83 protein-coding genes, 1 tRNA gene and 1 pseudogene (2 of these 85 only partly in view) are annotated in these 115343 nt (G+C 71.4%); 34 read left to right on the forward strand and 51 right to left on the reverse strand.

Annotated features, from left to right (window positions below):
* From glmS to ACFQVC_RS14275, 3 genes are all read right to left on the reverse strand, one after another.
* On the reverse strand, window positions 1-758 hold the start of the coding sequence (glmS, locus tag ACFQVC_RS14265) for a glutamine--fructose-6-phosphate transaminase (isomerizing) (RefSeq protein ID WP_381830746.1). Its footprint begins 1060 nt before the window's first position; only the first 758 of its 1818 coding nucleotides appear in the window; it begins with the start codon at window positions 756-758; its stop codon lies beyond the left edge, outside the window.
* Window positions 759-785: 27 nt separating this feature from the next.
* Window positions 786-1043: a hypothetical protein gene (locus tag ACFQVC_RS14270; RefSeq protein WP_381830747.1), complete on the reverse strand. Its 258-nt coding sequence runs from the start codon at window positions 1041-1043 to the stop codon at window positions 786-788.
* A 96-nt stretch (window positions 1044-1139) separates the two neighbouring features.
* Window positions 1140-1988 carry a DUF4429 domain-containing protein gene (locus ACFQVC_RS14275; protein WP_381830748.1) on the reverse strand — a complete coding sequence of 283 codons (849 nt, stop codon included), beginning with the start codon at window positions 1986-1988 and terminating at the stop codon, window positions 1140-1142.
* Between the two features lie 132 nt (window positions 1989-2120).
* On the opposite strand from ACFQVC_RS14275, the gene ACFQVC_RS14280 reads away from it, so the two are divergent.
* The gene (locus tag ACFQVC_RS14280; RefSeq protein WP_381830749.1) at window positions 2121-3731 is read left to right on the forward strand and encodes a beta-N-acetylhexosaminidase; all 1611 of its coding nucleotides are present in this window, start codon (window positions 2121-2123) and stop codon (window positions 3729-3731) included.
* A gap of 72 nt (window positions 3732-3803) precedes the next feature.
* Here ACFQVC_RS14280 and ACFQVC_RS14285 read toward each other — a convergent pair whose 3' ends face one another.
* From ACFQVC_RS14285 to ACFQVC_RS14365, 17 genes and pseudogenes are all read right to left on the reverse strand, one after another.
* Complete coding sequence (locus ACFQVC_RS14285) at window positions 3804-5861, reverse strand: iron ABC transporter permease (RefSeq protein ID WP_381830750.1); 2058 nt, start codon at window positions 5859-5861, stop codon at window positions 3804-3806.
* Window positions 5858-6868, reverse strand: coding sequence for an ABC transporter substrate-binding protein (locus tag ACFQVC_RS14290; protein ID WP_381830751.1), 1011 nt, complete (start codon window positions 6866-6868; stop codon window positions 5858-5860). The genes ACFQVC_RS14285 and ACFQVC_RS14290 overlap by 4 nt, the downstream gene beginning before the upstream one ends.
* A 30-nt stretch (window positions 6869-6898) precedes the next feature.
* Complete coding sequence (locus tag ACFQVC_RS14295; RefSeq protein WP_381830752.1) at window positions 6899-7705, reverse strand: ABC transporter ATP-binding protein; 807 nt, start codon at window positions 7703-7705, stop codon at window positions 6899-6901.
* Window positions 7705-9525, reverse strand: a complete 1821-nt coding sequence (locus ACFQVC_RS14300; RefSeq protein ID WP_381830753.1) for an IucA/IucC family protein — start codon at window positions 9523-9525, stop codon at window positions 7705-7707. The genes ACFQVC_RS14295 and ACFQVC_RS14300 overlap by 1 nt, the downstream gene beginning before the upstream one ends.
* A gap of 1110 nt (window positions 9526-10635) precedes the next feature.
* Window positions 10636-11172, reverse strand: coding sequence for a GNAT family N-acetyltransferase (locus ACFQVC_RS14305; protein ID WP_381830754.1), 537 nt, complete (start codon window positions 11170-11172; stop codon window positions 10636-10638).
* Complete coding sequence (locus ACFQVC_RS14310) at window positions 11169-12932, reverse strand: IucA/IucC family protein (RefSeq protein ID WP_381830755.1); 1764 nt, start codon at window positions 12930-12932, stop codon at window positions 11169-11171. Before ACFQVC_RS14310 ends, ACFQVC_RS14305 begins: the two co-directional genes overlap by 4 nt.
* Before the next feature lie 80 nt (window positions 12933-13012).
* The gene (locus tag ACFQVC_RS14315; protein WP_381830756.1) at window positions 13013-14401 is read right to left on the reverse strand and encodes a lysine N(6)-hydroxylase/L-ornithine N(5)-oxygenase family protein; all 1389 of its coding nucleotides are present in this window, start codon (window positions 14399-14401) and stop codon (window positions 13013-13015) included.
* The gene (locus ACFQVC_RS14320; RefSeq protein WP_381831046.1) at window positions 14398-15996 is read right to left on the reverse strand and encodes a pyridoxal phosphate-dependent decarboxylase family protein; all 1599 of its coding nucleotides are present in this window, start codon (window positions 15994-15996) and stop codon (window positions 14398-14400) included. The genes ACFQVC_RS14315 and ACFQVC_RS14320 overlap by 4 nt, the downstream gene beginning before the upstream one ends.
* 5 nt (window positions 15997-16001) lie before the next feature.
* Window positions 16002-17573 (reverse strand): diaminobutyrate--2-oxoglutarate transaminase family protein, encoded by a 1572-nt coding sequence (locus ACFQVC_RS14325; protein ID WP_381830757.1) that lies wholly within the window; start codon window positions 17571-17573, stop codon window positions 16002-16004.
* Window positions 17570-18889 (reverse strand): lysine N(6)-hydroxylase/L-ornithine N(5)-oxygenase family protein, encoded by a 1320-nt coding sequence (locus tag ACFQVC_RS14330; RefSeq protein WP_381830758.1) that lies wholly within the window; start codon window positions 18887-18889, stop codon window positions 17570-17572. Before ACFQVC_RS14330 ends, ACFQVC_RS14325 begins: the two co-directional genes overlap by 4 nt.
* On the reverse strand, window positions 18873-20333 hold the full coding sequence (locus ACFQVC_RS14335; RefSeq protein WP_381830759.1) for a pyridoxal phosphate-dependent decarboxylase family protein: 1461 nt from the start codon (window positions 20331-20333) through the stop codon (window positions 18873-18875). The genes ACFQVC_RS14330 and ACFQVC_RS14335 overlap by 17 nt, the downstream gene beginning before the upstream one ends.
* A gap of 299 nt (window positions 20334-20632) precedes the next feature.
* Window positions 20633-21484: a siderophore-interacting protein gene (locus ACFQVC_RS14340; protein WP_381830760.1), complete on the reverse strand. Its 852-nt coding sequence runs from the start codon at window positions 21482-21484 to the stop codon at window positions 20633-20635.
* Window positions 21481-22509 carry an ABC transporter substrate-binding protein gene (locus ACFQVC_RS14345; protein WP_381830761.1) on the reverse strand — a complete coding sequence of 343 codons (1029 nt, stop codon included), beginning with the start codon at window positions 22507-22509 and terminating at the stop codon, window positions 21481-21483. The genes ACFQVC_RS14340 and ACFQVC_RS14345 overlap by 4 nt, the downstream gene beginning before the upstream one ends.
* A gap of 394 nt (window positions 22510-22903) precedes the next feature.
* Entirely contained in the window at window positions 22904-24067 is a 1164-nt protein-coding gene (locus ACFQVC_RS14350; protein WP_381830762.1) for an acyl-CoA dehydrogenase family protein, read from the reverse strand.
* A 113-nt stretch (window positions 24068-24180) separates the two neighbouring features.
* Window positions 24181-25215, reverse strand: a pseudogene (locus ACFQVC_RS14355) (hydroxymethylglutaryl-CoA lyase); the annotation flags it as partial.
* A gap of 116 nt (window positions 25216-25331) precedes the next feature.
* On the reverse strand, window positions 25332-27380 hold the full coding sequence (locus ACFQVC_RS14360) for an acetyl/propionyl/methylcrotonyl-CoA carboxylase subunit alpha (RefSeq protein WP_381830763.1): 2049 nt from the start codon (window positions 27378-27380) through the stop codon (window positions 25332-25334).
* Between the two features lie 116 nt (window positions 27381-27496).
* Entirely contained in the window at window positions 27497-29128 is a 1632-nt protein-coding gene (locus ACFQVC_RS14365) for a carboxyl transferase domain-containing protein (RefSeq protein WP_381830764.1), read from the reverse strand.
* Between the two features lie 96 nt (window positions 29129-29224).
* On the opposite strand from ACFQVC_RS14365, the gene ACFQVC_RS14370 reads away from it, so the two are divergent.
* From ACFQVC_RS14370 to ACFQVC_RS14395, 6 genes are all read left to right on the forward strand, one after another.
* Complete coding sequence (locus ACFQVC_RS14370; RefSeq protein WP_381830765.1) at window positions 29225-29836, forward strand: SACE_7040 family transcriptional regulator; 612 nt, start codon at window positions 29225-29227, stop codon at window positions 29834-29836.
* A gap of 234 nt (window positions 29837-30070) precedes the next feature.
* Window positions 30071-30463 (forward strand): helix-turn-helix domain-containing protein, encoded by a 393-nt coding sequence (locus tag ACFQVC_RS14375; protein ID WP_381830766.1) that lies wholly within the window; start codon window positions 30071-30073, stop codon window positions 30461-30463.
* A 294-nt stretch (window positions 30464-30757) separates the two neighbouring features.
* Window positions 30758-31990: a DUF418 domain-containing protein gene (locus ACFQVC_RS14380; RefSeq protein ID WP_381830767.1), complete on the forward strand. Its 1233-nt coding sequence runs from the start codon at window positions 30758-30760 to the stop codon at window positions 31988-31990.
* Window positions 31991-32056: 66 nt separating this feature from the next.
* Entirely contained in the window at window positions 32057-33214 is a 1158-nt protein-coding gene (locus ACFQVC_RS14385) for an acyl-CoA dehydrogenase family protein (protein ID WP_381830768.1), read from the forward strand.
* A gap of 4 nt (window positions 33215-33218) precedes the next feature.
* On the forward strand, window positions 33219-34088 hold the full coding sequence (locus ACFQVC_RS14390) for an acyl-CoA thioesterase (protein WP_381830769.1): 870 nt from the start codon (window positions 33219-33221) through the stop codon (window positions 34086-34088).
* Between the two features lie 43 nt (window positions 34089-34131).
* Window positions 34132-35154 carry a cation diffusion facilitator family transporter gene (locus ACFQVC_RS14395; protein WP_381830770.1) on the forward strand — a complete coding sequence of 341 codons (1023 nt, stop codon included), beginning with the start codon at window positions 34132-34134 and terminating at the stop codon, window positions 35152-35154.
* On the opposite strand, the gene ACFQVC_RS14400 is transcribed toward ACFQVC_RS14395, so the two are convergent.
* Window positions 35115-35903 carry a phosphatase gene (locus tag ACFQVC_RS14400; protein ID WP_381830771.1) on the reverse strand — a complete coding sequence of 263 codons (789 nt, stop codon included), beginning with the start codon at window positions 35901-35903 and terminating at the stop codon, window positions 35115-35117. The genes ACFQVC_RS14395 and ACFQVC_RS14400 overlap by 40 nt on opposite strands.
* 94 nt (window positions 35904-35997) lie before the next feature.
* Window positions 35998-37533: a PucR family transcriptional regulator gene (locus ACFQVC_RS14405; RefSeq protein ID WP_381830772.1), complete on the reverse strand. Its 1536-nt coding sequence runs from the start codon at window positions 37531-37533 to the stop codon at window positions 35998-36000.
* Window positions 37534-37620: 87 nt separating this feature from the next.
* Here ACFQVC_RS14405 and ACFQVC_RS14410 point away from each other — a divergent pair, with 87 nt between their 5' ends.
* The 3 genes from ACFQVC_RS14410 to ACFQVC_RS14420 all read left to right on the forward strand — a co-directional run bounded on the left by ACFQVC_RS14410 (window position 37621) and on the right by ACFQVC_RS14420 (window position 41850).
* A complete protein-coding gene (locus ACFQVC_RS14410) occupies window positions 37621-39117 on the forward strand; it encodes a sodium:solute symporter family protein (RefSeq protein WP_381830773.1) in 1497 nt (498 codons plus the stop codon).
* Window positions 39118-39202: 85 nt separating this feature from the next.
* Entirely contained in the window at window positions 39203-40183 is a 981-nt protein-coding gene (speB, locus tag ACFQVC_RS14415; protein WP_381830774.1) for an agmatinase, read from the forward strand.
* Window positions 40180-41850, forward strand: a complete 1671-nt coding sequence (locus ACFQVC_RS14420) for a thiamine pyrophosphate-binding protein (protein ID WP_381830775.1) — start codon at window positions 40180-40182, stop codon at window positions 41848-41850. The genes speB and ACFQVC_RS14420 overlap by 4 nt, the downstream gene beginning before the upstream one ends.
* 163 nt (window positions 41851-42013) lie before the next feature.
* Here ACFQVC_RS14420 and ACFQVC_RS14425 read toward each other — a convergent pair whose 3' ends face one another.
* Both ACFQVC_RS14425 and ACFQVC_RS14430 read right to left on the reverse strand, forming a co-directional pair.
* Window positions 42014-43453 carry an aminopeptidase gene (locus ACFQVC_RS14425; protein WP_381830776.1) on the reverse strand — a complete coding sequence of 480 codons (1440 nt, stop codon included), beginning with the start codon at window positions 43451-43453 and terminating at the stop codon, window positions 42014-42016.
* A 74-nt stretch (window positions 43454-43527) separates the two neighbouring features.
* Entirely contained in the window at window positions 43528-43980 is a 453-nt protein-coding gene (locus tag ACFQVC_RS14430) for a hypothetical protein (protein WP_381830777.1), read from the reverse strand.
* 136 nt (window positions 43981-44116) lie between these two features.
* On the opposite strand from ACFQVC_RS14430, the gene ACFQVC_RS14435 reads away from it, so the two are divergent.
* The gene (locus tag ACFQVC_RS14435) at window positions 44117-44737 is read left to right on the forward strand and encodes a hypothetical protein (RefSeq protein ID WP_381830778.1); all 621 of its coding nucleotides are present in this window, start codon (window positions 44117-44119) and stop codon (window positions 44735-44737) included.
* Here the strand turns inward: ACFQVC_RS14435 and ACFQVC_RS14440 are convergent.
* From ACFQVC_RS14440 to ACFQVC_RS14470, 7 genes are all read right to left on the reverse strand, one after another.
* The gene (locus ACFQVC_RS14440; protein ID WP_381830779.1) at window positions 44721-48545 is read right to left on the reverse strand and encodes an ABC transporter ATP-binding protein; all 3825 of its coding nucleotides are present in this window, start codon (window positions 48543-48545) and stop codon (window positions 44721-44723) included. The two genes, ACFQVC_RS14435 and ACFQVC_RS14440, sit on opposite strands and share 17 nt — an antisense overlap.
* A 173-nt stretch (window positions 48546-48718) precedes the next feature.
* Complete coding sequence (locus ACFQVC_RS14445; protein ID WP_381830780.1) at window positions 48719-51064, reverse strand: protein kinase domain-containing protein; 2346 nt, start codon at window positions 51062-51064, stop codon at window positions 48719-48721.
* A gap of 203 nt (window positions 51065-51267) precedes the next feature.
* The gene (locus ACFQVC_RS14450; RefSeq protein WP_381830781.1) at window positions 51268-51873 is read right to left on the reverse strand and encodes a hypothetical protein; all 606 of its coding nucleotides are present in this window, start codon (window positions 51871-51873) and stop codon (window positions 51268-51270) included.
* Window positions 51874-51983: 110 nt separating this feature from the next.
* Window positions 51984-53825, reverse strand: coding sequence for a glycoside hydrolase family 3 protein (locus ACFQVC_RS14455; protein WP_381830782.1), 1842 nt, complete (start codon window positions 53823-53825; stop codon window positions 51984-51986).
* Window positions 53826-54251: 426 nt separating this feature from the next.
* Entirely contained in the window at window positions 54252-55052 is an 801-nt protein-coding gene (locus tag ACFQVC_RS14460) for a sugar phosphate isomerase/epimerase family protein (RefSeq protein WP_381830783.1), read from the reverse strand.
* 71 nt (window positions 55053-55123) lie between these two features.
* Window positions 55124-56077, reverse strand: a complete 954-nt coding sequence (locus tag ACFQVC_RS14465; protein WP_381830784.1) for a bifunctional helix-turn-helix transcriptional regulator/GNAT family N-acetyltransferase — start codon at window positions 56075-56077, stop codon at window positions 55124-55126.
* Between the two features lie 522 nt (window positions 56078-56599).
* Window positions 56600-57640: a LacI family DNA-binding transcriptional regulator gene (locus tag ACFQVC_RS14470; RefSeq protein WP_381830785.1), complete on the reverse strand. Its 1041-nt coding sequence runs from the start codon at window positions 57638-57640 to the stop codon at window positions 56600-56602.
* Window positions 57641-57922: 282 nt separating this feature from the next.
* Here ACFQVC_RS14470 and ACFQVC_RS14475 point away from each other — a divergent pair, with 282 nt between their 5' ends.
* From ACFQVC_RS14475 to ACFQVC_RS14485, 3 genes are read left to right on the forward strand one after another with little or no spacing between them, the layout of a single operon-like run.
* Complete coding sequence (locus ACFQVC_RS14475) at window positions 57923-59083, forward strand: Gfo/Idh/MocA family protein (protein ID WP_381830786.1); 1161 nt, start codon at window positions 57923-57925, stop codon at window positions 59081-59083.
* Complete coding sequence (locus tag ACFQVC_RS14480; protein WP_381830787.1) at window positions 59080-60234, forward strand: dihydrodipicolinate synthase family protein; 1155 nt, start codon at window positions 59080-59082, stop codon at window positions 60232-60234. The genes ACFQVC_RS14475 and ACFQVC_RS14480 overlap by 4 nt, the downstream gene beginning before the upstream one ends.
* Before the next feature lie 44 nt (window positions 60235-60278).
* Window positions 60279-61073, forward strand: coding sequence for a sugar phosphate isomerase/epimerase family protein (locus tag ACFQVC_RS14485; protein WP_381831048.1), 795 nt, complete (start codon window positions 60279-60281; stop codon window positions 61071-61073).
* Window positions 61074-61118: 45 nt separating this feature from the next.
* Here the strand turns inward: ACFQVC_RS14485 and ACFQVC_RS14490 are convergent, their stop codons facing one another.
* Window positions 61119-61709: a DUF937 domain-containing protein gene (locus ACFQVC_RS14490; protein ID WP_381830788.1), complete on the reverse strand. Its 591-nt coding sequence runs from the start codon at window positions 61707-61709 to the stop codon at window positions 61119-61121.
* Window positions 61710-62086: 377 nt separating this feature from the next.
* Here ACFQVC_RS14490 and recD2 point away from each other — a divergent pair, with 377 nt between their 5' ends.
* Together recD2 and ACFQVC_RS14500 are read left to right on the forward strand one after the other, a co-directional pair.
* Window positions 62087-64333 (forward strand): SF1B family DNA helicase RecD2, encoded by a 2247-nt coding sequence (gene recD2 / locus ACFQVC_RS14495; RefSeq protein ID WP_381830789.1) that lies wholly within the window; start codon window positions 62087-62089, stop codon window positions 64331-64333.
* 209 nt (window positions 64334-64542) lie between these two features.
* Complete coding sequence (locus tag ACFQVC_RS14500) at window positions 64543-65832, forward strand: citrate synthase (RefSeq protein WP_381830790.1); 1290 nt, start codon at window positions 64543-64545, stop codon at window positions 65830-65832.
* A gap of 592 nt (window positions 65833-66424) precedes the next feature.
* On the opposite strand, the gene ACFQVC_RS14505 is transcribed toward ACFQVC_RS14500, so the two are convergent.
* The 4 genes from ACFQVC_RS14505 to ACFQVC_RS14520 form a co-directional block, all read right to left on the reverse strand.
* Window positions 66425-68704 (reverse strand): heavy metal translocating P-type ATPase, encoded by a 2280-nt coding sequence (locus ACFQVC_RS14505; protein ID WP_381830791.1) that lies wholly within the window; start codon window positions 68702-68704, stop codon window positions 66425-66427.
* A gap of 147 nt (window positions 68705-68851) precedes the next feature.
* On the reverse strand, window positions 68852-69154 hold the full coding sequence (locus tag ACFQVC_RS14510) for a heavy-metal-associated domain-containing protein (protein ID WP_381830792.1): 303 nt from the start codon (window positions 69152-69154) through the stop codon (window positions 68852-68854).
* Between the two features lie 121 nt (window positions 69155-69275).
* Window positions 69276-70238 carry a PrsW family intramembrane metalloprotease gene (locus ACFQVC_RS14515; RefSeq protein ID WP_381830793.1) on the reverse strand — a complete coding sequence of 321 codons (963 nt, stop codon included), beginning with the start codon at window positions 70236-70238 and terminating at the stop codon, window positions 69276-69278.
* 114 nt (window positions 70239-70352) lie between these two features.
* Window positions 70353-71099 carry a TetR/AcrR family transcriptional regulator gene (locus ACFQVC_RS14520; RefSeq protein ID WP_381830794.1) on the reverse strand — a complete coding sequence of 249 codons (747 nt, stop codon included), beginning with the start codon at window positions 71097-71099 and terminating at the stop codon, window positions 70353-70355.
* Window positions 71100-71277: 178 nt separating this feature from the next.
* Between ACFQVC_RS14520 and ACFQVC_RS14525 the strand changes: the two genes are divergently transcribed.
* Both ACFQVC_RS14525 and ACFQVC_RS14530 read left to right on the forward strand, forming a co-directional pair.
* Window positions 71278-73578: an MMPL family transporter gene (locus ACFQVC_RS14525; RefSeq protein WP_381830795.1), complete on the forward strand. Its 2301-nt coding sequence runs from the start codon at window positions 71278-71280 to the stop codon at window positions 73576-73578.
* A 447-nt stretch (window positions 73579-74025) separates the two neighbouring features.
* On the forward strand, window positions 74026-74223 hold the full coding sequence (locus tag ACFQVC_RS14530; RefSeq protein ID WP_381830796.1) for a helix-turn-helix transcriptional regulator: 198 nt from the start codon (window positions 74026-74028) through the stop codon (window positions 74221-74223).
* Window positions 74224-74350: 127 nt separating this feature from the next.
* On the opposite strand, the gene ACFQVC_RS14535 is transcribed toward ACFQVC_RS14530, so the two are convergent.
* Together ACFQVC_RS14535 and ACFQVC_RS14540 are read right to left on the reverse strand one after the other, a co-directional pair.
* Entirely contained in the window at window positions 74351-75328 is a 978-nt protein-coding gene (locus tag ACFQVC_RS14535) for a helix-turn-helix domain-containing protein (RefSeq protein WP_381830797.1), read from the reverse strand.
* A gap of 202 nt (window positions 75329-75530) precedes the next feature.
* A complete protein-coding gene (locus ACFQVC_RS14540; protein WP_381830798.1) occupies window positions 75531-76436 on the reverse strand; it encodes a sugar phosphate isomerase/epimerase family protein in 906 nt (301 codons plus the stop codon).
* A 127-nt stretch (window positions 76437-76563) separates the two neighbouring features.
* Here ACFQVC_RS14540 and iolC point away from each other — a divergent pair, with 127 nt between their 5' ends.
* The 5 genes from iolC to mmsA all read left to right on the forward strand — a co-directional run bounded on the left by iolC (window position 76564) and on the right by mmsA (window position 82965).
* On the forward strand, window positions 76564-77571 hold the full coding sequence (iolC, locus tag ACFQVC_RS14545; RefSeq protein ID WP_465270593.1) for a 5-dehydro-2-deoxygluconokinase: 1008 nt from the start codon (window positions 76564-76566) through the stop codon (window positions 77569-77571).
* Entirely contained in the window at window positions 77568-78464 is an 897-nt protein-coding gene (locus ACFQVC_RS14550; RefSeq protein WP_381830799.1) for a Cgl0159 family (beta/alpha)8-fold protein, read from the forward strand. Before iolC ends, ACFQVC_RS14550 begins: the two co-directional genes overlap by 4 nt.
* Window positions 78465-78612: 148 nt before the next feature.
* On the forward strand, window positions 78613-79413 hold the full coding sequence (gene iolB, locus ACFQVC_RS14555) for a 5-deoxy-glucuronate isomerase (protein WP_381830800.1): 801 nt from the start codon (window positions 78613-78615) through the stop codon (window positions 79411-79413).
* Window positions 79414-79523: 110 nt separating this feature from the next.
* Window positions 79524-81392 carry a 3D-(3,5/4)-trihydroxycyclohexane-1,2-dione acylhydrolase (decyclizing) gene (gene iolD / locus ACFQVC_RS14560; protein ID WP_381830801.1) on the forward strand — a complete coding sequence of 623 codons (1869 nt, stop codon included), beginning with the start codon at window positions 79524-79526 and terminating at the stop codon, window positions 81390-81392.
* Window positions 81393-81462: 70 nt separating this feature from the next.
* The gene (gene mmsA / locus ACFQVC_RS14565) at window positions 81463-82965 is read left to right on the forward strand and encodes a CoA-acylating methylmalonate-semialdehyde dehydrogenase (protein ID WP_381830802.1); all 1503 of its coding nucleotides are present in this window, start codon (window positions 81463-81465) and stop codon (window positions 82963-82965) included.
* A gap of 24 nt (window positions 82966-82989) precedes the next feature.
* Here mmsA and ACFQVC_RS14570 read toward each other — a convergent pair whose 3' ends face one another.
* A complete protein-coding gene (locus tag ACFQVC_RS14570; RefSeq protein ID WP_381830803.1) occupies window positions 82990-83442 on the reverse strand; it encodes a GNAT family N-acetyltransferase in 453 nt (150 codons plus the stop codon).
* Window positions 83443-83559: 117 nt separating this feature from the next.
* On the opposite strand from ACFQVC_RS14570, the gene ACFQVC_RS14575 reads away from it, so the two are divergent.
* The 3 genes from ACFQVC_RS14575 to ACFQVC_RS14585 all read left to right on the forward strand — a co-directional run bounded on the left by ACFQVC_RS14575 (window position 83560) and on the right by ACFQVC_RS14585 (window position 88865).
* On the forward strand, window positions 83560-86214 hold the full coding sequence (locus tag ACFQVC_RS14575; protein WP_381830804.1) for an alpha/beta fold hydrolase: 2655 nt from the start codon (window positions 83560-83562) through the stop codon (window positions 86212-86214).
* Window positions 86211-87068 carry an ABC transporter permease gene (locus ACFQVC_RS14580; RefSeq protein ID WP_381830805.1) on the forward strand — a complete coding sequence of 286 codons (858 nt, stop codon included), beginning with the start codon at window positions 86211-86213 and terminating at the stop codon, window positions 87066-87068. The genes ACFQVC_RS14575 and ACFQVC_RS14580 overlap by 4 nt, the downstream gene beginning before the upstream one ends.
* Window positions 87069-87194: 126 nt before the next feature.
* Window positions 87195-88865 carry an arabinofuranosyltransferase AftB family protein gene (locus ACFQVC_RS14585; RefSeq protein ID WP_381830806.1) on the forward strand — a complete coding sequence of 557 codons (1671 nt, stop codon included), beginning with the start codon at window positions 87195-87197 and terminating at the stop codon, window positions 88863-88865.
* A gap of 61 nt (window positions 88866-88926) precedes the next feature.
* Here the strand turns inward: ACFQVC_RS14585 and ACFQVC_RS14590 are convergent, their stop codons facing one another.
* The 3 genes from ACFQVC_RS14590 to ACFQVC_RS14600 all read right to left on the reverse strand — a co-directional run bounded on the left by ACFQVC_RS14590 (window position 88927) and on the right by ACFQVC_RS14600 (window position 92452).
* A complete protein-coding gene (locus tag ACFQVC_RS14590) occupies window positions 88927-90624 on the reverse strand; it encodes a vWA domain-containing protein (protein WP_381830807.1) in 1698 nt (565 codons plus the stop codon).
* Between the two features lie 135 nt (window positions 90625-90759).
* A complete protein-coding gene (locus tag ACFQVC_RS14595) occupies window positions 90760-91977 on the reverse strand; it encodes an acyl-CoA dehydrogenase family protein (protein ID WP_381830808.1) in 1218 nt (405 codons plus the stop codon).
* A 7-nt stretch (window positions 91978-91984) separates the two neighbouring features.
* Window positions 91985-92452, reverse strand: coding sequence for an SCP2 sterol-binding domain-containing protein (locus ACFQVC_RS14600; RefSeq protein WP_381830809.1), 468 nt, complete (start codon window positions 92450-92452; stop codon window positions 91985-91987).
* A gap of 185 nt (window positions 92453-92637) precedes the next feature.
* On the opposite strand from ACFQVC_RS14600, the gene ACFQVC_RS14605 reads away from it, so the two are divergent.
* From ACFQVC_RS14605 to ACFQVC_RS14615, 3 genes are all read left to right on the forward strand, one after another.
* Entirely contained in the window at window positions 92638-94554 is a 1917-nt protein-coding gene (locus ACFQVC_RS14605) for an AMP-dependent synthetase/ligase (protein ID WP_381830810.1), read from the forward strand.
* Window positions 94544-96307 carry an FAD-dependent oxidoreductase gene (locus ACFQVC_RS14610; RefSeq protein WP_381830811.1) on the forward strand — a complete coding sequence of 588 codons (1764 nt, stop codon included), beginning with the start codon at window positions 94544-94546 and terminating at the stop codon, window positions 96305-96307. Before ACFQVC_RS14605 ends, ACFQVC_RS14610 begins: the two co-directional genes overlap by 11 nt.
* A gap of 102 nt (window positions 96308-96409) precedes the next feature.
* Window positions 96410-98131 (forward strand): beta/alpha barrel domain-containing protein, encoded by a 1722-nt coding sequence (locus ACFQVC_RS14615; protein WP_381830812.1) that lies wholly within the window; start codon window positions 96410-96412, stop codon window positions 98129-98131.
* On the opposite strand, the gene ACFQVC_RS14620 is transcribed toward ACFQVC_RS14615, so the two are convergent.
* The 8 genes from ACFQVC_RS14620 to ACFQVC_RS14655 all read right to left on the reverse strand — a co-directional run bounded on the left by ACFQVC_RS14620 (window position 98082) and on the right by ACFQVC_RS14655 (window position 107883).
* Complete coding sequence (locus ACFQVC_RS14620; protein WP_381830813.1) at window positions 98082-98951, reverse strand: class F sortase; 870 nt, start codon at window positions 98949-98951, stop codon at window positions 98082-98084. The two genes, ACFQVC_RS14615 and ACFQVC_RS14620, sit on opposite strands and share 50 nt — an antisense overlap.
* Window positions 98952-99086: 135 nt before the next feature.
* Window positions 99087-99647 (reverse strand): hypothetical protein, encoded by a 561-nt coding sequence (locus tag ACFQVC_RS14625; protein ID WP_381830814.1) that lies wholly within the window; start codon window positions 99645-99647, stop codon window positions 99087-99089.
* Between the two features lie 248 nt (window positions 99648-99895).
* Window positions 99896-100297, reverse strand: a complete 402-nt coding sequence (locus tag ACFQVC_RS14630) for a VOC family protein (RefSeq protein ID WP_381830815.1) — start codon at window positions 100295-100297, stop codon at window positions 99896-99898.
* Between the two features lie 172 nt (window positions 100298-100469).
* Window positions 100470-102068, reverse strand: coding sequence for a penicillin-binding transpeptidase domain-containing protein (locus tag ACFQVC_RS14635; protein ID WP_381830816.1), 1599 nt, complete (start codon window positions 102066-102068; stop codon window positions 100470-100472).
* A gap of 315 nt (window positions 102069-102383) precedes the next feature.
* On the reverse strand, window positions 102384-103175 hold the full coding sequence (locus tag ACFQVC_RS14640) for an AfsR/SARP family transcriptional regulator (protein WP_381830817.1): 792 nt from the start codon (window positions 103173-103175) through the stop codon (window positions 102384-102386).
* A gap of 443 nt (window positions 103176-103618) precedes the next feature.
* A complete protein-coding gene (locus ACFQVC_RS14645; protein WP_381830818.1) occupies window positions 103619-105565 on the reverse strand; it encodes a protein kinase domain-containing protein in 1947 nt (648 codons plus the stop codon).
* A 247-nt stretch (window positions 105566-105812) separates the two neighbouring features.
* The gene (locus ACFQVC_RS14650; RefSeq protein ID WP_381830819.1) at window positions 105813-107582 is read right to left on the reverse strand and encodes a protein kinase domain-containing protein; all 1770 of its coding nucleotides are present in this window, start codon (window positions 107580-107582) and stop codon (window positions 105813-105815) included.
* A 225-nt stretch (window positions 107583-107807) separates the two neighbouring features.
* Window positions 107808-107883, reverse strand: a tRNA-Arg gene (locus ACFQVC_RS14655).
* A gap of 308 nt (window positions 107884-108191) precedes the next feature.
* Here ACFQVC_RS14655 and ACFQVC_RS14660 point away from each other — a divergent pair.
* The 4 genes from ACFQVC_RS14660 to ACFQVC_RS14675 all read left to right on the forward strand — a co-directional run bounded on the left by ACFQVC_RS14660 (window position 108192) and on the right by ACFQVC_RS14675 (window position 114171).
* Complete coding sequence (locus tag ACFQVC_RS14660) at window positions 108192-109808, forward strand: dynamin family protein (protein WP_381830820.1); 1617 nt, start codon at window positions 108192-108194, stop codon at window positions 109806-109808.
* 167 nt (window positions 109809-109975) lie between these two features.
* Window positions 109976-111853, forward strand: a complete 1878-nt coding sequence (locus ACFQVC_RS14665) for a YfjP family GTPase (protein ID WP_417851982.1) — start codon at window positions 109976-109978, stop codon at window positions 111851-111853.
* 125 nt (window positions 111854-111978) lie between these two features.
* Window positions 111979-112515, forward strand: coding sequence for a single-stranded DNA-binding protein (locus ACFQVC_RS14670; RefSeq protein ID WP_381830822.1), 537 nt, complete (start codon window positions 111979-111981; stop codon window positions 112513-112515).
* Between the two features lie 216 nt (window positions 112516-112731).
* The gene (locus ACFQVC_RS14675) at window positions 112732-114171 is read left to right on the forward strand and encodes a Cys-Gln thioester bond-forming surface protein (RefSeq protein WP_381830823.1); all 1440 of its coding nucleotides are present in this window, start codon (window positions 112732-112734) and stop codon (window positions 114169-114171) included.
* Window positions 114172-114383: 212 nt separating this feature from the next.
* Here ACFQVC_RS14675 and ACFQVC_RS14680 read toward each other — a convergent pair whose 3' ends face one another.
* Window positions 114384-114911, reverse strand: coding sequence for a hypothetical protein (locus ACFQVC_RS14680; RefSeq protein ID WP_381830824.1), 528 nt, complete (start codon window positions 114909-114911; stop codon window positions 114384-114386).
* Between the two features lie 245 nt (window positions 114912-115156).
* Here ACFQVC_RS14680 and ettA point away from each other — a divergent pair, with 245 nt between their 5' ends.
* Window positions 115157-115343 carry the 5' end (the start) of an energy-dependent translational throttle protein EttA gene (gene ettA, locus ACFQVC_RS14685; protein WP_381830825.1) on the forward strand. 1478 nt of this gene lie beyond the right edge of the window, so the window shows 187 of its 1665 coding nt (coding positions 1-187); it begins with the start codon at window positions 115157-115159; the stop codon falls past the right edge of the window.

The raw sequence follows: 115343 nt of genomic DNA on the forward strand, positions 1-115343 counted from the left end.
ATATACGTGTCGTGGCCGCCCATGTCGTACGACTCGGCCTCCCACTCCACGGTGGTGGGGCTGGCGGTCGTGCGGGTGCCGGACGTCGTGTACGTACGGAAGTCATCGGCCTTGATCGTGGCCATCTCGCCGTCGTCGAGGGTGACGACCTGGCGGGTGTGCGAGACGAGGGCGGCGACGTCGGAGGCGACGAACATCTCCTTCTCGCCGATGCCGAGGACGACCGGGGAGCCGTTGCGGGCCACGACGATGCGGTCGGGGAAGTCGGCGTGCAGGACGGCGACGCCGTAGGTGCCCTCGATCAGCTTCAGCGCCTGGCGGACCTTCTCCTCCAGGGTGTCCGCGTCGGAGCGGGCGATGAGGTGGGTGAGGACCTCGGTGTCCGTCTCGGAGAGGAACTCCACGCCGTCGGCGGTGAGCTTGGCGCGCAGGTCGGAGGCGTTGTCGATGATGCCGTTGTGGACGACGGCGACCTTGCCCTCGGCGTCCAGGTGGGGGTGCGCGTTCTCGTCGGAGGGGGCGCCGTGGGTGGCCCAGCGGGTGTGGGCGATGCCCGTCGTGCCGGCGAAGCGCTTGGGGACGCGGGCCTCCAGGTCACGGACCCGGCCCTTGGCCTTGACCATCTTCAGGCCGCTGGCCTTCGGGCTGGTGACGACGACGCCGGCCGAGTCGTAGCCGCGGTACTCCAGGCGCTGGAGGCCTTCGAGGAGAAGGGGGGCTACGTCACGTTTGCCGATGTATCCGACGATTCCGCACATGTGGGTTGGGTTCCCCTGTCTGTTTCTCTAGCCGTAGACGATGCGGCGCAGCTGCCTCAGTGAGAGCTCGGGCGGCGCGACCGCGCGGTAGCGCAGATCCGTGGAGATCTGCTCGAAGATCGCCGCGTTCACCAGGCCCTGACTCTGGAGTTCGCGGTGGCGGCGACGGACGAAGTCCTCGGTCGTCTCGTCGAAGTAGGCGAGGACGTCTTGGATCACGCGCAGCGCTTCGCCCCGCTGGAGCGGGGTGCTGTGGGTGAGATGGTCGATCAGGTCCTCGTGCACCTGGTTGATCCTGGGGGATCGCAGGGGCGTACGCAAGAATCCTGCCCGGATTCGGGCAGGGTCGTGTCCTTTTCGCTGCTCGCCCGGCCCGCCCGGTCACATGCGCTTCAGGACCGCCTGCTTGGCCGTGGTGAACTCTTCGTCTGTCAGTACGCCGGATTTATGTAGTTCGCCCAGTTCTCGGAGGCGGCGCAGGAGGGTGTCGTGGTCTTCGGAGGGGTGGGCCGGTGCGGCGGGGAGTTCTTTTGACGGGTGGGGGAGGCGGGCCTGGACCGCCGCGGCGACCAGGGCCATCAAGGGGTCCTTCTTGAAGCCGAACAGATCGATCGCGTTCGGGTCGTACTTGGGCGGCGCCTTCGTCAGGGCGTTCTTCACGGTGAAGCGGAGGTAGCCGTTCTCCAGGCCCGCCGACGGCTGCCACTCCACACCCTCGATGTCCCCGAGATCGAGGGTGCGGGTACCGGCCGCCGACTTGGCCTCCTCCGTGTTCCACTTCCACTCCAGACGGACCGTCTCGCCGTCGAAGCTCGCCGTGCCGTCGCCCGCCGTCACCGACAGCGGCACGGACGGTCCCGGCAGCAGATACGCCTCGCAGCCGGTGCTCGGCACCTGTTCCAGGAGGAGGGCGTTGCGCACCTCGTCCACCAGGTACTCCGCCACTCCGTACCGGTCCGACTCCACCGTCAGCTGGTAGGGGTCGGCGGCGTCCACGAGCTTGCCGCCCGCGATCTGCAGCAGGGGGTCGGCGCCGGCCCGCAGGCGCAGCCGGAGCCGGCCGGACTTCTTGCCCTGCTCGAACGAGATGCCCGCCAACGCGGCCAGCGGCAGCGCGAGTTCACCCAGGGTCTTGCGCAGGAGGCTCACGCTCTTGTCGCGTCCCGGCACGATCCGCAGCGTGTCGCCGTCGAAGGTCCAGGTCCCGTCGCGCTGGAGGATTTCCGCCATAGGCAGGATTCTGGCACCCGCCGTGGCGATGAGTGGTCTACACCTTGACCCCTGCAGGGCCGCGCGGTACCCATGAGGACCGTTCTTGCCCACAGTTGCGCAGCCCTGTCGAAGGGACCGCTTGTGTCACGTGTGAGATCGCACAGAACCAGTACGCGCCTGTTCGGCGCGCTGTTGCTCGTCGCGGCCGCCGGGTTCGCGTCCGTCGCCGCCGCACCGCAGGACACGGCACGGCCCACCACCACCCCGCTCGGCCAGGTGGTCCCGGCACCCCTCGCGGTGACACCGGGCGGATCCGGGTACGAGATCACGGCCAAGACCAAGATCCGTGTCGACGGGGGCAATCCGGAGGAGCGCCGGGCCGCCGAGTACCTCGCCCGGATCCTGCGCCCGTCCACCGGCTACAAGCTGCCCGTCACCGACCGTGCGGGCAGCGACGGGATCCGGCTGCGCATCAGTGCCGAGCCGGAGAACAAGGTCCTCGGCAACGAGGGCTACCGGCTCGTCTCCGGGCGCGGTTCGCTGCTCATCACCTCCTGGTCGGGAACCGGGATCTTCAACGGCGTCCAGACGCTGCGGCAGCAACTGCCGCCGGGTGTGGAGAAGCGCACCCGGCAGGCAGGGCCGTGGAAGGTCGCGGGCGGCACGATCAAGGACACCCCGCGCTACACCCACCGCGGCGCCATGCTCGATGTGTCGCGGCACTTCTTCACCGTCGACCAAGTGAAGCGCTACGTCGACCAGATGGCGATGTACAAGATCAACAAGCTGCATCTGCATCTGAGCGACGACCAGGGCTGGCGTATCGCCATCGACTCCTGGCCCCGGCTCGCGACCTACGGCGGTTCCACCCAGGTGGGCGGCGGACCCGGCGGCTACTACACGAAGGAGCAGTACAAGGAGATCGTCGCCTACGCCGGTGAGCGCAACCTGGAGGTCATCCCCGAGATAGACATGCCGGGGCACACCAACTCCGCGCTCGCCTCGTACGCCGACCTCAACTGCAACGGCGTCGCGCCGCCGCTCTACACCGGTACCGAGGTCGGCTTCAGCTCCCTGTGCGTGCCGAAGGAGATCACGTACGACTTCGTGGACGACGTGGTGCGGGAGATCGCCGAGCTCACGCCGGGGCGGTACATCCACATCGGCGGCGACGAGGCGCACTCCACCAGCCACGAGGACTACGTGAAGTTCATGGACCGGGTGCAGCCGGTCGTCGCCAAGTACGGGAAGACCGTGATCGGCTGGCATCAGCTGACCGGGGCCCACCCGGCGAAGGGCGCCGTCGCGCAGTACTGGGGTTACGACAAGACCTCGCAGGCGGAGCGCGACCAGGTCGTGAACGCCGCGAAGAACGGCACCAAGCTCATCCTGTCCCCGGCCGACCGGGCGTACCTCGACATGAAGTACCACCCGCAGACGCCGCTCGGTCTCGCCTGGGCGGGATACGTCGAGGTGGACCGGGCCTACGACTGGGATCCGGGCAGCTATCTGGCCGGGGCGCCCGCGGACTCCGTGCTCGGGGTCGAGGCACCGCTGTGGTCGGAGACGATCTCCACGAGCAAGCACATCGAGTTCATGGCGTTCCCGAGGCTTCCGGGGATCGCCGAGCTCGGGTGGTCGCCCGCGTCCGCGCACGACTGGAACGCGTACAAGGTGCGGCTCGCCCAGCAGGGGCCCCGCTGGGACGCCCTGGGCATGGACTACTACAAGTCGGCCAAGGTGCCCTGGCCGAACGGGTAGCGGGAGCGAGCGGAGCCGTCGGGCGCCCGTTCTGGAGGACCGGAGCGGGCGCCCTTCCGTCTCTGTCGCGGACTACTTGCCGCGTCTCAACTGCCAGACGAAATACGGCGTTCCGATCAGGGCCGCCAGGAGGCCCGAGGGGATCTCAGCCGGGGCGATCGCGACCCGTCCGACCACGTCGGCCGTCACCATCAGGGCCGCGCCCAGGACCGCCGCCGTGGGCAGCAGCCGGTGGGTGCGGGAGCCGGTGAGCATCCGGGCGGCGTGCGGGGCGACCAGGCCGATGAAGGCGACCGTGCCCACCACGGCCACCGCACAGGCGGCCAGGGCCACCGCCAGGACCAGGACCGCGAGCCGGGTGCGCTCCAGGGGGACACCGAGGGTGCGCGGGGTGTCCTCACCGAGGGCCAGAAGGTCCATACGGCGGAAGGAGAGCACCAGGAGCGGGATGCCGATGACGGTGACGGCCGCCAGGAGCGACAGATCCGTGCTGTCGCGCGCGTACGTCGAGCCCGACAGCCAGGTCAGGGCCTGCGCCACCTGGAAACGGGCGCCCGCCACCAGGTAGTTGGTGGCCGCTGTCGTCAGCGCGAAGCAGCCGATGCCGACCAGGACCAGGCGTTCGGGGGCCACCGAGCCGCCCCGCCGGGACAGGCCGTAGGTCAGTGCGAAGGCCGCGGTGCCGCCGAGCAGGGCCGCGACCGGCAGCATCGCGTACGGCACCGCGGGCAGGGCCACCAGGATCAGGGCGGCGCCGAAGCCCGCGCCGCCGCTGACGCCCATCACCGTGAGGTCGGCGAGCGGATTGCGCGAGACGGTCTGGACGATGCCGCCGGCCACCGCGAGCAGGGCTCCCGCCAGGGCCGCCACCAGGAGGCGCGGCAGCCGGTACTCCAGGACCACCGGGCCGAGCAGCTCGTCGCCGCCGCCGGTGAGGATCTGCGGGATCTGCGACCACGGTACGGAGATGTCTCCGAGCACCAGGCCCGCGTAGAGCAGGGCGCACAGCAGTGCTGTGGTCACGGCCAGGACGCGGGGGAGTCCCAGGCGGCGGCGCTGGGGGGCCAACACCGTTCCCGGCGCGGCCGGTTCGGGCGGCAGGCGGCGGGCGAGCCAGAGGAAGACGGGGGCGCCGAAGAGGGCGGTGACGACGCCCGCGGGCACCTCGTTGCCGGTGGGCGAGGTGATCCGGGCGAGCAGATCCGCGGCGAGGAGCAGCGTCGCGCCCCACAGCATCGCCGCGGGAAGCAGCACCGCGTGCTTGCGGACGCCGGCGAAGCGGACCAGGTGCGGGGCGGCCAGGCCGATGAAGCCGATCGGTCCGGTCACCGAGACCGCGATGGCCGCGAGGAAGACCGAGAGCAGGACCGCGTACAGGCGCATGCGGCCCACGTTGATGCCGAGGCCGCGGGCCGTCTCGTCGCCCGTGCCGAGGATGTCGAGGGTGCGGGCGAGCAGCAGTCCGCCCGCCAGACCGGCGCCGAGCAGCGGCAGTACGGCCAGGGAGCGGCCGCTGTCCGCCACCGCGAGTGAGCCGTGGCCCCAGAAGAAGACCGCTCCCGTCTCCTCCTGGAAGAGCATCACGAGGACCGCGGTGATGCTCGACAGGGCGAGGGTCACCGAGACACCCGCGAGGACCAGGTGCGCGGGGCGGCCGCGGGAGCCGCCCGCGACGGTGTGCACCAGGGCGGCCGCGAGGAGTCCGCCGATGAACGCCACGCCGCCGCGCGGCAGATCGCCGAGGGAGAGACCGGTGATCGCGGAGACCGCGACCGCCAGATACGCGCCGGCCGTCACACCGAGGGTGTCGGGGGCGGCGAGCGGATTGCGCACCGAGGACTGCAGGAGCGCCCCGGAGAGGGCGAACGCGGCGCCCGCGACCAGGCCCGCGAGGGTGCGGGGGAGGCGTCCGCCGAGCAGTACGGAGCGCGCGTCGGCGTCGCCGGAGCCGAACAGCAGCCGTACGAGATCGAGCAGGCCCGTGTCGCTGCGGCCGTGGCCGAGGTGGAGCGCGGTCACCAGGAGCAGGGCCAGGGCGCCGCCGATGACGACCGCGGCCGGGCCGGCGGCAACGCGGACGCGCTGCTTCCGGCCCGGTGCGGACAGTTCCGTAGGAGCAGTGTCGATCATGAAGTGAGGGCTGCCGCGATCTCGTCGGCGGCCTGGGCGGTGGAGAACGGGCCGCCGAAGAACCAGGTGCCCGGGTCCAGGGCGTGCACCCGGTCCTTCTTCACGAAGTCCAGGTTCTTCCACAGGGCGTTCTTCGGCAGGGACTTGGCGAAGACGTCGTCGTTCTTGGCGGCGACGTAGGCGAGGCTGGACTTCTCGACCGGCTTGAGGCCCTCGACGTCCACCTTGCTCATGCCGTACGCGTCCGCCTTGCCGTTCCAGCCGTTCTTCAGGCCGAGCTTGGGCAGCAGGGCGCCGGGGATGGTGGACTGGGTGAGGATCTCCACGGTGGCGGCGCCGTCGGTGGTGTAGCCACGGGCGACGGTGACCTTCTCGCCGTCCTTCTTGCCGTCGGCGAGCTTCTGCTTCGCTCCGTCGATCTTGCCGTCGAGGTCCTTGAGCGCCTTGTCGGCCGCGGCCTCCTTGCCGGTGGCGGTGCCGATCGTCTTGAGCGTCGTCCGCATCTCCTCGAACTCGCTCTTCGTGGCGTACGGGTCGAACATCAGCGTCGGCGCGATCTCGCTCAGCTGCTTGTAGTTGGCCTCGGAGCGGATCTTCGACGTGATGATCAGGTCGGGCTTGAGCGCCTTGATCGACTCAAGGCTGGGCGCCTGCCGGGTGCCGACGTCCTTCGTGGCCTTCGCGAACCGCGGCCCTGCGGTGACCCACTGGTTGTACTGCTTGATGTCCGCGACACCGGTGGGCTGCACACCGAGCGCGAGCAGGTCCTCGGCGTACGTCCACTCCAGGGCGACGACCTTCTTCGCGGGCCCGGCCAGCTTCTGCTCGCCCTTGATGTCCTTGACGGTGATGGAGCCGTTCTTGGCGCCCGCGCCCGCGGCGGAGCCGCCGTCGGATCCAGTCTTCTTGCCGTCGCCGCCGCCCGCCTGGTCGCCGGCCGAACCGCAGGCGGTGGCGGTGAGGGCGAGCGCGGCGACGGTGGCCAGGGTGGTGAGGGTTCTGCGCATGAGGGTTCCTTGGTTCTTGAGGTGAGCGGATTACGAAGCCGCAGGCGCGGGCTCGCGCCACGTCGGCAGACAGGTGGGGACACCTGTGTGGGGGTCTTTGGTGACGGTCGTCTCGATGCCGAAGGCCGTACGCAGGGTGTCCTCGGTCATCACCTCGGCGGGTGTGCCCGTGGCCACGATCCGGCCGCCGGCGAGCACGGCCATCGCGTCGGAGAACGCCGCGGCCTGGTTCAGCTCGTGCAGGACCACCGCGACGGTGATGCCGTGCTCGTCCGCGAGGCGCCGTACCAGGCGCAGCACTTCGATCTGGTAGCGGATGTCGAGGAACGTCGTCGGCTCGTCGAGCAGCAGCAGACCGGTGCGCTGCGCGAGCGCCATCGCGATCCAGGCGCGCTGCCGCTCACCGCCGGAGAGCTGGTCGAGGGGACGGTCGGCCAGGGCGTGCAGCGTGGTCGCGTCCAGCGCCCAGCTGATGGCCTCGCGGTCCTCGTCGCTGGTGGAGCGGGCCAGGACGCCCTGGTGCGGATGGCGTCCGTAGGCCACCAGTTCCTGCACGGTGACACCCGCCGGGATCAGCGGTGACTGCGTCAGGAAGCTGAGCTTGCGGGCGAGTTCCCGTGGTCTGTAGGTCTCCAGGGCGCGGCCGTCGAGCACGATCGCCCCCGCCTGCGGGGTGTGCAGGCGGGCCAGGGCGCGCAGGAGCGTGGACTTGCCGGAGCCGTTGGGGCCGACCAGGGCGGTGACCTCGCCCGGGGTGAGGGCGAGGTCGATGTCCTCGGCGACCGGCGCTCCGCCGTGGCCGAGGGTGAGCCCCGACGCGCTGATCTCGATGCTCATCAGCCGCGCTCCGCCAGTGGGTTGGGGACGGTGCCGTTGGGGCGCAGGGCGTGCCGCAGCGCGCGGTCGACGTACTTGGTGACGACCAGGCGGTCCGTGTTGAACGGGTAGCGCGGGAAGTCGTCGGCCAGCATGTCGAACTCGGCGAAGCGGTCCGCCTTCTCGGGGAAACGCTTGTGGTACGCGACCACGGCGTCCCGCACCAGCTGCCAGAACTTGGCGTCCGGTACGCCGAGTTGGGCGGCGGCGAGCGGGGCGAGGTAGCGGAAGTGGCCGAGCAGGAGCTGGTCGACGACGTGCTGACGGATGACCACCGGGTTCTTGCGGGGCAGCACGTGGTCGTAGCCGTCCGGCTCCGGGCCGCGCTCGGGCACCGGGGTGTGCGAGACGGAGACGTCGTCCACGAAGTCCTTGAGGAACAGGCGCTGCGGCACGTCGTTCTCGTCGTAGCCGATCAGGGTGTTCTGGCCGTGCGGGTTGAACGTGATGCCGTACGTGTACATCACGTGCAGCACCGGGTGCAGGACCGTCTCGAAGAGGTGGCGCAGCCAGTCCTCGCCCGACAGGCCGGAGGAGCGGGCGAGTTCGGCCGCGAACGACGTGCCGTGCTCGTCGACGTGGAGCAGCGAGGCGAAGGTCCGCACCCGCTCGTTGTCGTCCTTGCGCGAGGACACCGAGTCGCGCCAGATGCAGCCGAGCGCCTCCAGGTGCTGGTACGGCATCTCCGGGACACGGTCCAGGTAGGGGTGGCGCACCGTGACCGAGGCGATCTCGCCGAGGAAGACCGTGCGCAGGTCCTCGCGGAGCACCGGGTCCTTGTCGAGCAGACCGGTCAGCCACTGGGTGGTGACGGGGGCGCCCTGGGTGCAGTGCGGCGGGATACCGCGCCAGATGAGGGTGTTGACGATCTTCAGCGGAAGCTTGACGTCGTAGCGGCCGCGCTCCGCCATGTTGGTCATGGTGCGCACGGACTGCTGCGGCAGGTAGCCGTCCTTCGACTCGCCGAGCGGGATGATCCGCTTCTGCGCGACCTCGCCCGCGTACAGGACCTGCACCGCGTGGTCCCACTGCCAGGGGTGCACGGGCATCCACACGTACGCGTCCGGGTCGCCGCCCTGGCGCTCGATCACCGCGCGGAAGGCCGCCCGGGTCTCGCCGTCCAGCTCATGGGCGAGCACCGACTCCTCGCTCAGCTGCGAGGTGCCGCGGAACTCGGCGAGACCCCGGTGCACGGCGATCCACTGCAGCGGCACCAACTGCTGCGACTCGGGCGCGTAGGCCCGTACGTCGCTCGCGGAGAAGCCGATCCGGCCCTTGTTGGCCGCCAGGGTGGGGTGGCCCGTCATATGGCACTCCAGCTCGGCGTGGCCGAGCTCGCGCAGCTCGGCCGCGCTCGCGCCGCCGTGCTCGATCCGGGCGGCGTCCACGGAGAGCGTGGAGGACAGCTCCGTGAGGTAGAGGCCGAGGGTCGGGGCGTCCGTGCCGATGGTGTCCGCGCAGTCCACCAGGAACTGCTGCGCGTCCCAGGCCGGGGTGGCTATCTCGTTGCCGAGCAGGCCCGCGGCACCGCGTGTGACGGAGCCGTCCTCGGCGGAGACCTGCCAGCCGCCGAGCGCACCCCGGGTCGCGCTGAAGACGTAGGAGACACCGCTGTTCAGGTCGATCCGGTAGCGGCCGTCCTCGCCGGGCAGCGGCTCAGGCTTGATCAGTTCCTCGAACGCGAACTCCGACAGCGTCTTCGCGAGCAGCCGGCGATTCGCCTCGCGCCAGGACTCCGGCGAGACGTCGTGGAGTTCGGGGACGGGGTGAGCGGAGCTCATGGGGTGTGGGCCTTTCGTTCGGGGTGAGCAGGACGAGCACGTTGAGGAGGGCGGCGCCCGCGAGCAGGGGAGCGGTGAGGTCGGTCTTGGCGGTGAACGTGGCGAGCAGGGGCGCGAGCAGCAGGCCCGCGGTCTGTGCGGTGGCGATCAGGCTGTACGCCTGGCTGTCGCCGCACACGCTGAGGTTTCTGTGGTCCAGGGCCACTTGGCTCAGGCCGAGGCCGGCGCCGAAGAGGGCCCTGGCGAGGCCCAGTTGAGTGGTCTCGGGGGTGGCCGCCTGCCAGAGGAGGCCCGCGGCGGCGAGGCCGAGGGAGACGGGGAGAAGCGCGCCGCCCAGGGCTCTGCGGGCCACTCGTGCCGCGGGCAGCACGGCGAGCACCGCCAGGTGGGGGAGCAGGAACAGTACGGCTGACGTCGCGGTCGAGGCGCCGCCCGCCGTCGCGTACTCCGTGAAGTACGGGCGTACGGCGTACACGGCCGTCACATAGACCAAGGTGAACGCGGCGAGGGGGACAAGGCTCGACGCCCTGGTCGTCGCCCCCTGCGCTGCCGGCCGTGCCGACGTCTCGCCCCGTGCGGTACGCCTGCCCACCACGGTGATGACGGCCAGCAACGCCAGCTCCGACACGGCGAGGAGAGGCAGCGCCAGGCGCGGGTCCGGGACCGTCACCACCACCATGCCGAGCAGGGTCGCCGCCACCGAGGCCGCGTGCAGGACCGCCACGTACTGCAGGACTCCCGGGAACAGGCCTTCCTTGTGGCTGCGGGCGATCGACGGATAGGCGAGCAGCACCACCGCCTTCGCCGCGATCAGCAGCACGGAGAGCGTCGTGAACACCGCGAACGACGGGGCGAGCGCAAGCGACGCGGCGAGCAGGACCGCCGCTCCCTGCCCCGCGGTCACCAGGCGCGACAGGGAGAAGCGGCGGCCTGCGCGGCCCCACAGCGGCAGGGACACGATGGCCGCCAGCTGGCAGACCATCAGGAACATGCCGGTGGCCGACAGGTCCTCCACCCCGTACACCGAACGGAACAGCTTCGGGTAGAACGGGGCGAGGGCCGACTGCGTGGCCATGTGGAGGCCCGCCGCGCACAGCAGTACCCCGCGGTTCACGCGCTGCGCTCGCGGACCATGAACGCGGCGCGCTTGTCGGGCAGATCGAGTTCGCGGGTCTTGCGGAACCCGGCCCGCTCGAAGGCGCGTACCGAACGCACATTGCGCACATCGGGCTCGGCCACCACGCGCTCCGCGTACGGCTGTACGGACAGCTGCCAGTCGGAGACCGCGCGCAGCAGCCGGGCGCCGAGGCCGCGGCCACGGGACTCGGCGGGCCCGAGGAGCAGATGGACGCCGGCGTCCCGCGGCTTGGCCGCGTAGTGGGCGGCCAGCGGGTCGAGGTCGGCGCGGTACAGCTCCCAGTAGCTCATCGGCGTCCCGTCGATGCAGCCGAGGAACGGCGTGGAGTGCGCGCTGCCGCGCTGCTCGCGCAGATACGCCTCGATCTGCTGCTCCGGTAGCGGCATCTCCCAGAAGCGCGCCACCTCGGGGTCGTTCATCCAGGCGTGTACGACGGCCAGGTCACCGACCGGGTCCACCGCACGCAGCGTGAACAGGCCCTCGTCGAGCTTGGTGATCTCGGTGCTCATCGGCTCGCTCCGGCAAGGGGGTTGGCGAGGTCGACGTAGACCGACTGGGCTTCGAGCGGGCCCGTCAGCTCGTCCATGCCCTGGACGCGCGTGAGCAGATTGGCCTTGCAGCGCAGGGTGGGCGCGGTGCGCAGGGTGGTGGCCAGGAGGAGCCGGTCGCCGTGCTCGGCGGCCAGTTTGGCGAGGGTCTCGTCGGCGCGGCGCAGCAGGGCACGTTCGTCGGCGAGGCCCTGGGAGCCGAGGGCGCCGACCATGCCGAGCATGTTGTTGATGCCGACGTAGTAGGCGAGGCGTTCGTCGATGACCTCGTCGTCGACGTAGGTGCCCAGGTCGCGGCCCACGTCGGGGACCCAGCCGTAGAGCGCGGTGGAGCGGGTGGGGGAGAAGTAGTAGCCCTGGTTGTCGCGGTAGCGGCCGCCGACGGGCCAGCCATCGTCGTCGAGGACGACCAGCGTGTTCTGCTGATGCGCTTCGAGGCCGAGGCCGTAGGTCGCGTAGAGCCACAGGACCGGCGTGACGACGGTGTCGAGGTAGCGGGTGAACCACTCGTCGGCGATATCGGCCACGGTGCGTCCGGTGCGCTCGGCGAGCGCGGTGATCACGCCGGCGAGCTGGGACGCGGTGCCCGGCTGCGCCGGGTCCAGGTCGGGGCGCGGGGCGACAAGTCCCGCCGCGCACAGGGCGCGTATGGGTTCCGGGCCGTCCACGGAGGTGCCGCTCTCCCGGAAGGGGTTGTCGCGCACCACGACGTCCAGGCCCGTCGGGCCGCCGTCGGTGCCGAGGGCGTCCACGGCGATCCACGCCGGGTCGCGCACGATGTCGAAGCCCGGGTGCGCGGCGCGCAGCGCGTCGCCGAGGCCCGCCGACAGGAGGCGGTCGATGGCGGTGCCGCGCTCCAGCTCGACGCGCATGTTCTCGCGGCGCGAGTTGGTGATGCGCAGACCGAGCGAGAACTTGAGCATCACCGGGGCGTCGGCGCGGTAGACGGTGCGCACGGACGAGGTCGGCGACCACGGTGCGCCCGCGGGGCCGAGGTCGTGCAGCAGCCCCGCGTCGAGCAGTTCGCGCACCGCGGGACGGCTGACGATGTCCTTGGCCTGCCAGGGGTGTGCGGGCACGAGCACCGTGCCGTCCGGTGCCTGTACGTCGTCACCGGCGAGTTCGGCCATCAGCCCCTGGGCCGTACGTCCGGGAAGCGCCGAGTCCGCGCTGACCACGGACGGGTCGGCGGCGAACCAGTGCAGGGCGAAGGAGCCGCGCAACTCCGGTGAGTACGCGCGCAGTTCGGCCTCGGTCAGGCCCTCGCGGCTCTTCGGGGTGGGGTGCAGCGGATGGCCGGTGACCAGGGCCTGCTCGGCGGCGAGGAAGGGAGTGGTGCCCTCGGGGTCCGCGGGGTGCTCGGCGCGGTGCCGTACGAAGTCCGCGGTGCGGCGGGTGGAGTCGGCGACACGGGCCGTCAGATCGGCCACCGCCGCCGGGTCCGCCGCTGCCGTCTCGACGGCGATCAGGGCCGCGAGCGCGGGGGCGGCGAGCGGGGTGCCGGTGCCGGCGAGCCGGGCGGGCCCGAAGCGGTGCCAGCCGACCGGCGACCAGTAGTGCACCGGTGCCTCGACGCTGACGCCCGACGCGGGCAGGGCCACCTTCAGGACGGCGTCGGCCGGTTCGGGCACCGCGGTCTCACGGATCCAGCAGCGCAGCAGGTTCTCGGTGGCGGCGGCATCGGCGGCGGTGTCTGCGGGAGCCGGCGGCGAGCTGCTCATGACGTTCTCTTTCTGTATGCGACCGGTCTGACGACCGCGGGGGCGACTGGTCGGACGGTCAGGAATAACTTAGGTAAGGCTTACTTTGTGTGCAAGCCCTGGAAGTGGCCCACATGGGGCGAGGGGGTCGAAGCGCCCGCGAGGCCGAACGTGGTGAAAGCGGTCCTTTCCGGCAGCGGATAAGCGTCGCCCCCGGTCAGGGAGTTGAGGATCACCGCGGAGCGCCAGGCGGCCAGACCCAGGTCGGGGGCGCCGACTCCATGCGTATGGCGCTCCGCGTTCTGCACGAACACCGAGCCGCCGACCTTCTCGTCCAGGACGAGGCGGTAGCGCTCGTCGATGTCGGGGCGGCCGGAGCCGTCCCGGTCCAGATGCGGAAGGAGCGGCCCGAGCAGTCCGTCCACGGGGCGCTCCGCGTATCCGGTCGCGGACACCACGGCGTCCGTCAACAGGTGCCCTGACACCCGCTGTTCGGAATGGCTGAGGCCGAGCTGGATCCGGCCGCCCGCACGCACCGCGGACTCCACGGCCACGCCCGGGGTCAGCTGGGCGTCGGGCCAGCCGCCGTCCAGGGTGCGCAGATACAGCTCGTCGTGGATCTCGCCGAGGGTGTCTCCGCTCACTCCCTTGTGCAGCTGCCACTGCCGGGGAAGCAGCTGGTCGCGTACCGGCTCGGACAGGCCGTGGAAGTAGCGCGTGTAGTCCGGGGTGAACTGTTCGAGGCCCAGCTTGCTGTACTCCATGGGCGCGAACGCCGCCGTACGGGCCAGCCAGGTCAGGCCCTCGCGGCCCTGCGGACGCTGCCGGAGCAGATCGAGGAAGACCTCGGCGCCCGACTGGCCCGAGCCGACCACCGTGACATGGTCGGCCCGCAGCAACTCCTCGCGCCTGCCCAGGTATTCGGCCGAGTGCCACACCGGGGCGGAAGGGTCGTCGGCCAGGGCGCGCAGCGGCTCGGGGACGCTGGGCGCGGTGCCCACGCCGAGGGCGAGATGGCGGGCGAAGTAGCGGCCCACGCCCTCCGCGCCGCCGTCCTCGTCGAGGCGCGTGAAGCCCACCTCGAAGGCGCCGCGCCCCTCGTCCCAGCGCACGGTGTCCACCTGGTGCCCGAACCGGCAGGACGACAGCTGTCCGCTGACCCAGCGGCAGTACGCGTCGTACTCGGCGCGCTGGATGTGGAACCGCTCCGCGAAGTAGAACGGGAAGAGCCGCTCACGGGTCTTGATGTAGTTCAGGAACGACCACGGGCTGGTCGGCTCCACCAGGCTCACCAGGTCGGCCAGGAACGGCACTTGGAGCGTGGCGCCCTCGATCAGCAGGCCCGGGTGCCAGTGGAAGGCGGTGCGCTGTTCCAGGAACGCGGTCCGAAGGCCCGGCACGCCGTCGGCGAGCGCGGCGAGCGAGAGGTTGAAGGGCCCGATCCCCACCCCGAGGAGGTCGAGGGTCTCTTCTTCGGTCGCTGTGGTCACGGGGTGTCTCCCTCGGTGCGGTGTTCGGTTGCGCGGTCCTCGGCGCGGTGCTCGACGTGGTGCTCTGCCCGGCTCTCGGCGCGGTTCTCGGCGCGGTGCTCTGCCCGGCTCTCGGCCCGGTCATCGGCGCGGTGTTCGGTCGCGCAGTCGGCGACCAGCTTGAGCAGCCCCGACAGGTCCGCGGCGCGCGTCCTCGGGTGCAGGAGCGTGGCCTTGAGCCACAGCTTCCTGCGGCCGTCGGCGTCCTCGGCGAGCGCCCGGCCGACGACCGCGCGGCCCTCGTCGAGCAGTCGCCTGCGTACCTCCGCGACCAAGGCGTCACCGGCGTCGGCCGAGGCGTCACCGGCGTCGGCCGAGGTGTCCGCGGAGAGCCGGTCGGCCGCGACCGGCCGGAACAGCACCGTGCTGATGCCCACCTCGCCGGGGCGGGCCCGCAGCTCCGGATGGGCGTCCACGGCGGCCGCGAACTCCTCGGCCGTGCGCACACAGTGCTCGACCATGTCGCCGAGGCCACGGCGGCCGAGCGCGCGCAGGGTGACGGCGATCTTCAGCGCGTCGGGGCGGCGCGAGGTACGGATGGAGCGGCCGAGCCAGTCCGGCAGCCCGGCCTCGGTGTCGTCGTCCGCGTTCAAGTAGTCGGCCTGGAAGGACAGATGGGCCACATCATCCGCGTCCCGGACGGCGAGCACACCCGCCGCCACCGGCTGCCAGCCCAGCTTGTGCAGATCGAACGTGACGGTCACGGCCCGCTCGATACCGGCGAGCCGCGGCGCGAGAGGGTCACTGAACAGCAGCGGCCCGCCGTACGCGGCATCCACATGCAGTTCGGCGCCGTGCCGCGCCGCCACGTCGGCGAGCTCGGGCAGCGGGTCGATCAGGCCCTCGTCCGTGGTGCCCGCGGTGGCGACCACGAGCACCGGGGCGCCCGCGTACTCGCCGAGCACCCGGTCGAGCGACTCGGGCAGCATGCGGCCCGCGCGGCACTCCACGGCGGCGGGCGTGGGCAGGCCGAGCATCCAGGCGGCCCGCTGCACACTGTGGTGCGCGTTGGTGCCGCACACCACCTGCACCGTGCGCGCTCCGGCCGCTCTGGCCCGCTCGCGCGCCAGCAGCAGCGCCACCAGGTTGGACTCGGTGCCGCCGCTGGTGATCAGCGCGTCGGGCGTCACGTCAGGCCCTGCATAGACGAGTTGCGCGAGGGCGTCGGTCACCTCGGCCTCGATGATGCCCGCCGCCGGTGCCTGGTCCCAGGAGTCCATGGACGGATTCAGGGCCGAGGCCGCGAGGTCGGCGGCGGCGGCGACCGCGAGCGGCGGGCAGTGCAGATGTGCCACGCAGTGCGGGTCGGAGGGGTCGGCGGCGCCCTTGGCCACGACGCGGACGATCTCGCGCAGGGCCTCATCGGCTCCGCTGCCGTGCTCGGGAAGCATCGGCGTGCAGCCGGCCCGCACCTCGGCGGTCACGGCGTCAGGGCCTCCGGCGGGCAGCGGGCCGCCCCGCTCCACGGCGCCCTCGGCCAGCGCGTCGAGCACCGTCGACGTCAACTTCCGCAGGGCGGCGGGGCCTTGGGTGCCCCCGGCGACGTAATGCTCCATCGGGCTCACGCGGCACGCTCCGGCGAGTTGGTCTTCGACTGGGGCTTGGGCTGGGGCTTCGGCTCTGCCTGCGGCTGGGACTCGGGCTGAGGGCGGCCCTGCGGCTCCGGCTTGGGCTGCGGCTGCTCCTGCGATGGCTTCTGCGCCTGCGGCCGCGACTTCACGGAACGTACGGCCGTCGCGATCCGCTCCAGGACGGCGTCCAGCTCCGCGTCCGAAAGGACGAGCGGCGGAAGCAGCCGCAGAACGCTGTCCTCACGGCCGCCGAGCTCCAGCATCAGGCCCTGCTCCAGGCAGGCCGAACGCAGAGCGGCGGCGAAGGCGGGGGCGGCGGGGAGCGAGCCGAGACGGTCCAGGTCGCCGTCCGGGTCGACCAGTTCGACGCCGGTCATCAGGCCGCGGCCCCGTACCTCGCCGAACTGCGGCTGTTCCAGGGCGATTTCGGAGAGGCCCTGGCGCAGCCGCGCGCCCAGCTGCCCGGCGCGCCGGTCGAGGCGCTGCTCGGCGACGGTGCGCAGGGTGATGCGGCCGGCGGTCATCGCGAGGGTGTTGCCGCGGAAGGTGCCGGTGTGGTCGCCGGGCAGCCAGCTGTCCAGGTCGGGCAGGTAGGCGAGGACCGCGAGCGGCAGACCGCCGCCGACCGCCTTCGACATGACCAGGATGTCCGGGGTGACCCCGGCCTGCTCGCAGGCCCAGAAGTGTCCGGTGCGGCCGACGCCGGTCTGAACCTCGTCGATGATCAGGAGGACATCGTGCTGGGCGGTGATCCGGCGGATCTCGCGCAGCCAGCTGTCCGGTCCCTCGACCACTCCGCCCTCGCCCTGGACGACCTCAAGGATCACGGCGGCCGGTTTGCCGATACCGCTGCTGGGGTCGGTGAGCATGCTCTCCAGGAGCCGCGCCGACAGCTCGCCGGACTGCGGGGCGCCGGTGCCGAACGGGCAGCGGTAGGAGTAGGGATACGGGATCCGGGTCACCGGCACGGAGTCCGCGCCGACCATGGACCGCATCCGCGCGGGCCCGGACACGGCCGAGGCACCCAGCGTCATGCCGTGGTACGCACCGGTGAACGCCACGATGCCGCGCCGCCCGGTGGCCGTCTGGGCCAGCTTCAGGGCCGCCTCGACCGCGTCGGTGCCGGCGGGCCCGCAGAAGTGCAGCCGGGCGTCACCGCGCAGCGCGCCGGGAAGGCGGGCCAGCAACTCCTCGCTGAACGCGTCCTTCTGGGGCGTGATCATGTCCAGGGCGTGCAGCGGCACCCCTGAGGCCAGGTCGGCCTGGAGGGCGGCGACGACCTCCGGGTGGTTGTGGCCGAGGGCGAGCGTGCCCGCGCCCGACAGACAGTCGAGATAGGTGCGCCCGTCGGCCCCGACGACCTGCGCACCGGCCGCGCGCACGGGGGCCACGGGCAGCGTGCGGGCATAGGTGCGGGCCGCCGACTCACGTCGTTCCTGCCGGGTGAGCAGCTGGTCGAGCAGCTCTGGCGAGGGGTTCTCGGCGCTCAGGACGGCGGCTGCGGAGGCTCCGGGGCTGTCGGGGGAGAGGTCGCGGAGCTCGTGAGGGGTGGCGAGGCTCATGAGACGGTGCCCTTCGGTGCCGCGAACTCCTGGAAGGCGATGGCCTTCTCGACCGGGTAGACCTCGCGGCCCAGGAGTTCGGCGATGATGTACGAGTTGCGGTAGGCGCCCATGCCCAGGTCCGGGCTGGTGATGGAGTGGGTGTGTACTCCGGAGTTCTGCAGGTAGACGCCGCGCCCGGTGGTGTCGATGCTGTAGTTGCGGGCCACGTCGAAGCGTCCGTTGCCGTCGAAGCGCAGCCGGTCGCGGACCGGTTCGAGGAACTCGGGCGTCCGGTAGCGATAGCCGGTGGCGAGTATCAGGCCCTGCGTGCGCAGCTCGAACTCCTCGCCCTGCTCCTCCTGGCGCAGGCCGAGGACGTACTCGCCGTCCTCGTGGACCGCCGTGGTCAGGGCGGTGTTCGTCATCAGGCGGGTCGGCACCGGGCCCTTGACGTTCTTCTCGTAGAGCAGATCGAAGATCGCGTCGACCAGATCCCCGTCGATGCCCTTGAACAGGCCCTTCTGCTGCTTCTCCAGGTGGTAGCGGGTCTGTTCGGGCAGCGCGTGGAAGTAGTCGACGTACTCCGGCGAGGTCATCTCTAGGGTGAGCTTGGTGTACTCGAGGGGGAAGAAGCGGGGTGAGCGCGTGACCCAGTTGAGCCGGTAGCCGTGCACATCGATCTCGCCGAGCAGGTCGTAGTAGATCTCCGCGGCGCTCTGCCCGCTGCCGACCAGGGTGACCGACTCCTTGGCCTGCAGCTCCTGCTTGCTGTGCACATAGCGGGAGTTGTGGATGAAGTCACCGCCCAGATCCGCACAGGCCTCCGGGATGTACGGCGGGGTGCCCGTGCCGAGGACGAGGCGCTTCGCCCGGTGGGTCTCACCGGCGGCGGTGCGCACGGTGTAGACCTCGTCGGCCTCGTCGTACGTGACCTCGGTGACGGTCGTGCTGAAGCGCACGGAGGTGAGCTGGGCCGCCGCCCAGCGGCAGTAGTCGTTGTACTCGGTGCGCAGCGGATAGAAGTTCTCGCGGATGTAGAACGAGTAGAGCCGTCCCGATTCCTTCAGGTACTTGAGGAAGGAGTACGGCGAGGTCGGATCGGCGAGGGTGACCAGGTCCGACATGAACGGCGTCTGCAGATGCGCGCCTTCGAGGAACATCCCGGAGTGCCAGTCGAAGTCCGGCTTGGAGTCGAGGAAGAGCGCGTCGAGCTCGTCGAGCGGCTCGGTCAGACAGGCGAGGCCGAGGTTGAAGGGGCCGAGCCCGATACCGATGAGGTCGTACACACGGCTGCTCTCACGAGGCGCGGTGGTGGTCTCAAGAGGCGCGGACAAGGGTGTCTCCCAGGTACTGCTCGGCGTGGTCCGCGATCAGATCGAGGACTGCGGCGATATCGGCGATGGTCGTCTCGGGGTTGAGCAGCGTGAACTTCAGGTAGTGCCGGCCGCCCGCCTTGGTGCCGGCCACGATCGCGTCTCCGGAGGCGAACAGGGCCTTACGGGCATAGAGGTTGGCGCGGTCGATATGGGTCGGCTCGGTGACATCGGCGGGGATGTAGCGGAAGACGAGGGTGGACAGCTGCGGCTCCACGACCACGTCGAAGCGCGGGTCGAGGGCGAGCATCCGCCAGCCGTCGGAGGCGAGCGCACAGACCTCGTCGAAGAGCTCACCGATCCCGTCGGCGCCCATCACGCGCAGCGTCATCCACAGCTTCAGGGCGTCGAAACGGCGGGTGGTCTGCAGGGACTTGTCGACCTGGTTGGGTATGCGCTCCTCGACGGTGCGCCGCGGGTTGAGGTAGTCGGCGTGATACGTCGCGTGCCGCAGGGTGGCCCGGTCGCGCACCAGGATCGCCGAGGAACTCACGGGCTGGAAGAAGGACTTGTGGTAGTCGACGGTGACCGAGTCGGCTCGCTCCAGACCGTCCAGGAGGTGCCGGTTCTTGTGCGAGACGAGCAGTCCGCAGCCGTACGCGGCATCCACGTGCAGCCAGGTGTCGTACCGCTCGGTGAGCTCGGCGATCTCCGGCAGCGGGTCGATGGAGCCGAAGTCGGTGGTGCCCGCGGTGGCGACGACGGCCATGGGCGTGAACCCCTCGCGTACGCAGCGCTCCAGCTCACGGGCGAGGGCTGCGGTGCGCATCCGCTTGGTGTTGTCGCAGGGCACCGACACCACGGAGTCGGGGGACAGGCCGAGCAGTTTGGCCGACTTCTGCACGCTGAAGTGGCTGCACTCGGAGGCGAACACCCGGAGTTTGCCGAGCTCTCCGGCGTCCTTGGACTCCTCCCGCGCAAGGAGCAGGGCCTGGAGATTGGACTGCGTGCCGCCGCTGGTGAAGATGCCGTCGGCGGCGGGGCCGAGTCCGATGCGCTCGGCCGTCCAGTCGATGAGGCGGCGCTCTATGAGGGTGGCGCCGGCCGACTGGTCCCAGGTGTCGAGCGAGGAGTTGACCGCGCTGAGTACGGCCTCGCCGAGCACCGCCGGGATGACGACCGGGCAGTTGAGATGGGCGAGATAGCGCGGGTGGTGGAAGTAGACGGCGTCGCGCAGATAGGTCTCTTCGAGTTCGTCCAGAGCGGCGGACGGGTCGTGCAGCGGGCGGTCCAGATCCACACGATCGATGGCAGGGGCGAGCCGCTGGGGGGAGATGCCGGTGAACGGGTGCTCGGTGGTGGCGAGTTGGGTCGCGACACGGTCGGCGCCTTCGGCGATGCAGCGGCGGTAGGCCTCCGCGTTCAGGCCGTTGAGCAGATGAGACCTGGGCGCGAGGAGACTCATGAACGGTCCTCCCAAAAGGGGACGTCGAGCTGCACCTCTGTGGGCAGATACAGCTCTGGGGCAGTGAGCTTAGGTTAGCCTAACCTAAAGCTCCTGGTTCACAGGGAGCGCACAGATATCAAAGGCGAGCGCACGAGGGCGGACGTGGGGCGCACGCGCTCTGACATTCCGCGCGGGCGGCATGACGATGCCCCCGCACGGACCGTCGTACGGGGGCATCGGGCTCATAGGGCACGGGAGTCGGGTGCCGGAGTCGGGAACCGGGTGCCGGAGTCGGGTGCCGGAGTTGGGCGTTGCGGCTACTGGTCCTCGGCGACCGGCTCCTCGCGGAGCCTGTCCTCGCTCGCGCCGAGGCGCCAGTACCCGGTGAACGTCACCGAACGGCGGTCGAAGCCGCGCTCGTTGACCAGATGGCGTCGCAGCGCCTTCACGGTTCCGGCCTCGCCCGCGATCCAGCAGTACGGCGTGCCCTGCGGCAGCTCCGCGGCCCGCACCGCTTCCACGGCGCGCTCGGTGCGATGGGCGCCGGAGGCGTCTCCCGCCGCGCGCACCAGCCAGGACGTCTCCACCTCCGCCGCGGTCTTCAGCTCCAGCATGTCCTCGGCGCAGGGGACTTCGAGCCACACCTTCGCCTTGGTGCCCGCCGGGAGCCACTCCAGGATCGCCGCCGCCGCGGGAAGGGCCGTCTCGTCGGCCCAGATCAGCACCCAGTCGGCGGCTTCCGGAAGCCGGAACCGTACGCCCGAGTTGTCGGCGACCGCGGGGCCGAGCACCGTCACCCGGTCACCGGGCGCGGCCTGTTCGGCCCAGGCGCAGGCCGGGCCGCCGTCCGGGTGCACCGCGAAGTCGATGTCCACCTCTTCGGCGGGGCTGCGGCGCTGCTCGCGGACGGTGTACGAGCGCATCACCGCGCGGACGTCGTCCGGCAGGGCGCGATACGCCGCGTACCAGGCCGACTGGTCCTGGTCGGCCGGCGGCAGGACCGGCTCCGGCTGCCCGGGGTGCGGCAGGAAGAGCGAGAGGCTCTGGTCGCGCCCGCCCGCCGCGAACGCGCCAAGGCCGGGGCCGGTGAAGGTGACCCGGACAAGGGACGGCGAAAGCCGCGCCACCCCGGTCACCTCCAGGTCGAACAGCCCGAAGGGCGCCGTCACTTGGCGACCTTCTTGGCGTCCTCGATCGCCTTCGCGAGGTCCTCGAGGATGGGGGTGCACTTGTCGTAGGAGTAGATCGGCTCCGTGACGCGGGGGATGACCTGGCCGGCCTTCACGGCGGGCAGCCGCTTCCAGGTGGGCTTGGACTTGTCGAGGGCGTCGGGCTGCAGGGCCGAGGTGCGGTTGTCCATCATGATGACGTCCGCGCCGTACTTGTCGACGTTCTCCCAGCTGAGCTCCTCGAAGAAGCCCTGCGCGTTCACCTTCGGCTGGATGAACTTGACGCCGAGCTCCTCGAAGTAGCGGGTGTCGGCGGACATCTTCGCGAGCGAGACATAGAACAGATCGGCACTGGCCGAACCGATCATGACCTTGATGTCCGGGTGCGCCTTGGCGGCCTGGCGCAGCCGCGCGGAGGCCTTCTCGAACCGGTCCTTGGCGTCCGTGACCTTCTTGGCCTTGAGGTCGGCGCCCAGGGACTCGGCGAGGTCGGCGCGGCGCTGCAGGGCCTTGGGCATGGAGGTCTCACCGGCCCACAGGGCGACGCTGGGCGCCAGCTTCAGGATCTTGTCCTTGGACTCGTCCGGGATGTACCAGAGGGCGTCCTTGAGCCACATGTCCGTGACGAGCAGCTCGGGGGCGAGGGAGGCGTACTTCTCGACGTTGAACTGTCCCCACTCGTTGCCCAGGATCTCCAGCTTGGAGATGTCCATGTCGCCGGCCTGGACATCGGGCTTGCCGTCCTTGGTCTTCGTCGGGCCGAAGACGCCCTTGACCGTGATGCCGTAGTCGAACAGGGCGGCGGCGGTGCCGGTGAACGCCACGATGTTCTTCGGGGTCGCGTCCGCCTTGGCCGTGGTGCCGCGGTCGTCCTTGAAGGACCAGGGGCCCTTGTCGCCCGCGGTGGTGTCCGAGCCGTCCGCCTTTTTGTCCCCGCAGGCCACGAGGAAGGCGCCGAGGCCGACGGCACCGCCTGCGGCGAGCAGGCCGCGGCGGGAGAGGAGGGTGGCTCGGGAACTGGGCATGGTGGTCTCTGCTTTCTTGCGGGGCGGCGGGGGCCACTGGCCGAATCTGGGCGTTAGGTTAACCTAACCTAACGCCCTGCCGTCCAGGGCCCCCGGGCCCCGGGCTCCGGGCCTCAGGCTCGGCCCGCAGTCGAGGGACCCGGGCCCGCACTCCAGGGCCCCGGCCCCGTACTCCAGGGCCCCGGGCCTCAGGCTCGGCCCGCAGTCGAGGGACCCGGGCCCGCACTCCAGGGCCCCGGCCCCGCGCTCGGCCCGCAGTCGAGGGCCCCGGGCCCCGCACTCCAGGGCCCCGGGCTCCGGGCCTCAGGCTCGGCCCGCAGTCGAGGGACCCGGGCCCCGCACTCCAGGGCTCCGGGCTCCGCAGTCCAGGGCCACCGGCCCCGCCGTCCCGGCCTCAGCTCGCCCTCAGGCCGAGTTCCCGGGCGATCAGCATGCGCTGCACCTCACTCGTGCCCTCACCGATCTCCAGGATCTTGGAGTCGCGCCACATCCGGGCCACCGGGAACTCGTTCATGAAGCCGTACCCGCCGTGGATCTGCGTCGCCTCGCGGGCGTTGTCCACCGCCACCGTCGACGAGTACAGCTTCGCGAGGGCCGCCTCCTTCTTGAAGGGCTCGCCCGTCACCAGGCGGGACGCCGCGTCGCGCCAGGCGAGACGGGAGGTGTGGGCCTTCATCTCCATGTCCGCCAGCTTGAACTGGATCGCCTGGTTGTCCCCGATCGGGCGGCCGAAGGCGTGCCGCTCCTTGGCGTACTTCAGGGACTCGTCGACACAGCCCTGCGCGAGACCCGTCGCGAGCGCGGCGATGGCGACCCGGCCCTCGTCCAGGGTGCGCAGGAATTGTGCGTAGCCCCGGCCTTCCTCGCCCACGAGGTTCGCCACCGGCACCCGCACGTCCGAGAAGGACAGCTCCCTGGTGTCCGAGGCGTTCCAGCCGACCTTCGAGTACGGTGCCGCGACCGTGAAACCGGGGGTGCCCGACGGCACGAGGATGGCGGAGATCAGCGGCTTGCCGGCGTCGGTGCGGCCGGTCACCGCGGTCACCGTCACCAGACCCGTGATGTCCGTACCGGAGTTGGTGATGAAGCACTTCGTGCCGTTGATCACCCAGTCGTCGCCGTCCCGCACCGCCGTCGTCCGGGTGCCGCCCGCGTCCGAACCGCACTCCGGCTCCGTCAGGCCGAAGGCGCCCAGGACCTCACCCGCGCACATCCGCGGCAGCCACTGCTGCTTCTGCTCCTCCGTGCCGAAGCGGTAGAGCGGCATCGCGCCGAGCGAGACCCCGGCCTCCAGGGTGATCGCCACCGAGGAGTCCACCCGGGCCAGCTCCTCCAGGGCGATACCGAGCGCGAGATAGTCGCCGCCCATGCCGCCGTACTCCTCGGGGAAGGGCAGCCCGAACAGGCCCATGCGGCCCATCTCGCGGACGATCTCGTAGGGGAACTCATGGCGCTCGTAGAAGTCCCCGATCTTGGGGGCGACGACGTCGTGCGCGAACTCCTCGACCGTGCGGCGGAGTTCCTCGTGCTCGGCGGAGAGCCGGTGGTCAAGGGACATCGTGGTCACTCCTTGTGGGACGGGTCGGTGGAGGAGGTGTCTTTGTGGGACATGCCGGTGGGGGACGGGTCCTTGTGGGGCCGGTCCTCGTGGGAGCGGTCCGGTGCCTCGGCCTCGGCCCCGCTGAGGGCGCGGACGGTGCGGGAGGGGCTCGGCCGCCCCAGGTGTCCGGCGAGCCACACGCTGGTCGCGGTGAGCTCCGCCAGATCGACTCCGGTCTCGATGCCGAGGCCGTGGAGCATCCATACGAGGTCTTCGGTGGCGAGGTTCCCCGTGGCGCTCTTCGCGTACGGGCAGCCGCCGAGGCCGCCCGCCGACGCGTCCACGGTGGTCACTCCGTGCTGCAGGGCGGCCAGGGTGTTGGCGAGCGCCTGGCCGTAGGTGTCGTGGAAGTGGACGCCGATGGTGTCGGTGCCCACCCCCGCTTCGTTCAGCGCGGCGAGCAGGGCGAGGACATGGCCCGGCGTCGCCACGCCGATGGTGTCGCCGAGGCTCAGCTCGTCGCAGCCCAGATCCCTCAACGCCTTGGCCACGCGTACCACTTGATGCACCGGGACCGGGCCCTCCCAGGGGTCGCCGAAGCACATCGACAGATAGCCGCGCACATGGACACCGGCGTCCTTGGCCCGCGCGACGACCGGCTCGAACATGGCCAGGGACTCGTCCACCGTGCGGTTGAGATTGCGGGCGGCGAAGGTCTCGGTGGCCGAGCCGAACACGGCGATCCGGCGGGCGCCGAGCTCCAGGGCCCGGTCGAGGCCCCGCTCGTTCGGCACCAGGACCGGCAGGTGCACGCCCTCGGTGCCGGAGCCGCCGGAGCCGCCGGAGCTGCCGGAGCTGCCGGAGCTGCCGGAGCTGCCGGAGCTGCCGGAGCTGCCGGAGCTGCCGGAGCCGCCGGAGATATCGGAGCTGCCGGAGATATCGGTGAGGAGCGGGAACAGCGCCTCGGCGTCGGCGAGTTGGGGCACCCACTTGGGGTGGACGAAGCTGGTCGCCTCGATGGTGGTCAGACCGCTCGCGGCGAGGCGGTGGATGAACTCCGCCTTGACCTCGGTGGGGACCGTGCCCTTTTCGTTCTGCAGGCCGTCGCGCGCACCGACCTCGTGGATCCGCACCCGGGGCGGCAGGCCCGCGGCGGGTACGACCATGGGGAGCGCGGCGGGGCCGCGCGCGGTGCCGCTGTCGCCGGTGCTGGTGCTGGTGCCGGTGCGCGCGCTGTCGCCGGTGCCGGGCCCGATGCTGTCGTGGCCGGTGCTGGTCTCGGTCACCTCTGGCCCTCCCCGCGCTCGCCCTGGCCCGCCCCCGCGTGCTCGTCCGCGCCCGCGTGAGGTGCGACCACGGCGAGCACCTGGTCCATCGCGACGGTGGTGCCCGGGGTGATGTCGAGTTCGGTGACGGTGCCGGCGTGCGGCGCGGAGATGACGTGCTCCATCTTCATCGCCTCCACGACCAACAGGCTCTGCCCGGCGTCCACTTCGTCCCCCACGGCGACCTTCACCACCGTGACGGTGCCGGGCATGGGCGCGGTCAGGGCGTCCGCCCCGGCGTGCGCGCTGCCGCTGAGGGAGGCCTCGACGGGGTCGTGCGGCTGCACATGCCAGGCGTCGCCGTCGCGTCCGAGCCAGTCGCCGGCCCGGTGGAAGGTGTGCACGACGCCGTCCACGGTGACCGAGACACGGTCCGCCGTGACGCGGTGGGCGCCCCTGTCGCGTACCTCATGAGTGACGGGTTCGAGCCCCGGCACCCGCAGGTCGAAGGCGACCGGTCGTGGCGTGCCGCCGAGCCGCCAGCCGCTCGGCACGGAGAACGGGTCGACCCAGCCGTCACCCGCGGGAGCCGGGCCCGCACCCGCGGGAGCCGGGCCCGCGCCCGCGGGGGCCACGCCCGCACCCGCGGGGGCCAGGTCCGCGAGGCGCGCCGCGGCGGCCGCTTCGTACACCTCGGCCGGCACCGTCGCGTCCACCAGGCCGTCCGCCTCGCGCTCGACGAGGCCCGTGTCCAGGTCCCCGGCGACGACGTCCGGGTGGGCGAGCAGCCGGCGCAGAAAGCCCGCATTGGTGGGCACGCCGAGCGTCACCGTCTCCGCGAGGGCGGACCGGAGCTTGCGCAGAGCCGACGCGCGGTCCGGGCCATAGGCGATGACCTTGGACAGCATCGGGTCGTAGAGACTGCCGACCTCCGTGCCCTCGGACAGGCCCGAGTCGGTGCGCACCCCGTCCCCTTGCGGCTCGCGCAGCGCGAGGACCGTGCCGCCGGACGGCAGAAAGCCACGGGAAGGGTCCTCGGCGCAGATACGTGCCTCCACGGCGTGTCCCGTGAGGCTGATGTCCTCCTGCGCGTACGGCAGTTGCTCGCCGGCGGCGACCCGCAGCTGCCACTCCACCAGGTCGAGCCCGGTGACCAGCTCCGTCACCGGGTGCTCCACCTGGAGGCGGGTGTTCATCTCCATGAAGTAGTACGAGGAGGGGTCGCCGCCGGGCACGATGAACTCGACGGTGCCCGCGCCCACGTATCCGCAGGAGCGCGCGGCCTGGACCGCTGCCTCGCCCATCGCCGCGCGGGTGGCCTCGTCGAGCAGGACGGACGGCGCCTCTTCGATGATCTTCTGGTGGCGGCGCTGCAGGGAGCACTCGCGCTCCCCGAGGTGGATGACCTGGCCGTGGCCGTCCGCGAGTACCTGGATCTCGATGTGCCGGGGACGGTCGATCCAGCGCTCGACGAGCAGGGTGTCGTCGCCGAAGGAGGCCCGCGCCTCGCGCCTGGCGGCCGCGATCTCTTCCAGGAGCGCCGACTCCACACGGGTCAGGCGCATGCCCTTGCCGCCGCCGCCCGCGGACGGCTTCAGGAGCACCGGCATACCGATCTCCCGTGCCGCCGCCGCCAGTTCGTCATCGGACAGGCCGCTGCCGGAGGAGCCGGGCACCACCGGGACCCCGGCCGCCTTGACCGTCTCCTTGGCGCGGATCTTGTCGCCCATGAGGGAGATGGCTTCGGCCGGCGGCCCGATGAAGACGAGGCCTGCCTGGGCGCAGGCACGCGCGAAGGCGGCGTTCTCCGCGAGGAAGCCGTAGCCGGGGTGGACGGCCTGGGCGCCGGTGCGGGCGGCGGCTTCGAGCAGCCGCTCCACCGACAGATAGCTCTCACCGGCGGGCGCGGGGCCGATACGCACCGCCGTGTCCGCCTCGCGCACATGGCGGGCGTCGGCGTCCGCGTCACTGAAGACGGCCACCGAGCGCACGCCCAGGGCCCGCAGCGTACGGATGACGCGGACGGCGATCTCGCCGCGGTTGGCGACAAGGACGGTGTCGAACATCGGCGGCTGTGTCCTCGGCGTAGGGGGCATCGGCGTGGGTGTCATCGGCGTCCCCGGCGTGGGGGGCGTCGACGTGCTCGGCGTGGGTTTCATCGACTCGGGTGTCATGGGGTCCCTCACATCCGGAAGACGCCGAAGCCGGGCGCCGCGTCGTCCTTCTGCGGCAGGGGGGCATTGGCACAGGCGGTCAGGGCCAGACCGAGCACCTGGCGGGTCTCCAGCGGGTCGATCACGCCGTCGTCCCAGAGGCGTGCCGTCGCGTAGTAGGCATTTCCCTGCGACTCGTACTGCGCGCGGATCGGCGTCTTGAAGGCCTCTTCCTCCTCGGCCTCCCAGGATTCCCCGCGCGCCTCCAGCTGGTCCCGCTTGACCGTCGCGAGCACCGAGGCGGCCTGCTCGCCGCCCATCACGGAGATCTTGGCGCCCGGCCACATCCACAGGAACCGCGGGGAGTAGGCCCGGCCGCACATCGAATAGTTGCCCGCGCCGTACGAACCGCCGATCACGACCGTCAGCTTCGGCACGCGTGCGCAGGCCACCGCCGTGACCATCTTGGCGCCGTGCTTGGCGATACCGCCCGCCTCATAGTCACGGCCCACCATGAAGCCCGAGATGTTCTGCAGGAACAGCAGCGGGATGCCGCGCTGGTCGCACAGCTCGATGAAGTGGGCGCCCTTCTGGGCGGATTCGGAGAACAGGATGCCGTTGTTGGCGACGATGCCCACGGGGTGGCCGTGGATCCGGGCGAAGCCGGTGACCAGTGTCGTGCCGTACTCCGCCTTGAACTCCTGGAAGCGGGAGCCGTCCACCACGCGCGCGATGACCTCGCGGACGTCATAGGGGGTGCGGGAGTCGACCGGCACCGCGCCGTACAGCCCCTGCGGGTCGACCTTCGGCTCTTCGGCGGGCGTCACGGACCAGGGGAGCGCGCCGCGCTCCGGGAGCGTCGCCGTGATGTTCCGCACGATGCGCAGGGCGTGGGCGTCGTCCTCCGCGAGGTGGTCCGTGACGCCCGAGACACGGGAGTGCACCTCACCGCCGCCGAGCTCCTCGGCGGTCACCACCTCGCCGGTCGCGGCCTTCACCAGCGGGGGGCCGCCCAGGAAGATCGTGCCCTGGCCCCGGACGATCACCGCTTCGTCGCTCATCGCGGGCACATAGGCGCCGCCCGCCGTGCACGAGCCCATGACGGCCGCGATCTGCGGAATGCCCGCGCCCGACATCCGCGCCTGGTTGTAGAAGATCCGCCCGAAGTGCTCGCGGTCGGGGAAGACCTCGTCCTGCATGGGCAGGAAGGCGCCGCCGGAATCGACCAAGTAGATACAAGGGAGGCGGTTTTCGAGCGCCACCGCCTGCGCGCGCAGATGCTTCTTGACCGTCATCGGGTAGTAGGTGCCGCCCTTGACCGTGGCGTCATTGGCGACGATCACGCACTCGCGGCCCGAGACCCGGCCGATGCCGGCGATCACTCCGGCCGCCGGCGCGTCCCCGCCGTACATCCCGTCCGCCGCGAGCGGTGCCAGCTCCAGGAAGGGCGAGCCGGGGTCCAGGAGGGTGTCGACCCGCTCGCGCGGCAGCAGCTTGCCGCGCGCCACGTGCCGGGCCCTGGCCTTCTCGCCGCCGCCCGCCTTGGCCACGGCGAGCTTCTCGCGCAGCTCATCGGAGAGCGCCTGATGGGCCTCCTCATTGGCCCGCCAGACGGCGGACGCGGGGTCCGCCGCACTGTGTAGCTCCGGTGCCTGCTGCATCGACTCGAGCCCCCTTGCCCGTACGACCGACGTTAATGACCGTTAACACCTCCTCTCAGGTTAACGACCGCTAACCGCCCTGTCTAGAATGAATTCATGAGCACCACCAGCGCGGCCCCGACCCGCCGCGAGCAGATCCTCAAGGAGGCCGCGCGCCTCTTCGCCGAGCGCGGCTTCCACGGCGTCGGCGTCGACGAGATAGGTGCGGCGGTCGGCATCAGCGGCCCCGGTCTGTACCGGCACTTCGCCGGCAAGGACGCCATGCTCGCCGAGCTTCTCGTGGGCATCAGCGGCCGGCTCCTGACCGGCGGCAAGCGTCGCGCCGCCGAGGCCAAGGAGGCGGCGGCGGGCCCCGACGCCCTGCTCGACTCGCTCATCGAGGGCCATATCGACTTCGCCCTCGACGACCGCCCGCTGATCACCCTGCACGACCGCGAGCTCGACCGGCTGCGCGACAGCGACCGCAAGCTGGTCCGCCAGCTCCAGCGGCAGTACGTCGAGCTGTGGGTGGACGTGGTGCGCGAGCTGTACCCGGAGTTGGCCGAATCCGAGGCGCGCGCGTCGGTGCACGCCGTCTTCGGTCTGCTCAACTCCACGCCGCACCTGAGCCGCCCGGGTCCGCTCCCCGGACGCTCGGTGATGGCGGCCCTGCTGCACCGCCTCGCGCGGGGCGCATTTGCGGCTGCGGCGGCCAAGAAAGATTCTTGAGCTGCTCCACTGCTGGGGATCGCCCTTCTGTATTTGCTGCAAAGGTATGGAGGTGCTCGTTGACTGGACGGCAGCCAGTCGACGAGCGGAATCTCAGTTGCATCTTCGCCCGCTGCGGTGCTCGGATCCGGGTTGTGAAGAGCGCCACGCCGTGCACGCTCAAGTCGTCGTGAGAATGTTCTCGTTCCCCTTCATTGGCGCGAACTATTCGGCATACAGTGCTTGTTGCCACTGATGCTGGTGAACCAAAACGGGGAAGGTGTGTCCACTGTGACCAAGTGGAGTACTACTGAGGAAGTGCCCGCAGGAGTAGGAGTCGACGATCCGTCAGGACGACCTGGTCCGGTCGTTCCAGGTGACCCCGAGGGCGTGGCCGCGCTGACGGGGCGGGAGCGTGAGGTCCTGGGTCTTGTAGGAGTCGCAGCCGGAAACCGGGGGATAGCGCAGGCGTTGGGCATAGCGGAGCGGACGGTCAAGGCTCATTTGACGAACATCATGGGCAAGATAGGGGTGAGCTCACGGCTCGAAGCAGCCGTATTCGCCTACGCCTACCACGATCTGATCAGTGTTCCGCAGGGCGGTGGTATTGCCCTTGAGGGCAATGCCCGTACGTCCAATAGCGCGTGAAGGGAATCTGGTTGAGAATTTCTTCTTTGTCCGGCCGGTCAAGGTTGGGACGGCCGGACTGAGTTGTCACTGAAGGAGGTCCGGGAATTCCCGGACCTCCTTCGGCCTCCCGGGCCTCTCTCGCTCTGCGGGTCTCCTTCGGCCTCCCGGGTGTCCTTCGGTCTGCCGAGGAGCCCGGCGTCGTGTCCGACCTGCGGATGAGCGCCATGTCCTGCTGGGGTGCGAGGTGGCGCTCCGCTTCGACTGGCAGTGTCTGTGGCGTACTTGGCGGCGGCGACCACGGGGGAACGGCACATGGCACAGGGGAGCGCCGGCGGCGCCATCGCGGCGGGGCGCGGACGGGGCCGGGTGCTCGAAGTGGACGCCCTGCGCGGATTCGCGCTCGGTGGCATCTTCGTCGTCAACGTACTCGCCATGGCCGGGCCTTACGGCGAGACGGGCGACCCCGGTGCGGGCGGTCTGGACCGGACGGCCGAGTGGCTGGTGGTGGCCCTCGCGCAGACCAAGTTCTATCTGCTGTTCTCCTTCCTCTTCGGCTACAGCTTCGCGCTGCAGATGACCTCGGCCGAGCGTGCCGGAGCCCGGTTCCGGCCGCGGATGATCAGGCGCCTGTGCGGGCTCTGCGCCCTCGGTCTGCTGCACGCGGTGTTCCTGTACGTGGGCGACATCCTGATCGCGTACTCCCTGCTCGGCCTGTTCCTGCTGCTCGCCGCCAAGACCCCGGCCGAGAAGGCCTGGCGCATCGCACGCCGGATCGCGGGGGTCACCGCCGTCCTGTTCGTGCTCATCGCGGCCGCGGCACTGACGGGCCCGCCGGATTCCGCCGCGCAGCTCCGCGCGGAGGCGGCGCACTCGACCGCCGCCTATGGCGGCGCCCCGGCCGACGTGATCATGGCCAACCTCAAGGCTCTGCCCGAGCTGATCACCGGGGTGCTGCTGCTCGGCGGCTTTGTGGTCGCCGCTTTCCTCGCCGGACTCGCCGCGGGCAAGCGGCAGTTGCTGGCCCGCGCGGGGGAGCGACGCGAGCGGCTGTGGCGCGGCGTCGTCATCGGCGCGGCCGTGGGAGTGCCCGGTGCGCTGTTCATGGCCTGCGGGGTGATCGGTCCGCTGCCGGCCCGCTGGGAGGCGACCGCGTACATGGCGGGCATGGCCCTCGCGCCCGCGCTCAGCGTCGCCTACGCCTGTGCCTTTCTGCTCTGGATCACCCGTCCGGGCCGGGGCGCCGCTGTCGCCGCGCGCCTCGCGCCCGCCGGCCGGATGTCCCTGACCAACTACCTCAGCCAGTCCCTCGTCATGGCCCTGGTCTTCACCGGCTACGGCCTCGGGCTCTACGGCCGCACCGGCGCCGCAGTCGCCGTGTGCGGGGCGCTCGTCGTGTACGCGGGTCAGCTCGCCCTGAGCGCACGGCTGCTCCGTCGCTACCGCATGGGCCCGGTGGAGTGGCTCCTTCGCTGGGTGACCCTGGCGGGGCGGCCCGGGCGATCTCCTCTGGACAGCGTGGATGACCGCCGGGTAACTTCTGTCTGAGCAAGCGCTTAGCCACTGCGCTGCCCCGGGCGACTGACCGGGAGAGACGACCCAGGAGGCCCGACCGTGCGCCGTACCGTTTTCGACGAGGACCACGAGGCGTTCCGCCAGACTCTGCGCGCCTTCATCGAAGCCGAGGTCGTGCCGGTCTACGACGAGTGGTTCGAGGCGGGCCAGGTGCCGCGCGAGTTCTACTACAAGCTCGCCGAGCTCGGCCTCTTCGGCATCAACGTCCCCGAGGAGTTCGGCGGCGCCGGCCTCGACACCCACAAGTTCGAGGCCATCCAGTACGAGGAGACCGCCCGCGCGGGCGTGAACTTCGGCGGCTCCGGCGTGCACGTCCTGCTCGCCCTGCCGTACATCAAGATGCTCGCCACCGACGAGCAGAAGAAGCGCTACCTGGAGAAGTTCGTCTCCGCCGAGGAGATGTGGGCCCTCGCGATGACCGAGCCGGGCACCGGCTCCGACCTCGCGGGCATGAAGACCACCGCCAAGCTCTCCGAGGACGGCACGCACTACGTCCTCAACGGCTCCAAGACCTTCATCACCGGCGGCGTCCACGCCGACCGCGTCATCGTCTGCGCCCGCACCTCCGCGCCGACCGCCGAGGACCGCCGCTTCGGTATCTCGCTCTTCGCCGTCGACACCAAGTCCGAGGGCTACTCCATCGGCCGCAAGCTCGACAAGCTGGGCCTGAAGACCTCCGACACCGCCGAGCTGGCGTTCGTCGACGTCAAGGTGCCCGTCGAGGACCTGCTCGGCGAGGAGAACAAGGGCTTCTACTACCTCGGCAGCAATCTGCCCTCCGAGCGCTGGGGCATCGCCTACGGCGCCTACGCGCAGGCCAAGGCCGCCGTCCGGTTCGCCAAGGAGTACGTCCAGGAGCGCACGGTCTTCGGCAAGACCGTCGCCTCCTTCCAGAACACCAAGTTCGAACTGGCCGCCTGCCAGGCCGAGGTGGACGCCGCCGAGGCCGTCGCCGACCGCGCCCTGGAGGCCCTGGACGCGGGCGAGCTGACCGCCGCCGAGGCCGCATCCGCGAAGCTGTTCAACACCGAGGTCGCGCACCGCGTCATCGACAAGTGCCTCCAGCTGCACGGCGGCTACGGCTTCATGAACGAGTACCCGATCGCCCGCCTGTACGCCGACAACCGCGTCAACCGCATCTACGGCGGCACCAGCGAGGTCATGAAGATGATCATCGCGAAGGACATGGGTCTGTGAGCCGGTGACCGCACCTCTCGACGCCCTGCTCGATCTGCTCGACCTGGAGCGGATCGAGCAGGACTGCTTCCGGGGCCGGTCGCGTTCGGCGATCGTGCCCCGGGTGTTCGGCGGCCAGGTCGCGGCCCAGGCCCTCGTGGCCGCGGGCCGCACCGTGCCCGAGGACCGCACCGCGCACTCCCTGCACGCGTACTTCCTGCGCCCCGGCGACCCGGGCGCCCCGATCGTCTACATGGTCGACCGGATCAGGGACGGCAGGTCCTTCACGACCCGGCGCGTGGTCGCGATCCAGCACGGCCAGCCGATCTTCCATCTCTCCGCGTCCTTCCAGACGTACGAGGAAGGGCTCGAGCACCAGGCCGACATGCCCGCGGCTCCCGACCCGGAGACCCTGCCCACCGCGGCCGAGATGCTGCCCAGGCACCTGCCCGCCGACATCGCCGCGCGCCTCGTCGAGGCCCGCGCCGCCGTGGACCTGCGCTACGTGGGCATCCCGCCGTGGGGCAGCGTCGGCGCCCCGCGCGAGCCGCGCTCCCAGGTGTGGTTCCGCACCAACGGCAAGCTCGCGGACGACCCTCCCCATCTGCACGTGTGCCTCGCGACATACGTCTCCGACATGACGCTGCTCGACTCCGTGCTGCTTGCCCACGGGCGCGGCGGCTGGGCGCTCGGGGACGTCGTGGGCGCCTCGCTCGACCACGCGATGTGGTTCCACCGCCCCTTCCGCGCCGACGAATGGCTGCTCTACGACCAGGAGTCGCCCTCGGCGTCCGGCGGCCGCGGCCTCGGGCAGGCGCGGATCTACACCCAGGACGGCCGCCTCGCGGTATCGGTCATCCAGGAGGGCGTGGTGCGCGTACCGCGTGAAAAGTGACTCTTTTGGCGTGAACCGCGAAAAGTGACATAACGTCGCCCTCATGGCGAGCGACGTACAGGCACCGGGCGGACCCGAGACGCCGGAAGGACCCGGGGAGCCGGGGGAACCCGCGGCACATGCGTCGGAATCCACTTTCACGGTGATCGTCGCGGCCTCCGCCAACCTCGGCATCGCCGCCGCCAAGGCGGTCGCCGGGGTGATCAGCGGCTCCAGCGCGATGCTTTCCGAGGCCGCGCACTCCGTCGCCGACACCGTCACCGAGCTGATGCTGCTCGTCTCCCTCAAGAGCGGCGAACGCCCCGCCGACGAGGACCACCCCCTCGGCTACGGCGGCGCCCGCTACCTGTGGGCGCTGCTCGCCGCCGTCGCCACCTTCGTGGGCGGCGGTGTCTTCGCCGTGTACGACGGCATCCACACCCTCACCCACGGCGAGGAGCCGGGCGACCCCCTGGTGGCGTACGTCGTGCTCGCCATCGCCTTCCTATTGGAGGGCTTTTCGCTGCGCACCGGCCTGAAGCAGGCCCGCGGTGAGGCGGCCAGATTCGGCGTGCACTTCAAGCACTACCTGCGGCACACCCCCGACACCGCCGTGAAGGCCGTCGTCCTGGAGGACACGGCGGCGCTCGCGGGCCTGCTGCTCGCCGCCGGCGGACTCCTCGGCGGCCAGCTCACCGGCTCCGGCGTCTGGGACGGCATCGCCTCGCTGTGCATCGGCGTGCTGCTCGTGTACGTCGCCTGGGTGCTCGGCCGCTCCAACGCCGAACTCCTCATCGGCAAGCCGATGCCGCGCCACATGCGGAACGAAGTGCGGGCGCTGCTGCTCGCCGAGCCGCAGGTGGAGGGCGTTCTCGAACTCACCACTCTGGTGCAGGGCCCGAGCGAGGTCCTGGTCGCCGCGAAGGTCGACTTCAGGGACATGTCGAGCGCGGCGGAGATCGAGTGGGCCTGCGACCGGCTCGAACGACGCCTGAGGGAGCGGTTTCCGGCGATCCGCAGGGTGTATCTCGACCCGACGCCGGGGACTCAGGCGGCCGGGGGCAGCCCCGCGGCGTCGAGCAGGTAGGCCGTCATCGGGTCGTAGAACCGCGGGTCGGTGACATGGTCGTCGAGCGGCACGGTCACCTGCACGGTGCCCTCTGCCTCGCCGATGAACAGCGCCGGGTCGTTGCAGTCCGCGTAGCCGACCGAGTCGAGGCCGCGCTGGCCCGCGTAGCCCGCCCAGCCGTGGTCGGCGACCACCAGGTCGGGCTGGGGGCGTTCCGCGCGCTCCAGGCCGTCCAGGATCGCCTTCATGGGGTCGGGGGAGTGGGTGTGCCACAGCGTCGCGCCGCGCTCCAGGACGGCGACGTCGGCGAACTGGAAGACATAGCCCTCGTCGGTGGTGAGCCCGGCGGGGATCACCACGATCTCGCAGCCCGCCGCGCGGAGGGCCGCCGCCGTCGCGCGGTGCACGTCGAGGAGTCCGCCCGGGTGGCCCGTCGCGAACAGCACGCTCTGCTTGCCCGCCGCCGCCTTGCGCAGCCGCGCCGCCATCCGCTCCAGGGCGTCGACCGTCAGCTCCGGGTCGATCGTGTCCTGCCCCGTGCGGTGCCCCGGGTCGTCGCTCACGCCGCAGCGCTCCGCCATCACGGCGAGCACGTCCTGCTCGTCGCTCCAGCGGTCGCCGAGCTCCAGGCCGAGCCAGTAGTGGCGGTCGCCGTTCGCGAGCTTGCGGTAGTGGGAGAGGTTGTTGTCGCGGGGCGTGGCCACGTCGCCGGCGATACGGGTGCGGACGAGATGGTCGACGAGGGCGGCACGGCTGGGTATCGGCATGGGTCCATTGTGCCGTCGTGGGCAGCCGCCCGGCCTGTCGTCTCTGTCTCTGGACGCGCTCGCTCCACGGAAACCGGCAGCCTGCCCACTGGAATCAACGGTTCCGTAGCGCGAACCACAACTCCATGCGTACGTCCGGATCGTCGAGGTCGGTCTCCAGGAGCGCGGCGCAGCGGGCGACCCGCTGGCGCACCGTGTTGCGGTGCACGCCCAGGGCCGTGGCGGTGCGGTCCCAACTGCCGTGCAGGGAGAGCCAAGTGCGCAGGGTCTCGCCCAGGGCCGGGTTGCCCGCGAGCGGACCGAGCAGCACGCGCGCGTGGGTGTCGGCTTCGTCCGGCGCGACGAGCTCGGCGAGGCGGGGCACCGTGGCCCCGTGGCGGACCAGTGGCGCCCGTGTCGCCTCGGCGCGGCCCAGGGCGCGGGCGGCCTCGGTGTCGGCGTCCCGCAGTCGGCCCGTATCGCAGGGGGCGCTGACGCCGAGGGTCCAGCCGGGCTGCGCGTCGACGTCGGCGTGGCCCGTCAGGAGTACGCGTACGGTGTCGCGGTCCTGGTCGACCAGAGGGCTGCCCAGGGCGGTGCCGAGTGAGCCGGGATCTCCGTCACCGCGCGCGTGCACCACGGTCCAGGGCTCGGGGCCGAGCAGCCCGGCGACTTCCCGCGGTCCGGCGCCCAGGAGGACGCGGACCAGCGCGGCACTGCGCCGCGCGGTGGCCGCGCCCTGGTGCTCCGCGGTGAGCAGCGAGAGCAGCACCAGGGCGGTGCCGGTGATGGTGTGGTCCCCGGAGGAGCGCTCCCCGGTGGCGAGGGCCAGGACCAGGCCCTGCCCGCCCGCCAGCGCGTACGCGGCGACCTTGGTGCCGTGCACGGCGTCCGTGGCGGACGCGGGCGCGGGCGCGCTGCGCTGCTGCCCGGCCTGTCCGCCCGCGCGTACGACCCGGCCGAGATCCTCCAGAGCGGCCGTCACGGTGTCTCCGGGAGCAGCGCCCGCAGAGCACGTGGGCGTGCCATCCGGGCCGAGCAGCGCCGCGAACCCGCCGAGCCGCGCCGCCAGTTGGCGAAGGACCGCGGAAACCGGCTCCGCGCGGGCGGCAGCCACCGCGAGGCCCTGCTGCGCCTCCGTCACCCGGCGCAGCTCCGCGTGCCGCGCCTCGGCCATCAGCTGCCACACGGCCCGCGCCACGGCGGTGAACGGCGTCGGCTCGGGCACTTCGAGCAGCGGCAGGCCGTAGTGGTCGCAGGCTGCGATCAGCGCGCGCGGCACCGTCTCGTGCACGGGCGCCACCCCGAAGCCGAGTGCCGCGCCGCCCGCGGCGACGATCCGTGCCACGTAGTCGTCGAGATGGGTGTCCGCGCCCGCCGCCTCCGCGAAGTGCACACCCGCCGTGAGCAGCAGCTCGCCGCCGAGCAGATACGGATACGGGTCGGCCATCTCGCTGGTGTGCACCCAGTGCACGACAGCGCCCTCGTCGCGCGGTCCCGCCACCTGCCGCAGCCCCAGGTCCGCGCGGGAGAGCAGGGCGGCGAGCGCGACGGGCGGGGTCGGGGGCGGCGCCGGCCGGGCGGAGGACGCAGACGCAGGCAAAGATGCCGACGCGGACGCGGACGCAGGCGCGGTGGAGGGCTCCGGCATGGGATGGACATTCCCTCCATGAGGGGCAGCGAGAATGGATGAAACGTACACTTCAGTGCTGCGCCGCTGCCACTTAATGTCACGGCCATGGCTGTCGACTACGCAGTGATCGTCGTCTATCTCGCCGCCATGCTCGCCATGGGCTGGTGGGGCATGCGCCGCGCCAAGTCCAAGTCGGAGTTCCTGGTCGCGGGCCGGCGCCTGGGCCCGTGGATGTACTCCGGCACCATGGCGGCGATCGTCCTCGGCGGCGCCTCCACCATCGGCGGCGTCGGGCTCGGCTACCAGTACGGGCTCTCCGGCGCCTGGATGGTCTTCACCATCGGCCTCGGCCTGCTCGCGCTCTCCGTGTTCTTCTCGGCGCGGATCGCCCGCCTGAAGGTCTACACGGTCTCCGAGATGCTCGACCTGCGCTACGGCGGCCGGGCGGGGATCATTTCGGGCGTCGTGATGTGGGTGTACACGCTGATGCTCGCGGTCACCTCGACCATCGCGTACGCCTCGATCTTCGATGTCCTCTTCGGCCTCGACCGCACGGTGGCGATCATCCTGGGCGGCTCGGTCGTCGTGGCCTACTCCACGCTCGGCGGCATGTGGTCGATCACGCTCACCGACATGGTGCAGTTCGTCGTGAAGACGATCGGCGTGCTGCTTCTGCTGCTCCCCATCGCCGTCGTGAAGGCGGGCGGCTTCGCCGAGATGAAGGCGCAGCTGCCCACCGGCTACTTCGACCCGCTCGGCATCGGCGGCGAGACGATCTTCACGTACGTCCTGATCTATACGTTCGGCATGCTCATCGGGCAGGACATCTGGCAGCGCGTGTTCACCGCCCGCAGTGACCGCACCGCCCGCTGGGGCGGCACCGTCGCGGGCACCTACTGCCTGGCGTACGCGGTGGCCGGCGCCGTCATCGGGACGGCGGCCAAGGTGCTCTACCCGAAGCTGCCGAGCTCCGACGACGCCTTCGCGACCATCGTGAAGGAAGAACTGCCCATGGGCGTGCGGGGGTTGGTCCTCGCCGCCGCGCTCGCCGCCGTGATGTCCACCTCGTCCGGTGCCCTGATCGCCTCCGCGACCGTCGCCAACAACGACATCTGGGCGCGGCTGCGGGGACGGGTGGCCGCGGCCGGCGGGGGAGGGGACGGCGTGCGGGACGGCGGAGAGCGGGACGAAGTGAAGGGCAACCGGGCCTTCATCCTGATCATGGGCGTCGTCGTGATCGTCGTCGCCATCCAGCTGAACAGCGTCCTGGAAGGCCTCACCGTCGCCTACGACCTCCTCGTCGGCGGGCTCCTCGTGCCGATCCTCGGCGGACTGCTGTGGAAGCGCGGCACGGTGTACGGCGCGCTCGCGGCCGTCGGAGCGGGCGGGCTGACCGTGCTCGCCCTGATGTGGCGCCACGGAATCCTCGCCAACGAGCCCGTGTACTACGGCCTGTTGGCCTCGCTCGCGGCGTATGTCGTGGTGTCCCTGACCACGAAGCCGACGGACCCGGCCGTCCTCGACACCTGGCGCGAACGCCTGGCGGGAGAGGCGAACCAGAGTTATCCACAGGCTGACGAAGCCGTCTCCGCACCGAGCTAAAGTCAATTCACATGAAGCGCGGAAAGCGTGCGAAGACGCAGGACGACGCACGAACCCGCGTGAAGCACAAGAAAGAAGGCACAGCATGAGCAGCACCGAACCCCGTGGCCCCATCGACTCGTCCCGCACCCCGCGGTACGCGGGACCCGCGACGTTCGCCCGGCTGCCCCGGCTCGACGAGGTCGGCGGCCGCACCGACGTCGCCGTGGTCGGCGTGCCCTTCGACACCGGCGTCTCCTACCGCCCGGGTGCCCGCTTCGGCGGAAACGCCATCCGGGAGGCTTCCCGCCTCCTGCGCCCGTACAACCCGGCGCAGGACGCCTCGCCCTTCGCCCTCGCCCAGGTCGCCGACGCGGGCGACATAGCCGCCAACCCCTTCAACATCAACGAAGCGGTGGAGACCGTCGAGGCCGCCGCCGACGACCTCCTCGGCACCGGCGCCCGCATGATGACCCTCGGCGGCGACCACACCATCGCGCTGCCCCTGCTCAGGTCGGTGGCGAAGAAGCACGGCCCGGTCGCCCTGCTCCACTTCGACGCCCACCTCGACACCTGGGACACGTATTTCGGCGCCGAGTACACCCACGGCACCCCCTTCCGCCGTGCCGTGGAGGAGGGCATCCTCGACACCTCCGCGCTCTCCCACGTCGGCATCCGCGGCCCGCTCTACGGCAAGAAGGACCTCACCGACGACGAGAAGATGGGCTTCGGCATCGTCACCTCGGCGGACGTCTACCGACGCGGTGCCGACGAGGTCGCCGACCAGCTGCGCCAGCGCATCGGCGACCGCCCGCTGTACATCTCCATCGACATCGACTGCCTCGACCCGGCCCACGCCCCGGGCACCGGCACCCCCGAGGCCGGCGGCATGACCTCCCGCGAACTCCTGGAGATCCTGCGCGGCCTCGCCTCCTGCAACCTCGTCTCGGCCGATGTCGTCGAGGTCGCCCCGGCCTATGACCACGCGGAGATCACCGCGGTGGCCGCCTCGCACACGGCGTACGAACTGACCACCATCATGTCCCGCCAGATCGCCGACAGCCGGGGGGAGGCCACCGCACAGTGACGCACGACCACGACCTGGAGCTGCGGCCGACGCCCGCGCAGACGGAGGCCGCACTCAATCCTCCGCCGGGCCGCACCGGCGGGGATCTGGTCGTCGAGACCCTGCGCGGCCTCGGCGCCGCCACCGTCTTCGGCCTGCCGGGACAGCACGCACTCGGCATGTTCGACGCGCTGCGCCGCTCCGACCTGACGTATATCGGGCTCAGGGTGGAGAACAACGCGGCCTTCGCCGCCGACGCATACGGAAGAGTGACGGGCGAGGCTGCCCCGCTGCTCCTCTCCACAGGCCCCGGCGCCCTGATGTCCCTCGCCGCGCTGCAGGAGGCGGCGGCCGCGAGCGCCCCCGTGCTCGCGATCGGCAGTCAGGTCCCGGCGGCCGGGCTCGGCGGCGGCCGGCACGGCTATCTGCATGAACTGCGCGACCAGCAGGCCTCGTTCAGGGATGTGGTCAAGTCCGTCCACACCGTGCGCACACAGTCGCAGATCCCCTCCGCGATCGCCGCGGCCTGGGAGTCCGCGCTGACCGCGCCGCACGGACCGGTGTGGGTGGAGATCCCGCAGGATGTGCTCACCGCGGAGACAGCCCTGCCCGTCGTCACCGCGATGGACGCGACGCCGCACGAGCTGGTGCCGCGCCCCGAACTGACCGCGGTGGCCGCCGACTTGCTGGCGAAGGCGGAGCGTCCGGCGATCATCGCGGGCGGCGGAGTCGTCCGTTCCGACGCCGCGGGCAAGCTGCGCGCACTCGCCGAGCGGGTGAACGCACCGGTGGTCACCACCTTCGGCGGCAAGGGCGCCTTCCCCTGGGAGCACCCGCTGTCGCTGCAGTCCTGGCTGGAGGACCGGCACACCACCGACTTCCTGGAGGACGCCGACGTCCTGCTCGTGGTCGGCTCGGGCCTGGGTGAACTCTCCTCGAATTACTACACGTTCAAGCCGCGCGGGCGGGTCGTGCAGATCGAGGCGGACGCCGGGAAGCTGGAGGCCAACCACCCCGCGCTCGGTATCCACGCGGACGCCCGTCTCGCACTGTCCGCGCTCCTGGAAACGGTCGGCGAGCGCCCCGACCCGGAGGCGGCCGGTCGGGTCGCCGCCGTGCTCGCGAAGGTCCAGGAGCGGCTCGACAGCCAGGAGCTGGCCCTGGAACGGCAGATCATCACGGCCGTGCGTGCGGCGCTGCCCCACAAGGCCCCGTCCTTCTGGGACATGACGATCCTCGCCTACTGGGCCTGGTCGGCCTGGCCCGGCGCGATGCACTCCGCACAGGGAGCGGGCGGCCTCGGGTACGGCTTCCCGGCGGCGATCGGCGCGGCGGTGGCCGATCCCACGCGGCCGGTCCTCGCGGTGTCCGGCGACGGCGGCGCGATGTACTCGATCGCCGAACTCGCCACGGCACGGCAGTACGACCTGAATGTCACCTGGCTGATCGTGGACGACGGCGGTTACGGCATCCTGCGCGAGTACATGACGGACGCCTTCGGCGAGACCACCGGCACCGAGCTGTCCCGTCCCGACTTCGTGGCCCTCGCGGAGTCCTTCGGAGTGCCGGCTCTGCGCACCTCGCCGGACCAGCTCACCGAAGACCTCACCAAGTCCCTGGCGACGCCCGGACCTTCGGTGGTCGTGCTCCCGGCAGTGCTGAAGATGTTCGCGCCGACCCACGTATAGATCACTGGGAGCAAGATGCCGGACGGGCTCAATGTGTGAGCCCGTCCGGCGATTGAGGACGAGCCCGCAGGGCGACCTGCGGTGCGCGACAGTGGGGGCGCGGTTACCCAGGACCGCTCAGCTAGGACCGCTCAGCTAGGACCGCTCACCTAGGACCGCTCACCTAGGGCCGCAGCCCTTCCCGGGCCTCCTGACGGTCCAGCTTCGCGTCCCGCGCGGCCAGCGGCTTGGCCTTGGCCGGGTCGGAGAGGACGGTGGCCGACGCGACTCCCGCCCAGGCGAGAATGTCCGCGGTCGCCTTGGCCTTCTCGTCGGGCACCAGGCCCGCGACGTTGGCTCCGTGGTTGGCGCCGGGCGCCGTCACCACATAAGAGTCGTGCGTGCCCTTGCCCGGGCGGAACGGCTCGGCGCCCCACGGGTCGTTCTGGCCGTACACGAAGAGCATCCGGTTCGCGTTGTGCCGTACCCAGCTGTCGACATCGCGCATCGCCGAGGAGTCGAACCGCATCGGGATGTCACGGGGAACGAAGTTCCGCGGCGGCTGGTAGCCGTAGCGGGTCAGGCCCTTGAGGTGCGGCTGCTGGATGGTGGGCGCGCCCAGCTGAGTGCCCGCCTGGTAGTAGTACGGCGTGTAGGTGGCCAGGCTCTGGTCGCTGTAGGCGGACCAGCCGGAGATGGAGTCGATGTAGTCGAACAGCTCCTGGTCGCTCACCTTGGCCGCGGCCGGCACATCGGCGCAGTCCTTCTCCAGGCTGTACTGCCAGAAGCCCCAGGCCGTGTCGAGGACGGTGGCCTCGAAGGCCTTGTCCCGGGTGCCGACCGTCTTCACGGTGAGCTTGTTCGCGGCCAGATAGTCCGCGTACAGCTTCTCCAGGGGCTCGCGGCGCACCAGTGCCTCGCGCTCCACGGCCTGCAGCGCCTCACGGCACTCCTTGGGGCCGACGGTCTCGAAGAACCGGTCGTAGGCCGAATCCTCCTTGTTCACCACGTCGTTGGGCGCCACATAGGCGACGACGCCGTCCATGTCACGGGGGTAGAAGCGCTCGTAGTACGTCGCCGTCATCCCGCCCTTCGAGCCGCCGGTGGCCAGCCACTTCTTGCCGTAGATCGGCTTGAGGGCCTTGAAGATGCGGTGCTGGTCGCTGGCGGCCTGCCAGATGTCGAGCTTCGACCAGTCGGCCGGGTCGGGCCGCGACGGCGTGAAGAAGCGGTACTCCATGGATATCTGGTTGCCGTCGATGATCTGCGTGGGCTCGCTGCGGCGCGGCGTCGTGGAGACGTTGTAGCCCGAGGTGAAGAAGACACTGGGGCGGGCGGTGTCCTTGTGCAGAACGGTCAGCCGCTGCTTGAAGGTGCCCTTGGACGGATGCCGGTGGTCGACCGGCTGTGTGTAGCTGAGGACGAAGTAGCGGTAGCCGGGGTACGGCTTCTCCTCGATCAGGCTCATGCCCGGTATCGCGAGGAGACGGTCCTTGATGTCGGTGGTGGCGGTGTCGGCCGCCTGCGGCTGTGTGTGCGGCTGAGCGGCGGTGGCCGCTCCCGCCGCGCTCACGGTGCCTATGAGCACCACGAGCGACAGCAGCCATCTGAGCGCCTTGCGCATGCACCCTCCCCTGGGTCACGGATGTCGGGCGGAACCTATCGGAGCAATTCCGGTGACACCAGAGGGGGTTCGGGCTAGTAGCGGATCCAGCGCGGGGACAGCGAGCCGCTGCCGACCTTTCCGCTGACCTTGACGCGGCGGTGGCTGACGGTCACGGACAGCGGCCCGGCGTACTTCCTGAAGGTCCCCGCGCGGGTCACGGCGCGGTGGCCGCGGGCCTGCAGCGTGATGGACATCTTGCGGGCCGCGCCGGGGTTCTTGGCGTAGGTCATCGCGCAGACGAAACCCGTGCCTCTGTAGATGACGACCTTGCCGGTGGAGAACTTGAGCGTCCGGACCTTGTTGCCCGCGCAGGAACTCGCGGCGGCGTGTGCGGTGCAGGGGGCGGCGAGGGCGAACAGGAGGGCGGAGACGAGGGTCACGAGACCGAGCAGGGCGCCGCGCCGTCGGCCACGCGCGCGTGCGGCGCGTGCGGTGTGGCCGGTCCCGGTGGCCCGTATCTCACTGTCCACAATCGCCCCTCCCATTGCTGCAGCGTACTGAAGTACTGACGCGGCGGCGCTGCTGGACGGTTGCAGCTTTGGCCGGAGCTTTCCGGTGTTGCGGGCAACCTCTGAGGGATACCCGTGGTCGAACAGGACAGCAGAGAAAGGCGGTCCTCCCATGAAACGGACATCAGCCCGTAAGTCCGGACGCGTCCTCTTAGCCGTGGCGACCCTCACGGCCCTCGCCGCGGTCCCGGCGGCGGCCACGGCACAGCCCCCGACACCCCCCACCACCACAGCCACCGAACAGCAGCCGCAGACCAAGCAGCCCGAGCAGGCCCAAGGCCTCGCCCCGCAGCACGAGCAGGCCCCGGCAGCCGCCCCGCAGCCCGAGCAGGCCCCGGCAGCCGCCCCGCGGGAGCCCGGTGACGCCCCGCCCCGTGACGGCAGCCCCGGCCCCGTATACGAGCGTGTGGCGCACTTCTACGCCGCGTACGTCGATGTCGCCAATGACCCGGGTGACAACACCGCGGCCGCCGAACTCCGCAAGTTCTATCTGACCTCCGCCCTGCGTGCCCGCCTCCTCGACTGGGAGAAGCGGCACGACGCGGACGGCGTGCTGAGGGCCCAGAACGTGCCGAGCGCCTGGAAGGTCACCGCGGGCGACAGCGGGATGGGCCACACCTGGTCGACGGTCCGCCTCACCTGGGGCACGGGCGAGGACCGTACGTACACCTATCTCGCGGTGCAGTCGGACCTCGCCACCCGGAAGATCTCCGACATCAAGTCGAAGTACTGACCCCGGTCGGGCCAGTACTGACCCCGGTCGGGCCGGTACTGACCCCGGTCGGGCCGGTACTGACCCCGGTCGGGCCGGTACTGACCCCGCCGACCGTCTCGGGCTCGCCCACGAAGGTCCGCCACAGGCGTGCGTACCGCCCGTCCAGGGCGAGGAGTTCCTCGTGCGTGCCGTCCTCGGCGACCCGGCCGTCGGCCATCACGACCACCCGGTCCGCACGGGCCGCGGTGGTCAGACGATGGGCCACGACCAGGGTGGTGCGGCGTCCCGCGATGCGGTCGGTGGCCGCGTTGACCTGGGCTTCCGTGGCCAGGTCGAGGGCGGCTGTGGCCTCGTCGAGGAGCAGCACATCCGGGTCGACCAGCTCGGCGCGGGCCAGTGCGATCAGCTGCCGCTGTCCCGCGGAGAGGTTGCGGCCGCGTTCGGTGACCGCGTGCAGATAGCCGCCGTCCAGGGTGGCGATCATGTCGTGGGCGCCCACGGCCCGTGCCGCGGCCTCCACCTCGGCGTCCGTGGCGTCCGGGCGGCCGTAGGCGATGGCGTCCCGCACCGTGCCCTCGAAGAGATACGCCTCCTGCGGCACGACACCCAGGCGGTGGCGGTACGAGGTGAGGTCGAGGGAGCGCAGATCGCTGCCGTCGACGGTGACACGTCCCGATGTCGGGTCGTAGAACCGGGCGACCAGCTTCACCAGGGTCGACTTGCCCGCCCCGGTCTCGCCGACGAAGGCGACGGTCTGCCCGGCGGGGATGCGCAGGCTCACGTCCGAAAGGGCGGCCTCGTCGTCGCCGTAGGCGAACTGCACGTCCTCGAAGGCGATCTCGCCCCGCAGGGACAGCACTTCGAGCGGTTCGTCGGCGGCCTTCGTCGAGGTCGGCTCGCGCAGCAGCTCCTGGATGCGGCCGAGCGAGACGGTGGCCTGCTGGTAGCCGTCGAAGACCTGCGACAGCTGCTGCACGGGCGCGAAGAACAGGTCGATGTAGAGCAGATACGCCACCAGGGCGCCGGTCGTGAGCGTGCCCGCGTCGACCCGGTGCGCGCCCACGATCAGCACGGCCGCCGCCGCCACCGACGAGAGGAACTGCACGAACGGGAAGTACACGGAGATCAGCCACTGGCCGCGGATACGGGCCTGGCGGTAGCTGTCGCTGCGCTCGGCGAACCGCTTCGCACCGGAGCGCTCACGCCGGAAGGCCTGCACGATCCGCAGCCCGGCCACCGATTCCTGCAGGTCGGCGTTGACCACGGAGACGCGTTCACGGGCGAGTTCGTACGCCTTCACGCTGGACTTGCGGAAGAAGTACGTGCCGATGATCAGGACCGGCAGCGTCGCGAAGACGACGAGCGCCAGCTGAACGTCGATCACCACGAGCGCGACCATGATGCCGAAGAAGGTCACGACGGAGACGAAGGCGGTGACGAGGCCGGTCTGCAGGAAGGTGGAGAGCGCGTCCACGTCGGTCGTCATCCGGGTCATGATGCGCCCGGTCAACTCCCGCTCGTAGTAGTCGAGTCCGAGCCGCTGCAGCTGCGCGAAGATCTTCAGGCGCAGCGAGTAGAGGACCCGCTCACCGGTCCGCCCCGTCATCCGGATCTCGCCGGTCTGCGCCACCCACTGCACCAGGACCGCGCCGAGCGCGAACGCCGCCGCCGCCCACACCGCGCCGAACGCGGTCTGCTCCACGCCCTCGTCGATGCCGTGCCGGATCAGCACCGGGAGCAGCAGGCCCATGCCCGCGTCGACGGCGACCAGGAGCAGCGCGAAGAGCAGCGGACGGCCGAAGCCGTGCAGCAGGCGCCGCAGGCCGTAGGACTTCTCCGGGGTGACGGCCTGTGCCTCGTCGATGCCGGGGGTGTCCGTGGCGGGCGGCAACGCGTCGACAAGGGCGAGGAGTTCGGGTGTCGCCGGGGTCCCGGCCAGCGCCAGATCCTTGGGCTCACGGTCCCCGGTCCACAGGCGGGGGGTGATACCGCGCTCCGCGTCGAACTCGGCGTCCAGCTCCGCGCGTACGGAAGTGTCCTCCGCCTCGATCGCCGCGGCCGGTGCGAGATGTCCGGGGGAGACGCCGCCCAGCTCGTCGGGGTCGGTGAGCAGCCGCCGGTACAGGGCGGAGCGGGACTCCAGCTCCTCGTGCGTACCGATGTCGGCGAGCCGGCCGCCGTCGAGGACCGCGATCCGGTCGGCGAGGCCGAGGGTGGAGCGGCGGTGCGCGATGAGCAGGGTCGTACGCCCGGCCATCACGCCCCGCAGGGCCTCGTGGATCTCGTGCTCCACGCGCGCGTCGACGGCCGATGTGGCGTCGTCCAGGACGAGGAGGCGCGGGTCGGTGAGGATCGCACGAGCCAGGGCGAGGCGCTGGCGCTGACCGCCGGAGAGGGTCAGGCCGTGCTCGCCGACCTTGGTGTCGTAGCCCTCGGGCAGCTCGGCTATGAACCGGTCGGCCTGCGCGGCCCGCGCGGCCGCCGCGATCTGCTCGTCGGTGGCGTCGGGGACGCCGTAGGCGAGGTTGGCGCGCACCGTGTCGGAGAACAGGAAGGAGTCCTCGGGCACGAGACCGATCGCGGCCCGCAGCGACTCCAGGGTCAGCTCGCGCACATCGTGCCCGCCGACGAGGACCGCGCCGTGCGTCACGTCGTAGTAGCGGGGCAGCAGCAGCGACACCGTCGACTTGCCGCTGCCGGACGAGCCGACGACGGCCACGGTCTCGCCGGGCCTGATGTCGAGGGAGAACCCTTCGAGCACCGGCTGTGTCTTCGAGCCGCCTTCGTACCCGAAGGAGACGTCGTCGAACTCGACGGTGGCGGGCGCGTCCGCGGGCAGCTCCTTGGTGCCGTCCTCGATCCCCGGCTCGGTGTCGATGAGTTCGAGCACCCGCTCCACACCGGCCCGCGCCTGCTGGCCCACGGTGAGCACCATGGCGAGCATGCGCACGGGCCCGACCAGCTGCGCGAGATACGTCGAGAAGGCCACGAACGTGCCGAGGGTGATCTGCCCGCGCACCGCGAGCCAGCCGCCGAGCGCCAGCATCGCGACCTGCCCGAGCGCCGGCACGGCCTGCAGGGCGGGGGTGTACCGGGAGTTGAGCCGGACGGTGCGCAGCCGGCCGGCGAACAGCTTGCGGCCGACCTCCCTGAGCTTCCCGGTCTCCTGCTCCTCCTGCCCGAAGCCCTTCACCACGCGTACGCCGGACACGGCGCCGTCGACCACACCCGCGACGGCGGCGGCCTGGGCCTGCGCGTACCAGGTGGCGGGGTGGAGGCGCGTCTTGCTGCGCTTGGCGATGAACCACAGGGCGGGGGCGACGGCGAGGGCGACCACGGTCAGCGGCAGGGAGAGCCACGCCATGATCACCAGGGAGATCAGAAAAAGCAGGATGTTGCCGATGGTCATCGGCAGCATGAAGAGCAGGCCCTGGATCAGCTGCAGGTCACTGGTGGCGCGGCCGACGACCTGCCCGGTGGACAGCTCGTCCTGGCGCTGCCCGTCCAGCTTCGTGATCGTGCCGTACATGTCGGTGCGCAGATCGTGCTGTACGTCGAGGGCGAGGCGGCCGCCGTAGTAGCGGCGGATGTATGTCAGGACGTAGACGACGACCGCGGCGGCTATGAGGAGCCCGGTCCATACGGCCAGGGAGCGTCTGTGGGTGTCGATGACGTCGTCGATGACCACCTTGGTGATCAGCGGCACCAGCGCCAGGACGGCCATGCCCGCGAGGGAGGCGCCCAGTGCGAGCACGACGTCCTTCGGGTAGCGCCAGGCATACCCGGCGAGCCGTCTCGCCCACCCCTGTTCCTTCGCCCCGCTCACCTGTGGCCTCCCGCCCGCCTCTGTATCCGACGGAAGCACCAACGCCCTCACCGGCGGATTTCATTCCAGTGCAACAAAAGGGCGATCGGAGACGCGGTGTACGGCGGTCACGGGTGCGGCGGGGCGGCTGTCATGTGTGCAGCGCGGTGGCGGTCAGTGCAGCGCGGTGGCGGTCACTTCGCGTACGTGTCCAGGCTGACCCAGCCGGCCTTGGTCGACGGCGCGAACAGCACCCCGCCCGCCACCATCGGCTCCGTGTCGAGGCCCACAGGGGCCTCGCTGCCGTCCGGGAGCTCCGGGATGCTGTGCTGCCACACCTGCTTCCCGGTCTTCGCGTCGTACGCCGCCGCCGCGCTGGTCGTGGCGACATAGATGCGGTCGCCCGCCCACACCGGCGGGGCGTCCGCGACACCCTTGCCCGGTACGGGCTTGCGCCACAGCTCGCGGCGCGCCACCGGGTCCACGGCCACCAGCTCACCGTCCGCGACGAGCAGCACACGGCCCGGCGCCACCGCCAGCTCGGGGGCCCCGACCTGGCCACCGCCGATGGCCGCGTCGACGGGGGTGAGGAGCGCCTTGGCGCCCTTGGCCAGCTTCTGCCGCAGCAGCCCGCCGCTGCCTTCCGGGCCGGCTTCGGCGCCGCAGTACAGGAAGGCGGCGCCGTCCTCCTTCATGAGGGCCTGGGTGCCGATGGTGCAGTCGGCGCCGAGCTCGAACTCGGCGGTGCGCCTGCCGCTGCCCGCGTCGATGACGGTGGCGAGGTTCTCGCCGATGCTGTCGGTGTCGGTGCCGGTGAAGACGTACACCTTGCCGTCGAGGGCGCGCAGTGCGGGCACATGGCCGGTGCCGCCGTCGGGCGAGGTGCGGGCGGTCCGGGTCCAGCGCTTCTCGCCGGTGGCGACGTCCACGGCGTGCACGAGGCCCGAGTGATCGGCGGCGTAGACGTTCGTGCCGTCGGTGATCAGGCGCTGGGTGAGGACGGGCGTCTTGTAGCGCCACACCTCCTTGCCGTCCTTCAGGCGCAGGCCGACCATCGCCTCGCCGATGTTGACGACGGCGGTGCCGCGGGCCACGACCGGGGTGTTCTGGCCGTATGAAGACGCCTTGCCGGTCTTCCAGCGCTGCTCGCCGGTGGCCGCGTCGATCAGCACCGTCTCGTCGCCGACGCACAGCAGCGCCCGCGCGGCCTGGGCGTAGGCGCAGTCGCTGTTCTGCAGCGTGTACTGCCACTGGCGCCAGCCGTCGGGCCGTCGCTCCGGCCGGTCCCGGTAGGTGAACGTGAAGGCCGCCGAGCCGGACTGGGTGCCGAGGTAGTCGGCGGAGCCGGGCGGCTGCTGCGGCGGGCGCCCGCCGTTCCTGCCCGGCGAGGAGCCCTCGCCCTGTGCGTCCGGCTTCTTGGGGTCCGGGTCGCCGTCGCCGCGCAGGCCGTAGAGCAGACCGCCGGTCAGGCCCGCGACGGCGGCGACAGCGGCGGCCACGGCGAGTACCCGGCGCCAGCGCCCCCGCGGCGGTGGCGTGGGCGCGGACCCGGCGTCGCCCGCAGGGGGAGCCGGGGGTACGGCGGAGGCGGGCGCGGCGGTCACGGACGGTGCGGCAGGCACGGACGGCACGGACGGCGCGCGCAGCAGCATCGTCCCGGGCGAGTCCGATGTCACCACGGGCTGCCCGGCGTGCCCGGCCCAGATGTCCTGGAGGAGCCGCAGGAGGCCGTCGGCGTCGGGCCGTTCGGACTGGTCCTTGGCGAGACAGCGCTCCACCACCGGCAGCAGCCAGTCCGGCACGCCGTCCAAGTCCGGGGATTCATGGACGAGTTGGTAGGCGACCGCGTACACGTCCGTGGCGTCGAAGGGCACATGGCCGCTCGCCGCGTACGTCATCACGGAGCCGAGCGAGAAGATGTCGCTGGGCGGGCCCACGTCCTTCTGGGCGCGGATCTGCTCGGGGGACATGAACGGCGGGGTGCCGACGGCGATACCGGTGTGGGTGAGCATGTCGGCGTCGGCGGCGCGCACGATGCCGAAGTCGATGACGCGCGGCCCGTCGTCGGCGAGCAGCACGTTGCCCGGCTTCAGGTCGCGGTGCACGATGCCCGCGCGGTGGATGTCGCGCAGCGCCTCGGCAAGACCGAGAGCGAGGCGGTACAACTCCTCGTCGGTGAAGGCGGGGCCCTCCTTGATCCGTGCGTCCAGGGGCGTGCCCGGCACGTAAAGGGTGGCCATCCACGGCGGGTCCGCGTCCGGGTCGGCGTCCAGGACCGGGGCCGTGAAGGCGCCGCTGACCTGCCGTGCCGCCGTCACCTCGCGCCGGAAACGGCCCCGGAAATCGGCCTGTTGGGCGAGATGCGAGCGGATCACCTTGACCGCGACCTGCCGCCCTGACGGTGACGTGCCGAGATACACATGACCCATGCCGCCGGCGCCGAGCAGACCGTCGAGGCGGTAACCGGGAATCTCCGGCAGCTCCTCCGCCCCGCCCGCCTCACCGTGCCCGGCCCCCGTGCCCTGAGCGTCCTGGGCCATCGTTCCCCCATCGTCGTACGGCCGTGCGCGGATGATACCGAGACGCCCGGCAGCCGGCGGGCTCCGCGATCACACCGTGACCCCGGCACACGCCTTGACCTCGGCACACACCGTGACCCCGGCACTCAACACACCGTGCCTCCGGCGCACACCGTGCCCCCGGCACACGGCACACCGTGACCCCGGCACACACCATGACCCGCTCACACCGACCGTGCGCACCCCACCGGCCTGGCGCCGCCGAGGCGGACGTAGAGCGATGTCTCGGGCGGGCAGCCGGAGCGTGCGGTGACGGCGCTGGTGACGCGGTAGCGGGGCGGGTGCTCGCCCGAGCCGTCGCAGGGGGTCTCACGGACCTCGCCCGCCTGGGAGTCGTAGAGGCAGTCGCCCACGAGGGTGCGTGGGCCACCGCCGCCGCCCGGGTCGCCCGGGTGCGGTGCCTCCAGGTTGCGCATACAGGCATAGCCCCGCTCGGCGGCCGGGCGTGATTCGGAGATATGCAGCACGAAGTCCGTGATGTCGGGGCACCGGGGCCCCCGGCTCTGCGTGCCGTCGTGCCGCGCGAGAACCCGGGCCTGCGCCTTCTCGCTGGTGCACGCCACCTCCGTGAACTCCCCTCCGCGCGAGCTGCATTCGTCGACGGCGAGGAAGGTGGCGCCGAAGTCGGAGGGTGCGACGGAGACGGCCTCTTCGCCGAGTCTGCCGTCGCCGGGCGCGGGCGACTTCTGGCAGGAGGTGAGTGTGCCGAGCGCGGCCAGGAGCAGCAGCGCGCCCGCGCGCACCGCCCCCCGGGAACGAGCCTTGCGCATGGTGAACCCCCGATAGGTCGGTCCAGCCTGACCCGTCGTGCGGGGGCACGCCAGATGTGCAGGGGGCTTTGCGTCGGGTGGGGGCGGTGCGCGCGTGGTGTGGCGTAGGGCTAGTACGACAACCCGTGCCCGACCGGGTACAGCACCTGGGTGGGATCGTCCGCCCGCTGGACCGGCACGGGCAGTCTGCCCTCGGGACCGACCCGGCCGGCGATCACCCGTGCCGCCGCCCGCAGTTCGACATCCGTCCAGGAGTACGACGCCAAACAGGCCTTCACCGAAGGCAGTTGAGCGATGTCGTAAGGGTTGCGGATCGCCACCGCCACCACGGGGACACCCGTCGCGAGCAGCGCGTTCACCAGGGTGCGCTGGCTGCTCGTCGCCGAGACGTTGTACGTCCCCACGACCACCGCGTCCTTGCCCGCCGCGGCGGCCACCGCCTCATTGATCTTCGCCTGCGCGGGCGCCGTGCCCGTGGACAGGGCGGTCGCCGTGAAGCCGAGCTCGGTGAGGGCCTTGGCGAGGACGGCGGTGGGCGGCCCGGTGGTCCCCGACGGTGAGGCCGGGTCCGCGCCCACCACGAGGACCTTGCCCTGCGTGCGGGCCGAGAGCGGAAGCAGTCCGCCCTCGTTGACGAGGAGCGTGGTGGTCTCGTCCGCGATCCGGTCCGCGGTGGCGAGGTGCGCCCGGGTACCCACCGTGCGGTCGACGCCCTGGTGGGTGACGTAGGGGCTCTTGAACAGGCCGCGCCTGGCCTTGAGTTCAAGGATCCGCAGCAGTGACTCGTCGAGCCGCGCCTCGCTCAGCTCGCCGTCCTGGACGGCCTTGAGCACCGCGTTCCAGGCGACCTCCGGCTTCGGCGGGTTGAGCAGCTGGTCGACGCCCGCCTTCAGGGCGAGCACCGGCACCCGGTCGTCGCCGTACTTGGTGCGCACCCCCTGCATGCCCAGGGAGTCGGTGACCACGACGCCGTCGTAGCCGAGCTGTTGGCGCAGGACGCCGGTGAGGATGGGCGGTGAGAGGGTCGCCGGGTCCTCGGCCGGGTCGAGGGCCGGGACCACGATGTGCGCGGTCATGACCGAGTCGATACCGGCGGCTATCGCGGCCTCGAACGGCGGGGCGTCGAGGGTCTCCCACTGCTCGCGCGTGTGGTGGATCGTCGGCAGCGCGTAGTGGCTGTCGTCCTTGGTGTCGCCGTGGCCGGGGAAGTGCTTGGACGTCGCGGCGACGCCGCCGCTCTGGTAGCCCTCGACCTGCGCCTCGACCATCCGGGACACGGCCTCGGGGTCGGCGCCGAAGGAGCGCACGCCGATCACCGGGTTGGCCGGGTTCACATTCACATCGGCCACCGGCGCGTAGTTCTGCCGTATGCCCATCGCCGCCAGCTCCTGGCCCGCGATCTTCGCCGCGCGGCGGGCGCCCGAGCGCGAGCCCGACGCGCCGAGCGCCATCGCGCCCGGCATCAGCGTCGCCGGTTTCCCGACCCGGGCGACGATGCCGTGCTCCTGGTCGGTGGATATCAACACCGGTATGCGGGAGGACTGTTGGAGGGCGGCGCGCTGGATTCCGTTCGACAGGTCGGCTATCTGGTGCGGCTCGCGGGTGTTGTGCGCCCAGCCGAAGTAGATGATGCCGCCGACGCGGTACTTGGCGATCAGCTCGGCGGCGTTGCGTACGCCCGCCTCTTCCAGGTTCTTGTCGACGTCCGCCTGGTCGGGCTCGGTGGCCGAGTGGCCGTACACGCGCATGACGAAGAGCTGGCCGACCTTTTCCTCCAGGGACATCCGGCCGATCAGTTTGCGCAGGGCGGTGCGGTTCACGGTTCCATCTTCCGCCGCGCGGGCGGGATTCGCTCCCACGGCGACGGCGGCGGCGGTGCCCGCCGTGGCGGCGAGCAGGCTGCGTCTGGAGGTGCGGGGGCTACGGCCGGAGGTGCGGAGGCGATCGGGCATGTTCGCTCCCGAGGCTTGGAGTCCGTGTCTGACCGGACTGCTGAGGGAAACTGACCGGGCCGGTGAAGGAAACTTCCGGGGGGACACGGATAGTCGGAAAATTTCTGCCAGTCAAGGGAGCGGGGAACCCGTGCATCTGCCCGGCCGTCCAAACGGCATGCTGCCGGTGAGTCTCCGCTGTGCGGTGTCGGCCTCGCTGCTGGCTGCGATCGCTGACCACCCTCTCCGCCGCAAGCGGCCGGCAGCCCGCCGCCACCGGTGCGCCCCCCTCCGACAGCACCGGTGGCGGCCCCTCCTCGCGGGCTTTCCCAGGAGCCGCCTCAGGGGCTGACCGGCGGCCTGCTGTCAGTGCGGGCTCAGTGCCCGACCAGTGCGGCCCGTTGTCGGGGCGACCTGCCGCCGGTGTGGCCCGCTGCCGGTGCGGGCTCAGGCCGACTCGCAGAGCAAGCGGTCCAAGTGCCGCCGCCCGGCCGCCAGTTGCTCCGGCAGCGGCGCCGCATCCGGGTACCACCGTGCCTCGTACTCCCAGCACAGCCACCCGTCCCACCCCTCACGGCTGAGCACCTCCACGCACTCCGTGAGCGGCAGCACCCCCGCGCCCAGTGCGAGCGGCGTGGTGTCTTCGGCGGATGCGATGTCCTTGACCTGGACGTAACCGAGGTACGGCGAGAGTGCCGCATACGAGACGGACGGCTGCTCCCCGCCGAGCCAGGTGTGCATCACGTCCCACAGGGCGCCCGTGTTCCGGTGCCCCACCTGCCCGAGCACGCGGGTGGCGGCGGCCCCCGTGCGGTGTGAGTCATGCGTTTCGAGCAGGATCCGGACGCCGAGGTCCGCGGCGTGCTCGGCGGCCAGGCCGAGCCGCCGTGCGGCGGTCGCGTCGGCCTCCTCCGCGCTCTGCTCGGTACCCCCGCCGGGGAAGACACGGACGAAGGGAGCGCCCAGGTCACGGGCGAGTTCGGCGAGGGCGCGCAGCTCCGCGAGGACGGGGGTGTCCTCGCCGGGCTCCGCCACGCGCGCGTACCCCGCGACGGCGAGGATCTCGACCCCGCCGGCCTTGAACTCGGCCACGACATCGGCCCGTTCGGTGATCCCGAGTCCGGTGTGCACCGGCTCCTCGGGGTGGGCGCGCAGCTCGACGCCGTGGTAGCCGTGCGAGGCGGCGAGCCAGACGACATCGGAGATCGGCAGTCCGGGCACACCGAGGGTGGAGAAGGCCAGCTTCACGGCGGGGCTCCTGGGGTGGGTGGCGGCTTGCGGGAGGTTGTGCCGGACCCTAGGAAGCCGTACCCACCCCGTCAAGCAGGAGTTTCGTGCAGTGCGAGGCGCCAGTCCTGGCCGACGAGATCCGCCCCGAACGACCGGTGCGGCTTCTCGGCGACCAGGACGAAGCCATGGCGCTGATAGATGCCGCGGGCGGCCCGCAGTACGTCGTTGGTCCACAGGACCAGCTCGCGGTAGCCCTGCTCACGGGCGAAGTCGACGCAGGCGCGGACGAGCAGATCCCCGATGCCGTGGCCGCGCGCGTCCGGCTCGACGAGCAGCAGACGAAGCCGCGCGGTGCCGGGTGCGTCGTCGCGTACGCACATCACGGACCCCACCGGACGCCCGTCGAGCTCGGCGATCCAGACCCGCTCCAGATACGGGTCGTGGTCCTGCGCGAAGTCGGCGACGATCCGGGCGACCAGGCCTTCGTAGTCGGCGTTCCAGCCGAACTCGGCGGCGTACAGAGCGCCGTTGCGCTGCACCATCCAGCCCAGGTCGCCGGGGGCGGGTTCGCGCAGGCGCACGTCCTCCGCGCAGGGCGGGCGGGACTCGCCCAGGAGGCCGCGGACGGTGCGCATCGCCTCGGTCAGACGTGACCGATCGGCCGCAGGGACCCGGGCGAGCAGTGAGCCGACAGCCTCACGCGACCGCTCCTCCTGCAGATCGGCGGCTTGCCGGCCCCGCGCGGTGAGTTCGATGTGCTGCCGTCGCGGATCCCGCTTGGAGGGTGCCCGCCGGACCAGGCCGTTCTTCTCGAACTTGGCCAGTAGACGGCTCAAGTAACCGGCGTCAAGGAGGAGTTCGGCGCGCAGATCGGCGGCGTCGGTGTGCGGGCTGTGCGCGAGCTCGTACAGCACACGGGACTCGGTCAGGGTGTACGGCAGATAGAGATGGCGGCTGTAGTCGAGCGCGCCGATGAGATTGGTGTAGAAGCGGTTGAAGGCCCGGATCTCGTGAATGGCCCGAGTCGGCTCGGTGCTCGGCATCGCTCACCCCGGTGATTACCTTTGACTTAGTCAAGGGTACGGCGGGGCGGGGCAAGGGGAAACCCTTCGGCGCTGATCGAGACGGACCGGCCGTCCGGCAACGGCAGCGCAAGGTCGTGTTCGTACGGAATTCCTCGATGTGCCCGTACCGGCCGGTCGGCTCCGATGCCCGGAAGCGCGTGCAAACCGCGGGGTCCGGATCGACGGCGGCGTACACGGGGGACGCCGCACGATGCGAAGTGGCACACCTTCATGTCGAAGTCACCGTCACGCGTGCTGCGCGGCGCCTGTTCGACGGCCGCATCGAGCCCGCGCCAGGCGAACCGGCCGCGCGCGGTTGTGCACCGAGCCGATACGTACGGCTACGCCCCTGAGCTCGCGGCCGTCGCTCCCGCGGCCCGGCAGCCATGACGAAGTCGGACAGCTCCACCGCTCGCAGCGTCAGAATGACCTTCCCGCGTGTGATCTCGGTGCGATACCCCTTGGGTCAGCCGATGCCGCCATGCAGCTCGGGCCCGGAAGTCACGCCCGCCCCGTCGACCCCCGCACCACCAGCTCGCCGCGCACCGTCGCCACCCCGCCCGGCGGCTCCTTCTCGCGGCCCATCGCGATCCGGCCCGCCCGTGCGCCCGCGTCCGACAGGGGCAGGCGGACCGTCGTCAGGGCGGGGACCGCGTCGACGCTGAACGGCAGATCGTCGAAGCCGCAGACCGATACGTCGTCGGGGATCCGCCGTCCGGACTCGCGCAGGGCCGCGCAGGCGCCGAGCGCCACCGTGTCGTTGGCGGCCACGACCGCCGTCAAACCCGGCTCGCGGCGCAGGAGTTCGAGGGTCGCCTCGTAGCCGGAGCCGCGGTCGTAGGGGCCGTGCACCGTCAGCTCCTCGCCGGTCGGCAGCCCCGCGTCGGCCAGCGCCTCACGGTGACCCTCCAGGCGGTGCCGGGTCGTGGTGCGCTCCTCGGGGCCCGCGATATAGCCGATCCTGCGGTGGCCCAGGGAGAGCAGATGCCCGGTGAGCCGGTGGCCGCCGCCGCGGTTGTCGAAGGTGAGCGCGATGGCCTCGGTGCCGGGCGCGGGCGGCCGTCCGCACAGCACCACGCGCGTGCCCGCCTCGGAGAGCCGCTGCAGCTTCGCGGTGAGCGCCTGCGCGTGCCCGGCGTCCTCGATGGCACCGCCGGTGATGACGACGGCGGCGGCGCGCTGACGCTGCAGCAGGGTGAGATACGTGAGTTCACGCTCGGGGGAGCCGCCGGTGTTGCACACCACGGCGAGCCGCTCCCCGCCCGCGCGCCCGCCGGGACCCCCGATCTCCGACTGCACGGCCCCGGCCATGATCCCGAAGAACGGGTCGGCGATGTCGTTGACGAGGATGCCGACCAGGTCGGAGGTGGCGGCGGCGAGCGAGCTCGCGGGGCCGTTGAGTACGTAGTCAAGGTCGGCGACCGCGCGCAGGACCCGCTCCCGGGTGGCGGCCGCCACCGGGTAATTGCCGTTCAGTACGCGGGAGACGGTGGCGGGGGAGACCTGGGCGCGGGCCGCCACATCCGCCAGGGTCACGGTCATCTGTTGCCTCCGGGGCTCTGTTGCTGCACCACGTTGCTGCACGATCGCGGCGCGATCGCTTCGTATCTGCCGAATGCACGCGGTACTTGAGCGGTACGTCACGGCTTCATCGGTACTTCTGCGGCTCTTCGCCCGACCCTCTTGTGAGGGGCTCGTCAGGCAGGCTAGCTTTTCCTGGCATAGAAAGCGCTTGCTATCGCCGTCGGCTGGTACGGGGAAGCCGTGCGAACCGCACGAACGGGCCGTGAGAAGCGCTGAACACGGGCGTACGGAGGGACTTTCGTGACACGCAAGACGGTGCGTATCGCCATGAACGGCGTGACCGGGCGGATGGGCCACCGCCAACATCTGGTCCGCTCGATCCTGGCCCTGCGCGAACAGGGCGGCCTGGACCTCGGCGACGGCACCGTGCTGTGGCCCGAACCGGTACTCGTCGGCCGCCGCGAGCACGCCCTGCGCGCCCTCGCCGACAGCTACGGCCTGAAGCACTGGAGCACCGACCTGGACGCCGTCCTCGCCGACGACTCCATCGACATCTACTTCGACGCACAGGTCACCGCCGCCCGCGAAGAGGCCGTCAAGAAGGCCATCGCCGCCGGAAAGCACCTCTATATAGAGAAGCCCAGCGCCACTTCGCTCGACGGCGCCCTGGAACTCGCCCGGCTGGCGAAGGCCGCGGGCATCAAGCACGGCGTGGTCCAGGACAAGATCTTCCTGCCGGGCCTGCTGAAGCTGAAGCGCCTCATAGAGGGCGGGTTCTTCGGCCGGATCCTCTCCGTGCGCGGCGAGTTCGGCTACTGGGTCTTCGAGGGCGACTGGCAGCAGGCACAGCGCCCGTCGTGGAACTACCGCTCGGAGGACGGCGGCGGCATCGTCGTCGACATGTTCCCGCACTGGGAGTACGTCCTGCACGAGCTCTTCGGCCGTGTGAAGAGCGTGCAGGCGCTCGCCGCCACCCATGTCCCGCAGCGCTGGGACGAGCAGTCCAAGCCCTACGACGCCACCGCCGACGACGCCGCGTACGGCATCTTCGAACTCGAAGGCCCCCAGGGCTCCGTGGTCGCGCAGATCAACTCCTCCTGGGCGGTGCGCGTCCACCGCGACGAACTCGTCGAGTTCCAGGTCGACGGCACCGAGGGCTCCGCCGTCGCGGGCCTGCGCAACTGCCGTGCCCAGCACCGCTCCGCGACCCCCAAGCCCGTGTGGAACCCGGACATCCCGGCCACCGAGCGCTTCCGCGAGCAGTGGCAGGAAGTCCCGGACAACGGCGAGTTCGACAACGGCTTCAAGGTGCAGTGGGAGCTGTTCCTGCGCCATGTGGTGCTCGACGAGCCCTATCACTGGAACCTGCTCGCGGGCGCCCGCGGAGTGCAGCTCGCGGAACTCGGGCTCAAGTCATCGGCGGACGGCCGCCGTTACGACGTACCGGAGCTGACCCTGTGACCCTTCTGCTGCCTCTCGAAAACGGCGGCACGCGCGCGTACGTACCGCGAAACGAGCCCTTCAAGCCCTCGGGGGGAGCCCCGCTCGCGTCCCGCACGGTCTTCTCCGCCGCCCATGTCGTCGCCGACCCGTACGCCGACGTGTCGCCCGAAGGGCCCGCCGCCGTCGACTGGGACGCCACTCTCGCCTACCGCCGCCACTTGTGGGCACACGGCCTGGGTGTGGCCGAGGCGATGGACACCGCACAGCGCGGCATGGGCCTCGACTGGGCGGGCGCCGCCGAGCTGATCCGGCGCTCGGCGGCCGAGGCGAAGGCCGCAGGCGGGCAGATCGCCTGCGGCGTGGGCACCGACCAACTCGCGGGCCCTGTGAGCCTGGACGTGGTCCGGGCCGCCTATGAGGAGCAGCTCGCGCTCGTGGAGGGGACGGGCGCACAGGCCATCCTCATGGCGTCCCGGGCCCTCGCGGCGGCGGCCCGCGGCCCCGAGGACTATCTGGAGCTCTACGGCCACCTCCTGCGCCAGGCCGCGGAGCCGGTGATCCTGCACTGGCTCGGCCCGATGTTCGACCCGGCCCTGGAGGGCTACTGGGGCTCCGCCGACCTGGACGCGGCCACGGACACCTTCCTCGAAGTGATCGCCGCCCACCCCGACAAGGTCGACGGCGTCAAGATCTCCCTGCTCGACGCCCGCCGCGAAGTGGAACTGCGCCGCCGCCTGCCCGAAGGGGTGCGCTGCTACACGGGCGACGACTTCAACTACCCGGAGCTGATCGCCGGCGACCGGCACGGCTTCAGTCACGCGCTGCTCGGTGTCTTCGACCCGCTCGCGCCGCTGGCGGCGGACGCGGTGCGTGTCCTGGACACGGGGGACGTGGCGGGCTTCCGCAAACTCCTCGACCCTACGGTGGAGTTGGCACGGCACCTCTTCGAGAGCCCGACCCGCTACTACAAGACCGGTGTGGTGTTCCTCGCCTGGCTCGCGGGCCACCAGAGTCACTTCACGATGGTCGGCGGCCTGCAGTCGGCCCGCTCCCTGCCGCACCTTGCCCAGGCCTACGAACTGGCCGACGGCCTGGGCCTGTTCCCCGACCCGGGTCTCACCGAGTCCCGTATGAAGTCCCTGCTCACCGTGTACGGAGTCGCCCAGTGACGGCCGCTTCGCGCTCCCTGGCCGAGCGCTTCAGCATCAACCAGATGACGGTCAAGCAGCTGTCCATGCCCGAACTGGCAGAGGCCTGCACGGACTTGGGTGTGCGCGGTATCGGCCTGTGGCGCGCGCCGGTGCAGGAGTACGGCCTGGAGGCGACCGCGAAGCTCCTGCGCGACAGGGGCCTCGCCGTCACGACGCTGTGCCGGGGCGGCTTCTTCACGGCGATCGACCCGCACGCGCGCGTGCAGGCCATCGACGACAACCGCCGCGCCATCGACGAGGCGGCGGCACTCGGCACGGACACCCTGGTCCTGGTCTCCGGCGGCCTGCCGCCCGGCAGCAGCGACCTGCACGCGGCGCGCGAGCGGATCGCCGAGGCCCTCGCCGAACTCGCGCCCTACGCCCACGAACGCGGGGTCCGCCTCGCCATCGAACCCCTCCACCCCATGTACGCCGCCGACCGCTGTGTCGTCTCCACGCTCACCCAGGCCCTCGATCTGGCCGAACGCTTCCCGGCCGACCAAGTGGGCGTCTGTGTGGACACGTACCACGTCTGGTGGGACGACCGGGCCCCCGCCGAGATCGCCCGCGCGGGCCGCGGTGGCCGGCTGCACGCCTTCCAGCTCGCCGACTGGACCACACCGCTCCCCGAAGGGGTGCTCAACGGCCGCGGCCAGCTCGGCGACGGCGCGATCGATCTGCGCGCGTGGCGCGAGCTGGTCGACGCGGCGGGCTACGCGGGGCCGGTCGAAGTGGAGCTGTTCAACGACGAGTTGTGGGGCAGGGACGGCCGGGAGGTGCTGACGGAGACAGCCGACCGGTACCGGGAGCACGCCTGAGCGCTCCGCGGGCCTGGCCTGCGGAGCGCACGGCGCTCGGTGCAGCTATTTCTTGCCGCCGAGGATCTGGCCGAGGAGATCGCCCAGGTCGAGGCCGCCGGCCTCCTTGCCCTGCGCGGGCGCGGCACCGGACGCGGGCGCGGCACCGGACGCGGGGGCCGCGCCGGGGGCCGGTGCGGCCGTCGCCGTGCCGGGCTGCGTCTTGGCGCCCGCGGCCCGCTTGGCGAAGACGGCGAGCAGGACCGGGATCAGCAGCTCGATGCCGCGGGACACGGTGGTCGCCGGGATGCCGGTCTTCTTGGACACGGCTTCGGCGACCGGCTTGCTCATCTTCGTGAGCATCCCGGTCATCATGGAGCCGCCGAGCAGCCCGCCGAGCCCGCCGGCGAAACCGACCGCACCCGCGGGCGCCTGGGCATCGCCGACCTCCGCGAACGCCTGCCGGACCTCTTCCGCGTCCTCGGGCGCGCCCGCGGCCTTCTCGTGAAGTCCGCCGGAGAGCGCGGAGACGGTGTCGCCCACGAAGGTCTTCGCGGCGTCGGTATCGGCGTCGGGACCGAGCAGGCCGGCGATCTCCTGGAGCTTGTCGTCGCCGAGCTCGTTCAGGACGTCCTTCTCGAAGGATTCATCGCTCATGCCTGAAACGCTACGTCTGCCCGCTTTCGTCGGCATGTCGGACGGGCCCGCCACCGCCGCCTCTCCGCGCCCGCACTCCCTCTCACCTGGCACTCACCTGGCCGGAACCCGTCGCAGGAAATTACTGCCCGCAGTCGTGCAACCCTTCCCGCGTTACGGCGGTCGTACTTGGCATCAGGACTCCCGGAGGGGGATCTGGGGGGATCAGTGAGTCCTGAGCGGAGGGGGGAACCCGAGGGGGTCCGGCCGACGGGCCGGACCCCCTCGAAGCGTCCCCGCACCGTCCGCGAGCGCGTGTTCGTCCCCTGCGCACCGTCCGCGAGCGCAGTTGTCCACAGGCCGCCCGCCGTGTCGTATCCCGGCGGTAGCGTCGGATCATGTCGAAAGCGGTGGGGAGCCCGGCGGCGGGCGCGGCAAGGGGCCCGGCGGTGGTCGAGGGCGTCCTGGAGCGCATCACGTACGCCAATGAGGAGAACGGCTACACGGTCGCAAGGGTGGACACCGGCCGCGGCGCCGGCGACCTCCTGACCGTCGTCGGATCCCTGCTCGGCGCGCAGGTGGGGGAGTCCCTGCGCATGGAGGGCCGCTGGGGCTCCCACCCGCAGTACGGCAAGCAGTTCACGGTGGAGAACTACACCACGGTCCTGCCCGCCACCGTCCAGGGCATCCGCCGCTATCTGGGCTCCGGCCTGGTCAAGGGCATCGGCCCGGTCTTCGCCGACCGCATCACCCAGCACTTCGGCGTGGAGACCCTCGACATCATCGAGCAGGAGCCGAAGCGCCTCATCGAGGTCCCCGGGCTCGGCCCCAAGCGCACCAAGAAGATCGCCGAGGCCTGGGAGGAGCAGAAGGCCATCAAGGAGGTGATGGTCTTCCTGCAGAGCGTGGACGTCTCGACCTCCATCGCCGTGCGGATCTACAAGAAGTACGGCGACGCCGCCATCTCCGTGGTCAGGAACCAGCCCTACCGCCTCGCGTCCGACGTCTGGGGCATCGGCTTCCTCACCGCCGACCGCATCGCGCAGTCCGTCGGCATCCCGCACGACAGCCCGGAGCGCGTCAAGGCGGGCCTGCAGTACGCCTTGTCGCAGTCCACGGACCAGGGCCACTGCTTCCTGCCCGAGGAGCGGCTGATCGCCGACGCGGTGAAGCTGCTGCAGGTCGACACGGGCCTTGTCATCGAGTGCCTCGCCGAGCTCGCGACCGACGAAGAGGGCGTCGTGCGCGAGCAGGTGCCCGGCCCTGAGGGTGATGGGCAGCCGGTCACCGCCGTCTATCTGGTGCCCTTCCACCGCGCCGAACTCTCCCTGTCCGCACAGGTGTTGCGACTCCTTCGCACGGACGAGGACCGGCTGCCCGGCTTCCGTGACGTCGACTGGGGCAGGGCGCTCGCCTGGCTCAAGGGCCGCACGGGCGCCGAGCTTGCCGCCGAGCAGGAGCAGGCCGTGAAGCTGGCCCTCACCCGCAAGGTCGCCGTCCTCACCGGCGGCCCCGGCTGCGGCAAGTCCTTCACCGTCCGCTCCGTCGTCGAGCTGGCCCGCGCCAAGAAGGCCAAGGTGGTGCTCGCCGCCCCCACGGGCCGCGCCGCCAAGCGCCTGGCCGAGCTCACGGGCGCCGAGGCCTCCACCGTGCACCGCCTGCTCGAACTGAAGCCGGGAGGCGACGCGGCGTACGACAGGGACCGGCCCCTGGACGCGGACCTCGTGGTGGTCGACGAGGCCTCGATGCTCGATCTGCTCCTCGCCAACAAGCTCGTGAAGGCCGTCCCGCCCGGCGCCCATCTGCTCTTCGTCGGCGATGTCGACCAGCTGCCCAGCGTCGGTGCGGGCGAGGTGCTCAGGGACCTCCTCGCCGACGGCGGCCCGGTGCCCGCGGTGCGCCTGACCCGGATCTTCCGGCAGGCCCAGGAGTCGGGAGTGGTCACCAACGCCCACCGCATCAACTCCGGCGCACCGCCGCTCACCCAGGGGCTGAAGGACTTCTTTCTCTTCGTGGAGGAGGAGACCGAAGAGGCCGGCCGGCTCACCGTCGATGTCGCGGCCCGGCGGATTCCGGCCAAGTTCGGGCTCGACCCGCGCAGAGATGTGCAGGTCCTCGCCCCGATGCATCGCGGCCCGGCCGGCGCCGGGGCGCTCAACGGCCTGTTGCAGCAGGCCGTCACCCCCGCCCGCCCCGATCTTCCGGAGAAGAGATTCGGAGGCCGCACCTTCCGCGTCGGCGACAAGGTCACGCAGATTCGCAACAATTACGAGAAGGGAAAGAACGGCGTCTTCAACGGCACGGTCGGAGTGGTCACCGCACTCGATCCCGACGACCAATGTCTGACGGTGCTGACGGACGAGGACGAGGAGGTGCCGTACGACTTCGACGAACTCGACGAGCTGGCGCATGCGTACGCGATGACGATCCACCGTTCGCAAGGCAGTGAGTATCCCGCAGTGGTGATTCCGGTCACCACCGGAGCCTGGATGATGCTCCAGCGCAATTTGCTCTACACCGCGGTGACCCGGGCCAAGAAGCTCGTCGTCCTGGTCGGCTCGCGCAAGGCCCTCGGCCAGGCGGTGCGCACGGTGTCCGCGGGTAGGCGATGTACAGCCCTTGACCATCGGCTTCGTTGCATCTGACGATCAATTTGATCGATCATCCCGGTGGCAAACATCACCCGGGGGTTCCGGAACCAGGGCGAAGGGGGCAGGATGAGCAGGCTGACGGCACTGAGTGCCGTCAATAGGCCCAATGGTCGACCCCGAGTGCACTCTGCTGGGCCAAGTGGGGGATGGTAGAGACAGTCAGGGCACCTCGAAGAAGAGGCACTACGTCGGTGAGGGATGACGTGAGCGACAACTCTGTAGTACTGCGGTACGGCGATGGCGAGTACACCTACCCGGTGATCGACAGCACCGTCGGCGACAAGGGCTTCGACATCGGGAAGCTCCGCGCCCAAACCGGTCTGGTGACCCTGGACAGCGGTTATGGAAACACCGCCGCCTATAAATCGGCCGTCACCTATCTCGACGGCGAGCAGGGCATCCTGCGTTACCGCGGCTACCCGATCGAGCAGCTCGCCGAGCGCTCCACTTTCCTCGAGGTGGCCTATCTGCTGATCAACGGTGAGCTGCCCACCGTCGATGAGCTCTCCACCTTCCGTGGCGAGATCACCTCGCACACGCTGCTGCACGAGGACGTCAAGCGGTTCTACGACGGTTTCCCCCGTGACGCCCACCCGATGGCCATGCTGTCCTCGGTCGTCTCGGCGCTGTCCACCTTCTACCAGGACAGCCACAACCCGTTCGACGAGAAGCAGCGGCATCTCTCCACCATCCGGCTGCTCGCCAAGCTGCCGACGATCGCGGCGTACGCGTACAAGAAGTCGATCGGCCACCCGGTCGTCTACCCGAGCAACAACCTCGGTTACGTGGAGAACTTCCTGCGGATGACCTTCTCGGTCCCCGCCGCCGAGTACGAGCTCGACCCGGTCGTCGTCTCCGCGCTCGACAAGCTGCTCATCCTGCACGCGGACCACGAGCAGAACTGTTCGACGTCCACGGTGCGTCTGGTCGGCTCCTCGCAGGCGAATATGTTCGCCTCGATCTCCGCCGGTATCTCCGCCCTCTGGGGCCCGCTGCACGGCGGCGCCAACCAGTCCGTCCTGGAGATGCTCGAAGGCATCCGCGACTCCGGCTCCGACGTCGACACCTTCATCCGCAAGGTGAAGAACAAGGAGGACGGCGTCCGCCTGATGGGCTTCGGCCACCGGGTCTACAAGAACTTCGACCCGCGCGCCAAGATCATCAAGGCCGCCGCGCACGATGTGCTCTCCGCCCTCGGCAAGTCCGACGAGCTGCTCGACATCGCGCTCAAGCTGGAGGAGCACGCGCTCTCCGACGACTACTTCGTCGAGCGCAAGCTCTACCCGAACGTCGACTTCTACACGGGCCTCATCTACCGCGCGATGGGCTTCCCGACCGAGATGTTCACCGTGCTCTTCGCCCTCGGCCGACTGCCGGGCTGGATCGCCCAGTGGCACGAGATGATCAAGGAGCCCGGATCCCGTATCGGCCGTCCGCGGCAGATCTACACGGGCATCGTCGAGCGCGACTTCGTCCCGGTCGAGGCCCGCTGACCCGAGGCGACGCATAGCGCCGTCGCGCACATGTGGCGTATCGCCGCACGCGGACGAAGACGCATACGCGGACAGAGACGCATACGCGGACAGAGACGCATACAGAGAAGCGCCCCGCCGCCGGTCCCCCCACGGGCCGGCAAAGCGGGGCGCTTCCCTTTTCCCGGTACGGATTCCCCCCACGGGATCCGGCCGGGCGTCTGTGGGCACGCGCGCTGGGCACGTGCTGCGATCTGCCGGGACGCGTACGTACGGGAGGGCCGCTCAAAGCTCCCCGGTGCACGTGCCCCGGCCAACGCTCCCCACTGCTTCAAAGAGCGTGGGGCTACCTCTGCAGGAGACATCCCCCAGGACATCTCCACCGGGAACGTCCCCCAAGACGTCCCCTGATGACCGAAACGCCCCCCAAGACGTTCTGGCCATCGCACTCTTAGACCTGCGAGCCCCCCAAATGGTTACGTCCAGATCTCTGTGATCTACGTCTCTTGCATATGTCCCGTACATGTACAAGGGCCCCGAAATGGTGATCGGGGCCTAAGAGTAAGGGAGTTGTGGCGAGCACGTGAAGGTCCGAGTGGGGTAGAAGTCGGGCCTAGTTGAACCTTTTCAGTCGCAGGCTGTTCGTCACGACGAACACCGACGAGAAGGCCATGGCGGCGCCGGCGATCATCGGGTTGAGCAGACCGGCCGCCGCGAGCGGCAGCGCCGCCACGTTGTAGCCGAAGGCCCAGAACAGATTGCCCTTGATGGTGGCAAGCGTCCTGCGGGAGAGACGGATCGCGTCCGCCGCCACCCTCAGGTCGCCGCGGACCAGGGTGAGATCGCCGGCCTCGATCGCCGCGTCCGTGCCGGTGCCCATGGAAAGACCCAGGTCGGCGGTGGCGAGTGCGGCCGCGTCATTGACGCCGTCGCCCACCATCGCGACCGCCCGGCCCCGGCGCTGCAACTCCTCGACAACGGCCACCTTGTCCTGCGGCAGCACCTCGGCGTGCACCTCGTCGATACCGACCTCTGCCGCGACCGCCTCCGCGACCGCCCGGTTGTCGCCGGTCAGCAGGACCGGGGTCAGACCGAGGGCGCGCAGCTCGCGTACGGCCTCCGCGCTGGACTCCTTGACCGCGTCGGCGACGGCTAGGACACCGCGGGCCGTCCCGTCCCAGGCGACCGCCACGGCGGTACGTCCCCGCTCCTCGGCCTCGGCCATGGCGTCGGCCAGTTCGCCGGGGAACGTGATCCCCGCGTCCGCGAGCAGCCGTACCCGGCCCACCAGGACGGTCCGCCCCTCGACGGTGCCGCGGACGCCGAGTCCGGCGACGTTCTCGAAGGCCTCCGGCGCGGGCAGCGGGCCGCCGGTCCGTGCGGCCGCGCCCTCCGCGACGGCCCGCGCGACGGGGTGTTCGGAGGCGTGCTCGACGGTGCCCGCCAGGCGCAGGAGCTGCTCCTCGTCGTCGCCGTCGGCGACGTACACGTCCTGGAGCTCCATACGTCCGGTGGTGACCGTCCCCGTCTTGTCCAGGACGACCGTGTCCACGCGGCGCGTCGACTCCAGGACTTCGGGGCCCTTGATGAGGATGCCGAGCTGGGCGCCGCGGCCGGTGCCGACCATGAGCGCGGTGGGCGTGGCCAGGCCGAGGGCGCACGGGCAGGCGATGATCAGCACCGCCACGGCGGCGGTGAAGGCGGCGCTCGCGTCGCCGGTGATCCCCAGCCAGGCGCCGAGCGTGCCGGCCGCGATGAGCAGGACCACCGGCACGAACACCGCGGAGATCCGGTCGGCGAGCCGCTGCACCTCGGCCTTGCCGCTCTGCGCGTCCTCGACCAGGCGCGCCATCCGGGCGAGTTGGGTGTCGGTGCCGACCCGGGTGGCCTCGACGACCAGTCGCCCGGCGGAGTTCACGGTGGCGCCGGTGACCGGGTCGCCCACGGTCACGTCGACCGGCACCGACTCACCGGTGAGCATGGAGACATCGACGGCGGAGGCGCCCTCGACGACGGTGCCGTCGGTGGCGATCTTCTCTCCGGGACGTACGACGAAACGGTCGCCGGTCTTCAGCCGCTCGACCGGAACGCGTACTTCCGTACCGTCGTCGAGAACCGCGACGTCTCTGGCGCCGAGTTCGAGCAGCGCGCGCAGGGCCGCGCCCGCCCTCCGCTTGGAGCGGGCCTCCAGATAGCGGCCGAGCAGGATGAAGGTGATGACGCCCGCGGCCACCTCCAGATAGATCGTGGAACCGCCGTCGGCGCGGGAGACCGTGAAGTCGAAGCCGTGCCGCATGCCCGGCATGCCGGCGTCCCCGAAGAACAGCGCCCACAGCGACCAGCCGAAGGCGGCGAGGGTGCCGACCGAGACGAGGGTGTCCATGGTGGCGGCCGCGTGCCGGGCGTTGGTCCACGCGGCACGGTGGAAGGGCAGACCGCCCCAGACGACGACGGGGGCGGCGAGGGTGAGCGAGAGCCACTGCCAGTTGTCGAACTGCAGGGCCGGGACCATCGCCATCAGGACCACGGGCAGGGCGAGTACGGCGGAGACGAGCAGGCGGCCGCGCAGGGCGCGGGTCTCCTCGTCATACGCCGGAGGGGTGTCCGCGGCGGTCTCGGAGTCCGCCGGCTCGGGCGGCGGCGGAAGGATCTCCTGGGCGGAGTAGCCGAGTTTCTCGACTGTCGCGATCAGGCCCTGGACCTCGACCCCTTCGGCGTAGGAGATCTTCGCCTTCTCAGTGGCGAGATTGACCGAAGCGGTCACGCCCTCCAGGCGGTTGAGCTTGCGCTCGATACGGGCCGAGCAGGACGCGCAGGTCATCCCGCCGATGGCGAGCTCGACCTGGGAGCGCATGTCGGCCGGTATCGGGTGCTCGGTGGCCGTGTGCGTCATGGGAGTTCTTTCCGCGGGGCCGCAGGCGCTGCGGGGGCCCGGTGCGAGTCGTGGACGGATGCGGAGGGCCGCACGGGGTGCGGGGCGTGCGGTGCCGGGTCCCCGGAGGGACGGCCCCGCACGCCCCGGCGTGACGGAATGGCGCGCTCAGGCGCGGCCGGTGAGCTCGTAGCCCGCCTCGTCCACGGCGGCGCGCACCGCGGCTTCGTCGAGCTCCGTCTCGGAGACCACCGTGACCTGGCCGGTGGCGGCGACGGCCTTGACGGAAGTGACGCCGGGCAGCTCGGAGATCTCGCTGGAGATGGCGCCTTCGCAGTGACCGCAGGTCATTCCGCTGACCTGGTAGACGGTGGTGACGGTGCCCTGCTGCGCCTCGGCGCCGCCGCTGTGGCAGGAGCCGGAGGGGGAGCAGCAGGAGCCGGTCTGCGGGGTCTCGGTCTGGGCGGTCATGTCGTTCTCCTCGTCGAGGGAGTCTGGTCGGGCACGCGGCCGCAGGCGGCGTATCGTCGGGCCGCGGCGCAGGAGGAAGTCGAGCCTTCCGGCCCCTCCTGACACTTACGACTGTATACCCCTAGGGGGTACTTCTCCAAGTGGGGTCGCGACGCGACAGTGTGCGCGCCCATGCGAGGGCGGCCAGCGAGATGACGACGAGCCCGCCCACCGAGAACAGCGTGAAGAGATGTTTCTGCTCGTCAGTGGGTTGCGGCAGATATCCCTGGGCGAACAGTGAGCGCTCCAGATCGCTGGTGGTGATGCGGGCCACGAGCCAGATCGCGATGCCGTGCATCGAGTCCCACAGGGCGTGCAGCGCGGCCACGCCGACGTAGGTACCGATGACGGGCCCGGCGAAACGGAAGCGGCCGTTCTCGCGGCGGTACGCGAGCAGTACGGCGCCGGCGATGGCGGTCCACAGGCCGTGTCCGAACGGAGCGAGCACGCCCCGCAGGATCTCGGTCTGCAGCAGGGCGCGCAGGTCGATGCCCTTCATGGTGACGGCGGCGTTGAACGCGTAACCGGCACTCTCGAAGGCGGCGAAACCGAAGCCCACCGAGGCGCCGAGAACGAGCCCGGCGCGCAGGCCGCGCACATGCGGGCGGCGCCGAAGTACCCACATGAGAGCGGCGAGTTTCACCGCTTCCTCGATCAGTCCGACGCCCACGAACATCCACAGCGAGGGGTTGAGGAGGTAGTACTCCATCACCGAGGCGCCGAGTACGCCGAGGATGCCGCCGGTCAGGAAGCAGCCGAGGATCAGGCCGACTCCCAGGTCGGCGCCGTGCCGCTCGTACGCCCACAGCACGAAGACGGCCGGGACGAGGAAGCTGCCGAGCATGATCAGGGTCGGCAGCAGCGTGCTGTTCTGGGTGGTGTACGTGACGATCGCGGTCAGCACCCACAGCGCGAGGCCGGCCCATAGACAGCGTTTCCACAGGCCGGGGCTGATCTGCAGGTCGGCGTGGCCCAGGGGTGGGGGCGGCGGGGCGGACGGGGCGGGGCGGTGCGAGGCCACGGCGAATCCCTCCGGATTAGTCATGTTTGTCCGGAGTTTATGGCAGGCGGCCGGGCGAGGCTCGGGGGCCCGCTGCTGACGGCTGCTGCGAACGGCCGTCACGGAAGCCCGTTGCAGGGGTCCGCTGCGGCGGGCCTGTTACAGGGGAGCGGTCGGCGGGGGCGTCGCGGCGCGCTGCGGGTCGAGGGTCTTGTCGCCGATGACCGGCTCCAGGTAGCGCAGCAGGGCCTGCTTCGTCTCCTTGATGTAGGCCTCCTGGTCGGGGCCCTCGTGGGCCAGGACCAGTTCGAGGCCGCCCTTGAAGATGGCGTAGGACAGATCCGCGATGCGGGCGTGCTCGCCGGGCGGGGCGTCGGGGAGGTAGAAGGCGAGCAGGTCCTGGATCCGTGAGACGAGGGAGGCGTGCAGGGCGTCGTGCTCCTCGGTGATCCTGCCGGGGACGTCGGAGCCGTGCATCAGCGCCATGAACGCCGGGTTCCGGCAGTTGAACGCCACGAAGCGGTCGACGATGGCGTCCAGCATCTCGGGCAGCGGGAGCGCGATGTTGGCCGGGGTGAAGGCCTCGCCGTAGGCATCGCGCATCTGGTGCAGCATGCGCTCGCCGAGTTCGACGGCGATGGCCTCCTTGTTCGGGAAGAACTGGTAGAGCGTGCCCGGTGAGACGCCGGCCGTGCGGGCGATGGCGTTGGTGCTCGCCGAGCTGTAGCCGCTCTCGCCGAAGACGGTCGCGGCGGCCTCCAGGAGCTGCGCGATCCGGCGCTCGCCGCGGGCCTGGCGGCGGCGCGGGCGCGGCTGTCCGGCGCCCTCGGGGCTCTGCTCCGGGGCGTGGTGCGTCGGCTGCTCGGCGGGCTTCTCGTCCGGCATCTGCTTCTCCTGCTGATCCATGACCTCATGACCGGTTGTCCACAGGCATCATGGCGCGATTGACAAACGCGAGTGATCGCTCGCATTCTTGAGAAACGCGAGCGGGTGCTCGTGTTTGCCAGTCTATGGCAATGGGCGACTTGTGCTGCCTGCTCAGCCTGCACGGACGTACGGGTCACGGTGAAGGGGACACCGCATCATGTCCGCAGACAACAACCCGCCTCCCGTGGGGGGATGGACCCGGTTCGTCACGGCGAGGCCGAGGCTCTCGCTCCTGCTCGCGCTGCTGATCACCGCGCTCGCCGTGTTCGCGGGCGGCGGTGTCGCCGACCGGATGGGCAGCGGCGGCTGGGAGGACCCGGCGGCCGAGTCGACGTACGCGACGAAGGCGCTGGAGCGGGAGTTCCCCGCCTCGCAGCCCAATCTGCTGCTGCTCGTCGACAGCGGCCGGGCGGGCGTGGACGACCCGGCGGTCGCCGCCGAGGCCGGGCGCCTGGCGAAGCGGCTCGCCGCCGAGCAGGGCGTCACGGGAGTCGGTTCCTACTGGACGGGCAGATCACCGGCCCTGCGCGCCGAGGACGGCCGCCAGGCGCTGATAGCCGCACGCATCGAAGGAGACGAGAAGACTGCGGCCGGGACCCTGGAGCGGCTGGCGCCCGACTTCCGCGGTGCGCACGGCCCGGTGCGGGTCTCCATCGGCGGCCCCGTCGCGGTGCAGCACGAGATGACCACCATTATCCAGGAGGACCTGCTGCGGGCGGAGTTGATCGCCCTGCCGGTGACCCTGGTGCTCCTGGTGATGGTCTTCGGCAGCGCGGTCGCGGCCCTGCTGCCGCTCGGCGTCGGCATCGTCGCGATCCTCGGGACCAACGCCGTCCTGCGCGGCATCACCGAAGTCACCGATGTCTCGGTCTTCGCACAGAACCTCACCACGGCCCTCGGCCTCGGACTCGCCATCGACTACGCCTTGTTCATCGTCCGCAGATACCGCGAAGAGCTCGCGGCGGGCGCCGAGGTGCGGGCCGCGATCGGCACCACGCTGCGCACCGCCGGGCGCACCGTGCTCTTCTCGGCGCTCACCGTGGCCGTCTCGCTCGCGGCGATGATGCTCTTCCCGCAGTACTTCCTGCGCTCCTTCGCCTACGCGGGCATCGCCGTGGTGCTGCTCGCCGCGGCCGCCGCCCTGATCCTCCTGCCGGCCGCCCTGATGCTGCTCGGCGAGCGGGTCAACTCCCTCGATCTGCGCAGGCTCTGGGGGCGCGGCGGGGGCGCGGACTCCGCCCGTGGCAAGGAGCCCGGCGCGGGGTGGGCGCGTACCGCGGGCCTGGTGATGCGCAGGGCACCGGTCTTCGCGCTGGCCACGGCCGCCGGACTCGTCGTGCTCGGACTGCCGTTCCTGGACGTGAAGTTCGGCACTCCGGACGACCGTCAGCTGCCCTCCACCGCCGAGTCCCATGTGGTGCAGCAGCACATCCGGGACGGCTTCCCCGGCAGCCCTGACGGCGGCATCGAAGTGCTCACCGAGGGCACGGCGACCCGAGCGCAGTACGCCGACTACCGTGCGCGCATAGCCGGACTGCCGGGAGTGCTGCGCGTCGACGGCCCCGTGACGTCGGGCTCGACCGGGTACTTCACGGTGCTGCCCGAGGGGGAGGCCGTGGGTGAGGGCGCTCAGCGCCTGGTGCATGAACTGCGCGCCGAACCCGCGCCGTTCGACACCTCGGTGACCGGACGTGCCGCGGTCCTCGAGGATTCCAAGGCGGCGATCGCTGACCGCCTTCCCTGGGCCCTGGCGATCATCGTGATCGTCACCCTGGTCCTGGTCTTCCTGCTCACCGGCAGCGTGCTCATCCCGATCCAGGCGGTGGTGCTCAACGCCCTGAGCCTGACTGCGATGTTCGGGGCGGTGGTCTGGGTCTTCCAGGACGGCCATCTCTCCGGCGCCCTGGGCTTCCTGCCGACCGGAGACATAGAGACGACCCTGCCGGTCCTGATGTTCTGCGTCGCCTTCGGACTCTCCATGGACTACGGCGTGTTCCTGCTCTCCCGGATCAAGGAGGAGTACGACCGCACGGGCGACCACGAGCACGCGGTCCGGTTCGGTCTGCGGCACACCGGAGGCCTGATCACCGCTGCCGCGGTCATCCTGGCGGTGGTGATGGTCGCCATCGGCACCTCACGGGTCACCAACACCAAGATGCTGGGCCTGGGGATCGCGCTCGCGGTGCTGATGGACGCCATGGTGGTGCGCAGCCTCCTGGTGCCCGCCGTCCTGAAGCTGACCGGGCGCTGGACCTGGTGGGCCCCGCGGCCGCTGCGCGCCCTGCACGACCGGTTCGGGATCAGCGAGTCGGACGGGGGAGCGGAGAGCGGCGGCCCCGGGGCGGGCGGCGAACCCGGAGGCGACGGGCCGCAGGGGACGGCGGGGGAGAGCGGAGGCGACGGGCGCCCGGGAGAGCGCGGCCGGCCGGACCGGGACAAGCTGGTGACCGGGGGTTAGCGGGGTTGGCGGGCCGGTGCGCTGGGCGACGGTGCCGGACAGGGCTGCACCGCCGCCCCGCGGGGGGGGGGGGGGGGGGGGGGGGGGGCGGTGCCGCCGCCCCTGGCAAGGGGGTTGGTGCCGCCGCCCCTGGCAAGGGGGTTGGTGCCGCCGCCCCTGGCAAGGGGGTTGGTGCCGCCACGCGTGCGGCGGGCCGGGACCGCCCTGCGCGCACAGGGCAAGTACCTGCACCGTCTCCCATGCGTCACGGACGTAACCAAAGTCCGACTTCCGTCACACATGTCTCACTCACGCGGGTTTCCCGTCACACTCGATCAACAGGCCCTCTCCCCGATCTCTTGGGGTCGTTCACCGGACACAGGCTGAGTGAATGCCGGACGTCCGCGCCCAGCTCCCCCGACGGCTCCCCCGGGCCGCCGCTGCGGCGCGTACAGGGAGGTGCCACTGATGACCGACCGAAGGCTCTGGTCGTACAAGGAGATCGCCGCACACATCCGCGTCCAGCCGGACACCGTGCGCTCCTACCGCAAGCACGGGCTGCTTCCCCCACCCGATCACGTGGAAGGCGGCAAGCCGTACTGGTACGCGGACACCGTCCGTGCCTGGGTGGCCAGCAGGCCGGGAAACCGGGGACGAAAGGAGTGAGTTCATGCAGGCGGCGGTCGCGCGCGGTGGGCCGGGTCCTGACCGGCAGGGCCCGGACCACCGAGATCCCCGCTGCATTCCGCATCCCCGCGTCGTCCGGCCGCAGGGCCGGACGACCAGGGTGCCCTCAGTGCAGCCGGACGGTCTTGGAGAAAGGCGCACCACCGCCGGGCGGAAGCACCAGGCTGGTGGCCTCACCGGCGAGCCGGTCGGGGCCCGGCGGGCCGCCGTGGGCGCGCGCCTTGAGGCTCTGGGCCGCGCGTCGGGCCGCCGTGAACTCGCCGGGCGTGCAGCCGGTCATCGCGCGGAACTCACCGCTGAGATGCGACTGGTCGTAGAAGCCGCAGGCCGCCGCGGTCTCGGCCTGGGTGAGCCCCGCGGCGAGGAGGCGCCGGGCACGCTGCAGACGCAGGACGCGGGCCGCGGCCTTGGGGCTGAGACCGATCTGTTCGCGGAACCTGGACTCCAACTGGCGCACGCTCCAGCCCACTTCGTCGGCGAGCCGGCGTACGGGCAGGGAGCCGTGGGTGCGGACGAGTTCCGACCAGGCGCGGACGGTGCGCGCGGAGCAGGGAGTTCCGGCCTCGGCCCAGCGCAGTAGTACCTCGTCGAGCAGGCTGAAGCGGGCGGTCCAGGTGGGCAGGGTGGCGAGGGCGGCGGCGAGATCGGACACATTGCCCCACAGCCGGCGCCCGGCCGGTGCGCCCAGGCCGTGCGGCAGGGCGTCGTCCGGGTCGGCGACCTGGTCGGCGAGTTCGTGCTGGGAGATGCCGAAGAGGGTGAAGGAGGCCCAGGGGGCGATCAGGACCTCGATCCCGGAGAGACGGCCGTCGTGTTCGCCGAGCACCGGGGCGGTGTGCAGTCCCGAGATCGATGAGGTCCGGACCACGGAGGGCCGGCCCGCGCGGTGCACCCGTAGCGAGTACTCGAAGCCGAGCAGCAGCGTCACCGCACCGACCGGAGCCTCCAGTCTGCGGCGCGGAGCCCCGAGGGCGAGCCGGAACCCGCGATACCCGATCACACCGGGCCGCAGCCGAGGATGCGGAACCCCGAGCGCCCGCTCCCAGGTCCCGGCGGGACACCGCATGGCGGCGACGGGACTCATCTCGACCACCGCCGCCCCGAGCCGGCCCGGACCCGCCAGCTCGTGACCGCGGGGCGGCAGAACCAGCCCGTCCTGGGGGCACCTCTGGGGGTACCCCCAGAGGTGGCTGGGGGAGGTGGCTGGGGGAGTTCGAGGACGAGCCCGCAGGGCGATAAGCGGTGCGGCGCTGAACCGCGGTACGCGGCGCGCGCACCGTAAGGGATTACGCTCCGCAGCTCCGTAGATAGGCCCGGGTGCGGCGGGCGATCGGCAGTGGCTGGTCGGGTGGGCACGGATACATGTCCTGTTCCACGATGGCGAACAGCTCGACGCCGAGCTGCTGCGCCGCATCCAGTACCGGCTCGAGCGCGGGCTCCCCTGCGGGCGGCTCGCACATCACCCCGCGGGCCACGGCCGGCCCGAAGGGGATTTCCTCGGCCCGGACCTCCGCGAGGATCTCGGGGTCCACCTGTTTCAGGTGCAGATAGCCGATGCGTGCTCCGTACGTCTCGATCAATTTGACGTTGTCCCCGCCGCAGTAGGCGTAGTGCCCGGTGTCCAGGCACAGGGCCACGAGGTCGGGGTCGGTCGCGTCGAGGAAACGTGTGACGTTCTCCTCGGTGTCGATATGGGTGTCGGCGTGCGGGTGCACAACGATCCGCAGACCGTACCGCTCACGGATCTCACGGCCCAGCCTTTCGGTGCCGGAAGCGAGTTGGCGCCATTGTCCGGCGGTGAGTTCGCGGTCCTCGAGCACCTTGCCGGTCTTGTCGTCGCGCCAGAAGGAGGGGATGACGACCAGGTGTTCGGCGCCCGTGGCCCGGGTCAGCTCGGCGACGCGCGAGACATGCGCCCAGGTCTCGTCCCAGACGGCCGGGCCGTGGTGCAGGCCGGTGAAGACGGTGCCCGCCGAGACCTTGAGGCCACGGCGCCCGGTCTCCTCGCTCAGGAGCTCGGGATCGGTGGGCAGATAGCCGTACGGGCCGAGTTCGATCCACTCGTAGCCGGACTGCGAGACCTCGTCGAGGAAGCGCTGCCAGGGGACTTGGCGGGGATCGTCGGGGAACCACACACCCCAGGAGTCGGGTGCCGAACCGATCCGGATACGCGACATTCGCGACAGCGTCATGCGTGCCAGCCTCAGGGCGTCCCGAGAGCAGTGTCAAGGCATGGTCCGAATGTAAGGACAAAATGTTGACAGGGTTCCGGGGGCGGGGCTAGACCTGGGGACAGCGCCGACGGAAGGGGCATCGAGGGTGACGAACCACCCGTACGACGTCATCACCATGGGCAGGATCGGCGTCGACGTATATCCGCTGCAGAGCGGGGTGTCGCTGGCCGAGGTCGAGACGTTCGGGAAGTTCCTCGGCGGTTCGCCCGCCAACGTCGCCGTCGCCGCCGCCCGGCTCGGCCGCCGCACGGCTGTGATCACCCGTACCGGCGAGGATCCCTTCGGGGAGTATCTGCACCGGGCGCTGCGGGAGTTCGGGGTCGACGACCGCTGGGTGACACCGGTCGCGGGACTGCCGACACCGGTCACCTTCTGCGAGATCTTCCCGCCCGACGACTTCCCGCTGTACTTCTACCGGCAGCCCAAGGCGCCCGATCTCGTGATCCACGCCGATGAGTTGGACCTCGACGCCATCCGTACGGCACGGATCTTCTGGACGACCGGGACCGGGCTCAGCGAGGAGCCCAGCCGCTCGGCCACTTTCACCGCCCTTGAGGCGCGCGCCAAGTCCGGGCTCGCCACCGTCTTCGACCTCGACTGGCGGCCCATGTTCTGGAAGGACGGGGTCACGGTGGCGGGGGACGGGTCCGTGCCGGAGGGGGCGGGCGGCCCGGCTGCCGCGCGGGCCTTCTACGAGCGTGCCCTCGCCCACGCCACCGTCGCCGTCGGCAATCTCGACGAGTGCGAGGTCGCCACCGGGGAGCGCGAGCCGGGTGCCGCCGCCCGCGCGCTGCTCGCCACCGGCGTCGAGCTCGCCGTCGTCAAGCAGGGCCCGAAGGGCGTGCTCGCCATGACCAGGGACGGTGCGAGCGCGGAGGTCCCGCCGGTGCCCGTCGACGTCGTCAACGGCCTGGGCGCCGGGGACGCGTTCGGCGGCGCCCTGTGCCACGGACTGCTCTGCGGCTGGGAGTTGGAGCGGACGATGCGGTACGCGAACGCCGCCGGGGCCCTCGTCGCCTCCCGGCTCGCCTGTTCGTCCGCGATGCCGTACCCGGGTGAAGTGGACACCGTCGTCCGGGAGGGCCGCGCATGAAGGCCCCCGTGGTGATCGACCCCGCCGACCTCGCCCGCACCCGCGCCCGGCACCCCGAGGCGGTCGCCGAGGCGGCCGCGGCACGGGCGCGCAGACCGCTGCTCGGGCCCGGCGGACGGCTGATGATCGTGGCCGCCGACCATCCGGCGCGCGGTGCGCTCGGCGTGGGGGAGCGGCGGTACGCCATGGCCAACCGGCTCGACCTGCTCGAGCGGCTCTGCCTCGCCCTGTCACGGCCCGGCGTTGACGGCGTGCTCGCCAGCGCCGATGTCCTGGACGATCTGCTGCTGCTCGGCGCCCTCGACGGCAAGGTCGTGATGGGCTCCATGAACCGTGGCGGCCTCGCCGGTTCCGTCTTCGAGCTCGACGACCGCTTCACCGGGTACCGCGCCAGTGATCTGCGGCGGCTCGGCTTCGACGCGGGCAAGCTGCTGCTCCGTATCGACCACGACGACCCGGCGTCGCTCACCACCCTGCACACCGCCGCCCGTGCTGTCGACGAGATGGCCGAGGCCCAACTACCCGTGTTCATCGAGCCGTTCCTGTCCCGTCGGGTGGACGGACAGCTGCGCAACGACCTGAGTCCCGAGGCCGTCGCCACGGCGATCGCCATCGCCTCCGGGCTCGCCGGCACCTCCGCGTACACCTGGCTGAAGGTCCCCGTCGCCGACGACCCGGACGGCACGGCCCGCGCCCTGGAGGCCTCCACGCTGCCCGCGGTGCTCCTCGGCGGTGATGTGCACGGGCGGCGCCCGGACGAGACGTACGAGAAATGGCGCAAGGCGCTCCGCCTGCCGACGGTCCAAGGGCTCGTCGTGGGACGTTCGTTGCTCTACCCGGCGGACGACGACGTGGCGGCGGCCGTGGACACGGCGGTATCGCTGCTTCAGTGAGCCCTTGTGACCATGGGAGGCGCCGCGAGCACGGCACCGAGAGCACGGCACCGAAGCACCGAGAGCACCGAGAGCACCGCACCGAGAGCACCGAGAGCACCGCACCGAGAGCACCGCACCGAGAGCACCGCACCGAGAGGGAGACGTGATGCACGTACCGGCGGGCACCGCGGCAAGCGGTCCGTACGCCCTGGACATCGATCCCAAGAGGGCCGGATGGGGCTATTCGAGCCTGCGTGTCCTCGAACTCGGCGCCGGCGGCAGCCACACTCTCGCCACCGGGGACAGCGAGTGGATCGTGCTTCCGCTGAATGGTGGCTGTACGGTGCACGCGGACGGCGTGTTCATCGAACTCACCGGCAGGGAAAGCGTGTTCAGCGGGGTGAGCGACTTCGCCTACGTGCCACGCGACACCCATGCACAGATCGCCTCCGGCGTGGGAGGCCGCTTCGCCCTGGCAGGAGCGAAGTGCGAGCGCAGACTCCCCGCCCGCTACGGCCCCGCGCCGGAGGTTCCCGTCGAGCGGCGCGGCAGCGGCAACTGCGCCCGCGAAGTGCACAACTTCGCGGCCGCCGGTGCCTTCGAGTGCGAGCGCCTGATCGCCGTCGAGGTCCTCACCCCCGGCGGCAACTGGTCGTCGTATCCGCCGCACAAGCACGACGAGGAACGGCCGGGCGAGGAGACGGAGCTCGAGGAGATCTACTACTTCGAGATCGAAGGGCCGAACGCCCTCGGCTATCAGCGGATCACCCCCTCGCGCCCCGGCGGCACCGAGCTGCTCGCCGAAGTGCGCGGCGGTGACGCGGTGTTGGTGCCCGACGGCTGGCACGGCCCGTCCATCGCCCAGCCGGGGCACACCATGTACTACCTGAACGTGATGGCGGGACCGGGCGCCGAACGCGACTGGAAGATCCGCTTCCACCCCGAGCACGCGGAGGGGTACCGATGATCCCGCTCACCGTCGCGCCCCCGGAGGGGTACCGATGATCCCGCTCACCGTCGCGCACCCGGAGGGGTACCGATGATCCCGCTCACCGTCGCGCACCCGGAGGGATACCGATGACCCGGCTCACCGTCGCCCAGGCGCTCGTCCGCTTTCTCGCCGCCCAGTACACCGAGCGCGACGGCACCCGGCACCGGCTGATCGATGCCTGCTGGGGCATCTTCGGGCACGGCAACGTCGCCGGTATCGGCCAGGCGCTCGTCGAGTACGGCGACTCCATGCCGTACCACCAGGGCCGCAACGAACAGGCCATGGTGCACGCGGCCGTCGGTTACGCCCGCCAGCGGACCCGCCTCTCCACCCAGGCCGTCACGACGTCCATCGGACCCGGCGCCACCAACCTCACCACCGGCGCCGCGCTCGCGACCGTCAACCGGCTGCCCGTGCTGCTCCTGCCGGGCGACACCTTCGCGACCCGGCCCGCGGACCCCGTGCTCCAGCAGCTCGAAGTCCCGTACGCGGGCGATGTGTCCGTGAACGACTGTCTGCGCCCGGTCTCCCGCTACTTCGACCGGATCGCCCGGGCCGAGGCGCTGATCCCGGCCGCGCTGCAGGCGATGCGGGTGCTCACCGACCCGGTGGACACCGGCGCCGTCACGCTCGCCCTGCCGCAGGACGTACAGGCGGAAAGCTTTGACTGGCCGGAGGAGTTCTTCGCCCAGCGGATCTGGCCGGTACGGCGGCCGGCGCCCGACCCCCGTGAACTCGCCGCCGCCGCACAGGCGGTGCGGCAGGCACGCCGGCCGCTGATCGTCGCCGGCGGCGGGGTGCACCACAGCGCCGCCGAGGACGCGCTGCGGACCCTCGCGGACGCCACCGGCATTCCGGTCGCCTCGACCCAGGCGGGCAAGGGCTCGCTGCGCTTCGACCACCCCGCGGACGTCGGCGGCATCGGCCACACCGGCACCGCGACCGCCGGTGAACTGGGCCGCACCGCCGACCTGGTGATCGGTGCGGGCACCCGCTGGTCGGACTTCACCACCGCGTCGAGCACCCTGTTCGCCGCGCCCGGCGTCCGCTTCCTCAACCTCAACATCGCCCCGTCCGACGGCCACAAGATGGCCGGGCAGACCCTGATCGCCGATGCCCGCGCGGCACTTGAGGCGCTCACCGAGGAGCTCGCGGGCCATCGCGTCGAGGCGTCCTACGTCACCGAGTACACCGAGGACAAGGAGCGCTGGGAGCACCGCGTCGACGCGGCCTTCACCGCCGAGGACGAGCTGCTTCGCCCCACCCAGGCGCAGGTGCTCGGCGCCCTCGACGCACTGACCGGCGACGACGACGTACTGATCAACGCGGCCGGTTCGCTCCCCGGCGATCTGCACAAGCTGTGGCGGGCGAAGTCGCCGAAGCAGTACCACGTCGAGTACGGCTACTCCTGCATGGGCTACGAGATCCCGGCCGCGATCGGGGTCAAGCTCGCCGACCCGGGGCTGCACGTGTGGGCCCTGGTCGGCGACGGCACGTATCTGATGATGCCCACCGAGATCGTCACGGCCGTACAGGAAGGGATCGCGATCAAGGTCGTGATCCTGCAGAACCACGGGTACGCGTCCATCGGCGGGCTCTCGGAGTCCGTGGGCGGCGAACGGTTCGGCACCGCCTACCGCTTCCGGGCACCCGACGGGACGTACACGGCGGACCCGCTGCCCGTCGACCTCGCCGCCAACGCGGCCTCGCTCGGGATGCGGGTGCTGCGTGCGAAAACGGTGCGTGACCTGCGCGAAGCGCTCTCCGAAGCACGGCAGGCGGACGTTCCCACATGTGTCTATGTGGAGACGGAAACGGCAGACACAGTGTCCGGCGTGCCACCCGCACAGGCGTGGTGGGATGTTCCGGTGGCCGAGACCGCGAGCCGCCCGGCGGCGGTCAAGGCCCGTGAGGAGTACGACAGGCAGGCACGGGCACGCCGCCGCCACCTGTAGCGGGCGGGCCCGGCCGTGGGAGGCCGGGCCGCGCCGCCATCTGTGAGGAACCGCGAGGGAGCTGTACGCCATGACGAAGACCGTTCACCACTGGATCGGCGGCAAGAGCGTCGAGGGCACGTCGGGGAATTCGGGTCCCGTCACCGACCCGGCCACCGGCGCCGTCACCACCCGGGTCGACTTCGCCTCGGCCGACGAGGTGGACGCGGCGGTGGCCGCGGCCAAGGCGGCGTACGCGACCTGGGGCCAGTCGTCGCTCGCGCAGCGCACCTCGGTCCTCTTCAAGTTCCGCGCCCTGCTCGACGCGCACCGTGACGACATCGCCGAGCTGATCACCGCCGAGCACGGCAAGGTGCACTCGGACGCGCTCGGCGAGGTGGCCCGCGGTCTGGAGATCGTCGACCTGGCCTGCGGGATCACCGTGCAGCTCAAGGGCGAGCTGTCGACGTCGGTGTCCAGCCGTGTGGACGTCGCCTCGATCCGGCAGCCGCTCGGTGTGGTGGCGGGCATCACGCCGTTCAACTTCCCGGCGATGGTGCCGATGTGGATGTTCCCGCTCGCCATCGCGTGCGGAAACACCTTTGTGCTCAAGCCCAGCGAGAAGGACCCGTCGGCATCGCTCAAGATCGCCGAACTGCTCGCGGACGCGGGTCTTCCGGACGGTGTCTTCAATGTCGTCCACGGCGACAAGGTGGCGGTGGACCGCCTCCTGGAGCACCCGGACGTGGCGGCCGTCTCCTTCGTCGGCTCCACCCCCATCGCCCGCCATATCCACACCACCGCTTCCGCCAACGGCAAGCGCGTGCAGGCGCTCGGCGGCGCCAAGAACCACATGCTGGTGCTTCCGGACGCCGACCTGGACGCGGCCGCGGACGCCGCGGTGTCGGCGGCCTACGGCTCGGCCGGTGAGCGCTGTATGGCGATCTCCGCGGTGGTCGCGGTGGGCGAGGTCGGTGACGAGCTGGTCGCGAAGATCCGCGAGCGCGCCGAGAAGATCAAGATCGGTCCGGGCAACGACCCGGCGTCCGAGATGGGCCCGCTGATCACCGCCGCGCACCGCGACAAGGTCGCGTCGTATGTGAAGGGCGCCGCCGAGCAGGGCTGCGGGGTCGTCCTCGACGGCACCGGTTACACGGTGGAGGGCCACGAGAACGGCCACTGGATCGGCCTGTCCCTGCTCGACCGCGTCCCGGTGACGGCCGACGCGTACCAGGACGAGATCTTCGGCCCGGTCCTGTGCGTGCTCCGCGCGGAGACCTACGAGGAGGGCATCGCGCTCATCAACGCCTCGCCGTACGGCAACGGCACCGCGATCTTCACCCGCGACGGCGGCGCGGCCCGTCGCTTCCAGCTGGAGGTCGAGGCCGGCATGGTCGGCGTGAACGTGCCGATCCCGGTGCCCGTGGGCTACCACTCCTTCGGGGGCTGGAAGGACTCGCTCTTCGGCGACCACCACATCTACGGCAACGACGGCACGCACTTCTACACCCGCGGCAAGGTCGTCACGACCCGCTGGCCCGACCCGTCGGAGTCCCCGGCGGGCGTGGACCTCGGGTTCCCGCGCAACCACTGACGGTCGGTGCGAGGCCGCTGACGGTCACCCGGCGGGTGCGCGGAACTCCCAGGTGAGGATCGCGCACCCGACGCCCCCGTCATCGTCTCTGGCCCCCGTCGACCGGTACGCCGCAAGGGCCGCATCGTTGTCCAGGTCCACGCCGACCCACATGTCGTAGCAGCCGAGCTCCTTCGAGAGCGTCACGAGCTCCGAGATCAGGGCGCGCGCGATGCCGCGGCGGCGGTAGGGACCGGCGACGCCGAGTTCGTACAGACACATCTCGACGCCTTTGTCCGGATGCAGCATCTCGATGCCCGTGATGAATCCCACGGCGGCGCCGTCGGCGTGGGCGAGGAACAGATGGTGGCCGGGCGCGGCCAGGAAGCGGCGGGCCCACTCCTCGCGGGCCGGAGAGTCGAAGAGAGGGCCGGCCGCGAGCAGCTCGGCCACCGTGGTGGCACGCCGGATCGAGTGGGGCGACGGCTCGGGTGGCATGAGGAGTTCGTACCACGGACGCGGTATGCCGGGCCCCCGCCGTACGCCCCGGGGAGGTGGTGAGGTTCCCCCTGCCGGTTGCTTCGGACGTAATAGACCGCCCGTACGGTTGAGCGTATGAATCGCCGAGATACGTCAGGGCCCGGTCTCCTGGCCCGACTGCGCGGACGGCGGCTGCTCGCGACGGTGGCCGCCGTCGCCGTGCTTGCCGGGGCCGGCACCTGGACGGCCGTCGCCGCCGACGACGAGCCCGCCGTGCACCGCGAGGACCAGGCGCTGTCCATGGGGGGCGGGGTGCGCATCGACACCTCGTACTACACCGCGGGCAGCGCATCCGAGAAGCGGCCTGCCGTGCTCATCGGGCACGGCTTCGGCGGCAGCAAGAACGATGTACGGGCGCAGGCCGAGAAGCTCGCCGCGAACGGCTATGCCGTCCTCGCCTGGTCCGCCCGTGGCTTCGGCAAGTCCGGCGGGAAGATCGGCCTCAACGACCCCAAGGCCGAGGTCGCGGACGCATCCCGGCTCATCGACTGGCTCGCGAAGCGGCCCGAGGTGCGCCTCGACGCGGACGGCGACCCGCGCGTGGGCGTCACCGGCGCCTCCTACGGCGGTGCGGTCTCGCTGCTCGCCGCCGGCTACGACAAGCGCGTGGACGCCATCGCCCCGCAGATCACCTACTGGAACCTCGCCGACGCCCTGTTCCCGAACGGGGTGTTCAAGAAGCTCTGGGCCGGGATGTTCCTGTCCACCGGCGGCGGCTGTGAGCGCTTCGAGCCGCAGCTGTGCGAGATGTACAACCGCGTCGCCGTCGCCGGGAAGCCGGACGACAAGGCCCGTAAGCTCCTTGAGGCCCGCAGCCCCTCGGCCGTCGGCGACCGGATCAAGGTGCCGACCCTGATCATGCAGGGCCAGACCGACTCGCTGTTCCCGCTCAGCAACGCCGACGAGATGGCCAAGGCCATCGGCGACAACGGCGCTCCGGTCGCCGTCGACTGGATCTCCGGCGGCCACGACGGCGGCAACATGGAGGTCGGCCGGATCGCGGACCGCGTGGGCAGCTGGTTCGACCGGTATCTGAAGGACGACAAGTCCACGGACACCGGCCCCGCCTTCCGGGTCACCCGCACCGGAGGCGTCGACTCCACCGACGGCCGCACCCAGCTGCGCGGCGCCACCGACGCCGAGTACCCAGGACTCGACAGCGGCCGCCGCGGTATCGCCCTGCGCGGCGGCACCGAGTCCTTCGAGAATCCGGCCGGTTCGAGCCCGCCCGCGATCTCCACGGTGCCCGGCCTCGGCGGCAATATGAGCCAGCTCTCCTCGCTCGGCCTCGGCGGCCTCTCGGTCGACTTCCCCGGCCAGTTCGCCGCCTTCGACTCGGCGCCTCTTGAGCAGGATCTGCGGATCACCGGCTCGCCCGCGGCCAAGGTGCATGTGAAGTCGGACAGCGAGGATGCGGTGCTCTTCGCGAAGGTCTACGACGTCGGGCCCGACGGCCGGCAGCAGACCCTGCCCTCGCAGCTCGTCACGCCGCTGCGCGTCGAGGGCGCCGACAAGGGCAAGGACGTCGAACTCACCCTGCCCGCCATCGACCACGAGGTACGGGCCGGGCACCGGCTGCGCCTCGCCGTGTCCTCCACGGACCTCGGCTACGCCTCGCCGGCCGAGCCCGCCAAGTACACCGTGACCCTCCAGGACGAGCTGCAGGTGCCCGTGGTGCCGGAGCTGAAGACCGAGTCCGCGGCGCTGCCCGCCTGGGTGTGGTGGCTGCCGCTCGGCGCGGCCGCGGTGGCGGCCGGGCTGCTCGTGACGGCCAGGCGCCGCACGACACCGCCCGCGCCGGACCCGGCACTGGCGGAAGTGCCGCTCCAGATCAGCGACTTGAGCAAGAAGTACGCCAAGAAGTCGGAGCGGTACGCGGTCCGCGATCTCACCTTCCGGGTCGAGAAGGGCCAGGTGCTCGGTCTGCTCGGCCCCAACGGCGCGGGCAAGACCACCACGCTGCGCATGCTGATGGGCCTGATCACCCCCGACGGCGGCGAGATCCGGGTCTTCGGGCACGCCATCCGCCCGGGCGCCCCGGTCCTGTCCCGGGTCGGCGCGTTCGTGGAGGGCGCGGGCTTCCTGCCGCATCTCTCCGGCCGCGAGAACCTGGAGCTGTACTGGCAGGCGACGGGCCGCCCCGCCGAAGACGCCCATATCGAGGAGGCGTTGGAGATCGCGGGCCTCGGCGACGCGCTCGCCCGCGCCGTGCGCACCTACTCCCAGGGCATGCGCCAGCGCCTCGCCATCGCCCAGGCCATGCTCGGCCTGCCGGATCTGCTGATCCTCGACGAGCCCACCAACGGCCTCGACCCGCCACAGATCCGCGAGATGCGCGAGGTCCTGATCCGGTACGCGGCCCAGGGGCGCACGGTCATCGTCTCCAGCCATCTGCTGGCCGAGGTCGAGCAGTCCTGTACGCACCTGGTGGTCATGGACCGCGGGCGCCTCGTACAGGCGGGTCCGGTCGCCGAGATCGTCGGCTCGGGCGAAACGCTGCTCGTGAGCACCGAAAGGGAGCTGGAGGCAGCCCTGGTCGAGAAGATCGACTCCCTGGCGGGAGTGGCCTCGGCCGCCCCCGCCGAGGGCGGTGTGCTCGTACGCCTTGAAGGGGCCTCGGTCGCCGGACTGCTCGCGGAACTCCTCCGCCTCGAAGTCCCGGTCACCGGCGTGGGCCCGCACCGAAGGCTCGAGGACGCCTTCCTGACCCTGATCGGAGGGACGGCATGAGCGCCGTAGCGGACACGGCTCCCGGCTATCGGGCCGGGCGCACCCTGCCCCTGCGCGTCGAGCTCATCCGCCAGCTCAAGCGCCGCCGCACGATGGTGATGGGCGCGGTCCTGGCCGTCCTGCCCCTCGTCCTGGTCGCGGCCTTCGCGATCGGCGGCACCCCGGAGGCGAACGCGGAGCGCGGCGCGACGCTGATGCAGACGGCGACGGCGTCGGGCGCGAACTTCGCGGCGACCTGTCTGTTCGTCTCGGCGGGCTTCCTGCTGGTGGTCCCGGTGGCGTTGTTCTGCGGCGACACGGTGGCGTCCGAGGCGAGCTGGTCGTCGCTGCGGTATCTGCTCGCGGCGCCCGTGCCCCGGGCCCGGCTGCTGTGGAGCAAGCTCGCGGTGGCGCTCGGCCTGAGCGCGGCGGCGATGCTCCTGATGCCCCTGGTGGCGCTCGCCGTGGGCACGGCGGCCTATGGCTGGGGCCCGCTGGAACTCCCGACGGGCGGCGCGCTGCCCGCGGGTGACTCCGCCGGGCGGCTCCTGGTCGTGGTGGCGTATGTCTTCGCGTCCCAACTGGTCACGGCGGGCCTGGCGTTCTGGCTCTCCACGAAGACCGACGCACCGCTCGGCGCGGTCGGCGGTGCGGTCGGCCTGACCATCGTCGGCAACGTCCTGGACGCGGTCACGGCCCTGGGCGGCTGGCGCGACGTGCTGCCCGCGCACTGGCAGTTCGCCTGGATCGACGCCCTGCAGCCCACGCCCGAGTGGGGCGGCATGATCCAGGGCACGGCGGTCTCGGTGACATACGCGGTGGTGCTCATCGCCCTCGCGTTCCGCGGGTTCGCGCGCAAGGACATCGTGAGCTGAGGCTCCGGGGCTCCGGGGCTCCGGGGCTCTCGGGGCTCCGGGGTTCCGCCTGCGACGTCGTCCGTTCGGCCCACAGTCCGGTGTGGCCCGACCGGACGCCGCCGCGGGGCGGGCCAGTGTGCAGGCATGGCAACGACGTACCAGCGCACCTCCGTGGACTTCGGCCCGACCCGGCGCACGATCCGGCCACGGCAACGGCGGTTGCTGCTCTGCCTCCTGCCCGCCGTGGTGATCCTGGTCGCCGGTTACCAGCGCCGCTGGATGTCCGACGACGGCCATATCTATGTGCGCACGGTGCGCCAGATCCTCGCGGGCAACGGGCCCGTCTTCAATCCGGGCGAGCGCGCCGAGTCCTCCACCGGCACCCTGTGGCAGTGGCTGCTCGTCGCCGCCGGAGCGCCCGGCACCGATATCGCGAGCGCCGCGGTGTACGGCGGGCTGCTGCTCACGGCCGCCGGGTTCGCCCTCGCCGCACTCGGCTGCCTCCGCCTCTACGGCACCTCGACCGCGCTGCCCCTCGGCGGTCTGGTGCTGCTCGCGCTGCCGCCCGTCTGGGACTTCGCCACCTCCGGCCTGGAGACCGGGCTCGCCACCTGCTGGCTGGCCGGCGCCTGGCTGCTCCTCGTGACCGCGCCCACCTCCGCCTGGACGTCCGTCGTCCTCGGCCTCGGCCCGCTGGTACGGCCGGACTTGGGCCTGGTCTCCGCCGTGTTCCTCGGTGCGCAGTGGCTGATGGCGCGGCCCTCACGGCGGAGCGCGCTCGCAGGCCTTGGCGCGGCCGTCGCGCTGCCCGCCGCGTATGAGATCTTCCGGGCCGGCTACTACGGCCATCTGGTGCCGCTGCCCGGTGTCACCAAGGAGGCCTCGCAGAGCCTGTGGGCCCGCGGCTTCACCTATCTCGGTGACTTCGCGGGCCCGTATCTGCTGTGGGTGCCCGCCCTGTTCGTGCTCGCCGCGGTGCTGCCCACCCGCATGGACGGGCCACGGCCGCCGCTGGTCCCCGCGCTCGCACCGGTCGTCGCGGGCCTGCTGTGCTGGGTGTACGTCATCAAGGTGGGCGGCGACTTCATGCACGGCCGGATGCTGCTGCCCGGCCTCTTCCTGATGCTCCTGCCCGTCTTCCTCGTGCCCGCCACCCGCGCCTGGACGATCGCCGTGGCGGGCGTCGGCGTCTGGGCCCTGGTGTGCGCGAGCTGGCTGCGCATCCCCTACGAGGGGCGGCTCGGCCCGCAGGGCATCGCCGACGAACGCGGGGTGTACGTCCATCAGAACGCCGACCCGCACCCCGTGCGCCACACCTTCGCCGGCGCCAACTGGCATGCCTCGTACGCACTCCTGGCCCGTGGCGCCGAACCGGCGAGCCTGCTCCTCGGCCGCACCAAGGTGGCCGCGGGCGCCCCCACCGTCACCGGCGTCCACAACGTCCTCGGCCTGAACGGCACCGCCATCCCGCTGTCCGGCGCCGCCCTCGACCCGATCGGCCTGTCCTACCCCCTGGCCGCCCACTCGCAGCAGGTGCACGGCGGCCGCGTCGGCCACGACAAGCAGCTGCCGGTGGAGTGGATCATCGCCGACCGCGGCGCCGACGAACTCCCGCCGGGTGCCGACCCGTTGAAGGTCGCCGCGGCCCGCAACGCCCTCCGGTGCCCGCCCCTGACCGACCTCCGCACCGCCACCACGGCCCCCCTCACCCCCGCCCGCTTCCTCGACAACCTCACCGGCGCCTGGTCCCGCACGGCCTTCCGCTTCCCGAACGACCCGGTGGAGGCGGAGCGGGAGCTGTGCGGGGGGCAGTAGCCAGCCCCGCCAGCCCCGCCAGCCCCCCCCAGCCCTCAGCCCCGCCAGCCCCTCGGCCCTCTCAGCCCCGCAGCTCCGCCGCCTGCCGCACCGCCCGCGCCAGCTCCCGTACCGCCTGGTCGTCGGAAGTGTCCGCCAACTCGCGCGCACGACCGGACAGTTCGGGCCACGACATCGATCCCGGCAGGCCGCCGGAGCCGCCCACCCCGCCCCCGTACGCCGGCTCGGGATGATCCTCCGCGCAGCGGGAAGAGCTCTCACACGGCTCGTACGTGTGCCGGCCGGCCCCGGAGCGCAGGGCGTCGGCGAAGTACGCCGCGACCGTGGTCACCCGGAACCCGCGGTCCGCACCGGCCCACGCACCCTCCAGGGCCTCCGTCCCGATCCGCTGTGACTCCTCGCGCGGCGCGCGCGTCGACGGGTCGAGCCAGCGCACGGTCGCCGTGGCGGCATGCCCGCCGGTGCCTTCCTTGAGGCGTACGGCATACAGGGCGGTCACCGAGTGTCCGGGGCCGACCTCGCCGCCGTCCACGCGGTCGTCGCGGAAGTCCTCGTCGGCGACCTGCCGGTTGTCGTAGCCGATGAGCCGGAACTGCTCGACCGTGTCCGGGTCGAAGGCGACCTGCGCCTTGGCGTCACGGGCCCGCAGCTCGATATGCGCGGGCAGCTCGTCGCAGAACACCTTGCGGGCCTCGGCGGGGTCGGAGACATACGTGGTGTGCCCGTCGCCCTTGTCCGCGAGCCGTTCCATCAGGGCGTCGCCGTACTCACTGCCCACGCCGACGCCGAAGAGGGTGATGCCGTGCTCGCGGCGGGCGCCGGAGATCCGCTCCAGGATCGCGTCGGCGCTGGTCTCACCGGTGTTGGCGAGCGCGTCGGAGAGCAGCACGACCCGGTTGGTGGCGCCCTGCCTGCGGCTCTCGACCGCCTCGTCGTAGCCGGCGCGGATGCCCGCGTCGAGATTGGTGGAATCGGTGGGGTGAAGGCGGCCGATGGCCTCGTGCACGCGGCGGCGGTCGGCGTCCTCGCCGAGGCGGGTCATGGGCAGCACGGTCTCGGCCTCGTCGCTGAACGTCACGAGCGCCACCGAGTCGTCGGAGCGCAGCTGGTTCGTCATCACGCCGAGCGACTCCTTGACCAGGTCGAGCCGGCCCGGCTCGGACATGGACCCGGAGACATCGATGACGAAGGTCAGGGCGGCGGGCGGGCGTTCACTGTTCTGCGCGCCCTTGGTGGCGAGCCCGACCCGCAGCAGCGACCAGTCACCGCCGACCCGGTCCGCGCCCTCGCCTTGGCCCTCACCCTCGCTCGCGCCTTCTGCGGGGGCCCGCGCCCCGTCCACGGTCACCGAGAAGCCATCGCCCTCGGGCTGCGGATAGTCCTGCCGGAAGCTGTTGACGAACTCCTCGGGCCGCACCGTGGCCGGATCCGGCATCCGCCCCTCCTCCAGGGTGCGGCGCGCGAAGCCGTACGAGGCGGTGTCGACGTCCAGGGCGAAGGTGGAGAGGTAGTCCGGGGGCGCGAACTCCCGTGCGGCGTCCGGCTTCTGCTCGCCCTCGCCGCCCTGCTCGTTGCCGCTCCCCGGCTGGCCGGGCGCGGCGGGCGCCGGGAGCGCGCCTTCGGGGCGGCCCTTGGCGGACGAGTCCGACGCCTGGGTGCCGCCCCCGCCGGTGCAGCCGGTCAGGAGTATGCCGGTGGCGGCGGTCAGCGCCAGCACTCCTTGGCGTATCCGCCGCTTCCTCAGCCCTTCGTGCCCCATCTCGGCCCCCTCCGCTCGCCCGTCAGTTGTGACTGTGACGCGCGAAGGGGGCTTTGGGATCGGTCACTTGGGTTGCGGAAGAATCACACTTCCGCAACCCGGGCGACGTACACGACGGGTGACAGGGCGCGTGCCTCAGCGAATCTGCCGCCCCGAGATGGCACGGGCGATCACCAGACGCTGGATCTCACTGGTGCCCTCGAAGATCGTGTAGATCTTCGCGTCCCGGTACATCCGCTCCACCGGGTGCTCGCGGCTGTAGCCGGCCCCGCCGAGCACCTGGACGGCCTTCTCGCTCGCCGCCACCGCGAGTTCACCGGCCCGCAGTTTCGACATCGAGCCCTGGCCCGCGTCGAAGGTCTTGTCGTTGCGGGCCATCCAGGCGGCCTGCCAGATCAGCAGGCGTACCGCCTCGATCTCGGTGCGCAGATCGGCCAGGGCGAAGGCGATGGACTGGTTCTCGATGATGGGACGGCCGAAGGCCTCGCGGTCCCCGGCGTAGTCGAGCGCGTACTCGTAGGCGGCCCGTGCGATCCCGAGCGCCTGGGCGCCGACCGTGGGCCTGCTCACCTCGAAAGTGGCCATCGCGGCCTGGCCCTTGGCGCCGGTGCCGCCCTCGCGGGCGCGCGCCAGGCGGGCGTCCAGCTTCTCCTTGCCGCCGAGCAGACAGTGCCCCGGCACCCGTACGTCGTCGAGGAAGACATCCGCGGTGTGCGAGGCGCGCAGACCCAGCTTCTTGATCTTCTTGGCGCCTTCGAGGCCCGGGGTGCCGGGCGGCACGATGAACGCGGCCTGGCCGCGCGCGCCGAGTGAGGAGTCGACGGAGGCCACCACGACATGGATGTTCGCGATGCCGCCGTTGGTGATCCAGGCCTTCTGGCCGGTGAGCACCCACTCGTCCTTCGCCTCGTCGTACTTCGCGCGCGTGCGCATCGCCGAGACATCCGAACCCGCCTGCGGCTCGGAGACACAGAACGCCGCGACCTTCGGGTCGTCCTGGTCGCCGAAGCACTGCGGCACCCACTCGGCGAGCTGGTCGGGCGTGCCCGCCGAGAAGATCCCGGCGACCGCGAGCGAGGTGCCGAACAGGGCCATGCCGATCCCGGCGTCACCCCAGAACAGCTCCTCGTTGGCGATCTGCAGGGAGATACCGGTGGGGTCGCCGAACAGATCGGCCAGGGACTCGAATCCGTAGAGGCCGATCTTGGCGGCCTCCTGGATGACGGGCCAGGGTGTCTCCTCGCGCTCGTCCCACTCGGCCGCCGCCGGACGCACCACCTCGGCCGCGAAGCCGTGCACCCAGTCACGCAAGTCCTTTTGTTCCTCGGTCAGTTCGAGGGAGAAACCGGCCATGGGGCCCTCACGCCTTCGGGATGTCGAAGTAGCGGGTGAGCCCGGAGGCGAGCGCGACATCGCCCGCGACCTTGAGCTTGCGCATCATGAACATGGTGACGGGGCTGGCGTTGCCCGAGACCAGCTTGAGGAACTCGGCGTCGCCCATCATCAGCGTGACCCGCGGCTCCGCGTTGCTGCGCCCCTCGCGGACGGTGCAGGTGCCGTCCTGGATGTCGGTCTCGTAGACCGCCTCGCTGACGCCGTCGATCTTCCAGCGGATCAGCGCCTTGAGCGTGCCCGCGGTCTCCGGCTTGAACTGCCGCTCCATGCGCCCGAACACCTCGGTGAGGACGCGGGTGCGCAGGGTCTGGTCCTGCGCGATCTCGTTGATCTCCTTGTTCGAAAGACCCTTCACTATCTTCGCGAACTCTTCGGGGGATACGCCCGCGAAGTCCAGGTCCGCCAGGTTGTCCAGGTTCTCGCTGTCCGCCATGGAAGCCTCCTTACTCGCGAGTAAGCTTACTCAGAAGTCAGAATATTGCCAGCCCCATTGATTTCTGCTTACGCATCGGTAAGTTGACGGATGCGTAAAGAACTTCGGAATACCTCCCGCACCACCTCCGCACCGCAGTACGGCACGACAGCGAACAGCACCGCACGCCGACAACGGAGCCGATCATGGGCGTACGCAAGGATCTGAAGAGGGCGAAGCAGCGCAGCGATCTGGCGGCTCGCGTCCATACGGAGCTGATCAGGGAAGACGGTGTCGTACGCGAGGTGCGCACCGCGAGCCTCGCGTCCGGCGCCGGCACGGGTTCCACCGCCGACATTCCCTATGCCAACGCCGCCGAAGCGCCCGACGCGGTGATCCTGCGCCGCAAGGAGAACGGCCGCTGGCGGCCCGTCACGGCGGCGGCCTTCGCGCGTGAAGTCACCGCCGCGGCCAAGGGGTTGATCGAGGCAGGACTCGAACCGGGCGGCCGGGTCGCCCTGATGTCGCGCACCCGCTACGAGTGGGCCGTCCTCGACTTCGCCATCTGGGCGGCGGGCGGGCAGACCGTGCCGGTGTACGCCACCTCGTCGGCCGAGCAGATCGAGTGGATCGTCCGGGACTCCGGGGCCCGCTTCGTGATCACGGAGACGGCGGAGAACACCGGGACCGTCCAGACGGCCGTCGCCGGGCTCGCCGAACCGCCGCGCCTGTGGGAGCTGGACTCCGGTGCCGTCCTCGAACTCGCCCATCTGGGCCGGGACATACCCGACGAGGAGGTGGCCAAGCGGCGGGCCGCGCTCACCCCCGACACCATCGCGACCGTCTGCTACACCTCCGGCACCACCGGCCGCCCCAAGGGCTGTGTGCTGACCCACGGCAATCTGCACGCCGAGGCCGCCAACACCGTCGACCTGCTGCACCCGATCTTCAAGGAGGTCACGGGCCAGGTCGCCTCGACGCTGCTCTTCCTGCCGCTCGCGCACATCCTGGGCCGGGTCATCCAGGTCGCCTGCATGCTCGCGCGGATCGAGATCGGGCACTGCCCGAGCATCAAGCCCGATGAACTCCGCCCCGAACTGCGCTCCTTCAAGCCCACCTTCGTGGTCGGCGTGCCCTATCTCTTCGAGAAGATCCACGACACCGGGCGGGCCACCGCGGAGAAGATCGGCCGCGGCTCGTCCTTCGAGCGGGCCGACCGGATCGGGGTGCGCTTCGGCGAGGCCTATCTCGACAAGTTCCTGGGCAAGGGCAAGGGCCCCTCGCTCGGCCTCTATCTGGCCTGGGCGCTCTACGACGTCCTCGTCTACCGCCGGGTCCGCAAGGAGATCGGCGGCAAGCTGCGCTACGCGATCAGCGGCGGCTCCCCCCTCGACCGGCGCCTCAACCTCTTCTTCTACGCCGCCGGGATCATCATCTACGAGGGGTACGGACTGACCGAGACCACCGCCGCCGCCACCATCATCCCGCCGCTCAGCCCGCGACCGGGCACGGTGGGGCTTCCGGTGCCGGGAACGTCGGTGCGGATCGCCGACGACGGCGAGGTACTGATCAAGGGCGGCATCGTCTTCGGCTCGTACTGGAACAACCAGGACGCCACCGAACAGGTCCTGGACGGCGGCTGGTTCGCCACCGGTGACCTCGGCGAGTTCGACGAGGACGGCTATCTGCGGATCACCGGCAGGAAGAAGGACATCCTCGTGACCAGTGGCGGCAAGAACGTGTCCCCGGCCGTCCTGGAGGACCGGCTGCGCAGCCGGCCGCCGATCGGCCAGTGCATCGTCGTCGGCGACAACCGGTCCTTCATCGGCGCGGTCATCACCCTGGAGCCGGACGCGGTCGAGCACTGGCTGTCCGTGCGCAAGGCACCCAGGGACACCCCGATGTCCGAGATGATCAAGGACCCGAGGATGCTCGCCGATGTCCAGCGGGCCGTCGACTACGCCAACGAAGCGGTCTCGCGCGCCGAGTCCATCCGTAAATTCGTCGTCGTGGAGGGCGAGTTCACCGAGGACAACGGGCTGCTCACCCCGTCCCTGAAGATCAAGCGGCATGCGGTGGCGCAGGCGTACGCGCAGCAGATCGAGGCGCTCTATGGGGAGTGAGCCCGCGAGCGCCGCGCACGACTACGACGTGATCGTCGTCGGCTCCGGATTCGGCGGGTCCGTGGCCGCCCTGCGCCTGACCGAGAAGGGCTACAAGGTCGGTGTCCTGGAGGCGGGGCGGCGCTTCGACCGGCAGACCCTGCCGACCAGTTCATGGAAGCTGCGCGACTACCTGTGGGCGCCCCGGCTCGGTCTCTACGGCATCCAGCGCATCCACCTCCTGCGCAACGTGATGGTGCTCGCGGGAGCCGGAGTGGGCGGCGGCTCCCTCAACTACGCCAACACGCTCTACGTACCGCCGGCACCGTTCTTCAACGACCCGCAGTGGGCCGCCATCACCGACTGGCGGGACGAACTCGCCCCCTACTACGAGCAGGCCCGGCGCATGCTCGGCGTACGCCAGAACCCCACCGTCACCGAGGCCGACGAGCTGCTGCGCGAGACCGCCGAGCGGATGGGGGTGGGCGACACCTTCCGCCTGACGCCCGTCGGTGTCTTCTTCGGCGACGGCGAGGACGCCGGCGGCGAGGTGACGGCCGCCCCCGGTACCCGGGTCCCCGACCCCTACTTCGGCGGCGCGGGACCCGCGCGGGTGGCGTGCACCCAGTGCGGCTCCTGCATGACCGGCTGCCGGGTCGGCGCCAAGAACGCCCTCACCGAGAACTATCTCCACCTCGCCGAGCGGGCCGGCGCCGTCATCCACCCGCTGACCACCGCGATCGCCGTACGGGAACAGGAGAACGGCGACGGCTTCGAGATCACCACCGCCCCCACCGGCAGCCGCAGGCGGCGCCGGCAGCGCACCCTCACCGCCGGGCGCGTGGTGCTCGCCGCCGGCACCTACGGCACCCAGACACTTCTGCACACCATGCGGGAACGCCGGCTGCTGCCCCGGATTTCCGGGCGGCTCGGGCGGCTCACCCGCACCAACTCCGAAGCGCTGGTGGGGGCGTTGACCTTCCCGCGCCGCTACCGCAAGGCCCGTGGCACCCGTGCCGAGCCCGACTTCACACGCGGCGTGGCCATCACGTCCTCCATCCACCCCGACCCGAACACCCACATCGAGAACGTCCGCTACGGCAAGGGCTCCAACCTGATGGCGCTGATCTGTGTGCCGCAGTACGCACAGCAGCTGCCCAAGCCGATCGCCGCCGTCCTCGCCTTCGCCCGCCACCCGCTCCTGGTGGCCCGCACCGCCACCACCTACCGCTGGTCGGAGCGGACCATCATCGGCCTGGTCATGCAGAGCCACGACAACTCCCTCACCACCAGGCTCGGCAGACGCGGCACACTCACCGCCGAACAGGGCCACGGCACCCCCAACCCGGTGCACATCCCCGAGGGCTGGGAGGCGGCCGGGCTGCTCGCCGAGCGGATCGGCGGCTTCGCGGGCACGAACCTGGGGGAGCTGGTGAACCGGCCCCTGACCGCGCACTTCCTGGGCGGCTGCCCGATCGGTGAGGACGCGGACACCGGGGTCATCGACCCCTACCACCGCCTCTACGGCCACCCAGGGATCTCGGTCGTCGACGGCTCGGCCGTCTCCGCGAACCTCGGCGTCAATCCCTCGCTCACCATCACGGCGCAGGCGGAGCGGGCGATGTCCCTGTGGCCCAACAAGGGAGAGGCCGACCCGCGCCCGGCCCCGGGTCAGCGCTACCGCCGCCTCGCCCCGGTCCCGCCCCGTGCGCCGGTGGTGCCGAAGGGTGCCTACGGGGAACTGCGGCTCGACTCGGGACCGAAGTCACCCTAGGCCGGGCCCTTCGGCGGGGCCTGTGCGCCCGGCCGTGCCGAAGACTGGTCACGTGAACCTACGGAACCGTAGGTTCGAGACCGGTGAGCGGTGAGGTAGCAGATGGCGACGACGGCCGACGGGGCACTGCCCCGGATCATCCAGGGCGGCATGGGCGTCGGCGTCTCCGGCTGGCGCCTCGCCCGCGCCGTCTCCCGCACGGGGCAGCTCGGCGTCGTCTCCGGCACCGCACTCGACGCGGTCCTGGTCCGCCGGCTCCAGCTCGGCGACCCCGACGGCTCGGTGCGCCGGGCCCTCGCGGCCTTCCCCGTACCGGAGTTGGCGCGGGCCGTCGTGGACCGCTTCCACGTGGAGGGCGGCCTGCGCCCCGGCGAGCGGTTCCGCACCGAGCCCATGCTGCGCGTCGAACGCGGCGAGCCGGCCGAACTCCTCACCGTGCTCGGCAACTTCGTCGAGGTCTGGCTCGCCAAGGAGGGCCACGACGGCCAGGTCGGCGTCAACTACCTGGAAAAGATCCAACTGGCCATCGCCCCCGCCCTGTTCGGCGCGATCCTCGCGGGCGTCGACCAGGTACTGGTGGGCGCGGGAGTCCCCGCATACGTCCCCGAACTGGCCACTCGCCTCGCGCGGGGCGAGTGCGCCACGGTAAAGATCACGGTCGACGGCGACGAGAACCCCCACCCTTACGTCTTCGACCCGACCCCTTACGTCCCGACCCCTTACGTCCCGACCCCGACCCCGGCCCCGGCCACCTCAGGCCCCGACGGCCTGGCGGCCGGCCCCCACGCCCCGGCCGCCCCTGCGCCGACGGACCTTCCGGCCCCCGCCACCATGCCCACCGACCCGGCCCCGGCCCCCGATCCCTCCGCCCCGGCTGCGTCCGTCCCTGAACCGGCGGGCGCCACGGGCCCCGGCGTCGCCCGCTGTGGCCCCGGCACGGTCGCAGGCGACCCGGCCTCGGCCGGAACCCTCCCCGCCCCCGCGAACCTTCGCCGTCCGGGTGTTCTTGCCATCGTCTCGCTGCCCGTGCTCGCCGCCTATCTCGCGCGCGACGAGGCCACCCGGCCCGACGGGTTCGTCATCGAGACGCATGGTGCCGGCGGCCACAGTGCGCCGCCCCGTGGCGCCCTGCGGCTCGACGGTGACGGGGAGCCCGTCTACGGGCCGCGCGACCATCCCGACCTCGCGAAGATGGCCGCCCTCGGCATCCCCTATTGGCTCGCGGGCGGCGCCGCCCACCCCGCGCGGCTCGCCGAGGCCAGGGCCGCGGGGGCGGCCGGAGTGCAGGTGGGCAGCGCCTTCGCCCTGTGCGAGCAGTCCGGGCTCGACGAGGGACTGCGGAGCGAACTGCGGGACCGGGCCCGCGCCGGCACGCTGCGGGTGCGCAACGACCCGGCCGCGTCCCCGACCGGCTTCCCCTTCAAGGTCGCCGACCTGCCCGGCACCCTCGCCCGCCCGGAGGTACGCGCGGCCCGCGGCCGTGTCTGCGACCTCGGCTATCTGCGTACCCCCTACCGCACCCCCAAGGGCACGATCGGCTACCGCTGCCCCGCCGAACCCGAGGCGGCGTACGCCCGCAAGGGCGGTGACGAGGCCGCCACCGAGGGCCGCCTGTGCCTGTGCAACGGCCTGCTCGCCGCCGTCGGCCTCGGCCAGACCCGGCCGGGCGGCGCCGTCGAGCCGCCCGTCGTCACCCTCGGCCAGGACCTGGACTTCCTCACGGACCTCAGCCCGGACGGAGCTCCCTACGGCGCACAGGACGTGGTGGAGTGGCTCACCAACTCGGCACCGGTGACGGCGGTGACGGCGGTGACGGCGGGGTAAGGGGCGTGGGGCTCCAGCTCGGGGCCGGTGAAGGCGGGGCGACGGCAGTCGGCGACCAGCTCGGGGCCGGTGAAGGCGGGGCGACGGCAGTCGGCGACCAGCTCGGGGCCGGTGAAGGCGGGGCGACGGCAGTCGGCGACCAGCTCGGGGCCGGTGACGGCGACGCCGCCGTGGGCTCCCGTACATCCGTGAGCCGTGCGTACACCACCGTGTTGCCCTGATAGCCGCCCGTCGCCCGCGTATACGTGCCCCCGCAAGTGATCACCCGCAGCTCGGGCCGGTCGGACTGGCCGTACACCTTGGCGTCCGGGAAGGCATCGCCCGGCACGAGCTCGACGTTGTCCACGGTGAACACCGCGGTCCGCCCGTCCTCCCGGTCCACCTCGACCGTCTGCCCCGGCCGCACCGCGCCGAGCCGGTAGAACACGGCAGGACCCGTCGCCGAGTCCAGATGGCCCGCGGTGACCGCCGTGCCCACGGCACCCGGCGAGGTGCCGTCCTGGAACCAGCCCGCCAGCTGCGGCACATCGGCCGGCGGCACATCGAGGCTGCCGTCGGGGAGCAGGCTCAGACCCATCAGCGGCGCCTCCACCTGGATCGCCGGAATCCGGATCCGCACCGGCCGGGACGCGGGCAGCGGTGCGATCGTGCCGCCCGCACCGACCGACCGCGCGTCACCCGCCGCGGGCGGTCGCGGCGGCTGCTCCTGGGCCCGTACGCCCTCGGCCATCATCCAGGCGCCGATGAGCACACCGAGCGTGGTCAGGCCGGCGAGCGGGGCCTTGACCCGGGGGAGTACGCGATACGAAGAGGAGGCCACGGGCTCACTTCCGTAGGTACGGCTACTTCCGTAGGTACGGCGGTACGGCTACTTCCGTAGGTACGGCTACTGCTTGGTGGCGGGCCGTCGCCCGCCGCCACCACGGATGACCCGGGCAGCGGCGGAGAGCGCCGTTCAGCTGTGGCTGCCGCGGCCGCGCCGGCGCCGTATCAGCCAGGTACCGCCGAGCCCCGCGGTCAGGGCGAGCGCGGCGCCACCGGCGATCTGCACCGTGGTGTCCTCGCCCGCACCGCCGCCCAGGCCACCTCTGACCTGGCCGCTCGGTGTGGTGGGCCGGACGCTCGGCGAAGGGCTGCTGGACGGGGTGGTGCTGCTGACCGTGACCCGCTGGGAACCGGCCGACGCACCGCCCGTGCACACCACCGCAACCGTGTACGTGCCTGGACTGACGCCCTGCCATGAGGCGCTCTGGCTGGCGCTCCCACCGGCAAGGTCGACCTGCTCGCCCCCGGCGAAGCTGGCGTTCCCGTTGCCCATCAGCGAGGCCTTGCCGCCGTTGGGGCAGGACGTGGTGGTGACCTGCACCATCGAGCCGGTGGCGGAGACGTTGATACCGGCCGTCGCGGTCGGGGCTGCCGCTGCCGCGGGGCTCGCGGCCAGGGCGAGCGGGGCGGCGACGGCGGCGACGGCGGCGACGGTCAGACCGGAGCGCAGGGATATTCGAGTCGTACGCATGAGCATGTCCTCCACCGAAGCCCGGGAGGCAGCACCCCCAAGGTGCCGCCGGATCTGGGTGGGTCCCGTGCTCCGTGGCTTAGAGCCAATGCGCTCGGCGCCCCGCGCGCATGCGCTGGGCGCCGAGGGGTCCCTGTGCGGGTGATGTGCTCCGCCGGATGGCCGCACAGGGCGTTCAGCCGTACGGGCCCACGCCGACGCCACCCCCGGGGGCCGACCCGGGCCCCCGGCGTGGCTGCCGTACGCCGCTACGAGGAGGCCGCCCCGGCGTGGCTGCCGTACGGCGCGGAGATGACCTCCATGCCGTGGCCCGCGGGGTCCATGAAGTAGACGCCGCGGCCGCCGTGGTTGTGGTTGATCTCCCCGGGCTGCTTGCCGTGCGGATCGGCCCAGTACTCGATCCCGGCCGCCTCGATCCGCTCGAAGACGCCGTCGAACTCCTCCTCGGTGACGAGGAAGGCGTAGTGCTGCATGACGATCGACTCCGGCGGGACGGACGCGAAGTCCAGGGTGACGCCGTTGCCGGTCTCGACGGGGACGAAGGGTCCCCATTCGGTGCCGGTCCTCAGACCGAGGATGTGCGCCAGGAACTCGGCGGAGGCCCGGTTGTCACGGGCGTGAATGATGGTGTGGTTGAACTCGGCTGACACGGTGGAATGCCTCCACGGGCATCTCACGGGCACCTCCACGCTCACCTGGCCGGTGACCAACGCGCGATGCCGTGCCGGGGATCTTAGGGAGCGGGGGCACGGGGGGCCACCCCTTTTTTCCCGCGAGGGACGGCGGCGGCGTGGGCGCCGCCGCCGTCCAACTCCCCGCCCGCTACGCCAAGTTCCGCAGAAACCGTGCCGCGACCGGCCCCGCGTCCGAGCCGCCCGAGCCGCCGTCCTCCAGGAACACCGACCACGCCAGGTCGTCCCGCCCCTGGTAACCGATCATCCAGGCGTGTGTCCTGGGCGGCTTCGCCGTGCCGTACTCCGCCGTCCCCGTCTTCGCGTGCGGCTCGCCCGGCACCCCGCGCAGCGCGTGCCCCGCCCCCTCGGTGACCGTGGCGCGCATCATCTCGCGCAGTCCGCTCAGCACCTCGGGGCCGAGCCGGGACGGCGCCGCGTGCCGGTTCTTCACCTGCCCGGGCACCAGCACCGGCTGCTTGAACGTGCCGTCCTTCACCGTCGCCGCGATGGACGCCATCACCAGCGGCGAGGCCTCCACCCTGGCCTGGCCGAGTGCGGCGGCGGCCAGTTCGTTGTCGGTGCGGGGCACGGGGACGGACCCGGAGTAGCCACCGGCCCCCGTGTCCCAGTGGCCGCCGATCCCGAACGCCTTCGCCGTCTCGGGCAGTACGGACCCCGCCACCCGGTCACGGGCGCCGACGAAGAAGGTGTTGCAGGAGTGGGCGAAGGAGTCCCTGAACGTCGAACCCGCGGGCAGCGTGAACCGGTTCTGGTTCTCGAAGCGCTGCCCGTCGACCTCCGCGAACTTCGGGCACGCCGCCGCGTCCCCGGGCCCGAGCCCCGACTTGAGCAGCGCCGCCGCCGTCACGACCTTGAACGTCGACCCCGGCGGATACTGGCCGGCGAGCCCCCGATTGAGCCCCGTTCCGGGCTTGTTGGCGACGGCTAGCACATGCCCGGTGGACGGCTCGACGGCCACGATCGCCGCGTTCTTGCCGACGCCCTCCAGAGCGTCGGCGGCCGCCTCCTGCACCTTCGGGTCGATGGTGGTCCGTATCGGCGTGCCCTCGCGCCCGCCCTTGCGTCTGCCCTCGCCCGTCGGGGCGAGGTCCGTGACCGGCCGGCCCGAGGCGCGGTCGGCGATCACCACGGCCCGGCCGGAGCCGCCGCCCGACAACTCCTTGTCGTAGCGCGCCTCCAGGCCCGATATGCCCTTGCCGTCGCCGTCCACCAGGCCCCGCAGCGAGGGCGCGCGCAGGTCGTCGCCCTCGGCGTCCAGAACAGGGGCGCGGCGGCCGGACGACTTCAGGGCGAGCGTCTGGCCCGGCGCGAGTTCCGGGTGCACGAGCGGTGTCCCGAAGGCCACGGTCCACGTGCCCGAACGCTTCACGACCGAGGCCCGGGAGTTGTACGCGAGCTCCCCGGCGGACGGGATGCCGAGCCGTACCCGGAACGGCACGCTGACCTCGCCCGAGTCCCGCTTCTCGCCCGCCGCGGCGACGAGTTCGGCCCGCTCCGGCTTCAGATTGGTCATGACGGACCTGATCAGGGACTCGGCCCCCGCGGGAGTGTCCGTGAACTTCCCGGCGAGCGCCGGCTTGTTCTCGGCCCAGGCGTCCAGGAACTTCTGCACCTGCTCGCGCGCGGCGGCCACTTCCGCGTCCTGCGCGCCGTCGCTGCCGTCGCCGCCGCCGAACGCCACCTGGTACGCCCCGTAGCCGCCACCGCCGAGCACGGCGAGCGCCACGACGACGGCGGCGGTGGTACGAGCCCGGAGGCGGCGCCGCTTTCGTGGTGGCGGTTCGCCCGGCACATCCAGGTGCGGGCCGTCGTATAGGTCGCATGGGTCACTGGGCCCGCATGGGTCACTGGGTCCGCATGGGTCACTGGGTCCGCATGAGTCACTGTGTCCGCATGGGTCACTGTGTCCGCATGGGTCACTGGGCCCGCATGGGTCACTGGGCCGGCATGGGTCATATGGGTCGTTATGCACCATGCCGGGGACGCTAGGTGCTGCCGCTCTCGTCACGCTCTCGGCCGCCTTTCCATACCGGCAGGTGCCTCAGCAGGAGGCCGGCGCGGGCAGCAGCGCCCGGTCCTGGCGCAGGATCGCCCGCTCCAGCTCCACAAGCCGGGCCCCGGGAGAGATCCCCAACTCCTGGTCGAGCAGCGCCCGCACGCGGCGGAACGCGGCCAGGGCCTCCGCCTGCCGGCCCGCCTGGTAGAGCGCCAGCATCAGCTCGGCGTGCAGGCTCTCCCGGAACGGATGCTGCGCCACCAGGTCCGACAGCTCCCCGATCACCCGCGCGTGGCGGCCGAGTTCGACCTCCAGGGAGATCCGCTGCTCCAGCGCCGCGAGCCGCTCCTCCTCCAGGCGCGTGGCCCTGGCCCGCAGCGCGCTGCCGGAGACATCGGCGAGCGCGGGCCCCCGCCACAGGGCCAGGGCCTCCTCCCACCGCTCCACGGCCGGCTCCCGCAGCCCTTCCCTGTGCAGCTCCTTGGCCTCGGCCGCCTTCGTACGGAACTCGGCCACGTCGGACGTGCAGGCCGAGCGGTCCAGCTGGTAGCCCGCCGGATAGGTGACGAAGGCGGTCCTGTCCGCGTCGGCGGGTTCGAGGGCGCGCCGCAGCCGCCACATCGCGGTCTGCAGCTGCCCGGAGGCGGTGCGGGGCGGCTCGTCGCCCCAGATGTCCTTGACGAGCCGTTCGACCGGGACGACCTCGCCGAGCGAGAGGGCGAGCGAGGCGAGCAGTCTGCGCTGCCGCTCCCCGCAGATCGCGAGGCCGCCCCCGCCGGTGGCGGCGGTCACGGGGCCGAGCAGGGAGACGGTGATGCGGGCAGGCGAAGTCGGCATGGCGGTACGGGCGTTGATGAGAGTCCCCCCGGGTTCGGGTGCCGAGCACACGCGGGGCCGGGGCCGGCCCCGGTCGGGGGCGGCCCCGCGGGTCGGACCGCTCTGGTCGGCGCGGCCCGGCAGGGAAGGATGCGCGTGATCGTGTCGCTTTGGTCGAATTTTTCTTCCGCGCGACAGTACGTAGGGAAAATCCGGAAGGTCAAATGATGGACGTTTTGTGACCCTGCGTACGTATGGCTGTCCTGAACGGCGGCCCCGAACGGCAGCCTTGTGCGCCGGTCCCGTACGCCGGTCCCGTACGCCGGGCCTGTACGTCGGTCCTGTACGCCGGTCCCGTACGCCGGTCCTGTACGCCGGTCCTGTGCACCGCCCCCCGAGAAGCCTCACACCCGTGCCGGACGCCTCACACCCGTGCCGGACGCCTCACACCCGTGCCGGACGCCTCACACCCGTGAGTACGCGAGCACCTGCCCGTCGGGAAACTCCCGCATCAGCTGTCCGTTCATCATCCGCAGGACCGACGACGTACCCGTGACGCACGCCCCGGACGAGGCCGCCCGGTCGAGCGCGGGCGGTGCGAGACGGATGTCACCGCCCTCCTCGCCCGCGGAGACCAGGTCCATGCCCGCCTCGCAGTGCTCGCCCGCCCCGTCGGAGACCAGCCTGGCGGCGGGGCTGCCCACCGCCTCCTGCGTGACGGTCATCCGCTGGGTGCCGCCGCTCGCCAGCTTCCGTTGCCAGGTGCCGATCAGCTCCCGCGGCAGCTTCTCCGGACCGGCGATCTTGCGCAGCACCGCGGTGCGTCCCGCCGCCTCCCAGCGCAGTGCGTCCGCGCCCTCCAGGACGAGGGTGTGCGCGCCGAGCGCCGAGCAGTTGCCGGCGGGAACGCTGCGGACCACCTTGGTGTCGAGCCGCAGCGAACTGCCGCCGGCCGCCTTGCCCGCCAGCTTGCCGTCGCTCTTGCACTCGTAGTCCTTGCCGAGGCTGATGCTGTTGGCGACCACCTCGCCGTACTGGCCCTCGGTGATGACGAAGCGGCGGTACTGCCCGGTGGGCTGCCCGTCGCGCTGCACCTCTCCCGCCCAGGTGCCGACGAATCCGCCCGGCACATCGGACGCGGTCCCGCCGTCCGCGCCGCGCTGTTCGTCCCCGCCGAGCGGTACGAGTCCCGCCGCCGACGCGGCGAAGATCCCGCCGGCCACGACGGCGAGCGCGGCGATACCGGCCGCGATCCGCCGCCCGGTGCGCCTGGGCGGGGGAGCGGGCTCATAAGTCGCCGCCGCCATCGCCCCGGGCCCGTGCTCCGGGCTGTACTCATGGCCGGGCTGCGGGCCGTGCTCAAGGCCGGGCTGTACGGGCAGGTGTACGGTGCCCGGCTCGGGCGTCGCGGCCGGCACCGCCGTGGCCCGTGGCGGCGTGTCCGTATCGAGCAACTGCACGGCGTGGCGCCCCAGTTCGGCGATGAGCTGGGCGGGCAGCCACGGCGGTGTCGAGGTGCCGGTGGCCACCGGCTGCACCCGCCCGACGACCTCCTCGGGCGCGGGCCTGGCCGCCGGGTCCTTGGCGAGACACTCGGCGATCAGGGTGCGCAGCGGCTCCTCGACCCCCTCCAGGTCCGGCTCCTCCTGCGCGATCTTGAACATCACCGCGTGCACACCGCCGGAACCGCCGCCGCCGAACGGGGGCCGCCCGGTGGCCGCGAACGCGAGCAGCGCGCCCATGCAGAACACATCACTGGCCGGCGTCACCTGCTCGCCCCTGATCTGCTCCGGCGACATGAAACTGGGCGAGCCGACCACCATGCCGGCGCTGGTCAGCGTGGACTCGGGCACCGAGTCCAGGGCGCGGGCGATACCGAAGTCGATGACGCGCGGCCCGTCGATGGTGACGAGGACGTTCGACGGCTTGAGGTCGCGGTGCACAAGTCCCGCGCCGTGGATGTCGAGCAGGGCGCTGGAGAGGCCGTAGGCGAGGGTGCGTACGGACAGCGCGGGCAGGGGGCCGTGGCTCCGCGAGACGACGTACTCGAGCGAGGGCCCGGCGATATAGCCGGTGGCCACCCAGGGAGTGGTGGCCTCGGTGTCGGCGTCCAGCACCGGCGCCGTCCACCGGTCGCCCACCCGGCGGGCCGCGGCGACCTCCTGCCGGAACCGCTCGCGGAACTCCGGCTCGGCGGCCAGCTCCGCCTTGATGAGCTTGACGGCGACGGTCCGCCCGCCCTCCGAACGCGCCAGGTACACCCGGCCCATCCCGCCGGCCCCGAGCAGATCGAACAGCCGGTAGGGGCCGATATGTCCGCCGCCGGGGCCCTCGCCGCCGCCGCTGCCACCGCCGTTGCCGCCGCTTCCGAACGCGGCCTCGTCCGGAGTCTGCGCCGCGTGGCCTGCCATGTGGGGTCCCCCTTGGTTCGACATACGCCTCCACTCTCGGCGATGAAGGTCACGAGTCGGCACCCGGGGGGCTTCTGTTTGATGGGAATGGCGGCGGCGGGCCTCAGGTCCTGTCGATGGGAGCGGCGGCAGGGTTGACGGGAAGCGGGCCTCAGGTCCTGTCGATGGGAGCGGCGGCAGGGTTGACGGGAAGCGGGCCTCAGGTCCTGTCGATGGGAGCGGCGGCAGGGTTGACGGGAAGCGGGCCTCAGGTCCTGCTGCGCAGCGCCGCCCAGGTGTTGGTCCCCACTTCGCCGTCGACCGCCAGGCCGCGGGAGCTCTGGAACTTCTTCACCGCGGCCCGGGTGTCGTCCCCGAACTGCCCGTCCACGCCCGCGCCCCCGATCCCGTAACCCCGCTTGCTGAGCATGCACTGCACCTGCACCACGCGCTGCCCCTTGTCGCCGTAGCGGGTGATCTCGGTGCCGGAGTAGTACGTGCACTGGGAGATCCACGGCGGTACGGCGGGCTTGGACGGGCTCGGCTTCGGGGGCGAGCTCGGTGAACTTCCCCCGCCTCCCGGCTTTTCGGTGGCGCTGGGCGTGGGCCGGTCGTCGGCGCCGCTCGCACTCGCGGACCGGCTCGCGTCCGGCCGCGCCGACTCGTCGCCCTGCCCCTTCTCGGAGGAATCGGAGGAACCGGAGGAAGAGGGCGACGACAGGCCGGAGGCGCCGGTGGGTCCGGGCGCGGCGCTCTCGCTCACCGAACTCCCGGGCGTGGCACGCGCGTTGTCGTTCCTGGAGCCACCGCCCGGCCCGCCCTCATCGCCCTGGCCGGTGAGCAGAAAGGCCGTCAGGGCCACGGCGCACACGGTGAATGAGGCGCCGACGGTGACGTACAGCCGCCGCTTGCGGCCGCGCGGGGCGGCGGCGGGGGAGCCGGACCGCTGCGGCACGGTCTGCACGGGGGTGGGCATGGGCGGCGGGGAGGCGGGAGCGGGCGTCGGCGTGGCCACGGCCCCCGCCCCCATACCGGCAGCCGCGCCCGCGCCCGCAGCCGCTCCCGGCGTCCGCAAATGCACGGTCTGCTCCACGGGAACCCGGGTGAGGACCTCGTACGCCCCCTGCCGTGCCAGGACCTGGGAGTTCAGCGGCTCCTGCCAGTGCCCGGGCCCCGGCCGGGCCGCCGCCGCTTCGACGAGCTGCCCCGGAGAGGGCCGCAGGGCGGGGTCCTTGGCCAGGCAGGCGGAGAGCAGATCGGCCAAGTCCGGGTCGGCGGCGACGAGTTCCTCGATCACATCGCCGTAGGGCTCCTCGAACGCCACCCGGTGCATGACGTCCACACCGGTGCCGTCGCCGAACGGCGCCCGGCCGGTGGCGGCGAAGACCAGGGTGCAGGCGAGCGAGAACACATCGGACACGACATCGGCCCGCCCGTCCCGCAGCCGCTCGGGCGACATGTACGCCGGTGTGCCGACGGCCTTGCCGGTGGTGGTGATCGAGCTGGCGTCCGCGGCCTGCGAGATCCCGAAGTCGATCACGTACGAGCCGTGCGCGGCCAGGATCACGTTGGAGGGCTTCAGGTCACGGTGTACGACCTGGGCCGCGGTCAGCTCGTCGAGCGCACGGCCCAGCTCGCCCACGAGCCACCACACACCGGGGGCCCGGAGCGGCCCGAACTCGTGCACGGCCTCCGACAGACTGGGTCCGGGCAGATACTCGGTGGCCATCCACAGCAGGTCGTCGGACCCGGTGTGCAGCAGCCGCGGCGCATGGGGACTCCGGACCCGCGCGAGCACGGCCGCCTCCCGCTCGAAGCGCCGCCGGAACTCGGCGTTCTCCGCGTACTCCGGTCTGATCACCTTGACCGCGGCGAGCCCGTCACGCCCGTCCGCCGGCCGCGCGAGATACACCCGGCCCATGCCGCCGCTGCCCAGATGCCCGAGCGGTACGTACGGTCCGATCCGCGCGGGATCCCCGCTCCGCAGCCGCCCCGCACCGGCCCGCGCAAGCGCCTCCTCGACGTCCTGCCCCGGCATGACACCCCCGTACCTCCGGCCCAGCCTCTGGACCCTCCACCCGGCCGGCCGAGGCTATCGCAGCCACCCGCCCCACCCGGCGCCGCGATCCATATCGCCCTCGGGCCACGGCGGTCGCCGAAGCGACAGGCATCCCGCACGGGCAGCCCGGACCAGGGGCACTCGGCCCGGACGGCGGGGAAGGGGCGAGCCCGGAGAGAACCTCTCCGGCGCCGACTTTCTGTATGGCGCCCCCGGCAGGACTCGAACCTGCGGCCAAGCGCTTAGAAGGCGCCTGCTCTATCCACTGAGCTACGGGGGCCGGGTGGTGGCCGGTGGCCTGGAGCCCGGGTGTGGGGCAGATCCGTGACCTTGCCGGGGACAAGGATAGGGCTCCTGGGTCCTTGTCCCTGTTGCTTCGCCTCCGCGGCACGATGTGGAGGTTCGGTGAAGCGGTCCTGATAATCGCAGGCAGGTACGAATCCTGCAGCGCTTTTCGCGTCTCGCGCCCCGGGTGTTGTGCACTCGTTATGCCTGCGCCCCAGTCGTCCCGTCTGTCTCGAGTGTCCGATCGGCGCGCAGAAAGGCCATATCCTTCAGAAAGCCGTCAAAATTGGGCATTCTTCGCATGTGGTGACCTTGGACGTACGGCCTCAGCTGCTCGATGCACTCTCCGCCCTGCGCGACCGTGTCGCCGCCGCGCGCTTTCCGCTCCCACTGGCGGGCGCGCCACGCGCGCGTGCCAACCGGGACGAGCTCCTTGCACAGCTTGACGATTATCTCGTGCCCCGGCTGCGGCAGCCCGAAGCGCCGCTGCTCGTCGTCATCGGGGGATCGACGGGAGCCGGCAAGTCGACGCTGGTCAACTCCCTTGTGGGGCGGCAGGTCAGCGAGGCGGGGGTGCTGCGGCCGACGACGCGGACGCCGGTACTCGTGTGCAATCCCGAAGACCACCAGTGGTTCGCGGGACTGCGCGTACTGCCCGACCTCACGCGCGTATGGGTGCCACAACAGGACGAGCCGCAGAGTGGCAGGAACGCCGCGGCGCCACCGGCCGAGGAGCCGGGTGAGGGCGTCCTGCGCATCGAGACGGCGGCCACGCTGCCGCGCGGTCTCGCTCTTCTGGACGCACCCGATATCGACTCCCTGGTCGCCGAGAACCGCGAACTCGCTGCCGAGCTGATCTGTGCCGCCGACGTCTGGGTGATGGTGACGACCGCCGCGCGGTACGCCGACGCCGTGCCCTGGCACCTGCTGCGTACGGCCAAGGAGTACGACGTGAGCCTCGTGTCGGTGCTCGACCGGGTGCCGCACCAGGTCGTCGCCGAGGTGTCCCGGCAGTACGGCGCGCTGCTCGCCAAGGCCGGGCTCGGCGAAGTGCCCCGGTTCACGATCCCCGAACTGCCCGAGTCCGCGGGCGGCGGCGGGCTCCTGCCGGCCACCGCGGTGGCTCCGCTGCGCGCCTGGCTCACCCATCGCGCCCAGGACCCGGCCGCCCGCGCCCACGCGATGAGCCGCACCGCGTCCGGTCTGCTCACCTCCCTGAACTCCCGGATGCCGGAGCTCGCCGGTGCCGTCGCCGCCCAGTACGCGGCCTCGCTGCGTCTGACGGCCGTCGTCGAAGAGGCGTACAGCAGCGAGCACGCGCGCGTGCGGGGCCGTTTGCAGGCCGGCGGCGTGCTCGCGGGCAGTGCCCTCAGCCGCTGGCGCAGCTACCCGCTGGACTGCGGCGCGGGCGAACTCCTCGACGCGCTGGTGGAGAGCCTGGGCGCGCTGCTCCTGTGCTCGGTCTCCGCGGCCGACCAGCGTGTCGACGAGGCCTGGCGGCGCGAGCCCGCCGCGGGCGCCGGCGAACTCACCGACGGGGAGCCCGACGCGGAGAGCGCCGAGCACCGGATCGGTCTGGCGGTCCGCCGATGGCGGCGGGTCCTTGAGGAGTACGCCGAGGACGAGGTCCGCGGCCTGGAGAATCCGCCGGACACCGAGGTGGTGGCAGCGCTGCTCGCCACGGCCCTGCTCGGCGGCCGGAGGGCCCGCTCCGCAGGAGAGACGCTCGCCGAGCGGATCGGCGCCCACGGCGCGCTCAAGCTGCGCGACCGGGGCGGGCGCCTGCTCACCTCGTACGTGGAGAACGTCCTGTGGGCCGAACGTGACCGCAGGCTCGCACCGCTGGACGCCCTCGACGTCCAAGCGGAACCGCAGGCGGAACTCATCGCCGCGCTGTCCGTACTGCAGAAGGAGAGGTGACCGCGGTGACTGCCGTCACTGACCACACCAGCGGGCAGGAGCCCACCGAACACCCGGAGTCCGCCGGGCACACCGAGCCCGTCGCGCACACCGAGTCCGCCGCCGCGGCCACCACACAGGACGGCGGCCCTGCACGCGAGCAGGACGAAAACGGCTCCCACGCGCGCGTGCAGGACGAACGCGTACAGGACGAAAGGGGGGAAGGCGAGGACGGTCGCGCCTGGGACGACGGTCTCATCGCCCGCCGCGTGAACGATGCCGCCGAGCCCGCCGAGCCCGCCGAGGCGCTCACCGAGCACCACGCGCGCGTGGACACGTACGACCACGATGACGACCCCCACCACGGCACGGTCTACGAACCGCAGCTGCGCACCCGCCTCGACGCCCTGCGTGAACTCGTCGGCCTGTCCCGCACCCGCCTCGACGGCCGCACCCTCGCCGAGGCGGGCCGCGTCCTCGACCAGGCCGCCGCCCGGCGCGGTCTCTCCGACCGGCACACCGTCGTCGCCATCGCGGGCGCCACCGGCAGCGGCAAGTCGACCCTCTTCAACGCCCTGGCCGGCGTGGCCATTTCGGATACGGGCGTGCGCCGTCCGACCACCGCGGCGCCGCTCGCCTGCAGCTGGACCGACGGGGCGGCCGGACTGCTCGACCGGCTCGCCATCCCGGGCCGGCTGCGCCGCAGGCCACTGCAGAACACCGGGCAAGGGGCCCCTTTGGAGGGCCTGGTTCTGGTGGACCTGCCCGACCACGACTCGGCGGCCACCGAGCACCGCGAGCACGTGGACCGCATCCTCACCCTCGTGGACGCCGTGATCTGGGTCGTCGATCCGGAGAAGTACGCGGACGCCGTCCTGCACGAGCGTTATCTGCGCCCCCTGGCCGGCCACGCCGAAGTCACCTTCGTCGTCCTCAACCAGACCGACCGGCTGCCCGGCGACGCCGCCGACCAGGTCCTCGACGACCTGCGCCGCCTCCTCGACGAGGACGGCATCGCCCTGGGCGAGCACGGCGAACCGGGCGCCACCGTGCTCTCCCTCTCCGCGCTCACCGGCGAGGGGGTCGGTGAACTGCGCGAGACCCTCGGCCAGTTCGTGGCCGAACGTGGCGCCGCGGCCCGCCGGATCTCCGCCGACCTGGATGCCGCCGCTGCCCGCCTGCGCCCCCTGTACGCCGCGGGCCGGCGCGTCGGACTCAGTGAGCGGGCCCGCGAGGAGTTCTCCGACCGGCTGGCCGACGCCGTGGGCGCGGCGGCCGCGGGCCAGGCCGCCGAGCGCGCCTGGCGCAGAAACGCGGGCAAGGCCTGCGGCACTCCATGGCTGCGTCTGTATCGCTGGTACGAGGCTCAGCGCGCGCCCGGCCTGCGCCAGAAGGCCGCCCCCACGGCCCCCGCCGACGAAGAGGCCACGGCACGCCAGCGCGTGGAGCAGGCGGTGCGCACCGTGGGCGACGAGGCGGCCTCCGGACTGCCGGGGCCGTGGGCGCAGGCGGTCAGGGAGGCCGCGGCGCGCGGCGCGCAGGGGCTGCCGGAAGCGCTCGACGAACTGGCGGCGACGGCGGCCGTGCCGGCCAGGCGGCCACCGCGCCCGGGCTGGTGGCCGATGGCGGTGCTCGCCCAGGCCTCCATGACGCTGCTCCAAATCATCGGCGGAATCTGGCTGTTGGGCCAGGTCATCGGGGTCTTCGAGCCCAACCTCGGCTCACCCGTGCTGCTCATGGTCGCGGGCATCATCGGCGGCCCGGGGGTCGAGTGGGCCTGCCGGATGGCGGCTCGCGGGCCCGCGCGGCGGTACGGCCTCGAAGCCGAGCGCAAACTCCGGGAAGCGGCGGCAGGTTGCGGCCGTGCCCGGGTTCTCGATCCGGTCGCCGCCGAGCTGCTGCGGTACCGGGAGGTGCGGGAGCAGTACGTGAAGGTCACGGGGGTCGCGGGGGCGGGGCATGGGACGGGGTCCATGAGCGCTCTCGGGCCCGTCGGGGCCGCGGGTGCGAGGCGCTCCGGCCGCGAACCCGGAAGGGTGACGGAGTTGTCCACAACCGGCCGGTAGTCCACAGGCCGAAGCGGGCTCGTCTCGTTGGCTGCAGTCTGAGATCGCGGCAGATCGCCTCGCCGGTCGGTCTTCGCAGCAGCCGTACGGGACGAGCCCGTACGCGTTTCGGAGGAGGGGACGAAATGAACGAGACGATGGTGACAGTGGTGGGGAATGTCGCGACGAAGCCGGTGTTCCGCGAGACGCAGTACGGACCGGTGGTGCGCTTCCGGCTGGCGATGACCGCGCGCGTCTTCGACCGCGCCGGACAGGCCTGGAAGGACGGCCACACCAATTTCTTCACGGTTCTGGCCCGGCGCTCGCTCGCGGCCAATGTGGCCTCGTCGGTATCGGTCGGCGAACCGCTCGTCGTGCAGGGGCGCCTGAAGGTGCGCGACGAGGAGCGCGGGGGCCAGCACTGGACATCGGCGGACATCGAGGCGACGGCCGTCGGCCACGACCTGACCCGGGGCACCTCGGCGTTCCGGCGGGCTCCCGGCCGCGCTGCCACTGATGTGATGCAGCATCAAAATCCGGCTGCTGACGGGAGTTCGGGGGACGGGCGGGAAGAGGGAGCGGTCGATGAACCGCAGTGGGAAAGCCCGGCGGCCGCCCCCGTGACGGAACCCGCACTCGAACCCGCGCTTGAGCCCGTACTCGAATCCGCGCCGAGTCAGTGACAGGCCGGATGCGATGTCCGGCATATCGCCGCATGAGGCTCTGAGTCAGCCGGGGATTTGTCGATAAGGCCAGGTCACGACTGTTAGCCACGATAACGATTCCGAGTCGGAACGGTTATCTGATGGCATGACAGAGATGCGCGGTGCGCCGCGTTCATAGGATGCCGGGCGTAACTCACGGGGCAGTTGATGCTGCTGGCGGGACCGCACCCCCACATGACCCCCCATGCGAACGGATCCCGCCCGAAGGGGAATTCAGTGTTTTCTTCGTTCTCAGTACGTCGGCGCGGTACCGCTCGCCGCGCCGTCGTGGCACTCGTGGCGAGTCTGGCTGCGGCCGGCACGACCATCGGCGCGAGTCCGGCGGCCGCCGACGAGGTCCCACAGCACCAGGGCGGCGCGACCGCGACCCTGGGCGGACTGAAGACCTACGGCCAGGCCGTCATACGCGAGGACGGCGAGGAACAGCGAGTCTCGGCGGGCCTGTTCGAGATGGCCGTGGACGACGGCGGCATGCTGCAGACGTACTGCATAGACATCCACAACCCGACCCAGAAGGACGCGAAGTACCAGGAGACGCCCTGGAGCGCGACCTCACTGAACAGCAACGCGCAGGCGGGAAAGATCCGTTGGATCCTGCAGAACTCCTACCCGCAGGTCAATGATCTCGCCGCGCTGGCCAAGAAGGCCGGAGCCCGCGGGCTGACCGAGCAGGCCGCGGCCGCCGGCACCCAGGTGGCCATCTGGCGCTACTCGGACGGCGCCGACGTCCAGGCGCTCGACCCGCAGGCCGAGAAGCTCGCCGACTATCTGCAGAAGAGCGCCCGCGACCTCCCCGAGCCCAAGGCCTCGCTGAGCCTCGATCCGCCCGCGGTCTCCGGCAAGGCGGGGGAGCGGCTCGGACCGGTCACCGTGCGCACCAACGCGGAGAGCGTCACCGTGGCCCCGCCCGCGGACGCGGCGAGCGGCGTCAAGGTCGTCGGCAAGGACGGCAAGCCCCTCACCTCCGCGGGCAATGGGCACGAGCTGTACTTCGACGTCCCCAAGGGCGCCACCGACGGCTCGGCCGAGCTGACGGTGCAGGCCTCGACCACGGTGCCCGTCGGCCGGGCCTTCGCCTCCGAGACAAAGAGCCAGACACAGATCCTGGCCGGCTCCAGCGAGTCGACCGTGTCCGCCACGGCCACCGCGAACTGGGCGAAGACGGGTGCGATACCCGCGCTGTCGGCCCAGCGGAACTGCGCCAAGGGCGGCGTCGACATCACGGCGGCCAACAAGGGCGACGAGCCGTTCACCTTCGAGCTGATGGGCTTCAAGCACACCGTCGCAGCGAATGACGCGCGGACCGTCACGATCCCGCTGCAGGAAGACCAGGCCTACGACTTCACGATCACCGGGCCGAACGGCTTCGAGAAGCGGTTCAAGGGCGTCCTCGACTGCAGGACGGCCGGCAGCGCGGGCGGGGACTCGGCCGAGCCGTCCAGCCAGCCGAGCCCGGCCTCGGCGGGCGGCACCGCCAGCGGCGCGGGCGACCTCGCCGAGACCGGTGGCTCCAGCGCCACCCCGATGATCGCGGGCATAGCGGTCGTCCTGCTCGTGGTCGGCGGTGCGGCGGTCTTCCTGCTCCGCAAGAAGAAGGACGAGGCAAGCGAGTAGCCGCCCGGCGACTCCCCGAGCCCACCGGCCCCGCCGCCCACACGCGCGGGGCCGGCCCGGCCGACGACAGACGCGGCGCCCGGATGGTTCGTCCGCCGCCCACACGCGCGGCACCGTCCCGTCTCCCCCCGGCAGTGGGGGGCCGTCGTGGCGGTCGTCCTGAGCCGGGGGTCGGCGAGATGTGCTGATGGCTATCGGGGGCGGTTGTGCCGTCAGGCGCGGTCGCGGTTCGCCTCGCGGTGCATCTCCCACACCATCGCGTTGACGGACTCCCAATAGGACCTGATGGCTGTGCCGTAGACGGTGCCGGCATCTTCGCCTTGTGGCGCGCCGAGGAGGCACATGTAGATCGCCCGGGAATCCCTGAAGACGGCCTTGACCGCTTCGGCCACAGAGTTTCCGCCGTCGACGATCATCACGTCGCAGGCGCGCGTGAATGGCCCGTAGGCCTCTCGCAGGCGCCTGGCGTGCTCCTGCACAGCGGCTTCCTTGCCCGAGCCGGCGGGCATGGACAGGACCTCCGGCAGTTCGCGGTACAGGGCCCCCATGCGATGGGCCTGGTCGACCACCTCGATATAGGAGTCGCGGCGTGACTTGGCCAATACGTTGGCCCGCTGCGCCGCCGCCGCAGCGCCGGCCTGCTCTCTGGCGGCGCGAAGGCTGCCCTGGCTGGTGACCCAGCTTGCTGCGACAGCGGTGCCGGCCGTGAGGCAGGCCACCCACAAGGTGCTATCCGGCATGCGGCGATTGTGTGGTCACCGGCGTCACGGCGGAAGACCGTGGGTGTCGCGGACCAGGCCGTCTCCGGGCCGCGTGCGGGCACCCAGGGGTCGTCAATGGTGACCAAAGGTGACAGGTCGCCTACGAAGGGGACTTGGGAACCGGCAGGTCACCGGCCCGCTCGGATACTGGTTTCCATCGTGCGCCCCCCGTCAGGCAAGATGGGGTGTATCTGCCCACTTCCACTTCTGCCGGACGGTTTCTCTTGGCTGAGTACATCTACACGATGCGCAAGACGCGCAAGGCGCACGGCGACAAGGTGATCCTTGACGACGTCACGCTGAGCTTCCTGCCTGGCGCGAAGATCGGTGTGGTCGGACCGAACGGCGCCGGTAAGTCGACCGTTCTCAAGATCATGGCCGGGCTTGAGCAGCCGTCGAACGGTGACGCGT

Source organism: Streptomyces monticola (assembly GCF_042665355.1).
GTDB lineage: Bacteria > Actinomycetota > Actinomycetes > Streptomycetales > Streptomycetaceae > Streptomyces > Streptomyces monticola.

Bases quoted from the DNA above. Each gene is read 5' to 3' on its own strand.
- ACFQVC_RS14515 (WP_381830793.1), bottom strand. From the start codon at position 70,238: ATGACTAATCCGGAGGGATTCGCCGTGGCCTCGCACCGCCCCGCCCCG.
- ACFQVC_RS14275 (WP_381830748.1), bottom strand. From the start codon at position 1,988: ATGGCGGAAATCCTCCAGCGCGACGGGACCTGGACCTTCGACGGCGAC.
- ACFQVC_RS14465 (WP_381830784.1), bottom strand. From the start codon at position 56,077: ATGCCGAGCACCGAGCCGACTCGGGCCATTCACGAGATCCGGGCCTTC.
- ACFQVC_RS14345 (WP_381830761.1), bottom strand. From the start codon at position 22,509: ATGCCCAGTTCCCGAGCCACCCTCCTCTCCCGCCGCGGCCTGCTCGCC.
- ACFQVC_RS14510 (WP_381830792.1), bottom strand. From the start codon at position 69,154: ATGACCGCCCAGACCGAGACCCCGCAGACCGGCTCCTGCTGCTCCCCC.
- ACFQVC_RS14295 (WP_381830752.1), bottom strand. From the start codon at position 7,705: ATGAGCATCGAGATCAGCGCGTCGGGGCTCACCCTCGGCCACGGCGGA.
- ACFQVC_RS14670 (WP_381830822.1), top strand. From the start codon at position 111,979: ATGAACGAGACGATGGTGACAGTGGTGGGGAATGTCGCGACGAAGCCG.
- ACFQVC_RS14650 (WP_381830819.1), bottom strand. From the start codon at position 107,582: ATGCCGGGGCAGGACGTCGAGGAGGCGCTTGCGCGGGCCGGTGCGGGG.
- ACFQVC_RS14375 (WP_381830766.1), top strand. From the start codon at position 30,071: ATGCTGGTGAACCAAAACGGGGAAGGTGTGTCCACTGTGACCAAGTGG.
- ACFQVC_RS14290 (WP_381830751.1), bottom strand. From the start codon at position 6,868: ATGCGCAGAACCCTCACCACCCTGGCCACCGTCGCCGCGCTCGCCCTC.
- ACFQVC_RS14410 (WP_381830773.1), top strand. From the start codon at position 37,621: ATGGCTGTCGACTACGCAGTGATCGTCGTCTATCTCGCCGCCATGCTC.
- ACFQVC_RS14590 (WP_381830807.1), bottom strand. From the start codon at position 90,624: ATGGGGCACGAAGGGCTGAGGAAGCGGCGGATACGCCAAGGAGTGCTG.
- ACFQVC_RS14335 (WP_381830759.1), bottom strand. From the start codon at position 20,333: ATGAGTCTCCTCGCGCCCAGGTCTCATCTGCTCAACGGCCTGAACGCG.
- ACFQVC_RS14380 (WP_381830767.1), top strand. From the start codon at position 30,758: ATGGCACAGGGGAGCGCCGGCGGCGCCATCGCGGCGGGGCGCGGACGG.
- ACFQVC_RS14625 (WP_381830814.1), bottom strand. From the start codon at position 99,647: ATGCGTACGACTCGAATATCCCTGCGCTCCGGTCTGACCGTCGCCGCC.
- ACFQVC_RS14300 (WP_381830753.1), bottom strand. From the start codon at position 9,525: ATGAGCTCCGCTCACCCCGTCCCCGAACTCCACGACGTCTCGCCGGAG.
- ACFQVC_RS14675 (WP_381830823.1), top strand. From the start codon at position 112,732: ATGACCCCCCATGCGAACGGATCCCGCCCGAAGGGGAATTCAGTGTTT.
- ACFQVC_RS14595 (WP_381830808.1), bottom strand. From the start codon at position 91,977: ATGGCCGGTTTCTCCCTCGAACTGACCGAGGAACAAAAGGACTTGCGT.
- ACFQVC_RS14520 (WP_381830794.1), bottom strand. From the start codon at position 71,099: ATGGATCAGCAGGAGAAGCAGATGCCGGACGAGAAGCCCGCCGAGCAG.
- ACFQVC_RS14405 (WP_381830772.1), bottom strand. From the start codon at position 37,533: ATGCCGGAGCCCTCCACCGCGCCTGCGTCCGCGTCCGCGTCGGCATCT.
- ACFQVC_RS14365 (WP_381830764.1), bottom strand. From the start codon at position 29,128: ATGCAGCAGGCACCGGAGCTACACAGTGCGGCGGACCCCGCGTCCGCC.
- ACFQVC_RS14455 (WP_381830782.1), bottom strand. From the start codon at position 53,825: ATGCCCGATCGCCTCCGCACCTCCGGCCGTAGCCCCCGCACCTCCAGA.
- ACFQVC_RS14645 (WP_381830818.1), bottom strand. From the start codon at position 105,565: ATGGCAGGCCACGCGGCGCAGACTCCGGACGAGGCCGCGTTCGGAAGC.
- mmsA (WP_381830802.1), top strand. From the start codon at position 81,463: ATGACGAAGACCGTTCACCACTGGATCGGCGGCAAGAGCGTCGAGGGC.
- ACFQVC_RS14360 (WP_381830763.1), bottom strand. From the start codon at position 27,380: ATGTTCGACACCGTCCTTGTCGCCAACCGCGGCGAGATCGCCGTCCGC.
- ACFQVC_RS14680 (WP_381830824.1), bottom strand. From the start codon at position 114,911: ATGCCGGATAGCACCTTGTGGGTGGCCTGCCTCACGGCCGGCACCGCT.
- speB (WP_381830774.1), top strand. From the start codon at position 39,203: ATGAGCAGCACCGAACCCCGTGGCCCCATCGACTCGTCCCGCACCCCG.
- ACFQVC_RS14430 (WP_381830777.1), bottom strand. From the start codon at position 43,980: ATGGGAGGGGCGATTGTGGACAGTGAGATACGGGCCACCGGGACCGGC.
- ACFQVC_RS14535 (WP_381830797.1), bottom strand. From the start codon at position 75,328: ATGAGTCCCGTCGCCGCCATGCGGTGTCCCGCCGGGACCTGGGAGCGG.
- ACFQVC_RS14350 (WP_381830762.1), bottom strand. From the start codon at position 24,067: ATGTCCCTTGACCACCGGCTCTCCGCCGAGCACGAGGAACTCCGCCGC.
- ACFQVC_RS14505 (WP_381830791.1), bottom strand. From the start codon at position 68,704: ATGACGCACACGGCCACCGAGCACCCGATACCGGCCGACATGCGCTCC.
- ACFQVC_RS14530 (WP_381830796.1), top strand. From the start codon at position 74,026: ATGACCGACCGAAGGCTCTGGTCGTACAAGGAGATCGCCGCACACATC.
- ACFQVC_RS14395 (WP_381830770.1), top strand. From the start codon at position 34,132: ATGGCGAGCGACGTACAGGCACCGGGCGGACCCGAGACGCCGGAAGGA.
- ACFQVC_RS14325 (WP_381830757.1), bottom strand. From the start codon at position 17,573: ATGAGCCTCGCCACCCCTCACGAGCTCCGCGACCTCTCCCCCGACAGC.
- ACFQVC_RS14615 (WP_381830812.1), top strand. From the start codon at position 96,410: ATGGCGACGACGGCCGACGGGGCACTGCCCCGGATCATCCAGGGCGGC.
- ACFQVC_RS14320 (WP_381831046.1), bottom strand. From the start codon at position 15,996: ATGGAGCATTACGTCGCCGGGGGCACCCAAGGCCCCGCCGCCCTGCGG.
- ACFQVC_RS14485 (WP_381831048.1), top strand. From the start codon at position 60,279: ATGACGGTCAAGCAGCTGTCCATGCCCGAACTGGCAGAGGCCTGCACG.
- ACFQVC_RS14305 (WP_381830754.1), bottom strand. From the start codon at position 11,172: ATGAGCACCGAGATCACCAAGCTCGACGAGGGCCTGTTCACGCTGCGT.
- ACFQVC_RS14540 (WP_381830798.1), bottom strand. From the start codon at position 76,436: ATGACGCTGTCGCGAATGTCGCGTATCCGGATCGGTTCGGCACCCGAC.
- ACFQVC_RS14310 (WP_381830755.1), bottom strand. From the start codon at position 12,932: ATGAGCAGCTCGCCGCCGGCTCCCGCAGACACCGCCGCCGATGCCGCC.
- iolD (WP_381830801.1), top strand. From the start codon at position 79,524: ATGACCCGGCTCACCGTCGCCCAGGCGCTCGTCCGCTTTCTCGCCGCC.
- ACFQVC_RS14550 (WP_381830799.1), top strand. From the start codon at position 77,568: ATGAAGGCCCCCGTGGTGATCGACCCCGCCGACCTCGCCCGCACCCGC.
- ACFQVC_RS14490 (WP_381830788.1), bottom strand. From the start codon at position 61,709: ATGAGCGATGAATCCTTCGAGAAGGACGTCCTGAACGAGCTCGGCGAC.
- ACFQVC_RS14585 (WP_381830806.1), top strand. From the start codon at position 87,195: ATGGCAACGACGTACCAGCGCACCTCCGTGGACTTCGGCCCGACCCGG.
- ACFQVC_RS14425 (WP_381830776.1), bottom strand. From the start codon at position 43,453: ATGCGCAAGGCGCTCAGATGGCTGCTGTCGCTCGTGGTGCTCATAGGC.
- ACFQVC_RS14600 (WP_381830809.1), bottom strand. From the start codon at position 92,452: ATGGCGGACAGCGAGAACCTGGACAACCTGGCGGACCTGGACTTCGCG.
- ACFQVC_RS14570 (WP_381830803.1), bottom strand. From the start codon at position 83,442: ATGCCACCCGAGCCGTCGCCCCACTCGATCCGGCGTGCCACCACGGTG.
- ACFQVC_RS14470 (WP_381830785.1), bottom strand. From the start codon at position 57,640: ATGACCGTGACCCTGGCGGATGTGGCGGCCCGCGCCCAGGTCTCCCCC.
- ACFQVC_RS14525 (WP_381830795.1), top strand. From the start codon at position 71,278: ATGTCCGCAGACAACAACCCGCCTCCCGTGGGGGGATGGACCCGGTTC.
- recD2 (WP_381830789.1), top strand. From the start codon at position 62,087: ATGTCGAAAGCGGTGGGGAGCCCGGCGGCGGGCGCGGCAAGGGGCCCG.
- ACFQVC_RS14640 (WP_381830817.1), bottom strand. From the start codon at position 103,175: ATGCCGACTTCGCCTGCCCGCATCACCGTCTCCCTGCTCGGCCCCGTG.
- ACFQVC_RS14610 (WP_381830811.1), top strand. From the start codon at position 94,544: ATGGGGAGTGAGCCCGCGAGCGCCGCGCACGACTACGACGTGATCGTC.
- ACFQVC_RS14575 (WP_381830804.1), top strand. From the start codon at position 83,560: ATGAATCGCCGAGATACGTCAGGGCCCGGTCTCCTGGCCCGACTGCGC.
- ACFQVC_RS14605 (WP_381830810.1), top strand. From the start codon at position 92,638: ATGGGCGTACGCAAGGATCTGAAGAGGGCGAAGCAGCGCAGCGATCTG.
- ACFQVC_RS14580 (WP_381830805.1), top strand. From the start codon at position 86,211: ATGAGCGCCGTAGCGGACACGGCTCCCGGCTATCGGGCCGGGCGCACC.
- ACFQVC_RS14370 (WP_381830765.1), top strand. From the start codon at position 29,225: ATGAGCACCACCAGCGCGGCCCCGACCCGCCGCGAGCAGATCCTCAAG.
- ACFQVC_RS14445 (WP_381830780.1), bottom strand. From the start codon at position 51,064: ATGGCCCAGGACGCTCAGGGCACGGGGGCCGGGCACGGTGAGGCGGGC.
- ACFQVC_RS14435 (WP_381830778.1), top strand. From the start codon at position 44,117: ATGAAACGGACATCAGCCCGTAAGTCCGGACGCGTCCTCTTAGCCGTG.
- ACFQVC_RS14450 (WP_381830781.1), bottom strand. From the start codon at position 51,873: ATGCGCAAGGCTCGTTCCCGGGGGGCGGTGCGCGCGGGCGCGCTGCTG.
- iolB (WP_381830800.1), top strand. From the start codon at position 78,613: ATGCACGTACCGGCGGGCACCGCGGCAAGCGGTCCGTACGCCCTGGAC.
- ACFQVC_RS14285 (WP_381830750.1), bottom strand. From the start codon at position 5,861: ATGATCGACACTGCTCCTACGGAACTGTCCGCACCGGGCCGGAAGCAG.
- ACFQVC_RS14400 (WP_381830771.1), bottom strand. From the start codon at position 35,903: ATGCCGATACCCAGCCGTGCCGCCCTCGTCGACCATCTCGTCCGCACC.